This window comes from Paenibacillus dendrobii, from assembly GCF_009807035.1.
Classification (GTDB): domain Bacteria; phylum Bacillota; class Bacilli; order Paenibacillales; family Paenibacillaceae; genus Paenibacillus_AQ; species Paenibacillus_AQ dendrobii.
In genome coordinates this window covers 1,038,086-1,153,428 of record NZ_WUBI01000001.1, presented here as the reverse complement: position 1 = coordinate 1,153,428, position 115,343 = coordinate 1,038,086, and the positions used below count along the sequence as shown (strand labels likewise).

General features: G+C 46.9%; 95 protein-coding genes, 1 riboswitch and 1 other annotated feature (2 of these 97 running past the window's edge). Of the genes, 81 read left to right on the top strand and 14 right to left on the bottom strand.

What is annotated here, in order from left to right; translation table 11 throughout:
* From GRF59_RS04850 to GRF59_RS04805, 10 genes are all read left to right on the top strand, one after another.
* Positions 1–289: the end of an arylamine N-acetyltransferase family protein gene (locus tag GRF59_RS04850; protein ID WP_160496506.1), read on the top strand. The gene continues 497 nt to the left of window position 1, outside the view; only the last 289 of its 786 coding nucleotides appear in the window; the start codon falls outside the window, past its left edge; it ends in the stop codon at positions 287–289.
* A gap of 37 nt (positions 290–326) precedes the next feature.
* Positions 327–1,154 (top strand): sugar phosphate isomerase/epimerase family protein, encoded by an 828-nt coding sequence (locus GRF59_RS04845; RefSeq protein ID WP_160496505.1) that lies wholly within the window; start codon positions 327–329, stop codon positions 1,152–1,154.
* A 297-nt stretch (positions 1,155–1,451) separates the two neighbouring features.
* Positions 1,452–3,854, top strand: a complete 2,403-nt coding sequence (locus GRF59_RS04840; protein ID WP_237391629.1) for an Ig-like domain-containing protein — start codon at positions 1,452–1,454, stop codon at positions 3,852–3,854.
* A 123-nt stretch (positions 3,855–3,977) separates the two neighbouring features.
* Positions 3,978–5,087: a stalk domain-containing protein gene (locus GRF59_RS04835; protein WP_160496504.1), complete on the top strand. Its 1,110-nt coding sequence runs from the start codon at positions 3,978–3,980 to the stop codon at positions 5,085–5,087.
* A gap of 198 nt (positions 5,088–5,285) precedes the next feature.
* Positions 5,286–7,082 (top strand): acyltransferase family protein, encoded by a 1,797-nt coding sequence (locus GRF59_RS04830; protein ID WP_237391628.1) that lies wholly within the window; start codon positions 5,286–5,288, stop codon positions 7,080–7,082.
* A 204-nt stretch (positions 7,083–7,286) separates the two neighbouring features.
* Complete coding sequence (locus GRF59_RS04825; protein ID WP_160496503.1) at positions 7,287–7,793, top strand: RNA polymerase sigma factor; 507 nt, start codon at positions 7,287–7,289, stop codon at positions 7,791–7,793.
* Between the two features lies 1 nt (position 7,794).
* Positions 7,795–8,682 carry an anti-sigma-V factor RsiV gene (gene rsiV / locus GRF59_RS04820; RefSeq protein ID WP_160496502.1) on the top strand — a complete coding sequence of 296 codons (888 nt, stop codon included), beginning with the start codon at positions 7,795–7,797 and terminating at the stop codon, positions 8,680–8,682.
* A gap of 143 nt (positions 8,683–8,825) precedes the next feature.
* Positions 8,826–9,308 carry an RrF2 family transcriptional regulator gene (locus tag GRF59_RS04815; protein WP_160496501.1) on the top strand — a complete coding sequence of 161 codons (483 nt, stop codon included), beginning with the start codon at positions 8,826–8,828 and terminating at the stop codon, positions 9,306–9,308.
* A gap of 38 nt (positions 9,309–9,346) precedes the next feature.
* Entirely contained in the window at positions 9,347–9,583 is a 237-nt protein-coding gene (locus tag GRF59_RS04810; RefSeq protein ID WP_160496500.1) for a DUF896 domain-containing protein, read from the top strand.
* Positions 9,584–9,599: 16 nt separating this feature from the next.
* The gene (locus GRF59_RS04805; protein ID WP_160496499.1) at positions 9,600–10,625 is read left to right on the top strand and encodes an LLM class flavin-dependent oxidoreductase; all 1,026 of its coding nucleotides are present in this window, start codon (positions 9,600–9,602) and stop codon (positions 10,623–10,625) included.
* A gap of 83 nt (positions 10,626–10,708) precedes the next feature.
* On the opposite strand, the gene GRF59_RS04800 is transcribed toward GRF59_RS04805, so the two are convergent.
* Positions 10,709–11,800 (bottom strand): TFIIB-type zinc ribbon-containing protein, encoded by a 1,092-nt coding sequence (locus GRF59_RS04800; protein WP_160496498.1) that lies wholly within the window; start codon positions 11,798–11,800, stop codon positions 10,709–10,711.
* A 12-nt stretch (positions 11,801–11,812) separates the two neighbouring features.
* Complete coding sequence (locus tag GRF59_RS04795) at positions 11,813–12,883, bottom strand: SPFH domain-containing protein (protein WP_160496497.1); 1,071 nt, start codon at positions 12,881–12,883, stop codon at positions 11,813–11,815.
* A 167-nt stretch (positions 12,884–13,050) separates the two neighbouring features.
* Here GRF59_RS04795 and GRF59_RS04790 point away from each other — a divergent pair, with 167 nt between their 5' ends.
* Positions 13,051–15,636: a glycoside hydrolase family 84 protein gene (locus GRF59_RS04790; protein ID WP_160496496.1), complete on the top strand. Its 2,586-nt coding sequence runs from the start codon at positions 13,051–13,053 to the stop codon at positions 15,634–15,636.
* 103 nt (positions 15,637–15,739) lie between these two features.
* Here GRF59_RS04790 and GRF59_RS04785 read toward each other — a convergent pair whose 3' ends face one another.
* The gene (locus tag GRF59_RS04785; RefSeq protein ID WP_160496495.1) at positions 15,740–16,090 is read right to left on the bottom strand and encodes a VOC family protein; all 351 of its coding nucleotides are present in this window, start codon (positions 16,088–16,090) and stop codon (positions 15,740–15,742) included.
* 230 nt (positions 16,091–16,320) lie between these two features.
* Between GRF59_RS04785 and GRF59_RS04780 the strand changes: the two genes are divergently transcribed.
* The 5 genes from GRF59_RS04780 to GRF59_RS04760 all read left to right on the top strand — a co-directional run bounded on the left by GRF59_RS04780 (position 16,321) and on the right by GRF59_RS04760 (position 20,747).
* On the top strand, positions 16,321–17,031 hold the full coding sequence (locus tag GRF59_RS04780; protein WP_160496494.1) for a DUF981 family protein: 711 nt from the start codon (positions 16,321–16,323) through the stop codon (positions 17,029–17,031).
* 260 nt (positions 17,032–17,291) lie between these two features.
* The gene (locus GRF59_RS04775) at positions 17,292–18,683 is read left to right on the top strand and encodes an MATE family efflux transporter (RefSeq protein ID WP_160496493.1); all 1,392 of its coding nucleotides are present in this window, start codon (positions 17,292–17,294) and stop codon (positions 18,681–18,683) included.
* Between the two features lie 250 nt (positions 18,684–18,933).
* Positions 18,934–19,383, top strand: coding sequence for a MarR family winged helix-turn-helix transcriptional regulator (locus GRF59_RS04770; protein WP_160496492.1), 450 nt, complete (start codon positions 18,934–18,936; stop codon positions 19,381–19,383).
* A 39-nt stretch (positions 19,384–19,422) separates the two neighbouring features.
* Positions 19,423–20,175, top strand: coding sequence for an SDR family NAD(P)-dependent oxidoreductase (locus GRF59_RS04765; protein ID WP_160496491.1), 753 nt, complete (start codon positions 19,423–19,425; stop codon positions 20,173–20,175).
* Between the two features lie 107 nt (positions 20,176–20,282).
* A complete protein-coding gene (locus GRF59_RS04760; protein WP_160496490.1) occupies positions 20,283–20,747 on the top strand; it encodes a GNAT family N-acetyltransferase in 465 nt (154 codons plus the stop codon).
* Between the two features lie 21 nt (positions 20,748–20,768).
* Here the strand turns inward: GRF59_RS04760 and GRF59_RS04755 are convergent, their stop codons facing one another.
* Together GRF59_RS04755 and GRF59_RS04750 are read right to left on the bottom strand one after the other, a co-directional pair.
* Positions 20,769–21,722: a metallophosphoesterase family protein gene (locus GRF59_RS04755; RefSeq protein ID WP_202128493.1), complete on the bottom strand. Its 954-nt coding sequence runs from the start codon at positions 21,720–21,722 to the stop codon at positions 20,769–20,771.
* Positions 21,723–21,729: 7 nt separating this feature from the next.
* Positions 21,730–22,560 carry an alkaline phosphatase family protein gene (locus GRF59_RS04750; RefSeq protein WP_160496488.1) on the bottom strand — a complete coding sequence of 277 codons (831 nt, stop codon included), beginning with the start codon at positions 22,558–22,560 and terminating at the stop codon, positions 21,730–21,732.
* Positions 22,561–22,897: 337 nt separating this feature from the next.
* Here GRF59_RS04750 and GRF59_RS04745 point away from each other — a divergent pair, with 337 nt between their 5' ends.
* The 5 genes from GRF59_RS04745 to GRF59_RS04725 all read left to right on the top strand — a co-directional run bounded on the left by GRF59_RS04745 (position 22,898) and on the right by GRF59_RS04725 (position 29,954).
* Positions 22,898–23,794, top strand: coding sequence for an ABC transporter permease (locus tag GRF59_RS04745; RefSeq protein WP_341480005.1), 897 nt, complete (start codon positions 22,898–22,900; stop codon positions 23,792–23,794).
* A gap of 21 nt (positions 23,795–23,815) precedes the next feature.
* Complete coding sequence (locus GRF59_RS04740) at positions 23,816–24,712, top strand: carbohydrate ABC transporter permease (protein ID WP_160496486.1); 897 nt, start codon at positions 23,816–23,818, stop codon at positions 24,710–24,712.
* A 91-nt stretch (positions 24,713–24,803) separates the two neighbouring features.
* On the top strand, positions 24,804–26,315 hold the full coding sequence (locus GRF59_RS04735; protein ID WP_160496485.1) for an ABC transporter substrate-binding protein: 1,512 nt from the start codon (positions 24,804–24,806) through the stop codon (positions 26,313–26,315).
* A 166-nt stretch (positions 26,316–26,481) separates the two neighbouring features.
* A complete protein-coding gene (locus GRF59_RS04730) occupies positions 26,482–28,227 on the top strand; it encodes a sensor histidine kinase (protein ID WP_202128492.1) in 1,746 nt (581 codons plus the stop codon).
* A 137-nt stretch (positions 28,228–28,364) separates the two neighbouring features.
* Entirely contained in the window at positions 28,365–29,954 is a 1,590-nt protein-coding gene (locus tag GRF59_RS04725) for a response regulator transcription factor (RefSeq protein WP_160496484.1), read from the top strand.
* A gap of 158 nt (positions 29,955–30,112) precedes the next feature.
* On the opposite strand, the gene GRF59_RS04720 is transcribed toward GRF59_RS04725, so the two are convergent.
* Together GRF59_RS04720 and GRF59_RS04715 are read right to left on the bottom strand one after the other, a co-directional pair.
* Positions 30,113–30,823, bottom strand: coding sequence for a G1 family glutamic endopeptidase (locus GRF59_RS04720; protein WP_160496483.1), 711 nt, complete (start codon positions 30,821–30,823; stop codon positions 30,113–30,115).
* Between the two features lie 254 nt (positions 30,824–31,077).
* On the bottom strand, positions 31,078–32,304 hold the full coding sequence (locus GRF59_RS04715) for an MFS transporter (protein WP_160496482.1): 1,227 nt from the start codon (positions 32,302–32,304) through the stop codon (positions 31,078–31,080).
* A gap of 118 nt (positions 32,305–32,422) precedes the next feature.
* Between GRF59_RS04715 and GRF59_RS04710 the strand changes: the two genes are divergently transcribed.
* The 32 genes from GRF59_RS04710 to GRF59_RS04555 all read left to right on the top strand — a co-directional run bounded on the left by GRF59_RS04710 (position 32,423) and on the right by GRF59_RS04555 (position 73,631).
* On the top strand, positions 32,423–34,204 hold the full coding sequence (locus GRF59_RS04710; protein WP_160496481.1) for an SgrR family transcriptional regulator: 1,782 nt from the start codon (positions 32,423–32,425) through the stop codon (positions 34,202–34,204).
* 114 nt (positions 34,205–34,318) lie between these two features.
* Positions 34,319–34,813 carry a PepSY domain-containing protein gene (locus GRF59_RS04705; protein ID WP_160496480.1) on the top strand — a complete coding sequence of 165 codons (495 nt, stop codon included), beginning with the start codon at positions 34,319–34,321 and terminating at the stop codon, positions 34,811–34,813.
* Between the two features lie 279 nt (positions 34,814–35,092).
* A complete protein-coding gene (locus GRF59_RS04700; RefSeq protein WP_160496479.1) occupies positions 35,093–36,187 on the top strand; it encodes a peptidylprolyl isomerase in 1,095 nt (364 codons plus the stop codon).
* 117 nt (positions 36,188–36,304) lie between these two features.
* Positions 36,305–38,395, top strand: coding sequence for a discoidin domain-containing protein (locus tag GRF59_RS04695; RefSeq protein WP_237391627.1), 2,091 nt, complete (start codon positions 36,305–36,307; stop codon positions 38,393–38,395).
* Positions 38,396–38,570: 175 nt separating this feature from the next.
* On the top strand, positions 38,571–40,313 hold the full coding sequence (locus GRF59_RS04690; protein WP_160496478.1) for a sensor histidine kinase: 1,743 nt from the start codon (positions 38,571–38,573) through the stop codon (positions 40,311–40,313).
* 2 nt (positions 40,314–40,315) lie between these two features.
* Entirely contained in the window at positions 40,316–41,668 is a 1,353-nt protein-coding gene (locus GRF59_RS04685) for a response regulator transcription factor (RefSeq protein ID WP_160496477.1), read from the top strand.
* A gap of 145 nt (positions 41,669–41,813) precedes the next feature.
* The gene (locus GRF59_RS04680) at positions 41,814–43,535 is read left to right on the top strand and encodes an extracellular solute-binding protein (protein ID WP_160496476.1); all 1,722 of its coding nucleotides are present in this window, start codon (positions 41,814–41,816) and stop codon (positions 43,533–43,535) included.
* 109 nt (positions 43,536–43,644) lie between these two features.
* The gene (locus tag GRF59_RS04675) at positions 43,645–44,535 is read left to right on the top strand and encodes an ABC transporter permease subunit (protein WP_160496475.1); all 891 of its coding nucleotides are present in this window, start codon (positions 43,645–43,647) and stop codon (positions 44,533–44,535) included.
* A gap of 15 nt (positions 44,536–44,550) precedes the next feature.
* Positions 44,551–45,438, top strand: coding sequence for a carbohydrate ABC transporter permease (locus GRF59_RS04670; RefSeq protein ID WP_160496474.1), 888 nt, complete (start codon positions 44,551–44,553; stop codon positions 45,436–45,438).
* 40 nt (positions 45,439–45,478) lie between these two features.
* Positions 45,479–46,756, top strand: coding sequence for a Gfo/Idh/MocA family protein (locus GRF59_RS04665; protein ID WP_160496473.1), 1,278 nt, complete (start codon positions 45,479–45,481; stop codon positions 46,754–46,756).
* Between the two features lie 36 nt (positions 46,757–46,792).
* A complete protein-coding gene (locus tag GRF59_RS04660; RefSeq protein ID WP_160496472.1) occupies positions 46,793–48,541 on the top strand; it encodes a glycoside hydrolase family 35 protein in 1,749 nt (582 codons plus the stop codon).
* A 213-nt stretch (positions 48,542–48,754) separates the two neighbouring features.
* The gene (locus tag GRF59_RS04655) at positions 48,755–49,663 is read left to right on the top strand and encodes a carbohydrate ABC transporter permease (RefSeq protein WP_160496471.1); all 909 of its coding nucleotides are present in this window, start codon (positions 48,755–48,757) and stop codon (positions 49,661–49,663) included.
* A gap of 23 nt (positions 49,664–49,686) precedes the next feature.
* Positions 49,687–50,508, top strand: a complete 822-nt coding sequence (locus GRF59_RS04650; protein WP_160496470.1) for a carbohydrate ABC transporter permease — start codon at positions 49,687–49,689, stop codon at positions 50,506–50,508.
* Between the two features lie 139 nt (positions 50,509–50,647).
* Positions 50,648–52,009 carry an ABC transporter substrate-binding protein gene (locus GRF59_RS04645; RefSeq protein ID WP_160496469.1) on the top strand — a complete coding sequence of 454 codons (1,362 nt, stop codon included), beginning with the start codon at positions 50,648–50,650 and terminating at the stop codon, positions 52,007–52,009.
* 117 nt (positions 52,010–52,126) lie between these two features.
* The gene (locus GRF59_RS04640; protein WP_160496468.1) at positions 52,127–53,947 is read left to right on the top strand and encodes a histidine kinase; all 1,821 of its coding nucleotides are present in this window, start codon (positions 52,127–52,129) and stop codon (positions 53,945–53,947) included.
* A complete protein-coding gene (locus tag GRF59_RS04635) occupies positions 53,919–55,520 on the top strand; it encodes a response regulator transcription factor (RefSeq protein WP_202128491.1) in 1,602 nt (533 codons plus the stop codon). Before GRF59_RS04640 ends, GRF59_RS04635 begins: the two co-directional genes overlap by 29 nt.
* 37 nt (positions 55,521–55,557) lie before the next feature.
* Positions 55,558–57,414 carry a DUF2264 domain-containing protein gene (locus GRF59_RS04630; RefSeq protein WP_160496467.1) on the top strand — a complete coding sequence of 619 codons (1,857 nt, stop codon included), beginning with the start codon at positions 55,558–55,560 and terminating at the stop codon, positions 57,412–57,414.
* 87 nt (positions 57,415–57,501) lie between these two features.
* Positions 57,502–58,626, top strand: a complete 1,125-nt coding sequence (locus tag GRF59_RS04625) for a glycoside hydrolase family 88 protein (RefSeq protein ID WP_202128490.1) — start codon at positions 57,502–57,504, stop codon at positions 58,624–58,626.
* A 373-nt stretch (positions 58,627–58,999) separates the two neighbouring features.
* On the top strand, positions 59,000–60,256 hold the full coding sequence (locus GRF59_RS04620) for an RNA polymerase sigma factor (protein WP_160496466.1): 1,257 nt from the start codon (positions 59,000–59,002) through the stop codon (positions 60,254–60,256).
* A gap of 182 nt (positions 60,257–60,438) precedes the next feature.
* Positions 60,439–60,834, top strand: a complete 396-nt coding sequence (locus tag GRF59_RS04615) for a VOC family protein (protein WP_160496465.1) — start codon at positions 60,439–60,441, stop codon at positions 60,832–60,834.
* Positions 60,835–60,870: 36 nt separating this feature from the next.
* Positions 60,871–61,212 carry a DUF1801 domain-containing protein gene (locus GRF59_RS04610; RefSeq protein WP_160496464.1) on the top strand — a complete coding sequence of 114 codons (342 nt, stop codon included), beginning with the start codon at positions 60,871–60,873 and terminating at the stop codon, positions 61,210–61,212.
* A 488-nt stretch (positions 61,213–61,700) separates the two neighbouring features.
* Positions 61,701–63,614 (top strand): threonine--tRNA ligase, encoded by a 1,914-nt coding sequence (thrS, locus tag GRF59_RS04605; protein WP_160496463.1) that lies wholly within the window; start codon positions 61,701–61,703, stop codon positions 63,612–63,614.
* A gap of 236 nt (positions 63,615–63,850) precedes the next feature.
* Complete coding sequence (locus GRF59_RS04600; RefSeq protein WP_160496462.1) at positions 63,851–64,315, top strand: DUF1259 domain-containing protein; 465 nt, start codon at positions 63,851–63,853, stop codon at positions 64,313–64,315.
* Between the two features lie 199 nt (positions 64,316–64,514).
* Positions 64,515–64,940 carry a DMT family transporter gene (locus GRF59_RS04595; protein ID WP_160496461.1) on the top strand — a complete coding sequence of 142 codons (426 nt, stop codon included), beginning with the start codon at positions 64,515–64,517 and terminating at the stop codon, positions 64,938–64,940.
* Positions 64,941–65,003: 63 nt separating this feature from the next.
* On the top strand, positions 65,004–65,702 hold the full coding sequence (locus tag GRF59_RS04590) for a Crp/Fnr family transcriptional regulator (protein WP_160496460.1): 699 nt from the start codon (positions 65,004–65,006) through the stop codon (positions 65,700–65,702).
* A gap of 25 nt (positions 65,703–65,727) precedes the next feature.
* The gene (locus GRF59_RS04585; RefSeq protein ID WP_160496459.1) at positions 65,728–66,216 is read left to right on the top strand and encodes a DMT family transporter; all 489 of its coding nucleotides are present in this window, start codon (positions 65,728–65,730) and stop codon (positions 66,214–66,216) included.
* 57 nt (positions 66,217–66,273) lie between these two features.
* Complete coding sequence (locus GRF59_RS04580) at positions 66,274–67,974, top strand: alpha-keto acid decarboxylase family protein (protein WP_160496458.1); 1,701 nt, start codon at positions 66,274–66,276, stop codon at positions 67,972–67,974.
* A 172-nt stretch (positions 67,975–68,146) separates the two neighbouring features.
* The gene (locus GRF59_RS04575; protein WP_160496457.1) at positions 68,147–69,259 is read left to right on the top strand and encodes a DNA alkylation repair protein; all 1,113 of its coding nucleotides are present in this window, start codon (positions 68,147–68,149) and stop codon (positions 69,257–69,259) included.
* 199 nt (positions 69,260–69,458) lie between these two features.
* Entirely contained in the window at positions 69,459–70,547 is a 1,089-nt protein-coding gene (locus GRF59_RS04570; RefSeq protein WP_160498117.1) for a substrate-binding domain-containing protein, read from the top strand.
* Between the two features lie 34 nt (positions 70,548–70,581).
* Positions 70,582–71,742, top strand: a complete 1,161-nt coding sequence (locus GRF59_RS04565; RefSeq protein WP_160496456.1) for a Gfo/Idh/MocA family protein — start codon at positions 70,582–70,584, stop codon at positions 71,740–71,742.
* 36 nt (positions 71,743–71,778) lie between these two features.
* Positions 71,779–72,498 carry a ThuA domain-containing protein gene (locus tag GRF59_RS04560; RefSeq protein ID WP_160496455.1) on the top strand — a complete coding sequence of 240 codons (720 nt, stop codon included), beginning with the start codon at positions 71,779–71,781 and terminating at the stop codon, positions 72,496–72,498.
* A 29-nt stretch (positions 72,499–72,527) separates the two neighbouring features.
* Positions 72,528–73,631: a Gfo/Idh/MocA family protein gene (locus tag GRF59_RS04555; protein ID WP_160496454.1), complete on the top strand. Its 1,104-nt coding sequence runs from the start codon at positions 72,528–72,530 to the stop codon at positions 73,629–73,631.
* A 146-nt stretch (positions 73,632–73,777) separates the two neighbouring features.
* Here the strand turns inward: GRF59_RS04555 and GRF59_RS04550 are convergent, their stop codons facing one another.
* Positions 73,778–74,620: a DegV family protein gene (locus GRF59_RS04550; RefSeq protein ID WP_160496453.1), complete on the bottom strand. Its 843-nt coding sequence runs from the start codon at positions 74,618–74,620 to the stop codon at positions 73,778–73,780.
* A gap of 222 nt (positions 74,621–74,842) precedes the next feature.
* On the opposite strand from GRF59_RS04550, the gene GRF59_RS04545 reads away from it, so the two are divergent.
* The 8 genes from GRF59_RS04545 to GRF59_RS04510 all read left to right on the top strand — a co-directional run bounded on the left by GRF59_RS04545 (position 74,843) and on the right by GRF59_RS04510 (position 84,484).
* Positions 74,843–75,256 (top strand): hypothetical protein, encoded by a 414-nt coding sequence (locus tag GRF59_RS04545; protein ID WP_160496452.1) that lies wholly within the window; start codon positions 74,843–74,845, stop codon positions 75,254–75,256.
* A 241-nt stretch (positions 75,257–75,497) separates the two neighbouring features.
* A complete protein-coding gene (locus GRF59_RS04540) occupies positions 75,498–75,956 on the top strand; it encodes a hypothetical protein (protein WP_160496451.1) in 459 nt (152 codons plus the stop codon).
* Between the two features lie 234 nt (positions 75,957–76,190).
* Entirely contained in the window at positions 76,191–76,454 is a 264-nt protein-coding gene (locus GRF59_RS04535; RefSeq protein ID WP_160496450.1) for a hypothetical protein, read from the top strand.
* A 198-nt stretch (positions 76,455–76,652) separates the two neighbouring features.
* A complete protein-coding gene (locus GRF59_RS04530) occupies positions 76,653–77,399 on the top strand; it encodes a metallophosphoesterase family protein (protein WP_202128488.1) in 747 nt (248 codons plus the stop codon).
* 190 nt (positions 77,400–77,589) lie between these two features.
* On the top strand, positions 77,590–79,593 hold the full coding sequence (locus GRF59_RS04525; protein ID WP_160498115.1) for a Na+/H+ antiporter: 2,004 nt from the start codon (positions 77,590–77,592) through the stop codon (positions 79,591–79,593).
* 30 nt (positions 79,594–79,623) lie between these two features.
* A complete protein-coding gene (locus tag GRF59_RS04520) occupies positions 79,624–80,376 on the top strand; it encodes a DUF7002 family protein (protein ID WP_160496449.1) in 753 nt (250 codons plus the stop codon).
* A 30-nt stretch (positions 80,377–80,406) separates the two neighbouring features.
* Positions 80,407–80,666 (top strand) — a binding site (T-box leader).
* 69 nt (positions 80,667–80,735) lie between these two features.
* Positions 80,736–82,415, top strand: a complete 1,680-nt coding sequence (locus GRF59_RS04515; RefSeq protein ID WP_160496448.1) for a glutamine--tRNA ligase/YqeY domain fusion protein — start codon at positions 80,736–80,738, stop codon at positions 82,413–82,415.
* 107 nt (positions 82,416–82,522) lie between these two features.
* Entirely contained in the window at positions 82,523–84,484 is a 1,962-nt protein-coding gene (locus GRF59_RS04510; RefSeq protein WP_160496447.1) for an elongation factor G, read from the top strand.
* Between the two features lie 98 nt (positions 84,485–84,582).
* Here GRF59_RS04510 and GRF59_RS04505 read toward each other — a convergent pair whose 3' ends face one another.
* From GRF59_RS04505 to GRF59_RS04495, 3 genes are all read right to left on the bottom strand, one after another.
* A complete protein-coding gene (locus tag GRF59_RS04505; protein ID WP_160496446.1) occupies positions 84,583–85,446 on the bottom strand; it encodes a pentapeptide repeat-containing protein in 864 nt (287 codons plus the stop codon).
* A 222-nt stretch (positions 85,447–85,668) separates the two neighbouring features.
* On the bottom strand, positions 85,669–86,607 hold the full coding sequence (locus GRF59_RS04500) for an aldo/keto reductase (RefSeq protein WP_160496445.1): 939 nt from the start codon (positions 86,605–86,607) through the stop codon (positions 85,669–85,671).
* Between the two features lie 25 nt (positions 86,608–86,632).
* On the bottom strand, positions 86,633–87,628 hold the full coding sequence (locus GRF59_RS04495) for a Gfo/Idh/MocA family protein (RefSeq protein ID WP_160496444.1): 996 nt from the start codon (positions 87,626–87,628) through the stop codon (positions 86,633–86,635).
* Positions 87,629–87,750: 122 nt separating this feature from the next.
* Here GRF59_RS04495 and GRF59_RS04490 point away from each other — a divergent pair, with 122 nt between their 5' ends.
* From GRF59_RS04490 to GRF59_RS04430, 13 genes are all read left to right on the top strand, one after another.
* Entirely contained in the window at positions 87,751–88,599 is an 849-nt protein-coding gene (locus tag GRF59_RS04490; protein WP_160496443.1) for an AraC family transcriptional regulator, read from the top strand.
* A gap of 202 nt (positions 88,600–88,801) precedes the next feature.
* Entirely contained in the window at positions 88,802–89,890 is a 1,089-nt protein-coding gene (locus tag GRF59_RS04485) for a glycosyltransferase family 2 protein (protein WP_237391766.1), read from the top strand.
* Between the two features lie 438 nt (positions 89,891–90,328).
* Positions 90,329–90,413, top strand: a riboswitch (cyclic di-GMP riboswitch).
* A 158-nt stretch (positions 90,414–90,571) separates the two neighbouring features.
* Entirely contained in the window at positions 90,572–92,347 is a 1,776-nt protein-coding gene (locus GRF59_RS04480) for a methyl-accepting chemotaxis protein (RefSeq protein ID WP_160496441.1), read from the top strand.
* A gap of 21 nt (positions 92,348–92,368) precedes the next feature.
* Positions 92,369–96,064, top strand: a complete 3,696-nt coding sequence (locus GRF59_RS04475; RefSeq protein WP_160496440.1) for a non-ribosomal peptide synthetase family protein — start codon at positions 92,369–92,371, stop codon at positions 96,062–96,064.
* Positions 96,065–96,456: 392 nt separating this feature from the next.
* Positions 96,457–96,897: a MarR family winged helix-turn-helix transcriptional regulator gene (locus GRF59_RS04470; protein ID WP_160496439.1), complete on the top strand. Its 441-nt coding sequence runs from the start codon at positions 96,457–96,459 to the stop codon at positions 96,895–96,897.
* Between the two features lie 16 nt (positions 96,898–96,913).
* Positions 96,914–98,542, top strand: a complete 1,629-nt coding sequence (locus GRF59_RS04465; protein WP_160496438.1) for a DHA2 family efflux MFS transporter permease subunit — start codon at positions 96,914–96,916, stop codon at positions 98,540–98,542.
* A 206-nt stretch (positions 98,543–98,748) separates the two neighbouring features.
* Positions 98,749–99,525 (top strand): NUDIX hydrolase, encoded by a 777-nt coding sequence (locus GRF59_RS04460; protein WP_160496437.1) that lies wholly within the window; start codon positions 98,749–98,751, stop codon positions 99,523–99,525.
* 38 nt (positions 99,526–99,563) lie between these two features.
* Positions 99,564–100,124 (top strand): cysteine hydrolase family protein, encoded by a 561-nt coding sequence (locus GRF59_RS04455; RefSeq protein WP_160498114.1) that lies wholly within the window; start codon positions 99,564–99,566, stop codon positions 100,122–100,124.
* Positions 100,125–100,128: 4 nt separating this feature from the next.
* The gene (locus GRF59_RS04450) at positions 100,129–101,619 is read left to right on the top strand and encodes a nicotinate phosphoribosyltransferase (protein WP_160496436.1); all 1,491 of its coding nucleotides are present in this window, start codon (positions 100,129–100,131) and stop codon (positions 101,617–101,619) included.
* A 10-nt stretch (positions 101,620–101,629) separates the two neighbouring features.
* Complete coding sequence (gene nadD / locus GRF59_RS04445) at positions 101,630–102,244, top strand: nicotinate (nicotinamide) nucleotide adenylyltransferase (protein WP_160496435.1); 615 nt, start codon at positions 101,630–101,632, stop codon at positions 102,242–102,244.
* Between the two features lie 16 nt (positions 102,245–102,260).
* Positions 102,261–103,079 carry an ammonia-dependent NAD(+) synthetase gene (gene nadE, locus GRF59_RS04440; RefSeq protein WP_160496434.1) on the top strand — a complete coding sequence of 273 codons (819 nt, stop codon included), beginning with the start codon at positions 102,261–102,263 and terminating at the stop codon, positions 103,077–103,079.
* Between the two features lie 159 nt (positions 103,080–103,238).
* A complete protein-coding gene (locus tag GRF59_RS04435; RefSeq protein ID WP_160496433.1) occupies positions 103,239–103,577 on the top strand; it encodes a PadR family transcriptional regulator in 339 nt (112 codons plus the stop codon).
* A gap of 31 nt (positions 103,578–103,608) precedes the next feature.
* Positions 103,609–104,178 (top strand): DUF1700 domain-containing protein, encoded by a 570-nt coding sequence (locus GRF59_RS04430; protein WP_160496432.1) that lies wholly within the window; start codon positions 103,609–103,611, stop codon positions 104,176–104,178.
* A gap of 78 nt (positions 104,179–104,256) precedes the next feature.
* Here GRF59_RS04430 and pdxK read toward each other — a convergent pair whose 3' ends face one another.
* Positions 104,257–105,069, bottom strand: a complete 813-nt coding sequence (gene pdxK / locus GRF59_RS04425; RefSeq protein WP_160496431.1) for a pyridoxine/pyridoxal/pyridoxamine kinase — start codon at positions 105,067–105,069, stop codon at positions 104,257–104,259.
* A 396-nt stretch (positions 105,070–105,465) separates the two neighbouring features.
* Entirely contained in the window at positions 105,466–105,960 is a 495-nt protein-coding gene (locus tag GRF59_RS04420) for an NTF2-like N-terminal transpeptidase domain-containing protein (protein ID WP_160496430.1), read from the bottom strand.
* Between the two features lie 212 nt (positions 105,961–106,172).
* Between GRF59_RS04420 and GRF59_RS04415 the strand changes: the two genes are divergently transcribed.
* The 4 genes from GRF59_RS04415 to GRF59_RS04400 all read left to right on the top strand — a co-directional run bounded on the left by GRF59_RS04415 (position 106,173) and on the right by GRF59_RS04400 (position 110,881).
* Positions 106,173–106,835, top strand: a complete 663-nt coding sequence (locus tag GRF59_RS04415; protein WP_237391626.1) for an FHA domain-containing protein — start codon at positions 106,173–106,175, stop codon at positions 106,833–106,835.
* 270 nt (positions 106,836–107,105) lie between these two features.
* On the top strand, positions 107,106–109,406 hold the full coding sequence (locus tag GRF59_RS04410) for a glycoside hydrolase family 95 protein (protein ID WP_160496428.1): 2,301 nt from the start codon (positions 107,106–107,108) through the stop codon (positions 109,404–109,406).
* A gap of 201 nt (positions 109,407–109,607) precedes the next feature.
* Positions 109,608–110,228 (top strand): deoxynucleoside kinase, encoded by a 621-nt coding sequence (locus GRF59_RS04405; protein ID WP_160496427.1) that lies wholly within the window; start codon positions 109,608–109,610, stop codon positions 110,226–110,228.
* On the top strand, positions 110,228–110,881 hold the full coding sequence (locus tag GRF59_RS04400) for a deoxynucleoside kinase (protein ID WP_160496426.1): 654 nt from the start codon (positions 110,228–110,230) through the stop codon (positions 110,879–110,881). The genes GRF59_RS04405 and GRF59_RS04400 overlap by 1 nt, the downstream gene beginning before the upstream one ends.
* Before the next feature lie 37 nt (positions 110,882–110,918).
* Here the strand turns inward: GRF59_RS04400 and GRF59_RS04395 are convergent, their stop codons facing one another.
* On the bottom strand, positions 110,919–112,463 hold the full coding sequence (locus GRF59_RS04395; RefSeq protein WP_160496425.1) for a sensor histidine kinase: 1,545 nt from the start codon (positions 112,461–112,463) through the stop codon (positions 110,919–110,921).
* Between the two features lie 386 nt (positions 112,464–112,849).
* Between GRF59_RS04395 and GRF59_RS04390 the strand changes: the two genes are divergently transcribed.
* The 3 genes in view from GRF59_RS04390 to GRF59_RS04380 are tightly spaced (at most 30 nt apart) and all read left to right on the top strand, a layout consistent with a single transcriptional unit that may run on beyond the window.
* Positions 112,850–113,389: a MarR family winged helix-turn-helix transcriptional regulator gene (locus tag GRF59_RS04390; RefSeq protein WP_160496424.1), complete on the top strand. Its 540-nt coding sequence runs from the start codon at positions 112,850–112,852 to the stop codon at positions 113,387–113,389.
* Positions 113,390–113,419: 30 nt separating this feature from the next.
* Positions 113,420–114,871 carry an aryl-sulfate sulfotransferase gene (locus GRF59_RS04385; RefSeq protein WP_160496423.1) on the top strand — a complete coding sequence of 484 codons (1,452 nt, stop codon included), beginning with the start codon at positions 113,420–113,422 and terminating at the stop codon, positions 114,869–114,871.
* Positions 114,868–115,343: the 5' portion of an ABC transporter substrate-binding protein gene (locus tag GRF59_RS04380; protein WP_160496422.1), read on the top strand. The gene runs 535 nt beyond the window's last position; 476 of the gene's 1,011 nt are visible here — the first part of the coding sequence; its start codon is at positions 114,868–114,870; its stop codon lies off the right edge, out of view. Before GRF59_RS04385 ends, GRF59_RS04380 begins: the two co-directional genes overlap by 4 nt.

The following is a 115,343-nucleotide window of genomic DNA, read 5'->3' as shown; positions in this document are numbered from 1 at the left end:
GATGCTATGCGAACGCAAGAACGGGGAGTGGAGCCGCATCTATTCGTTTACCGAAGAAGCGCAGCTTCTTCAGGATTATCAAATGGCTTCTTACTGGTGCGAACATGCTTCCGAATCCATTTTCACCCATTCCGCGATGGTATTTATCCGTACCGTCGAAGGCAGAAACACCGTGGCGGGGGAAGAGTTCAGGATATTCACATCCCGAGGCGTCGAGTCTTGGGTGCCACAGACCACCGAGGAATATCGACAGGCATTGGAAAAGCATTTTGGGATAGTACTGGGTTGAGAACACAGGAATCATCTATCGAGGGAGGAATACGCATATGCCGTTTTTATCGTTAACAACATGGAGCTTGCACAGGAATTTAGGTCCGCTCCGCTGGACGTATTGGGATGAAGGGAATCAAAGGCAAGGAACGGTGATCGATGAACAGCCGGAAACGATCTCCTTGCTTGATCTGCCTCAGATGCTGCATGACCAAGGTTTTCAGGCCATGGAGATCTGCCATTTTCATTTTCCGGACACCAGTGATGCCTACTTAAAAGAGTTACGGGAATCGATAGAGCGGTCTGACATCCGTTTTTACACCTTACTCGCCGATTACGGAGATATTACGAACCCTGACGAACAGCGTAGGGAAGCGGATATGAACTGGCTTAAAAACTGGATTGATATTGCATCGGCCGTGGGTGCCGAACGCATCCGGATCATTGCCGGCGATGCCGACCCGGATGACGAGGCCGCTGTCCGATTGGCGGGTGAACAGCTGGGGAGGCTTATCGATTATGCATCGGATAAACATGTCCGAATCATTACCGAAAACTTTCACGATCTGACCTCAACGGCGGCGAATTGCATAACATTGCTGGATGGCTGCGACGGAGCGCTCGGCTTAACAACGGATTTCGGCAACTTCGCCGGTGCGGGGAAACTTGAAGAACTAGGTGCCACCATCCCGCGCAGCGAGTCGATTCACGCCAAAGCTATCACGGATGAAAAGGGTAATCTGGACGAGGAAGAATTCAGGGGCTGCATGGCTCTTGTCAGAAGCAGCGGCTATGAGGGCCCGATTACATTGGTTTATGATGGGCCGGGTGATATGTGGGAAGGTGTTCACCGTGTAAAAGCATTAGTTGAGCCTTACTTATAAGAAAAACGATTCATTTTACGGGTTTACGATGGAGAGCATTTCAATTTCTTCTCATGCGAAGGAATATGGAGTGCTTTTTTTTACTTTTAATAGTTGGTGTGTTTGCGAAAAGGTATGGGACTCAGTGGTCCCGTACCTTATTTTTTTGTCGGATTTGGTTCTAACATGATGTTCTTCAAAATAAGAAAAAGTAAGCGCTTAACAATTAGGCAATAGTTTGTTACGTATCCGCCTTTTCTTGTTCCAATTACCGTGTCAAGGTCATTCACACTATACGTAAAGGAAGTGAAGGGACTTATGGCAGCCAAGCAAGGACATGTTATGATCGGAATTCGTATTCGGAAAAAGCATGCTATCCGCAAACTCGCCATTTGTTTGGTTTTGATCGTTGTTCTGGCGTTATCCTGCATCACACCTTCATCAGGATTGGCGGCTGCGCAAATAACGATTGATCCGCCTAGTACTGCTGGCCCGTTAGGACCAGGAATGACTCGTTTGACCGGAACTTACAGTGGCGTTTATGACATTGAAATTGTAGTGAACGGAGATTCGCTGACAAGTGTCCATATGCCAGAAGGCAATGCAGGTAATTGGTATGCCGACGTCGATTTGTCGATGTATGACGGTCCGGTCGAGGTGATCGCAAGAGGTAAGGATGTTGCGACCCGCTATGCCGCCTGGTCTCCTTTTATGCAGATCGAGGTGGATAATCCGCAGGCGAATATTCCACAGGTGCGGGTCATAAGCCCAACGGAGCAGGATTCCCCTGAGGGGCAAATACCGGTTGAAGTCGATGCTTCAGGTAAAAATGGTATTGCACGCGTTCAGGTGAGAATCAACGGTGGAGCATGGGAGGATGCCAGTCCGTCCGCCTCAGGGTACTTGTATAAATGGAATACGGAGCCGGTTTCGGGACGAATCAACAGTTTGGAAGCGAGAGCGGATGATGTAAACGGAAATATCGGGTACAGTCAAACCGTGTATGTCAAAGCCGGAGTTCCCGTGGAGATGGAAAGCCATGAAGCCGTTGTTACGGAGACGGACTCCCCTGATCGGAAAGAGAGAGCTGCAGGTGGAGGTGACGAAAAGGGAACCATTGCAGAGGAAGGAACGGCTCCCACGGTATCGAGGGATGTTTACGGTCAAGACCGAGCGTTGTGGATTTGGGAAAACGAGTCCTACCCGCTCATTATGAACTCCGGAGCCAGGACGGTATTGGATGCGATGTCATCGGATACGGCCACGTTCGGTCAAGATCAGATCCGGACCTTTTACTTGGCCGTAGGAAATTACAATGGGGTTCGAATGCTGGAAGACAAACGTGCGGAGGTTCGCGATTTTATCGGGTGGGCCCATGACCGTGGCTATCAGGTTCAGGCTTTAATTGCCGGCGGAACGACGCCACCGTACTTCGGGGCGTATACAAGATATCAGAAGCAAGCCGTAGCTGAATTGGAAAGGATCTTAAATTATAATATATCTTCCAGCGAGCATGAAAGATTCGATGGGGTCAATATTGATACGGAGCCGTACAGTCTGCCTGACTTTAAAAGCGAAAAGCCTTCCGTTCAAATTCAATATTTGAATATGCTAAATGCTCTGATGGATCGTAAAGCGGCCTCCGGGCTATCGCTTCAAGTCGGTGCGGCAATTCCCCGCTGGTTCGATACTTCTGTGGATGCAACGGATATTGTATGGAACGGTTCCGTCAAACCGCTATCCGAGCATGTGCAGGATACGCTAGATTATATCTCAATCATGGATTATCGCGACCAAGCGGAAGGTTCAGTCGGTATCATCGATCAAGCGCGGGGAGAGATGGAATATGCGAATACAATCGGGAAGCCGTATTCTGTCGTGATCGGCGTAGAAACGAAAGATATTGCGGACGGTGGTGATCCCGAAACGATTACCTTTAATGAAGAAGGACGGCTGCATATGGAGGCTGAGCTGGATAAAGTGTATGCCGCATTTGAGGGGGACTCGGCATTCGGAGGCATTGCCATCCATCACTATGATTCGCTTCGAAACCTCCCTTCCATCTGGGGGCCGGATGCTGTTTTTTGGCAGGCGCCCGCAGACATCGAACCTCCAACAGCTGTTTCGGGAGCGCTGAAGGCGTCTGTATTCGACTATCAGCAGATCGATATCACCTACGGCCCGGCTGTGGATAATGCGGCCATTCAGCAATATCGCATTTACCGTGGAACCAGCATGAGCTTTCCTCTTGATGAAGAGCATCTCGCAGGGGTTTCCAACAAATTGAGCTTCCGTGACAAAGGACTGCTTCCGGATACGAAATATGTATATAAGGTCACGGCTGTCGACACGTCCGGGAATGAGGGGCCGCCAAGCAATCCCGTTAAGGCCAAGACCGGGCATACAACACTTAAGCCGATGGTGGTATCGAATATCCAAATGTCGTATGACGGCACGAAGGGCATAGTTACCATTCGGGTTACGGATTTGAAAACCGGAGAGGCAGTCACTGCAGAGGTCGGAGGAAGATTCACGTATATGGCAGGGAAATACGTTAACGGTACGACTACCGCCGCCGGTTTCTTTACCGCCAATTCGGAATCTGTCTCTGCGCCATCGGGCGAGATCGGTTTTGGACCAAGGCGGATCACGGCCCCCGGATACTATTGGGCGCAGGCCTATGATAAGAAAGTGGGATCATCCATCCGTTGGGGAGGTTGAAGAACGTCGATAAGACGTTTTTCTTTTTTTTTTGCATTTTCAAAACTTTTTGACCCATCTCTTGCGTCTAGCCGATGAGTGTGACCGGAAGACACTTATAAAGAGAGATGGAGGATGTAAGATATGAAAAAGAAAACGATAATGATGATGAAATTAGGTGCCGTAGGTTGTGCAGCCATGATCGGAGTCAGCGCAGCGAGTATGCCTGTAAACGCTATGGCATCGGCACCGACAGCGACAAACGCAGCCGTAAGTACCAACGTACATGCAGCCGTCCCTATAGTGGCTGGAGTGAAAGTAGAGGAGAAGGTCCTGACTACGGACAGCAAAAACCTTACCGTGAATATTAAGGTGCCGCAGCTGACCGGAATGCAGGACGCAAGATATCAGGATGAGCTGAACGACATCATTTTATCCCACGCGCAAAAGGATCTTGCCCAGTGGGAGAAGGATGCCGCTGAAACAGCCAAAAAAGCCCAAGCCAATCACCTGGAGTTCCATCCATACGATCTCTACATTACCTATAAGCTGAAATCGGACGGAACAGGAAGCCCGGCAGGCGTGTTGTCGCTTGAGGTGATCACCGAGGGATCGGAAGGCGGAACGAGCATGCCCCGGATCGATACTTACAATGTGAAAAATACCTCTGAGGCTGAACGCGTGACACTGGAGGATCTTCTCGGAGCTAACTATAAAGAGAAGCTTGATGCAGATATTCTTGCTCAAATGAAGCAGGATCCGGACAAATACTTCTTTGAAGATTACAAAGGCACGTTCACGGAGCAGTCTTTCTATATTGAAAATGGAGAACTGGTTATTGTGTTCCCCAAATACAGCATTGCTGCGGGATATGTGGGTTCACCTGAGTTCCGTTTCAGTCTGAAAAACGATCCATCCCCTGAGACAAAGCCAAATGACGTGAAGCCTGAGGCTGCTGTAAAGCTGGATTTGAAAAAGGTGACAGCATATACGGGAGTGCATGGTGTTAGGATGGTTTCTTTGCGTGATGTGGCGCAGCAGCTCTCGTATGAATTGAAATGGGACGCAGCCACCAAATCTGCCGAATTGAAAAAGGATGCCCAGTGGACACGCGTTTCCCTTGGCAAGGATTCGTATTTCTTCGCGAAAATGGCTCCCAAAACTTTAGGCGCAGCACCTATGCTTCAGAACAATAAGCTCTACGTGCCTATCCAATTCGTGACCGACATTCTGAACGTTCAAGTGCAGGATTAATATTTATTTTGAACAACATGGCGATTATTCCGATTATGGCATCCCGCAGGACTCTATTCTTGCGGGGTGTTTTTTTAATTGTACTTCCCGCCACCATAAATTCCATGTATTAGAAAGAACTTTTTACATAATCTCTCGCGTCCTGCCTATGAACAACTAATCAAGAGTAAGGACTGAATGGCAATGAAAGATCACAACATGAAGCAGTATAGCAATCAAGCAATGGGAAATGGCTTACCCATACATCGGGTAGGCGGTAAGCGCTACATGCCGGGATTGGACGGGTTAAGAGCTTTGTCCGTCATCGCAGTCATTGCGTACCATTTGAATATGAAATGGGCGCAGGGCGGACTGATCGGCGTAGGCATCTTTTTCGTCATCTCCGGGTATCTCATCACCGATCAAATCATTCAGGAATGGAAACGACATCAAAGCCTGAATCTCGTGGATTTTTGGATTCGAAGAGCACGTAGGCTGCTGCCCGGGATGCTGGCGATGATGTTGTTCGTGGCCTTATGGCTGTTATGCACGGATTCGGGCAGACTACTTTCACTCAAGGGAGCATTTCTATCATCACTGTTTTATGTGAATAACTGGTGGCTGATTTTTCATCAGGTATCCTACTTCGAGAGCTTTGGGCCGCCTTCGCCGATCGGACACCTCTGGTCGCTGTCCATTGAAGAACAATTTTATGTCGTCTGGCCCATCGCTCTTGTAATTGGACTCCAAACGACTCAACAACGCGGTAAATTGTCACTGTTGATTCTTACCCTTGCTTGCGTTTCCGCAATAGCCATGGCTATGGGTTATGTCCCGGGAACCGACCCGAGCAGAGTGTACTACGGTACGGATACCCGGATGTTTGCCCTCTTGATTGGTGCAGCTCTGGCGGTGTTGTGTCCAAGCCGGAAAATGAATGACAATGTAGCAGCAGGTTCTCGCGTTCTGCTCGATCTTGTCGGCTCGCTGGGCTTGACTATACTTATATTCCTGATTTACCGAACCAATGAATACGATGACTTCCTCTACCGCTACGGATTTTTGTTCATCGCCCTGATCACCGCTGCCGTGATTGCCGTGCTTGCGCATCCCGCGAGTCTGATCGGCAAAATCATGGGATGCAAGCCTCTCCGCTGGATCGGGGTTCGATCCTACAGTTTGTACATATGGCATTACCCGGTGATCGTGTTGTCTAGTCCAGCAGTGAACACGAGTGGAACGAGCATTGGCCGAACCTTACTGCAGCTTGCAGCCAGCTTGATGCTTGCGGCTTTATCGTATCGATACATCGAGGAGCCTTTGCGAAGAGGAGGATTTCGAAGGAACCGGAAAACTGAGTTTCAATCTCGGCGGAGACTTCGTCCGTTACTAATGGCGGCGATCCTTCCGGTCATCGTGATTCCGGTTGCCTGCAATATGGTTTTTTCTAGTCCGGAGCCTGCACAAGAAGAAGAAAAACCTTCCGTTCCTGTGCAATCCCCTGCCGAGACGATTCCAGATGAGAAAAAACCTGTTCCTGACAAAATTCATTCCGGTAAAGGCGTCACTGCAATCGGCGATTCCGTCATTTTGGATGCAGCGCCTTTTCTGGAAAAAATGCTTCCAGGCATTGTCGTCAGCGGCAAAGTCGGTCGGCAAATGCGGCAGGCACAGGATGTTATAGATCAGCTGAAATCCCAAGATCGATTGGCTGAGCGCGTAATTATTGAGCTCGGGACGAACGGCCCCTTTAATACGAAGCAATTAAGGTCCTTGTTGGATTCGCTGAAGAACGCGAAGCAGGTGATTCTCGTGAATACACGCGTTCCGCGGACATGGCAGGATACTGTGAATAAGGATATTGCAGAAGTTTCCAATGATTTCGGCAATACGGCGGTAGTAGACTGGTATTCGGCCAGTGAAGGAAAGGACGATTATTTCTATAGGGACGGCGTGCATTTGAAACGCGAAGGCGCCGAGTATTATGCTTCCATATTGGTGAAGGCATTAGAATAAGAAAAACGTTTATCGATGTACTTACATGGAAGATGGACCACTTTTAAAAGGAAGTTTTTCTTGCGATATCAGGATGCGACTCCCTCAAGTTCATACTTTCTGATATCGTTAAAAAAAATGCCAGTTTTTCAAAACTTTTAGGGTGTCCCATACGTCTTGCTCCTGTTACAACACCAGTGATCATATAGAGAAGGGTAATCGACCATGTTGAATAGGAAAACCGAAAAATTACTGACGCGCTGCATTCGCGAACATAAAGAAAATGTCTATCGACTCGCCTACAGTTATGTCAAGAACAAAGAAGATGCGCTGGATATCGTGCAGGATTCCATTTATAAAGCAATGACGAATATAGAGCTGCTCAAGAATCCGGAAGCCGTCAAGAGCTGGTTTTACCGGATCGTGGTGAATACCGCTCTGGATTTTCTGCGCAGGAACAAAAAGGTGCATCCGATGGACCATGAAATGATTGAAGCCCACAGCGCGGGAGCTGAGGATGTGTATACGGATATTGATTTGAAAAGAACGCTTGATGCACTTCCGGAAAAGTATCGCATCGTCATCGTGCTGAGATATTTCGAGGACATGAAAATCGATGAGGTTGCGGCCGTGCTGGACGAGAATGTGAACACAATAAAAACGAGGCTGTATCAGGCGCTTCAACTGCTTAGGGTGAAGATGGATGATGGACCCTCAAAGGAGATCAAGTAAGATGGATAACAAAATGGAACAGCTGCGCAAGGATTATACCGATGTGCCGATTCCGGAAGAGCTGGATATGATCGTGGACGGTGCGATTAGCCAATCACTTAAAGCCAACCGCAAACGCAGCCCAAAGTATAGATGGATCGCTGGAGTCGGCGCGGCGGCCCTTATCTTCCTTGTCACGATTAATGCGAGCACAACGGTAGCCAATGCCTTGTCGACCATCCCCGGAGTCGGCAAGATCATTAAAGTGCTTACGTTAAAGGAATATGTGGTGGAAGAAAACAACTATAATGCGAACATTAAGGTGCCTGCCATTACTCAACTGGATAACAAGGAATTGGAGCTGGGTCTGAATGAGAAATACATGAAGGAGAATAAAGCGCTGTATGACAAATTCCAGGCCGAGATCAACGACTTGAAAAAAATGGGCGACGGCCATCTGGGAGTGGACGCGGGTTATGAGATCAAAACGGATAATGACGATATTTTGTCTATTGAGCGTTATGTTGTGGAGAGCGCGGGTTCGTCTTCAGAAGAGCTGAAGTTCGATACCATCGATAAAAGGAATCAGCTTCTCATCACCTTGCCGATGCTGTTTAAAGATGATCATTACATCGATTTGATCAGTGCCAACATCCAGGAGCAGATGAAAGCGCAGATGAAAGCAGATCCGAATAAATTTTACTGGGTATCCGGCGCTGCGGACGTCCTGCCGACGGATGAATTCAAAGCCATCAAGAAAGACCAGAGCTTCTATATTAACAACGACGGCAAGCTCGTGATCGTGTTCAATAAATACGATGTCGCTCCCGGATATATGGGCGCTGCGGAATTCGTTATTCCTAGCGATGTCCTGAAGGGCGATCTGGTTAGTCACAAGTATATCAAGTAGAGCAAAGACCGGGTGAACGGATGGTATCCGTGCCCGGTCTTTTTTATTGGGATGATGCTTGCAATTATGATGTAATCCTTTATAATGTATAAAGCGGACAATGAATATCCAGGTTATATCCTATGAGGCAAGGTGAACGATGTATGCACATGAAAACGGGCGTTGAACAATCCGTATATGCGATTCTATTACTGAACATGCTACCCGAAAAGGCTGTGCTTCCTGGTGAAGCGATCAGCCAGCAGTTGGGCGTATCTTCCACGTATTTTCAAAAGCTGTTAAGAAAATTGGTCAGCGCGGATCTGATTACATCCGTACCCGGAACGAAAGGCGGCTTCAAGCTGAAGAAGCGGATCGAGGACATCCGAATTTACGATGTTTACCTCGCCATTGAAGGACAGCAGACGCTGTACTCTTCGAGCGGGATTCTGAACGATATGCTTGAATTATGCGAAGAAGATCGCTGCTGCTTATTGTCCGATCTGATGCAGGAAGCGGAAGACGCATGGAAATCCGTGTTGAAACGGGAAACGGTCGCATATTTGGCTGAAGAAATGCAGGCGGACCGTTTTACGCATAAATTGGAGACATTGCAGGCATGGGTAAAAGATAAAATGGTCGTTTAACCATATGAACATAACATGAAGAGAAATGAGGTCATCCGATGATTCCCATCTTGGCACGGATTAATGAGTTAGCCAAAAAAGAACGCGAAGAAGGATTAACCAATGCGGAGCGCGTGGAACAGCAGGTGCTGCGTGAAGATTACCTGCGAGAAATCCGTGGTCAGGTGCTCCATTCCTTTTCGGGACTCAAGATTGTCGATCCCTTGGGAAATGACGTAACGCCGGAGAAGATCCGCATCAAACAAAACGAAGAAGCCCGTAAGCTCCTTCACTAAGAGAGAGGTGCAGCATATGGAAACCAGCAAAAATGATAAACAGTTGAAGGATATTACCTATTCCGTCCTTGATTTGGCGCCGATAACGGTTGGCAGCACGCCAGGTGAGGCGTTTAAGCATACGTTGGATTTGGCACAGCATGTGGAGAAATGGGGGTATCACCGTTTCTGGCTGGCCGAGCATCACAATATGCCGGGGATCGGGAGCTCTGCCACTTCCGTCGTGATTGGATACGTTGCTGGCGGAACAAGAAAGATCCGGGTTGGTTCCGGTGGAATCATGCTGCCAAACCATGCCCCGCTGGTCATTGCGGAACAATTCGGCACACTTGAGGCTATGTATCCCGGCCGGATCGATCTGGGCCTGGGCCGCGCACCCGGCAGTGATCAGCTGACAGCTATGGCCCTTCGTAGAGACGTACGGGCGAACGGACAGGAATTCCCGGAGCAGTTAGAACAGCTAAGAGCTTATCTGGATCCGGATTCAAGATTTAACCGCGTGCGGGCGATTCCGGGCGAAGGACAGGAGATTCCCATCTGGCTTCTCGGATCAAGCGGATTCAGTTCTGCGCTTGCAGCGAAGCTGGGCCTTCCGTTTTCTTTTGCGAGCCATTTCTCGCCGGAGTATACGGTACCGGCACTGACGCAATACCGCGATAATTTTCAACCATCGAGCGTGCTGGATAAGCCGCATACCATGGTTGGCGTCAACGTGTTCGCGGCGGATACGACAGAAGAGGCGGAATATCTTGCAACCTCCTATCAACAGCAGTTCTTGAGCTTGATCCGCAACACACCGGGGCAGATGCCTGCGCCGGTAAAAACGATGGAAGGTCTTTGGTCGGAGCAGGAGAAAATCATCATCATGAATCAGCTGAAAACTTCGATTATCGGCAATCCCGATGAAGTGAAGCAGAAGCTGCAGGCCTTTTTGGACGAAACCCAGGCCGATGAGATGATTATTAACTCCGCGATCTATGATCATCATGCACGACTGCGTTCTTACGAAATCGTAGCTGAGATTACGGGAATGAATCGATAACTCATTATAGTATTGAACGAAATAGACTAAAAAGACCGGTAAACGGGATATCCCGTGACCGGTCTTTTTATTGTTCCACATTTTCACGAAAAATACAAAATGATGCCGACGGTGATGATCAGGCAGAGCAGGACAAAAGAAGTGATCTTCCAGCCGCTGCGAGGCACTTTGCCGCTAATGCTTCCCGTCTCGCCATTGACCATATAATGATAAGTTTTATTCTTGAAGGCATAGGTTGCATTCCATAGTGGTAAAAGTATATGTTTGTAGGTCTGGTCGTAATAATCAGTGTTGATGCTCAGATTTCTGATTTCGTCCCCGCCGATATTGCTACGGATGTCACTTTCGAGGCCATCATCAATCCGCGCTTTTGCAATGTCCCAGCCGTCCCGGAGATGAACGTTATATCTCTCGGCGGTGAAGCCGCTCAAAAATTCCGGTTTATACGGATAAAGGTCTTTTAGATTGAAATCATGGAATCTTTCGATCAGCTTCTTGTCATGCTGGCTGGAAGCGGGTATCAAGATATCGTTGAAAAAACGCTCATAATTGCCGCTTGTCGAATGCCAGACGGTATAACGAACCTGCTCGGTATAAGTTTCCGTCTTACCGTCAACCGTGCGCGTCCGCGTTTCTGTACGATAATGATACACTCCGACTTCGGCTGAATAATCCGATTCGGTCTGCGCATCGAAGGTCCAGAAGGGGATATAGATCCCTGTGACATTGGAGTTGGTCTGCTGTTTTTTGAAGGCATTCGGTACAAACCATTTTTTCTTCTTCCACTTTAGAAAGAGCTCATTTGCCCGATCTTTGGAAATATGGAAGGGAATCAGAGATTCAGGGCGGATGCTGTCGTCGCTGCCTTGAGGAAGCACCTTCGGCGAACCGCAGAATGCGCACATGGCAGCGGTTTGCTGGGCTGGAATCAGCGTTTCGGCTCCGCAGTTTTCGCATTTGATGACCTGCTGCTCCGTCCCCCAATCTTTTAGCGATTCATCCGATTCATCCGTGAAATCAAGTTCATATTCCATCGGTTCTTCATAGCCTTCAGGGATTTCAATCGGGGCCAAATTGCCGCAGTAGGTGCATTTGAGTTGCTGGCTCTCGGCATCGAATACCATTTGGGCTCCGCAGCCGGAGCAAGGAAACCGGATCGGGGCTTCTAGCGTCATATTGGTTCTCCTTTACGCTTTATTCCCGCAGCTCGGGCAGAATTTCATGCCTGGCTCCAGTGTGCCGCCGCATTCGGTACAGAATTTCTTTTCCGGTCTTGGGGCACCGCACTCTGGACAAAACTTCTCATTGGGCTTGATCCCGTGTCCACACGCAGTACAAGGAATGGTTGCTTCCGACGCAGGAGCAGGTGCAGGAGGTGCCGAAGGAGCAGCCGCCGGCTCGGCAGGGTGGTTCATGGCCTGAGTGAAGATTTGGCCCATGGCCATACCGGCACCCAGACCCGCGCCTGTACCGGCGACTCCTCCTGGATTGTTGGCTGCATCCCGAATCGATTCCGCCGCCTGGAATTTCATGTATTGATCGAGATTGCCCGCAATGTTCATGGAAGATTTGCGGTCAATCATTTTCTCAACCTCTTCTGGTAGGGAGATGTTTTCGATGAAGAAGCCGGGCAAAGAGAGACCCATGCCGTTAAAGGTTGGCTCCAGTTTAGCCCGTACGGAAGAACTGAGTTCATCATAGTGAAGCGCGAGATCCATAATCGGAATTCTGGCCTCGCCAATCAGATCGCTAAGTCCCGAGACGATGACGGATTTAAGGTAGCCACCGATTTGATCCGCAGAGAATGAAGACTGCGTACCAAAAATCTCTTTCAGGAACAGCGCCGGATCCTGCACCCGGAAAGCATAGCTTCCGAAGCCGCGCATCCGAATCGCCCCGAATTCGGCATCCCGCATAATAATCGGATTGGTCGTGCCCCATTTTTGATCGGTAAAATTACGTGTGTTCACGAAGTAAACGTCTGCCTTAAATGGTGAATTAAATGCGTATTTCCAGGATTTCAGAGCCGTTAGAACCGGCATGTTCTCCGTGCTTAATATATATCTCCCGGGTCCGAAGACATCGGCGATTTGCCCTTCATTCAGAAAAATGGCAGCCTGCGATTCACGAACCGTGAGCTGGGCGCCCATTTTAATCGCTTTGTCATAAACCGGAAACTGATGAACGATTTCATTGGTGTTGTCGGTCCATTCAATTACTTCAATAAATTGGCCTTTAATAAAAGAAAACAATCCCATGTTACAACCTCCATATAGATCATCCAAGATATTCCTATTATACGTGAAAATCAAGGCATCGTCTCAAGAAAAATGTGGAATAATCCCGATTAACGGGGGAGTAGCCATATAAAAGACTTAATTGATATAATGGATATTGTGAATAAGATAGAGAAGAGGAGTGCAACATGACCATGCAAAATTTGACCCCAGACAAAAACAGCCTATATGAACTTTTTCCCGTTCCTCAATCGGTGATTCCATTGGAAGGAGAAGTTCAACTGACCGAAAGCGTTCATATCGTGGTCAAAACAGAACTTAAAGAAGCTACGCTGCCCAAGCTGCAATCGGCTTTGAGCGAAGCTGGATTTACATATACGATTTCTGAAGAATTTACGGAAGGGCAATCTCATATCGTTCTGGCTGGGAATGAAGAGACAGGAAATTTAACAGAAATAGGTGCCAGTGATACGAATTTGTCGAAGCACAGAGAGGGCTATTCTTTGACCGTTGAGAACCGCTCTAACGGTTTGATTGTAATTGCGGGCAGCGACAGTGACGGCCTTCATTACGGAGTGGTAACCCTGTACAACATGCTCAAGCAATCGCCAAACCGGATCTTGAAAACATGCCGTATTACGGATTACCCGGAAATCCTATATCGTGGTTACGTAGAAGGCTTCTATGGTTACCCTTGGAGCCATGAGGACCGCATGGATTTGATGGCATTTGGAGCTGAACAAAAGCTGAATACGTATATTTATGCTCCCAAGGATGATCCATATCATCGCAAGCACTGGAGAGAACTGTATCCCGAGGATAAGGCGCAAGAAATTGCGGAGCTGGCAGCAGCCGGACATGCCAATAATTTGAATTTCGTCTGGACTATCCATCCGGGCGATTCTATTGATCTTTCGTCCGAAGAGGATATGTTGTCGGCGATCTCAAAACTGGAACAGCTGTATCATCTAGGCGTGCGGCAGTTTGGCGTATTGTTCGACGATCTGGTTGGCGTTCCGGACGGCAGACAGCAAGCGGACTTTATTAACCGCATCGATACCGATTTCGTGAAGGCGAAGGGAGATGTCCGCCCGCTGATCACAGTAGGAACAAGATACTGCGAAGCATGGGGCCCGTCGATGCAGGATTATTTTAAACCTTTTGTTGAAACGCTCCATGCAGATGTCGAAATCATGTGGACAGGTGCTGCCACCATGTCCAATATTTCCAAGGAGCAATACGCTGCGCCAATGCGCGAAATCGAGTCCGAACGCAACCTCTCTGTTTGGTGGAACTATCCCGTGAATGATTATTGCGATTCCAAGATTCTGATGGGAAAAATTGAAAACCTGAACTCTGATCTAGACAATGTGAACGGATTTTTTGCCAATCCCATGAATCAGGCTCAGGCTTCCAAACAGGCCATGTTTTGCATCGCGGACCATAACTGGAATACGGATGCTTTCGATACGGAGCGCAGCTTTGCGGCTTCTTTCAAAGCCCTTGCGCCGGAGGTGGCAGAAGATTTGGAGATCTTTGCATCCAATAGCTGTTACTTGAAAGATGACGGAGGGATCAGCGGAGACTTCCTTTTTGACGAGTCATGGTATTTGCAAGATGACGTGCAAGAAGTCAGGGAGGGATTCGAAGCTGGAAGGGACGTTTCCGCACCCTCCGCGCGATTGCTTGCAAGTTTCGAGCGTATGGAACAAGCAGCGGACCGCATTCAAGAGCACTGCCTCAATCGTAAACTGGTTGACGAGTTAGAGCCGTTTCTACAAGCCTTTAGGCTCATGGCAAAGGCAGGGCAGCATATTCTACATTCGATAAGTGCTCTTCAAAGCGACAATCTGCTTCGTATGGAGCAGCACAACGAAGAAGCGCATCGCATGCTTTTGGCTATGGAAGATTGCAAAGTGAACCGCCTGAAAGAAGAAATTCCGTTTGATTTTACGGTGGACGTAGGTACACATATCATCAAACCATTGATTGCCGACATGCTTGTGCTGACCGCCGTTCGGGCAGGAACGGAACAGAAGGAGCCGGTGCTTGGTTATAATCGGAAGAATATTGCCTTGGCGTCCCTCGGAGTGACAGCCGAAGCTTCAAGCAGCGTAAACGACAATGAAACTGGCTTGAAGACCATCGATGGAACAATTAACAGCGGCAAATGGTGTTCCAGCGAGCATCGGCCGCATTTGACTATCGATCTCAAGGAGCCTACAACCATCAAGCAATACCGGATCGTGAACTGCGGTCATCCGGAGGCAAAAGAAACGAAATATTGGAATACAAGACAAGCACAAATTCTGATGAGCGAAGATGGAGAGCATTTCACAGTCATTGATGAGGTCGTGGGCAATAAAGCGGACGTTATTAACCGAATCCTTCCTCAGGAGCACACGGCGCGTTATGTCCGTCTGCAAATCATTGAACCGGCGCAAACCAGCCTTGAAGGAAGCGGTCATACCCGCATTTATGCATTCGAGTTGTTTGATGAACGCTATCCGGAGCTGTCGGAAAAGGTGAACACAGCGGATATTGCTTTTGAGAAAACCGGAAAAGTAACGATTCATCACGCGAACAAAGGCGATATCATCAAACTTTACGGTTCATTGGAATCGGACTCGCCGTTCGCTGTTTCAGAAGCCGCATTAGCAGACGGCCAGGATATCACCTTCGAAAAAGCAGACGTACGGGGAAATCGTATTTTTGTGGAACGCGCATCCTTATTTTCACTTCCAAGCGTAAGAACGTCGAAGGGGATCGAGTAAGAAATGAATCATTGAATTGTATTAAGAAGTAAATAAAGAAAGACACTTGCCTCAAGGGAGAATGAGAGGCAAGTGTCTTTTTTCATGAAGCCGCTAATAGGATTTATTGATGACTCAGAATATTCACAAGCTTCCCGAATGGATCGCGGACATAGAATCTTCTCACGCCCCAAGGCTCGTCCGCAGGACCGTATTCAATGTTAAATCCGGCATCGTTCATGCGCTCGTAAGCTTCATTGACATCATCGACTTCGATGGAAAGATCAGGCGTCACCGTGCCGGAACCACCTTCAGAAGCAAAACTGATCTGTACACTCATTTGTTCATCCGATCCGTAGGTTGCGATCCAGCCATGATCCATTAATGAATCCAGCCCGAGAATATCCTGATAAAAACGTCTAGCTTCTGCAATTTCTGTCGTATGTATGTTGCTGACAATGCGCTTAATCTTCATGATATTAGAATCCCTCCTTCTGCACTCATTGGAGATACAGACATGAATTATCTTTGCCAATAATAGTAAATTATAGATACCATATTATATATTACTTCAATGGTCCTTTTCAAAGCATGATCTTGGCAGAGAATGCTTCTCTAGAAGTTTTACAATTACCGCATATTGGTTAAAAAATAGATATAAACGTTTATAACGTTTTTCATGCAAACTTGCAAAGGATGATGAACATGCATATTGATTGGGCTTCAACGCAAATGTACAACACGCTGATGTCCGTAGCCACAGGTGTGGCACTGCTCATGCTGCTGCGGTTCGGATCGCTTCTCAGTCATGGAAAGCATGTCAGCTACGAAGGCTGGTCCATGGGATTTGCTGTACCGGGTTTCATACTTACGCTGCTTGGAGGAGCTATGACATTGACATGGCCCCTGTCCAAGGTCGGCTTTCCTTTTGATGACATTATATTCGGCGAACCATCGCTCGGATTCGGAGTGCTGCTGTTGGCTGGGGCGATCTTGTTATGGCGGCGTTCGAAATCCGGTAAGGGAGGGGAGTTGGAGCCAGCTGCGGGAACGAAGCAAGAGCTGGAACACATGAAAAAAATGATTCAACCGATTACTTACTTTGCCGGGGCGATGGGATTGGCCCTGATATCGATTGCCATTGCCGGGATGTATTTTGAATTGTTTGCTGCACCCCCGGAAGAGCCCATTTCAGGGCGGTTTGCGGATTATCCGCTTCTGGAAGCGACGTTTATTTCCGGTTTGTACGCCCTTACGGGCATTGGAGCTATATTGCTGCCGTTTTCACTCGCCAAAGGCAACGTAATCGTGGCAGGCATTATGAGAATTTGCTGGTTGATCGCCGGAATCGCCTTCTTGCTGTTTGGTGCATTGAACTACTTTACGCACATTGGTTTGATCATTCACACCATGTAATCGCCGGCGAACTTAGATGGCATAATCCGAAAGCCATGAAGCGAACTAACCTTCGCTTCATGGCTTTTTTTGAGATCGTCTGCAGACACGAAATCTGTATTTTTTTTCGAATTTTTTTGTGCATTTCGCTTGGATATCGGGGTCACTCGCGTGATCTGAATATGGTATGCTGTTAAAAGCTTACTGCGAATATACATAAGGACACAGAACTTGATTGCAGCATCAGGCGAAATCATACTAAAGAGAGAAGAAGGAATGCTATGAGCTTATGGGTGAGGGAGACCTCGTTTTACAAGAACTTTTTCAGGCTAACCTTGCTGATCGCCCTGCAAAATATCATTACGCTCGGCGTGAATTTATCCGACAATTTGATGTTGGGTGGTTACAGTCAATCGGCTTTGTCGGGGGTTGCACTTGCAAACCAGATCCAGTTTATTCTGCAAATGCTCGTGATGGGTGCGGCGGAAGGGCTCGTCATCTTGTCCTCAAGAAGCTGGGGGGCCAAGAATTTGGAATCCGTGAAAAAGGCTGCAAGTATCGGGATGCGGATCGCGCTGCTCGTCAGCGTAGTCATGTGGATAATCGTGTTTGTTTTTCCGGAAGGCTGCATGTCGCTGTTTACGAATGAGCATGGAGTGATACAGGAGGGTGCAAAGTATTTAAGAATCATTTGCTTCTCGTATGTGTTTTTCGCCATTACGAATGTGCTGCTGGCATCCCTTCGCAGCGTTGAAATTGTTCGCATTGGATTCATCGTATCTTTATCGACCTTGATCATCAATGTTTGCTTGAATTATGTACTCATATACGGCCACTTCGGTTTACCGAGAATGGGGGTTAGCGGCTCGGCGACAGCGACACTCGCGGCGAGAATAATCGAAACCGTTATAGTCATCATCTTCATTAAACGTTTCGACCGCAGGCTTATGCTCAAATTGAAGGATTTCTTCCAGGTGGATAAGGAGTTATTCAGACAGTACTTACGCATCGGATCTCCGATTTTGATGGCGAATGCGTTATGGGCTTGCGCGATGGGTGCCCAATCCGCTATTTTGGGTCATATGGGCGAATCGGCCATTGCTGCGAATAGCGTAGCTACAACCGTTTTCCAGCTCGTTACCGTGATTACGTATGCTTCTGCCAGCGCTACAGCCGTTGTCATCGGCAAAACGATCGGGGAAGGGCATGTCTCCAAAATCATCACTTACAGTAAAACGATGCAGATGTTATATCTGTGCATTGGTTTGGCCACGGGCCTGGTACTCTTTATTACGAAGGATTACGTGACGGGGCTGTATACCATCTCCGAGGAAGCCAAGGCATTGGCAGTCCAGTTCATGACCGTCTTATCGATCACCGTGGTAGGGACGGCATACCAGATGCCCGCGTTAACCGGCATTGTGCGCAGCGGGGGAGACACGAAATTCGTGCTCTATAATGATTTTATATTCATGTGGCTCGTGGTGCTGCCTGCTTCGGCGATATGCGCTTTCGTGTTTGATTTGTCACCGCTGTTGACATTCATATGTTTGAAATGCGACCAGATCCTCAAATGCTTCGTCGCACTCGTCAAAGTTAACCGTTTCAAATGGATTCGGACGTTTAACACGGATTCGAAAACATTGGATTCAACGGAGAACATTGCCACATAGAAGGTTTAGGAAAAGGCCCGAAGATTCGGGCTTTTTTTATTGCGATCTCGTTGACGTATCATCACAGCTATCAGCTTTCAATCTGCTGGTTTCATTCTGTCCTAGGGATGGTGTAAAATCAAAACTGCTTGTATGTGGATCGTTACGATCATCAAAATTCATCCTGCTTGTACATAGAAATGTAGTAAATACAAGGTTTGACTCGCTAAAGTTTAGGGGGTAAACTAATATTCGGATTAGAGGTGCTTAGATGGATAAATTCAGCGAATCAGCGGATCTCTTCGAGGAAGTGATGATGCGCGGCGCGGAGCAAATGATCAAATACATGGACCATTCGATCTGGAAGGAATATTCTCCGCAGCAGTTGCGGCTCATGAAGCTGGTGGATCAGCTCGGAGCTTTGACGGCAGGCCAGTTGGCGGACATGCTTCAGGTGCATAAGAGCGCCATATCCAACCGATTGAAAAAGCTGACCGACAAAGGGTTGGTAAGAGTCGTGCGTTTGGAGCATGATAACCGCATCTCCGTCATTACCATTACTCCAGAGGGGAAGAGTATTGTCGATGAGGCGTACAACGTTTTGTATGGCTATATTAACAGTATGGTCAAGGAAACGCTCAACGAGGATGAGCTCGATCAATTCATTCACGTCTTGCGCAAGCTGAAGCAGATGCTGGATTCAGCCGCGCAACGTCCCTAATCCAAACATCATCATATTCTTGAAAAGAGGGCATACGGGATGGAAAACAAAGTCACGCTCATTACGGGTACGGCAACGGGACTTGGAAGAGAGACAGCCATTAAGCTTGCAGCGCTTGGACACAAACTGGTCCTAGTGGATTTTAACGAGGAAGCGGGAGCAGAAACCTTATCGCTCGTTAAAGAAAAAGGAGCTGAGGCTATTTTCGTCAAGGCGGATGTATCGAACGAAGCAGATGTGCAAAACTACGTGAAGCAGGCCGTTGATACTTTCGGCACGATTCACTATTTCGTGAATAATGCGGGCATGATGGTTTCCCTGCGTCTTCTGCATGAGTACAGCATCGAAGAGTATGATCGTGTGATGAACGTAAACCTGAAGGGTGCATTCCTGGGCCTTAAGCACGTGATTCCGGTAATGCTTGAAAATGGCGGCGGGAGCATCGTCAACACCGTCTCTTCCAACAGCTTTAAACCGACCGCGTTTAACGGCTTGTATTCTGCGACGAAGCACGGACTTGCTGCATTGACCAAATCCATCGGCCAGGATTACCAGAATCAGAACATCTACTGCGTAGGTGTGGCACCGAACTCCATGAAGACAGGCATTGCCAATAAAGCGGTGCAAACGCTGACCCAGGAACGTGGAGCGCAGCTTGCGGCTTCCACCGGTCCTAACATTGCAGCTACTCCGCAAGATATTGCCGAGACTGTTATTTTCTCGCTGACAACTGGTGCCGCTATGCTAACAGGAACCATTGTGAACTGCGCTGGAGGAGAAATTTTCAACTGATTTCAGCAAGATAAATAAATGTTCAATAGCCATGGACGATGCCAAACGGCAGAGTTCCATGGCTATTTCTTCCATTGCAATAATCCAAAACAGAAAAGAGTGAAATGATGAGCCTGCACATCCGTGAAATTACTTCAGAGAATTGGCGCGCCGCCGCTGCTTTATCCGTTTCCGAAGAGCAGCAGCATTTTATAGAGAGTAATGCCTTTTCAATGGCCGAATGTTTTTACGAGAAGAATGCCGTATCCGTCGGCATGTACGACAATGAGACGCTTATCGGTTTTGCCATGTACGGTTGGCCCGACAGCCAGGATCAAAGCACGTGGCTGGATCGCTTTATGATTGACCGGCGATTCCAAGGGAAAGGATATGCCAAGCGCTTTCTGCTGCTGGTGATCCGCTATATCGAGCAGCAGTATGATTGTGTGAAAATCTACCTGAGCATTCACCCTGAAAATGCGCACGCGCAAAAATTGTATGAGTCTATGGGATTTCATCTGAATGGACGAATCGATGACGAAGGCGAAGTGCATGGACAGGTCATGGAGCTCCATTTAGACGCATTCATATGACCCGAGCATTGCAAGAGACCTTTAGGTTTGCAAGCGTCTACCCTCTGGCTGATGCGCAGGCTGTTCATGAATGACGGATCCGTCTTCCAGATGCAGCCATGTATCGAAGCTTCGCAGTCCTTCGGTCAATTGAATGACTCTTGCACCGGTAGGGAACGGTTGATCCAAGTAAGCATTGCGGGTGGTACGTCCGTAACAGAGACGGATTCCGTGCAGCGTACCCCAGAAGTCATTGCCGTGATCGTGCCCTACGAAGGTACCCATGATATCTCCCATCTCCATCATCGCCGCGAAGAAGCCGGTGTTGATCCATGGCGCACAGCAATACTTGTCGAGTTTCTGTCCATAACAAACAGAGAAATCCCAGATATCGTTGTATTCCGGCAGCGGGATATGGAAGAAGCCCAGCGAAGGGAGAGGAGCACCTCCATTCCTTGCTGTCAACCGATAGGAAGTATCCGTATACCATGCGATTTGACTGCGGCGAATCCAGTCATAGAAGCCCACGCGCAGATGCTCTAGCGGCGAATAACTTCCCGAATCCAGAAAATAAAGAGCGGCCGCAGGCTGCTGCTGCTCATCCAGAATCTCAAGCGCATAGTTTCCAGCACCCTGCACGTTTGGCGGGTCGGGTTGCGCATAACAGAATCGATGTGCTAACTGAAGATTATGCAGCTGTTCGCGCGTCATGTCTGCGGCTTCCGAATCATGATTCCCGAATACGGCAGCCCATGGGATTTGCATGTCTTCCGGCACGGATACAGCGTCCTTAAAGGCCTGAATCGGATTCGGGCTTTTGTTGCTTGAGATGACATCTCCCGTGTATACCACGAGGTCCGGCTGCTCCGCCTCCAATATCCTCCTCATCATAGCCTTCATTTGTAACTCTTCATCATCGGGAGTACAAAATTCAGTATCCGTAAACTGGACGATCTTGAACTTGCCATTTCTATTAAAATGCAATGTCTTCCTCAATTGCGACTCACGCTCCAAACAATCCGACTGGCACTTTGGCATCCCAATCTTCCGGCTGTTTCAGCCCCAGTGCTTGCATGGCAACCGCTGCAGTATCCACAATGAAGAGCTCCGGCAAAGCCGTACCAGCTTCAACGCCAGGACCTACGCAGCCCCAGAACACATTCTTATCCATCGGATGATCGCTTCCGTGGCTATATTTGTTATCCCCGCCGCCGCCATGATCCGTTAACAGAACCACAAGGCTGTTCTCCAGCAAGCCGAGCTTCTCGATCGAACCGAGTACGAGTCCGAATAATTCGTCATTTGTGGAAATGGCGTTCAGATATTCTGGCGAATCCGGCCCGTAGCCGTATTTATGTCCTGAGCCATCCGGTTCATCCAGCTGCATGAACAACAGCTTCACATCGCGGTTATGCTCCAGATAGGACTGAATCGCGCCCACGAGTTCAGCGTCCGGCAGCGATTCTTTATGTATATCCAAGCCTTCTTCAATAATTCCGCTGTTAATCGGCGTCCAGCTAGAGAAGGCTGCGAGCTTTGCCCCCGGTAATGCTTCGCGGACCAAACGGAAAATGGAAGGATAGGGTGAATCTGAAGGAAATATCTCAGAGGCTGCAACCTCATTATTTAATTGATGTTTCCCGGGAACTACCCCGTGAAGTACAGATCCCCAGCATTCGGCGCTTATCGTAGGAGATTGTGCTTGCGCTGTATACGTTACAGCACCTTGTGCCAAAAATGCATCGATATTCGGAGTCGCGGTGTTTTGGATGAAATTTCCCGCGCCATCCATCCCCAGTATAAACACGCGCTCAATTTGATTCACATTGCTCATAATTTGAAAGCCTCCCATTGGCAGTTTGGTCTATATAAAATGAACGGAAGCCTGCTCGATTAAACCCTTGGGCTTAGCAGCTGAATGAAGCGTTTAGCTTGTTTGTCTGCTCATTTTATATTAAAGCGTTATTACGCCCCCTAGCATAAAGACTCTGGCCATTGCTGTCAATATCTATGAGTAAAGAGCTTCCAAAAAGTCACGATCGTGGTACTAGAAAGTCATGATGATAGTGGTTTGCCGGATTGACGGCATTATAGAATTGGAATGTAAAGGTTTACATGACTTGATGCGAAGGGGCTGGAACATGAAGGAGAAGTCGCAATTGTGGAAGAGTATGAAAAAGTATAGATGGTTGCTGCTGATGACATTACCGGGAATCGTCTATTTATTCATCAACAACTACATCCCGATGTACGGCGTGATATTGGCATTCAAAAATTATAATTACGTCGATGGCATATGGGGAAGCGCTTGGGCCGGTCTGGACAACTTTAAGTTTTTGTTCAACTCTCAGGATGCATTCATAATTACCCGAAATACGTTCCTGTACAATTTCGTTTTTATTGTGCTGAACCTGGTTTTATCCGTGTTTGTCGCGTTGCTGATCAACGAGATCAAGGATAAAGTCATCAGCCGTTTTTATCAAAGCACGTTCCTGCTTCCACACATCATCTCAATGGTTGTTGTTGCTTATCTGGTTTACAGCTTCCTTAATGTGGACAGCGGTTTGGTGAACAGGCTGTTAATCAAATGGTTCGGTTCCGAGGCGATCTCCTGGTACAGCGACCCGAAATATTGGCCATACATCCTGGTCATCGTGAATGCATGGAAAAACGTCGGCTATCTGTCCATCATTTATTTTGCTTCGATTATAGGTATCGACAAAGAATACTATGAAGCCGCCACGATCGACGGCGCGAGCAAGTGGAAGCAGATGACCCGGATCACCATTCCGTTAATCCTGCCGATTATCACCACGATGACATTGCTTGCGGTCAGCGGGATTCTCCGGTCGGACTTCGGGTTGTTCTATCAGGTACCCATGAACACCGGTGCACTGATTCCGACGACGAATACGATCGATACGTTTGTATACCGTGCCATGGTTCAGTCAGGCGATATCGGCATGTCGACAGCGGCCGGATTCTATCAATCCGTTGTCTGCTTCGTGCTCATTTTGGTTGCGAATGCGGCTGTCAGACGAATTAATAAACGAGATGCTTTATTTTAACAGAGAGGAGGTACAATGTTCATGACATTCAACTTTAAAAAGTGGATTGGTCCATCTTTGATTCACATTTTCTTCTGGGCATTTACGATTGCATCCTTGATTCCGTTCATTCTGGTGTTCATGGTGTCCATATCCAGTGAGGATTCGATCCTTCAAAACGGGTACTCCTTGTTTCCAAGCCATATCAGCTTTGCAGCCTATCAATTCTTATTCAACGATTTTTCAGAGATTGCCAAAGCGTACGGGGTAACCATACTGACAACCCTGGTAGGTACGGTTATAAGCCTTTTGATCACGGCACTTTTTGCTTACCCGCTATCCCGGCCGGATCTGCCATTCCGCCGCACGATTTCCTTTTATATCTTTTTCACCATGCTGTTTGGCGGAGGAATGGTTCCCTGGTATATCACTTATGTGAATATGTTTGATCTGAAAAACACGATTTTAGCAATGATCATTCCCAATCTGTTGTTAAGCGCGTTTAACGTACTGCTGATGCGCAGCTTTTTCGCCTCATCAATTCCGGAATCGGTGGTTGAGTCCGCAACGATCGACGGGGCAAGCGAGCTCAAGATTTTCTTCAGTATCGTTGTACCCTTGTCTCTACCGATTATGGCTACGATTGGACTGTTCAACACGCTCTCTTACTGGAATGATTGGTATAACTGCATGCTGTTTATCGACAAGCCCGAACTGTACAACATTCAGTATCTGATGACCAAGACGCTGACGAATATTCAATATCTGTTAATGAAATCCAACAGCTCGGCCCAAGTCGGAGATCTGCTCGCCAAAATGCCGCGTGAAACCGTACGTATGGCGCTGGCAATCGTCGGCATTGCCCCTTTATTGTTCGCCTACCCGTTCTTCCAAAAGTATTACATCAGCGGGATTACTAGCGGCGCAGTGAAAGGATAGAGTTCACAACGCTCTTAAGGGAGGTGGGGCATACAGGGGAAAGCATGCTCCGAATTACGAAGTTGATAATCGAGAGGAGAACGACAATCATATGAAAAAATCCTATCATCTGGTACTCATGATCATGTTATGCGGAATGCTGGCATTAACGGGATGCGGCAAGGGAGATCCGGGAACCGCGTCAGACAAACCAACCGAAAGCGGAGGGAATTCCGATTCCTCTCTGAAGCCTTATAAGATCACGATGGTATATCCGGCGACAGCCCCTAAGGATTTGCAGCTGGTGCAGGATGAAATGAGCAAATACCTGACCGAAAAAATCAACGCCACTATCGAACTTAAGCCGATCGAATGGGCATCTTGGGACGATAAAACCAATCTAATGAAAATTTCGAATGAGCCGTTCGATCTGATGTTTACAGCCAGCTGGTTCTCCTATCCGAAAGATTCAGCGAAGGGACAATATCTGGAGCTTGATGACTTAATGGCGCAATACGGTAAAGATATTCCGGGTATCCTCGGGGAGGATTTCATCAAGGGTTCCAGAATTGGAGGCAAGTTATTCGCACTTCCTACCAAGAAAGAGTTCGGACAAGGATTCGGCTTCCTGCTGGATAAGAAACTGGTGGACAAATACAAGTTCGATACGAATGGCGTGAAGACCCTTGATGACCTCGAAGCGATGTTCAAGACGATCAAGGACAATGAGCCTGGAGTTACGCCGATCGTTTCGAGTAAATTCACGAACATTTGGGAAGCTTCCAATTACGATGGCATTGTTGCGAATCTGTCCATTCCGCGCGGAACCACAGAGGTTAAAGCCATTGATACGCTGGAGGATCCGAAATTCATCGAATTCTACAAACGCATGCATCAGTGGAATCAGAACGGTTGGTTTGACAAGGATGTCCTGACTTCGGACGCCGACCAAGGCATGAATATGATCAAGGCAGGCAAAGCCTTCGCAGTTGCCCAGTCTCTGAAACCGGGAAAAGACAAGGAAATGAGTCTGAGCTCAGGCGTTGAAGTCGTACAGGTTGAAACGGCAGAACCTTTCACGACAACAGGTGATGCACAAGGCGCCATGCTCGGCATTTCGCGTACATCCAAAGATCCTGCAAGAGCCATGATGTTCCTGAACTTGTTATACAGCGATCCGAAGCTCTTGAATATGCTCGACTGGGGCATTGAGGGCAAGCATTATGTGAAGAAATCCGATAACGTCATTGATTTTCCGGAAGGGATGAACGCGGACACGCAAACGTATCCGAATCCGGGCGGATGGATGTTCGGCAATCAATTCAATTCCTATCTGTGGGCGAATGAAGATCCGAATAAATGGGAAGAGTTCAAGAAATTCAATGAAAGAGCCGAGCATTCCATCGCTCTTGGATTTGCCTTCAATCAAGAGCCTGTGAAGTCGGAAATGGCCTCCATTGCGAATGTGGAGAAGGAATTTGGCGCGTCCCTGAGATCCGGCGCGGTAGATCCGGAGAAGATCATTGCCAAGTGGAAGGAAAAACGGAAGGCTGCAGGCTTCGATAAAGTCAAAGCTGAAGTCGATAAGCAGTTGGCCGAGTGGACGCAGTCTCAGGGTAAATAACATGCGATAGGAACAGGGGGAATATCCGAACAGGGACTTTTGATATGCGTCCCATGTAAGGGATTCCCTTTTTTTCTGTATGTCACTATACTCTTAGTGAGGATGAATCTATGAATCATGATGAGTTCATACCAACTTTTATAAAAAGCCGGGGTCGTTTCTGATTATGTTGAATATTAAACATTCGCTTCGCTTCAAGCTGATTATCGGTTTCTTCACGATTGCGGTTCCACTGGTCGGTCTGCTGCTGTACAACAATTACTACGCTTCCAATACGATTCGTGAACAGGTGGCGGATTCGAACAAAAATTCGATGATCCTATACTCGCATCAGATCGAAGCGGCCCTGAACAAGGAAACGAATTTTCTGTACAACATCGCCGTGGAAGATCCGAATATCGCTGCCCTTTCGCAGCTTCTGAACGATCCGGATGAGTACTATTTGGCCAAGTCAAGAATTCTGAACACGCTCACGCGATATCACAGGTTCGACAACAGCGTCGATCTTCAATTCATCTACTCGGTACAGAAGCAGGATCTATTCAATACACCGATCAAAACCCAATCTTATGAAGAACTGCAATCGATTAAAACGACGATCGAAAAGTTGGTGAAAGAGGTTCGGCCGGACAGCGTTTATTTTCGGGAATGGAAGGCGATCGAGTACAGTCCGCACAAATATGCGTTAATCCGACTGGTGGACACCGGCGATGATTTCTATCTTGGAGCCTTCGTGGAATTGGAAAACCTGATGATTCCGCTCGATTTGATCCATCTGGAAGACGGTTTTGCAAGTTTCGTGGGCAAACAGGGTGAGTTAATTACCAACACGGCAGCAATCGGCCCCCAACGCCTGAATACCTCTCTTGCTTCCGAATCCAATGAAGTATATCAGGTTGTGAAGAAAAATGAACGGAAATATATCGTGGTGATGAATCAGATTCAGGGGACGGACGTGATCCTAAGCGCGTTTGTTCCGGAATCCCAGATGCTGAAGAATTTATATCATTTTCGGCGGGGGATAATCCTGATATCGATTGCTGCGCTGATCATTCTGATGATTTACCTGGTATATCTGAATGATATTTTTCTAAAGCCCATGAACAACCTGGTTCGCGGAATGCGAAGAATAAAGCACGGGGATTGGAATACTCGGCTTCAGCCTTCCAAATCCAAGGAATTCGCGATCATCGATGAAACCTTTAACAGCATGGCTTCCGAAATTCATGAGCTGAAGATAAGCGTCTACGAGGAACAAATCAAGGCACATAAGGCCGAGCTAAAGCATTTGCAGCTCCAGATCAATCCCCATTTTCTGCTGAACTCGATTAATATCGTATATAACCTGGCTGAAATCAAGAATTATAGCGTCATTCAGCTGATGTGCATGAATCTCGTGAAATACTTCCGTTTCACAACCAAAACGAACCAAATAGCTGTGACGATTGCGGAAGAAATGGAGCATATGGAGAGTTACATTAAAATCCAGCAGGTGCGTTTTCCGGAGCGAGTCACCTATGATATTCATATTACCGACGGCGCGGAAAAGGCAGCGATTCCGCCGCTATTAATACAGCCCTTTATCGAAAATGCGATCAAATATGGTTTCGATTTCATGGACCATCCTTTTCACATCTCCATCCATATCGAACTCCTGGTAGACGGTCAGATGGAAATCGTTATTTGGGATAACGGAAACGGCTTCCCGAGCAACGTGCTTGAACAGCTGCAAGCCGGTTGTTTTATGGAGAATCAGAAGGGAGAGCATTTAGGCATCGCCAATGTCCAATACCGGCTGAAGCATATTTTCGGGCAAAAGACCTCTTTGGCGTTCGATAACGCACCGGATGCTGGAGCCAGAATTCGTATCGTACTTCCTTTCCGAACGGTAGAGCAGTTTACTTCCTTTTGAGACGATCAGAACGTATAGCTTCGAAGATTCACATTCTGATAACGGAGAAAAACATCCGGGAAAACATGGTCTGCTTCTGTGAAAATACGTCGATAGACGTTCTTCTTTTGATACTGAATAGGGGGAGTCTTAGTCTCATGTATAGGGTACTGATAGTCGATGATGAAATTTATGCAGTAATGGGGATCAAAAGCGGCGTGAAATGGCAGGATTTGCAGGTATCCGAAGTGTACGAGGCTTTTAATATGCGGGATGCGCTGCAGGTGTTCGAGCGGACGCCAATCGATATCATGATCTGTGATATTGAAATGCCCAAAGGAACGGGGATTGAGCTGCTCGAGCGGGTGAATGAGATTTCCCCCGACACGGAGACGATTTTCCTGACGGCCCACTCGGCTTTCGATTTCATGAAAAGAGCCATCCAGCTGGACGGGTTCGATTATCTGCTCAAACCCATTGAATTCGATGTGCTTCAAGAGACGATTGCGAAAGCTTTAAAGTCCATTAAACAGGAAAGGGAAATGCATCTTCTTCGGGAAGAGTATAAGCCCTACTACGACATATGGCGTAAAAAGAAGTCACTCATTACGGATAAATTCTGGAATGATCTGTTCTCCGGCAGAATCGTGTGCTCTCCGGATAACATCGCAGGCATACTTGAGGAACATGAGCTGCCGGGTCTTCAAGAAGCGGTATTCATGCCCGTTCTGGTCAGTGTGGAATCCTGGACGCGCGAATTTAGTACGAAGGATGAAGAGATGATGGAATATGCCATCCGCAAAGCCGCGTCCGAAATGCTGCTGCCATCGGGAAAAGGAGAAGTCATTCAAACCAAGCAGGGCGTGAATGTCGTTATAACGCTCCATGCCGGGGAAGAGGACGAAGATGAGGAGGACCTGCGAGCGCGCTGCGAAAAGTACATTCAAGGCTGCCACAAATATTTCGGGTGCAACATCTCTTGCTACATCGGCAAAAATTCTACGTTGTATGATATTGCCCATACCTATCAACAACTGCTTGAAATTGAATACAACAACTTAAATAAATCTAATCAGGTGTATACTCTGGCATCACTTGGAACGCCTTCCATCAAGGCCATGATTCCGCGGATTTCCACCTGGACGATTCTTATGGAACAAGGGAAGCAGAAAGAACTTCAGCAGGAGGTTTGCTCCCGGATAGCGGAACTTGGGCGAAGTCCAAGGCTGTCGGTCAGCGAACTTGAAGGGTTCCGTCACGAGTTTATGCAGATGGTGCATTATATTTTGCATAAAAACGGACTCTCTGCTTTCGAGTTATTTCAGGATCAAGAGGGGATTCTTCTGCACGCCCAGCCCCGGAATTTGGAACAGCTGGAATCCTCCATTCTACAAGTCATTCGGGTGATACATGATCAACTTCATCAGAATCACTCGGTAATCCAGCGGATTCAGTATTATATTACGGAGCACTTAAGCGAGCCGATCACCCGAGAACAACTTGCGAGTTATGTACATCTTAACCCTGCATATCTGTCTCGCTTGTTCAAACGCGAAGTAGGGGAATCGATTACAGATTACATATTGCATGTCCGGATGTCGCTCGCCAAGGATCTGATTACCAGCTCGACCATACCGATCTCGGATGTAGCCAAAACCTTTGGTTATCATAACTTTTCGTATTTCTCGAAAATGTTCAGAAAGGTGTATCATGCTTCACCGCAGCAGTTCCGGCAGCAATCGGGTTGAATATGAAGAGCCTGCATATAGCGTGTATGCAGGCTCTTTTTGTTCTCCAAAAGACGGGTTCGTCGTTTCGAATACCCAGAAGATCATTTCACACCTCGTATCATGTACTTACCATGCAGAGATCCATTACTTTTATATCGCAAATACGGACATCGAAGTTATAGCCTTTTGTGCACCCGATGGCTTTCTCTGGCCTGCCATCGGGTATGTTTGACCACAAAGGCATCGCCTGACCGATTAGGATCTCCTGGAATGGTGGTAACGACGCCATTCTGAAGCATGATGCCGCGCTGATCGGTAGTGAGCTTGGGGCTCTGACCGTTGATGCGGCAGCGAGTAAACGACACCGAAGATATGCGGGCCATTTTAGAGATAAAAGCGCCCACTTGAGGTGCTTCGACAATCCATTCTGCGGAGGCTTGTGGACCGTTATATCGTTTGGTGGTTCGAAACGTCCAGTTTTGGCTCACATTGCGCAAATAGATAAGCCAAGTCTTTCCCGTACACTTGGAAATGACCGCTTGCATACGGTCGCCAGGATGAACGGGCAGGGGAATCAGCGTCATAACGCTCGGAAGAATTTCCCACCAGGCGTAATAATGTGCTTTGCCATTCACGAAATCATGACCTGTACCGGTTTGGATCAGATTGCTGTTCCCGAAGCCGTCAATCCCGATCCAAGCCGACGAATAGGATGGTGTCGAACTTGGCCGTACGAACGGGACGGTCCAGTTCGCAGATATACGCCGAAAGGATTTGGGGCTGCCGGAAATCGTATAGCCGCTCCAGTTGGCCGAGATCCAGCCCAAGCTGCTTAACCGCGGTTTGCCTGACCTATCTATTAAGCACACTCTATGAGATTTGTACATATATTCCACCACCTATAAAGTTGTTAAACTATCATATGGTGATGGTAGATGGAGTGAGTGGGGAGATGAAGGTTATTAAAAGCTTGTTTTTATAAGATTCAAATCCGTCACTAAGCCGTATGCCTCCCTTGTGATTTAATGATGATGAATCCTTTGCCAAGATAGAATCGAAAGTCAAGTTAGTCTGATTTCTGGAGTAAGAATGATCAAGACATCAAGGCGGAATGGCCGAGCTGCTTATATGTTTTTTCAGTTTAGATACGTTTCCTATTTAAAGAGCTCATCATGCATCCACCAAAAATCAACATATTTATTCCAAACGCAATCAGGAAAACAAGCTGCGGGCTTGCTAGCTTGACGATCCAGCCGGAAGCCATGATGGCAAATGGCAAACCCAGTTTGAAAAGCGAGCCAGTGATACCGCTGACTCTGCCAATGAGATCATGAGGCGTGGATTCCTGCCGGAATGTCCAGATACTAACCGTATTAATCGTTTCGAACACGCCGTACAACAACAGGCCTCCAAACAACATCCATATGGTATGGGAAAAGTAGAAGATAACACTGGTTAAACCGAGACCTAATACTGTCCAGGATATGATTTGCCCGACTTTGTAATAACGCCGCAATAAGCCGATGAGCATACTGCCGGCAAGTCCACCTATTCCTGCCGCAGATAATACCAAACCTAGCTGTGCATTCGTAAGCTTCAGGCTGTCCTTAGCGTAGAATATGAGCGTCGCATCAATCATCCCGGCAGAGCTGTTCAGGAAAATAACGACAACCGTAATGGTAGATAGCAGCCGGTTTGACCTGAGTTCACGCCAGCCCTCGTGAAGTTCCCTCCAGAAGTCCTTACCCGAATCTTTGACATGCGTTTCCTCCGTCTTCACACCTGTAAGCGTAATCCAGGCCAGCATAAAAGCGATGGCTGTCAGCAGCAGCGCTACATGCATATTCGGCAAAATAAGAAGCAGACCGCTAAGTGCAGGACCTAAAATTCCGATCAAGGTAACAGCGAAGTTATAGGAGACATTGGCAGATGTTAGCATTTCGCCCGGGAGCGATTGTTTTACCATGGCTACCCTGGCATTGGAATAAGCATAGCCAAACGTCATTAGCAGAAAACCGGCAATGTAAAAAAGCGGAGCTGACGAATACCCCATTTCCAGCGAGACATATAAAACAAGCAGGACCACCACCTGCATCAGGATGGAAACCAGAGACCACGTCTTCTTATGAGAACGGTCGACCAGAACACCAATGAACATCGCGAGAAACAGATTGGGCAGAAATTCAATGCCACGCATGGTGGACATGATGACAGACGATTTCGTCAGATCATACAGGATCAGCGGAAGAGCAAGCTCGTATATTTTGTTCCCTAAGGCCATCACTCCGCCTGTGACCAGCAGAATAAGAAAGCTTTTGTTTCGCAGAACGGACTTTTTTTGTAGTGAACCATCTTTGAAGTCAAGCATGGATTTTTTTCCTCCTCTTTACGCTGTAAGCAATAGAAATTATACTTTTAGAAAAGATGAAGGAAAAAGCGAAACATCAATAATAGATTTACACCTTTTATTCACAAGGAGTCTATCCATGGATATCGTTCACTACTATTTGAAGCTCAGCGGACATTTTGCAGATGCAAACAAGAACAATGCAATACATGTTACGATGGATGAATTAACGCAGATTCTGGATTGCACAAGGCGAAATGCGCAGTTATTGATCCGGAAGATGCAAAAACAAGGTTATATTGAATGGAATAGCGGTTTAGGACGGGGCAACACTTCCAATCTGGTGCTTAAGCAAAACAGGGATCAGATTCTGATGAACAGAGCCAAGGAACAGGCATTACGCGGACAAATAGGAGAAGCTTATGAACTCCTTCACTTAAGCCCGCTTGAGCCGCTATTTTCCGGCTGGCTTACCGAGCAATTTGGTGCAATGAAGACTTTGGATGAAAAAGATATTCTTAGATTCCCTTTTTACAGGCCCGTGCTGGATTTGGACCCGCTGCATGTAATTCGCCGAACGGAAGCACACCTGATTCGTCAGATATTTGATACGCTTGTTGTGTATGATCCTGTTAACCAAGTCATCCGTTCAGGAATAGCCCATCATTGGGAGCATGATGAGGATTGTATCGTCTGGACTTTATATCTGCGCAAAGGAGTACGGTTTCATCATGGAAGAGAATTGAATGCGGCCGATGTCGCATTTACATTCCGGCGCATCGGGGCGCTTGAGCACCCGGATTGGGTCATGCGGAATATTGGAGACATTGAGGTGATCGATGGCTATACACTTCGTTTTCGTCTGACAAAGCCCAATTCGCTATTTTTGCATATTATTGCTTCTGAACGCTTCTCCATCGTGCCGGAAGACTTGGAGCAGATTTCTCTGGAACAGGATTTCCGGCAGCATCCGATCGGGTCGGGACCTTTTCTAATGAAGGAAAACAATGAAACGATTTTGGCTCTGGAGGCGCATGAGCGATATTATGGAGGACGTCCCATGATGGATCGCATTGAAATATGGGTGTGGCCTGATTACAAAGAGCATCTGATTTCCAATACATCGGTTGTGAAGGAAGCCAGGCTGCAATATTTTGATGCGTCGGAGAAGGACATTCCGGCCAGAGTGCTAACACAGCTTGAGGATGGAAGTTCCGTTCTGACGTTCAATACCAGAAAAAAAGGACCGCTGCAGGATATCCGTTTGCGGCAAGCCATACATCTGGCGCTGAATCGTGAGCAGATGATTGAAGATCTAGGCGGACGGAGGGAACAACCCGCCTCCGGATTTAACCCGCGTAACCATGATGCCTCTTACGGGAGAAGCAGTGATGTACAATTGGCCAGGGAATGGATTGACGCATCGGACTACAACGGTGAATGTCTGTCGTTATACACATATGAACTTAAGAGCAACGAAGAAGATGCGGCATGGATGAAGAGCAAGTGCGCTGAGATTGGCGTGAATATTCAAATTCATATCTTGCCCATTCGGGAACTGACCACAAAGGAAGTCATCCGGGCATCCGATATGCTGTTTGCCGGTGAGGTACTCGGCGAAGAGCCTACGGTTGATTTGATCAGTATGTATCTGTCCGATGATGGTTATATCCGTAATCACTTGGATGAACTAAGCAGAAACAGGGTAGACAGTATTATCGAAGAAGCTTTGGCGGAACCTGATCCATGCGCCAGAAGAAGTGTTCTGGAACGGATCGAGGAAGAGTTGAAACAGCGAAGCGCGGTTTTGTTTATGTATCACAGCCGTCAAACCGTAGGGCATGACCCATCACTAAGCGGTATTACGCTGAATGCCTGGGGGAAAATCAATTACAAGGATGTATGGATCAAACGATACTAAAATATCTTTGTGAATTAAATCTAAAATTAACCTTTCTTTAATAGAACATTAAGGGATACTCTCCATAATAAGCACAAGCAGGTTATTCTATCCGGGCTAAGGAGAGGGCTAATCATGAAAAGAATCCGAAAGATTCATATGTGGATCGGAATTATCGCAACCGTGTTTTTGTTGATCGAATCAACAACCGGCATCATCATGTATTTGGACCAGGGAGATCGTAGAACAGGAATGGAGAGGAATTTCAGGATGATCGGAAATTCACAGGCTTTTGCCAACCAGAAATCTACCTTACAGAATGGTCAGCAGAATGATGCAAGCGGACAATCCACTGACAGGGGATTCGGTAACGGAAATAGCGGCGGATCGGGAATGAACCGCTTTAATGGAGCAGGAGCGTTTCCGGATCGTGCAGGCGGCAGTTCTTTTAGCTCGAAAGTCCGGAGTCTGCATGAAGGGATAGTCGGCCTCATCAGCGGCATAGGCATGTTCCTGTTAACCGGAACCGGCATTATCATGTCCTTTATCATCTGGGGGGCTAACCGTAAGAAAAGAAAACGCGATAACAGACCGAATCAGCAGATGACGATCATACATCCCGGGGAGTGATTGGACATTCTTATATAGTTCGATGAAATATACACAGGATGCTGTCATATTTTATAACATAAACGTCATGACGGATTACACAATGAATATTCGTCATACCGATGCAAACGGGCCTCCCTTATTAAGGGACGGTCCTTTTTTCGTATAAACATGTAAAGAAATTGAAAGTCAAAGTAAATGATTTGAAATTGTTTGGCTCCGCCGTCGAGGCTACAATTTGATCAACAACCCAAATGAATACTCCCATCCATACATCTGTTCAGGAGGTGATGCACGTTCATGAAACAAGCTGGACGAAAGCATGTAAAATCCAAATGGGCTGTTGCCGGCCTTTTCGTACTCTCGGTTTGCGCTTCGGTCGCGTTTGCGAAGGACAAACTTTTGGCAGATGAACACGATTATAAAGTAATGGCCACTGTCGGCGGCATACCCGTCACGATGCCGGAGTTCGAGAAATCGGTACAAAGGAACAAATCCGGTGTTTTGAGCTACTTCCATGACAAATATAGCGCTGAGCAGATACCTGGTTTCTGGACAAGCTCTTTTGAAGGGGAAGTACCACAGGATCTGCTGAAGAAAAGAGCGCTTGATGACAGCCTACGGATCAAAGTTACGGAGTGGATTGCCATGGAGCAAGGGGTTATCAACGATATCAGCTATCAGGGATTTTTGAAGCAGCTCGAGCAGGAAAATGCCAGAAGAATGAAAGCGGCGGCGAATCATCAGGTCATCTACGGGCCGCTTCAATATAACGAGGATACTTATTTGCAATATATCCTGACCAACGCCGCAACGGCCGTTAAGCAAAAGATACAGCTGGATGAGCACTTAAAACCTGACGAACTTGCGCTGAAAGCATTCTATGAAAAGCATAAACATGATCTTTACCAGACGCCGGGTGACATAAAGCTATTCACGATGGCGGTTTCATTTTTGGATGCCAATCATCAGGTTGACCCCGTGAAAAAGGAACGTGCTGGAAAACAGTTAAAAGAGGCAGCTGCAATGCTGGAATCAGGGGCTTCTTTTGCGGATACTGCCAAGACCTATTCGGATCGAAAAACCGAAGATGAGCTTGTGATTAATCTCGGCAATGATCGGAATAATTCCAGAAGTCCTGTTGCACGTGCTGCGGCCAAGATGAACATCGGGGAAACAAGCGATATCGTAGAAGAAAATGGAAGTCTGTACTTGCTGAGATGCACGGATAAAACCGATCCCGGATCGGCCTTCGTCCCTTTTGAAGAGATCGCGGATCAGGTTCTCAAAGATTATATCGATCGCGAATATGAGAATATGATTCAAATCAAGCTAGATGAAGCCCAGGTCAATGTCGATGAATCGCTATATCAGTCCTGGAAAGTCGAAGAGTAGAGAGTTGCCCGATATTTTTTGTAAACGCTTCACAACATGTTTGTGAGGCTATTACATAGGACAGATCGGGGTAAAACCTGCATCCGTCCAACATTCGATAGAGGGAGGACAAGGCTCATGTTTAAAAGGACAGCGAGAAAAGCAATCAGCATGTTGACGGCCATCGTTTTGATCACGGGAATAGGGGTCAATGCTTCGCTCGTGAAAGCCGATACGGCTAGCGGGACAACGTATTACGTGGATAATGTCAGCGGTAACGACAGTAATGCAGGAACGAATCAGAATGAGGCATGGAAGTCACTGACGAAGGTGAATGCGACGACCTTTGAGCCCGGTGACCACATTTTGTTCAAGGCAGGAGGTTCATGGCAGGGACAGTTGTGGCCGAAGGGTTCCGGATCCGATGGAAGCCCTATCATCATTGACAAGTATGGAAGCGGAAACAAGCCTTTGATCGCCGGAGTCACGTCAGAGCTGCAAACGGTATTTCTGAAAAACCAGCAGTACTGGGAAATCAACAATCTGGAAGTGACGAACCCGTCATCGGAGCCTTTTTCAAGAGACTGGAAGGGCGCTCGGGGAGAACGCCGAGGTGTCTACATCCTGAATGAAGAAAGCGGTATTTTGAATCATATTTATATCAAGAACCTGAACATTCATGACGTTGATGGAGTGTATACGACAAGGTCGGGAGGAATTATTTTCGACTCGGTGGGTTCCTGGGTGCCAAGTGCATTTCATGATGTGCTTATTGATGGCAATACATTAACCGATGTAGATGCCTACGGGATTTATATCAGCTCGAACTGCATTCTTCGTTATGGCATGGGGGATTTGTGGGAATGGGTGCCGAAGCCTTACGGGGCCTGGACACCGTCTACCCAGGTGAAGATCTCGAACAATACCGTTGTCAGAGCGGCTACGGGCGGCATTGCTTGGAATGTAACGGATGGCGCGGTGGTTGAACACAATACGGTTCAAGAGGCTACATATTTGGCGACAAATGCGTCCATCTGGTGGGCTTATGCCGACAATAACGTCGTGCAGTACAATGAATCGTTTGCCAGCAAAAACGGTTCCGAGGACGGCACGGGCTTTGACGTGGATGCAGGCAACCTGGGCTCCCTTGTACAGTATAACTACAGCCATGATAATGCCGGGGGATTCATGTTGTATGTCAATGATACGTATAGCACGATCAATACGATCGTCAGATACAACATCAGCCAAAATGACAAGGCACGTATCTTCCGCTACAGCGGATCGATTGATACGGTACTCAATTACAACAATACCATTTATGTCGGTGCAGCCTCCGGTAACCCGGTGATGAGCGATTACTTCACGAAATCCTCGGGTAGTCCGAAAAATATCAAAAACTATAATAATGTCTATTACAGCGTAGGGGATAAGGGCTGGACCCTAACGGGACAAACCTTTGATAATAACGCCTATTTCGGCGGCAAAACGCTCGTCAGCTCTGATGCGCACAAGATCACGGCCAATCCGAAGCTGGTAAACCCGGGCAGCGGTGGAACGGGTATGAATACGGTGAACGGATACCAGCTTCAAAGTGATTCTGTGTTGATCGGAGCAGGTGTTCCGATTGCCGATAATGGAGGACGGGATTATTTCGGTAATCCGCTGTATAACGGAGATCCGGATATTGGCGCGTTTGAGTATCAGGGAACGGTACCTCCGGCGTCGGGTAAAACTCCGATCGTATATACGCCGGCCACGGTCACGCCAATGCCTAAGCCTCCCGGTCCAGATCCGGGGAATCTGGCTCCATTAGCTACCCTAACGGCTTCTGTCGCAACATTGTCGGGCAGTTCCGTCAAGGGTCTCACCGATGGTTCTTACGATAAGGCATGGTCCAGCGTGGATAAGGGAGTTACCTTCCCGAACTATATTACAATTGATTTTGGCTCGAAGACCGCAACCGTCAATCAGTTGAAAATAATCACTCGATTTGGCACCGGACAAGGCGTAACGAAACTTGATTTGGAGTATTTTAATGGTACCGACTGGACTCCTTTAAAGACCGGCATACAGTGGACATGGAAGTATGGGGACCAGACGAATGAGGCGCAAACGATAGATTTTGACCGGACGACCGCCGCGAAGTTCAGGCTCAAAATCAATGGAGCGAACCTGAAATGGGGCAACTTTGCGATCAACGAGCTGGAAATGTACGACAAACACTAATTTGTCAGTGTTCATAGGAAGATAGTGGTAAGAATTCCTGCTTCCTTGCGCCCTGAACAAAAAAGGAATCTCCCATAGGGATGGTTCTTTTTTTGTTAATCACTATACTTAAAATAAATGTAGTTCAATTCATATAGAGGATACTGGAACATGACAGCAATACAGGGGGGAAAGCATGAAGCTACAGGCAGCAGGAAAATCATCCAAATGGTTTGTGTACCAAAAAATCGTTATCGTATTTATCTTATTTTTACTTCCTCTTATATCCATGAATATTTGGCTGAATTACAAAGGAATGTCCATCACTAAACATGCCATTCTAAATTCCTCATTGGCAGGTGCATCCTTCTATTCCAAACAGCTCGATAAAGAAATGTTTTTTATACGGAATTTGCAGCTTCAGCTGCTCAATGACAAAGATCTTCAGAAGCTCAGCTTCAGGGGAAGCATGTTGGAAAATTACGAAGAGGTGGAACTCATCGATCAGGTGCGGGACCGTCTTTCGACGCTCATGGTTTCTAGCGAATATGTGGTAAGCACAGGTGTCTATGTCGAGGCTGTCGGCAAAACCATATCCACGGCATCCGGTGTTACAAATACGCCGAATGGGGAGATGAAGCTCATATCTTCGCTGATGAAAGAGAAGCCCAAACCTTCTTTTTACCGCAGCGGGAACCGCATCTTCCTGATCGAAACCGAGAATAACGGCGGCATTTGGTCGTACATTGAAATCTCCCGTCCCAAGCTGCTGGAGGCGTTAAAGGAAATTGCGAAATTGTATCCGGAGTCCGAAGTTTTGCTCGGCAATAAAGAACTTGGCACGGTGCTGACGACGGCCAATAAAATGAAAGAATCAAATGAGGTTTTGTACCTGACCGAGGATAAAAGCATGCATGATCCGAACGCGCCCGAAATGAAGAAAATAAACGGCGTGAGTTATTTTATCGTCCAAAATGACGTCAGCTCATTACATTTATCCTTGCTGATGTATGTGAATGAGAACGAAATCACGCGTCCGCTGAGCCAGTTCATTACATGGTTCTATACGCTGTTTATCATAGCCATTATCGTAATGGTGTTGTATTCTTTTTCAGTCAATCTGATGATTCATAGACCGCTTTCGAAGCTGGTAAAAGCTTTTCATATGATCGAAACTGATAATTTGAATATTATGATCGATTCCAAGACGAAAGACGAATTCCATTATGTCTTCAACAGCTTCAACAATATGACCCGCAAACTGAAAAATTCGATCGAGGAAAACTATGAGCAGAAAATCGCCTTGCAGCACTCCCAGCTGAAGCAGCTGCAGTCGCAGATCAACCCGCATTTTCTGTATAACAGCTTTTTCAACATCTATATGATGTGCAAGGTTGGAGACTCGGACAGTGCCGCGGAGTTGTCTCAGAAGCTGGGCAGTTATTATCAATATATTACCCGGAGCGGCGCGGACGAGGTTCCGTTTTATAAGGAATACCGGCATGCCCTGGATTACTGTGATATTCAGTGCATCCGGTTCTCGAACCGAATCGCTTACGAGTACGAAGGGATTTCGGGTGTTCCTCCGTCCATCTCCGTCCCGCGTCTGATCATTCAGCCTATAGTCGAAAATGTGTTCGAGCACGCATTTGAAGACGGCATGATGGAAGGTATGATATATATCAGCACGGACTACCGGGAAGGGAGACTTCGCGTCACCGTTGAGGATAACGGGAATCTCGCGACCGACGAGGTGGTGGAACATCTGCGCGAGAAGCTGGTGATGGACTCGAAGTATATCGAAAAAACGGGCTTGATTAACGTAAATAACCGTCTTCAGCTGAAATACGGGCTGGGCAGCGGGGTGTTTATCTCTCGCAGCGAATACGGCGGCCTTAAGGTAGAGCTAATCATAATGGATCAAAAAGAGGGGGCGTAACCATGTATCGACTGTTGATTGTAGACGACGAGCCTGTTATCGTAAACGGCCTGGTTCAGCTTTTTCAAGAAAATACGCAGTTTGAATTGGATGTATGCAAAGCGTATTCCGCGAGAGAGGCGCTTGAGATCGCGAAGAAAATGAAGCTGGATATCTTGGTTAGTGATATCCGCATGCCTTACAAGAGTGGGCTTGAACTCGTCGATGAAATTACATATTATTGGCCGCTATGCCGTGTTATTTTTTTGACGGGATACAGCGAATTTGAATATGTGCATGAGGCGCTGCGCAAAAACGTGGACAATTATATCCTCAAGACGGAAGGCATCGATCCGATCTTTCAGGCGGTCCAGGAGGCTTCGCATAAGCTGGATGAGGAGAACGGCCGGAGGCTCAAAGAAGAGAGGGCGAAAATGCATTTTCAAATCGCCGAGTCGGTTCTTAGAAATGAGCTCGTAGAGCGGCTGATGGGCGGCGAATCTGTAAGTGGACTTCTGGCTGAGCCGCGGTATGAGGAATTGTCACTGCATATCGAACCGAAGCAGCCGGCTTTTTTCCTCATAGGAAGGGTTGACCGTTTGGAAGAAGCAACTTCAAGGGGAATACAGGAGTCCATCCGTAGATCATTTTCCAATTTCCTTCCTCCTGCCTTTGCAAGTGAACATGCCGTGATCGAAGGCGGTATACATGTGTGGCTGCTTCAACCTGGAGAGGAACTGCTTGGCCGCTTTATGGGAACGGAACCTGAACCGCAGCTTCACTGGAACGGGATATCGGTATATATGAAGGGCATACTCGAACTTGTGCAAAATGAGTGCGAAAATTTGCTAGGCACATCGGTTTCATTTGGTATTTCAGGGAATCTTGCCGGCCGCTGGGACAACATTCGTCACCAATATGAGACGCTGCGGGGTATGCTGCAGAGCAGGGCGGCCATGGGCCAAAGTATGGTCATTGTTGACATCGAAAAGGCTAATCTGCATGAAGAAGCCTTATACGAGCACGGCCGCATGAAGCAGGAAGATGTCAAATGGCTTGTCATAGACCAGATTCACAGGTACATTGACGAGCATTTGTCCGGGGATGTCTCCTTAACGGCGATTGCAGAGGAAGTACATTTCAATCCGTCCTATTTGTCTCGCTACTATAAACAAGTAACGGGGCAGAACCTCCTTGACTATATCCAATCGAAGAAGCTGGAAGGAGCACTGCATCTGATGCAGCAAACCAATCTGAAATTAAATGAAATCGCCATGCGGGTCGGCTTTGACTCTCATTCTTATTTCACGACTTTTTTTAAGAAAAAAATGGGGATGTCCCCGCAGGATTACCGGAATTCCAACTGCGTTAACTGAATCGGGAGGTTTGATGATAGATTTGGTAAAGAAATTGATAGCAAAGTAAAAAACTCAAAATTGATAGCGTTTTCCTTCGAAATTTATAATGAAGTATATAAACAAGGTTCAACATTACAGCATACAAAGGGGGAAAGCATTCATCATGAAATTAATCAAACCATGGAAAATGATTTTGATTGCCACGATGACAGTATCCGTATTATCTGCATGCTCAAGTCCTGGAAAAGAGTCAGCTGGATCGTCCCAGACGACTGCAACCGAAGAAAACAAGAGCAGCACGCCACCCGAGCCACTCGGCAAGTATCCGGAAACGGTAACGGTATCGGAAGTACTCGGCTACAATCCGCCCGAGGATCCGCGGACACCAAAAGGGATTACGCCGGAACAGAATGCGTATCTTAAAGATTTGAAAGAAATGATGAACATTGAAGTCAAATACAAGTGGACGGTTCCATCCAGCCAGTTCGAGCAAAAGTTCGCTCTAGCCATGGCCTCGGCTGACTTGCCGGATATTATGGAGCTCAACCAGAAGGACTTTGAAAAGCTGAGAAAACAGGGGATGCTAGCCGACTTGACGCAAGCCTATAATGATTACGCTTCCCCGGAACTGAAAAAGTACATGGAATCGGATGGCGGATTCGCAATGAAGACATTCTCCGAGGATGGGAAACTGCTGGCGATGCCTGCATTCGAAGACCCGTTTCTGTCCACCCAGCTGCTCTGGCTCCGGAAGGATTGGCTTGATAATTTGAAGCTTCAGCCGCCACAATCGATGGATGATCTGGACAAGGTCGCAGAAGCGTTTGCTAAAAACGACCCGGATCAAAACGGTAAAAACGACACCTACGGCGTCGCTCTCCAAAAAAATCTGTTCTTCTGGGGTTACGACTTGAGAGGTTTCTTTAATGGCTTTGGCGCGTATCCTTCGATTGGCGACAATCAGTCTGCCTGGATCAAGGACAGTGGCGGCAAGCTGATTCCTGGTCTTGTCCAACCTGAAGTGAAGACCGCGCTTGGCAAGCTGCAATCGTGGTACAAAGATGGCATTCTCGACAAGGAATTTGCCCTGAAGGACGAAAACAAAGCAGTTGAAGATATTACTTCAGGAAAAGTCGGCATTGTGTATGGGGAATGGTGGTATCCGAACTATCCGTTGAACCTGAATGTCGATAAAGATCCGAAGGCAGAATGGATTCCAATCCAAATTCCGGGCCTCGATGGTTCGGGCAAATCGCTTGTGCCTAAGATCCGCAGCGGAAAAGTCTTTGCGGTTAACAAGAATATGAAGAATCCGGAAGCTGCCATCAAGATGCTGAACTACTATATTGAAGTGGGCAAAAAGAAATACATGGATCAGAATAAAGCGGAAAATGGATATGTCTACAACTGGTTTAATCCGCGGATTTATAATCCGGCCCAGATCGATACGATTTTCACTGAGGTTAACAAGGCGCTTGATGCAAAACAAGAAGAAATTACGCTTGACGATGAAAACTACAAAAACGTTGCAGACGTGTTCAAGGCAGCAAAGGATTATCTGTCCGGAAATACATCGAACGCAAGCAAAGGCGTGAACTGGGGTCAATATTTCAGTCGTGCGGCGAAAGACGGCGGCTGGGGCGTGACGCGTAAGATCAAGGAGAGCGGAGCTTTTGTAAACAATGAATTCTATGGTCTTCCGACAGAAACGCAAGTCGAAAAGGGAGCTCAGCTGGATAAGCTGATGCAGGAGTCCTTCACCAAAATTATTATGGGTGCGTCCTTGGATGAATTCGATAAGTTCGTTCAAAGCTGGAAATCTCTTGGCGGCGATCAAATCACCCAAGAGGTTAACGACTGGTATAGCAAAGAGGCTGCGAAATAAATCATTTGAGGATGTTGTAATCATACTGAATTAAATGATGAAACGGGAGGATGAGCCTGATTGACGCCGGCGCTTCCTCCCGTTTTAGAATGAACGGGGAGGTCCATCTGTGAGAACGCTGAAAAAGGAATATCTGCTGCATATCATGCTTTTTCCCGGAGTTATTTTTACGTTGATTTATGCCTACGGACCCATGGCCGGTCTTGTGATGGCATTTCAGCAGTTTGAGCCGTTGTCAGGCTTTTTTCACTCTAAGTTTGTAGGTTTTGATAATTTCAAGTACGTGTTTAATATGCCTGATTTTAAGCAGGTGTTGTGGAATACCATCGTGATCGCGGTCATTAAAATGGTGCTGTTTTTGGTTGTTCCATTGATTCTTGCATTATTGCTTAACGAGGTTACCAAACGATGGTTCTCGCGGTTTATCCAATCCGCCGTATTCCTGCCGTTCTTTCTGTCCTGGACCGTGCTCGGCGGCGTCATTATCGAATTGTTCTCGCTAAGCGGTCCCGTGAACGGATTGATTACATCCATGGGACTCAAACCTATTATGTTCATGCTGGATAACGAATGGTTCCGCGGTATTGTCATTGGTTCCGATGTCTGGAAAGGGATGGGCTACAATATGATCGTCATGCTTGCAGCCATTACCGGAATCAATGCGACGCTTTATGAGGCTGCTGAAGTAGACGGGGCCGGAAAATGGAAGCAGATGCTTAACATCACTTTGCCGGGGATGGCTCCGATCCTCATTCTCCTTGCGGTATTAAGTCTCGGAGGCATATTGAATGCAGGCTTTGAACAAATTCTGATCATGTATAACCCGACGGTATATGAAGGTGCGGATATTATCGATACGTTCGTTTACAGGCTCGGTATGTTTAGCCAACAATTTGGACCTGCCGCCGCTGTAGGACTGTTTAAATCCGCGATATCATTGGTTTTGGTGTCTGTGACCTATTATGCGGCTTACAAATACAACAATTATCGGATTTTTTAGGCTGGAGGTAGAGAAATGCATAAACCAACGATCAGCAGAAAGATATTTGTCGTATGTAATACGCTGCTGCTAACTGCAATTACCTTGCTTGGCATTATCCCTTTCATTCATTTGCTTTCGGTATCTTTAAGCTCGAACACGGCGGCAATGGCGGGGGAAGTAAAGCTGTGGCCGGTCGGTTTCAACTTTGACGCTTATCGGTATCTTGGCGAGAAAGTAGAGTTTTTCAGGTCGCTTGGCGTATCCGTTGAAAGAGTGGTGCTCGGGACGGCTGTCAATATGTTCCTATGCTTTATTACTGCATTTCCACTATCGAAATCGGTGGAGCAGTTTAAGTTTCGCACGTTATATGTTTGGTTTTTTGCCGTTACGATGTTTTTTGGAGGCGGATTGATTCCGACCTATATTATCGTAAAAAATACGGGATTGATTGACTCGATCTGGGCGCTGATCCTGCCCGGAGCTCTAAACGTATGGAATATGGTATTGATGTTGAACTTTTTTAGATCCATTCCGAAAGAGCTGGATGAAGCAGCGACCATTGACGGAGCCGGGCATTGGAGAGTTTTATGGCGCATTTATCTTCCAATATCGCTGCCGTCCATCGCGACCATCGGTCTATTCACCATCGTAGGACACTGGAATGCTTGGTTTGACGGAATATTGTACTTGAATTCACCGGATAAATATCCGCTTCAGACGTATCTTTCCACGCTCATCATGTCGATTAATTCCCAGATGACGTCCATCTCGATAGAACAGATCAAGGCCATGGAGAACCTCAGTGAGAAAACACTTCAGACAGCCCAGATCTTCATGGGAGCACTGCCGATCATGATCGTATATCCGTTTTTGCAGAAGTATTTTGTCAAAGGGATGACTGTCGGAAGTGTAAAAGAATAACAGCAGGGAGACTTATACGCAAGGGAGTGCAGAATTTCATATGAAAAAAATAAAGGTTGCATTGATCGGAGCGGGACTGCGCGGAATCAATTATTTGGAGTACGCGCTGCAGCATCCGGGTGAGCTTGAAGTCGTTGCGGTCGCGGAACCGGTACAGCAGCGGAGAGAAAACTTTAAGGCAAGGCACGGACTTGCCGATGAAATGTGTTTTGAACATTGGGACGAATTCTTCGCGAAGCCGAAGCTTGCGGATGCGGTACTCATTTGCACCCAGGATCAGCAGCATTTCGAGCCGACGATGAAGGCGCTGCAAGCGGGGTATCATGTGCTGCTTGAAAAACCGATGTCACCTGACCCAGAAGAATGCATACGGATGGGGGAAATGGCGTCCAAGGCCGGACTTGTATTTTCGATTTGTCACGTACTCAGATACACGCCGTTTTTCACAACGCTGAAAGAACTGCTGACAAAAGGCGCGATCGGTAAATTGATGGCGATTCAGCATAACGAGAACGTCGGCTATTGGCATCAAGCGCACAGCTTCGTAAGGGGTAACTGGCGCCGGAAGGATGAGTCCAGTCCGATGATTCTGGCAAAGTCCTGCCATGATCTCGACATTTTGCTCTGGCTGGCCGGTTCGGAATGCGTTAACGTTTCCTCCTTCGGTTCACTTAGCCACTTTAAGTCTTCGGAAGCACCGGAAGGGGCACCGCTTCGTTGCTTGGACGGTTGTCCGGTTGCGGACGAATGCCTTTACTATGCACCCGATATCTATTTGACGGAGGATACGAACTGGCCGACTTCAGCGATCAGCGACGATATGAGCTATGATGCCCGCTATAAGGCGCTGCAAGAAGGGCCGTACGGAAAATGCGTATACCATTGCGATAACGATGTTGTAGATCATCAAGTCGTGAATCTTGAATTTGCGAATGACGTTACGGCTGCATTCACGATGAGCGCGTTTACGAGGGATGTCAGCCGGACGCTCAAGCTGATGGGGACGACAGGCGAGATCCGCGGAGCCATGGAGAAGAATGAAATCGAGATTATCCACTTCGGCAGCGGCAAGGTCGAACGGATTTCCTTTGAGGACATGGGCGGACATGTTGGACATGGCGGCGGAGACATGAGACTGATCAAGGATTTCCTCAAATTGGTGCGCGAGGACGGCAACGCTCAAGGACTTACATCGGCGGACCATTCCGTTCAGAGTCATCTGATGGCGTTCGCAGCTGAGGAGTCGAGAACGTCGGGCGAGATCATCAGCTTGAAAGAATTTGAACAGCGTTACAGCATCCGCGAGGAAGTGAAATAAACCAGGATTTACAACATGAACCATTCGGAGGGACATATGTCTACATTTCGTTATTCGGGAAATTCTTTTTATGTTAATGACGAGCGGATTCAAATATTATCGGGAGCGATCCACTACTTCCGCGTCGTGCCGGAGTACTGGGAGGATCGGCTTCTGAAGCTCAAGGCTTGCGGTTTGAACACCGTGGAAACGTACGTGCCATGGAATCTGCATGAACCGACAAAAGGCCAGTTCCATTTTGATGGTATCGCAAACCTGGTCCGGTTTGTCGAGCTGGCAGGCCAGCTGGGACTACACGTCATTGTGCGCCCGTCTCCATATATTTGTGCAGAATGGGAGTTTGGAGGACTTCCGTCCTGGCTTTTAGCTGACTCCGATATGCGTCTTCGCTGTTACCACAAACCGTTTCTGGATCATGTGGATGACTATTATGATGTGCTTCTCCCTATGCTGAAACCGCTGCTCTGTACTCAAGGCGGTCCGATTATTGCCATGCAAATCGAGAATGAATATGGAAGCTACGGCAACGACAAGAAGTACCTGAACTACTTGAAGGACGCAATGATCCGCCGGGGAATGGATGTGCTTCTGTTCACTTCCGACGGTGCTGAAGATGCCATGCTGCAGGGCGGAATGGTCGATGGCGTTCTTGCAACGGTGAATTTCGGGTCACGCGCAGCCGAATCCTTCGACAAGCTGCGGGAGTATCAGCCGGATGCTCCATTCATGTGCATGGAATATTGGAACGGCTGGTTTGACCACTGGCGCGAGGAGCATCACACACGTTCGGCGGCGGACGCTGCGAATGTGCTGGATGACATGCTCCGACTGGGAGCATCCGTGAACTTCTATATGTTCCATGGAGGAACGAACTTCGGCTTCTGGAATGGAGCCAACGGACATACCGAAGACAGCTACGAGCCAACCGTGACCAGTTACGATTACGATTCGCCCTTGAGCGAAAATGGTGAGCCCACGGATAAATTTTTTGCGATTCGCGATGTCATTGCGAAATACGTTCCTCTGCAACCCCTGGAACTTCCGGCTCCAGTACCGAAAAAAGCGTACGGAAAAGTGGCTTTGACGGAAACAGCCTTATTATCTGCGAACCTGGACCGAATTTCCACGGCAATTCATACAGCTTACCCGGAACCGATGGAGAAGCTGGGGCAGGATTACGGCTTTATCCAATACGATACGTTCATTTCCGGTCCGAGACCGAAGGATGAACTTTTCATTCAAGACCTGCGCGACCGCGCGCTTGTATTCTTGGACGGCAAGCTCGCCGGAACGCTGGACCGCTGTGAGCCGGATACGAAGATCGAATTCGAGGTTCCCGCCGAAGGCCTTCGGATCAGCGTACTCGTGGAGAACATGGGACGGGTCAACTATGGACCTTACATGAAAGACCGCAAAGGCATCACGGAGGGAGTCCGCTTCGGAAGACAGTTTCTGTCGGAATGGACGACCTATCCGCTGCCTTTGAATGATCTGTCCGCTTTGGCGTATACCCCTGACATTCAGCAGGGAGTGCCTGCGTTTTTCCGGGGCAGCTTCACCGTCGATCAGCTGGCAGATACCTTCATTAGTCTTGAAGGCTGGACGAAGGGAGTCGTGTTCATCAACGGATTCAATCTGGGGCGTCACTGGAATATCGGACCGCAGAAAACGCTGTACGTGCCGGGGCCTATATTAAAAACAGGTGACAACGAGATCGTTATATTGGAGCTGTACGGAACAAACGAGCCGGCGGTTACCTTTGTCGATCAACCGGAGTTGGGTTAAGCAAGCAGAACAAGCCTGCGGAGTATATTCTACTCGGCAGGTTTTTTTCTGTGGTTGCAAACTGGTCAAATTCGTTCCAAAATGCTCATTTCTATTTCTTATTTGCTGCGGATGACTTTTTTACAATGAAGATACAACGAACATCGCAGCAGATTCGGATAAGCTTCCGAAGCTGGTTTTGCTACGCAAAACGTTGAGGAGGAGAAGAGAAGCATGAAAGAAACGAACAAGTCAGCCCATCTCAGCATGGGAGCGAAGGAGCAATTGGCCGGCTATTTATTTGTCGCGCCGTTAATGCTCGGACTGATTATTTTGACGCTCATTCCAGTCATCGGGTCCTTGCTGCTCAGCTTCACAAATTGGAATTTTGTCGCGGGCATGGGTGCCATTAAATTCGCGGGATTAAGCAATTTCGTCAAATTATTCCATGACAGCGCATTTATGCAAAGTTTGGTCAACAATCTGGTGTTCATCATCACGGTTCCGGTCACGATGGTGATTGCCTTGATCCTTGCCGTTTTGATCGACAGGCATGTCTATCTGAAGGATACCTTCAAGGTGGTGTACTTCCTGCCCTATATTTCTAGCATTGTCGCGGTTGCAATGGTCTGGCAGGTTCTGTTCCATCCGTCTCTTGGACCGGTGAACAAAACGCTGATGTCACTGGGAATGGCCAATCCGCCGAAATGGCTTGCAGATATTGACTTTGCGCTTCCGTCCCTGATGATGATTCAGGTGTGGATTCTGCTGGGATACAACATCATTATTTATATTGCCGGACTGCAATCCATTCCGAAAGATCTGTACGAAGCGGCTGAGATCGACGGCGCGAATACTTGGGTGAAATTCCGCAGCATCACGCTGCCGTGCATATCGCCAACCACCTTCTTTTTATTAGTGACGGGTATCATTGGTACGTTCAAGATTTTCGATCTGATCCAGGTGCTGACACAAGGCGGACCGGCGAATTCGACAACGGTGATTGTATATGAATTGTATGATACGGCCTTTAACCAACTAAAGACGGGCTACGCGTCCAGTATGGCGCTAATCTTGTTCCTGATCTGTCTCATCATTACAGGAGCACAGATGTTGGCTCAGAAAAAGTGGGTTAACTACTAAGTTAACCGGGAGGAGGATCATACATGAAATTGCATATTTCCAAAACCGTTTGGACCATCGTCATGGCCCTGATCGGAATTCTGTTCATTCTTCCATTCGTATGGATGCTGTCCACGTCATTCAAGCCCGAGGCGGATGTATTCAAATTTCCAATCGAATGGATTCCTAAACACTGGAATGCAGTAGAGAACTATCGTACCGTGTGGAGCGGACAATTCGTAAGGTATTACTGGAATTCCATTTATATCACCGTCGCAACGACCGTCATTAATGTCTTTGTATGTGCCCTTGCGGCCTATGGTTTCTCTAAATTGCGGTTCTGGGGCAGAGATGCGATGTTTGTGCTGGTTCTTGCCTTGTACATGGTGCCGCCGCAAGCTTCCCTTGTACCGCAGTTCTTATTGTTTAACTACCTGCATTTGATAGACACCCACGCGGGATTAATACTGCTGAACAGCTTCAGCATCATCGGAGCATTTATGTTAAAGCAGTTTTTCATGGGAGTGAACAATGAATATATCGAGTCGGGGAAAATGGATGGAGCGGGTTACTTCCGGACCTTTTGGCAGATTGCGCTTCCGCTGATCCGTCCCGGTGTGGCAACCTACGCTATTTTGAGATTCATATGGACATGGAATGACTATCAGTATCCATTAATCTTTTTGAAATCCAAAGAACTGTTCACGATTCAGCTTGGAATCCGCCTCTTTGGGGATCAGTATGGTGACGTATATTCACTGATGATGGCCGGGGCGGTTTCCGCCATACTGCCGCTGCTGATTATTTTTGCCATTGGTCAAAAGCAAGTCATTGAAGGAATATCGCTTGGCGGCGTGAAGGGTTGATATAAGTCAAAATAGTTTGGCTTCCGTAAAAAATGGGAACTTCGCGAAAAATTCGAGCATGATAGGATGTTTCTTGTAATCACTTGCTTTCAATTGCTTCTATGATTGACGGATGCAGATATTTTAGAGGAGGGTCTATATGAAAATCAAAAGATTATCGGCGATGCTGCTGAGCTTGTCCCTTGCGTTAGTCGTTGCGGCTTGCGGTAATGGTGACAGCAAAACCTCGGAATCCACAGCTGAGGGAACCAAAGATGCAGGCAAAGAAGCAACACCGGAACAGGTCGTTCTGAAACTGAGCACATGGCAGACCGATGCCAAAGCACAATGGAGCAAGATCATCCCGGAATTCGAGAAAAAGTATCCCAATATTAAGGTGGAGCTGGATCTTCTGAACGAAAAGGGCGATTCCGTTGCATCCATGCAAAAGCTTGATCTCATGGCGGCTTCCAATGATCAGCTCGACATTGTGGAACTTCCGTATACGAACTATTCGCAGCGGGCGGACATCGGACTGTTCGAGCCTCTTGACGGTTACATTGAAAAAGACGGCTACAAGTATGAAGATGAATACCTGGTAGATACCCAAGTAAACGGTAAAATTTATGCACTCCCGTCCTCCATGCAGCGCTGGTTCGTGATTATGAATAAAGCAATGCTGGACGAAGCCGGTTTACCGGTTCCGACCGATTGGACGTGGAAAGACTTTGAGGATTATGCCAAGAAATTAACTCAAGGAGAAGGCGCGCAAAAACGTTACGGTGCTTATCTTCATAATTGGCCGGATTACTTCCAATTGCAATTGATGAGTAAATCATCCGATAATACATTCCTTAAAGGCGACGGTACGTCCAATGCGAAGGATCCGCTGCTCAAAGCGAATTTGGAAATGATGAAGAGAATGATGTATGAAGATAAAAGCGTAAACCCTTACGAAGACATTATTTCGCAAAAGCTGGCGTACCGTAACCAGTACTTCAACGGACTTGCGGCGATGCTTCCAATGGGTGACTGGATGGTAGCAGAATCCGGCGGAACAGATGCGATTCCGGCTACATTCAAAACGGCGTTCGCTCCGCTCCCTAAATTAGAGGGCGAGAGCAAGCATTATTCTCCGGTTCAACCGACATACATGGCAGTGGCAGCAAAATCCAAAAATAAAGAAGCTGCTTATCAATTCGTAAGATGGTATACTTCCGAAGGCCTGGAAATTGGCGGAAGAGTATTCTCCGGTTGGGCGAAATCCGATACGGATAAGCTCGTCGATACGATTGTGAATTCCTCGAAGGATCCATCCAAAATCGATGTGGAATCCTTGAAATACACGATCAAAAATACAGTTCCAGGTTCTGCTCCGGTACCGGCCAAATATGCGGATGAAGCGAAAAACGTCGTCATTCCGGAAGCGGAGCTGTACATTTTGAATAAACAAGATATCGATAAAACGATAGACAGCATCGACCAAAAAATTACCGAGGTCGTAAACAATAATAAAAACTAACCTATTTCATTTCATAAAAGGATTGATGGTTCATGGAGTAGGGATATACAATGATGGGGAAGGGAAAACTTCGGTTTTCCCTGTTCCAATTCATACAAGATCTGGGGCCTGCATTCAGTGAAGATAGCCAAATTCTCATTGCGAAAAAAATTGATCTGGTCTGCATTGGTATGCTTTCTTCTTCCGCTTGGCGGAATTTATCTATTGACCAATTTTCTGACGAAGGATCTTCTGTTGGACCGGGCGGTCGTCAGTTCGGAAGATGCATTAAAGGCCGTACAATCGGATGTGAACAGTGTTTTGGATCAGACTTTGGAGCTGTCGAATACCGTGCTGACGAATACGGAGATCAGGCAGCATATTATTTCCGGACAGAAGAAGAAGGGGACGCAGGAACAAAAGGACGATTATCTCGTGAGTTACAGCCGGTTGATCCGGCTGCTGGATGAGCTGTTCGGCCAGCATGATGAGTTCTATGTGACCATCTTGGGGAAGAACGATTTTACATACACCAATTATTCTTACAGTGATTTTAATCCTATGAGGCTGTATGATCAGCCGTGGTTTACGCAGTTAAATCAAATGCCTTCATTCTCAACCTATTGGGTCGGTTTGCAGCAGAATTATTTTGACACGCTTCATAAAAAGAATTCTTTTCTCGTCACGATTGGAAGACCGATTCGAACATCTTCCAACAGCGCAATCGGTTATGTGGTTATTAGCGTGAATGAGAATAAGATCCGAAATTATCTCATCAAAGGCTCGAGTTCCAATCAGGAGATCATGCTGCTCAGCGAGGACGGGAAAGTGATCTCACATTCCGATCCTTCGCTCATTGGCAGCAACATGTCATGGTGGAATCCGCAGGAGCATGCAAGGACCATTGAAATGGATGGCAAAAAATACGTATACGCGGAGCAGGCCATTCATGCGAATAACTGGCGTCTGGTGAGTTTGGTTCCCTTGTCGTCGGCTGTTTCGAAAAACAAACAAATTCTTTTGGTCAGCTTTGGATTACAGGTTTTATTCTTTACACTGTTTTGCATGTTATTGACTGCCTTGATCTCGAAATTTACGAAGCCAATCAGGGATTTAAGCCGCTTTATCACCCATATCGGCCATGGACAGTTGGATATACGTTCCGGGATACGCGGCGATAACGAGGTGACACAGCTGGCAAAGACCATTGATCATATGCTTGACCGGATTGAGTCGATGATTGAGCAAATTACCGTCGAACAATCCAAGAAACGGAAGGCCGAACTGGAGATGCTTCAGGCTCAAATCAACCCGCATTTTATGTTCAACTTGCTGAATTCGATCCGGCTGAATATCTTGATTCAAGGTGATAAGGAAAACGCGGAATTAATATCCTCCTTGTCTTCCTTATTGCGGATGACGATCAACCGACACAATGAGTTCATCCCCCTATTCGAAGAGGTCGATACCGTTCAGCATTATATCCGGTTGATGAATTTCCGTCATGCCAATCAAGTCAGACTTGAAGTCGGTTATGAGACAGGATGCGAGAATGCCCTGGTTCCAAGATTCATGATTCAACCCCTCATTGAAAACGCTATCATCCATGGGTTTGAACAGTTTGACGGGGATATATTCATTGATGCTCAGCATCTCACGAAAGATGGAACGAATGATCTGAGGATATCGGTCAGGGACAATGGGGTTGGGATGAGTGAGGTTCAGATACAGGAGCTCCGTGCAGGCGTAGACAGTGTACAAATGCACACCGAACCTGCAAAAAAAGGTTTTTCCGGTATTGGCGTACAGAATGTATTCCAGCGCCTGCGTCTTATTTACGGTCCCGATGTTCAACTCGAAATTCACAGTGAGAGGGACGTAGGAACGAACATCATATTAACATTTCCATTCCAGCTGGAGAGAGGTGAGCATGGTGTTGACAGCAATTCTGGTGGATGATGATTATCCTGTTATACGTTATTTATCTCAAAGCGTCTCGTGGAAGGAACTAGGCATCGAACTGATTGGTTGTTACTCGAACGGACTGGAGGCTTGGGAGAGCACGCAGCGGAATTTTCCGGACATCGTCATTACAGATATCGGGATGCCCAAGATGAACGGCTTGGAGATGCTGGAGAAATTCAGCAAAGTGAATCCGCAGCTGAGGGCGGTCATCCTGTCTTGTCATAATGAATTCGTTTATGCCCAGCAAGCGATGAAATTAAAGGTGAGCGATTACGTTCTGAAAGAAAGTCTGAATGTAGAGCAGCTGCAGCATTTACTGCGTAACATATCGGTCGATTTGAGCGAGGAGAAAAGCAGGGCCCAAGAAGTCATGATGTATATGCAGAAGGAATCGCTAAACCGTTCGGCGCTAAAGGAGAAATTGCTGAAGGACACGCTGTACCAGCTAACTTGGACCAAGGAAGCATGGTTGAAGCATGCTCAAATCAATGGAGTTGTACTGGATGCCAGATATTATGTGCCGTTGGTTGTTTCCGTGGACCGGATGTCTGAAGTAGCCCGCTCCCGTAAAATGAACGATTATACGATAGCGTTTGCGGTAGAGAACGTCCTCCAGGAAGTGCTCGATTCCATGCACCGGAGCGTTATTTTTCACCATAACAATGAGCTGGTCATCCTCGTCTGTTGCGATGAACCCGCCAAAGAGAGGCAGCTGCTCTATTATTCGGTCTCCAAGGCGATGAAGGCCATTAAAGAGTATTTGAAAATATCGGTCACCTGCTTCATCGGCAGGGAAGCATCCGGACCCGAAGAGCTTCGAAAAGTTTTATTACCGATGCTGAAAGAGTTTAGCCAGCGCTTTTATTTAGAGGAATCCAAGCTTCATGCTTTTGAGAAATCTACCTTTTCCAGCGAAGACATGTACGAAGAGTATGCCTCCTTTTTTTCGAAGCTGAATGACAACCTAGCTATGAATCTACCTGATCAACTAGAAGTTGTCGTACAGGAATGGGCTGCATGGGTAGGAGCCAACCGTTTTAATCCTGGGGACGTGAAGGAATGGGTACTGCAGCTGCTCATGGATTTGCAAATGAAGACGAAAGTTACTTTGCAGGTTCAGCAGAGCCATTCGGAAGAAAAGCTGTACGATGTGGTGAACGGCATTCACACGATGGAACATTTGCAGAGCTGGATTATACAGTATTTGATCGAGCTATCCGGCAAGTTAAGTATATTGTCAGTCCGTTCGAAGCGAACTGAGGTGATCCGGGCACAGCAATATGTGATTCAACATGTAACCGAGAAGTTGACCCTTGAAGATATGGCAGGATACTTAAACCTGAATTCAAGCTACTTCAGCCGATTATTCAAGCGGGAAACCAACCAGAATTTCATCGAATACGTCAATAGGGTTAAGCTTCAAAAGGCGAAACAATTATTACAGCAATCCAATAAGACGGTAGAGGAAATATCGGATTACCTGGGCTATGCCAACAAGAGCTATTTTATCAAATTGTTCAAACGGGAAATCGGGATGACACCAAGCGAATATACGTCGTGGAATTAATTCTGGTTACAGGAAAGGAAACGAAAAAATGCATCCAATGGATAAGCGTTCCCATCACTTTCAGTTTGGAACGAAGACTGAAATACAGCAGGCAGTACTTGATACTTTGGAACCTTTAAAACGTCATTTTACCACCGGATATTCAGGACTGCAGCTTGGATCGACGGCAGCAATGCATAATGAAGCCGTAGCTCTTATGGAAGCGTTCTCCAGACCGCTATGGGGACTTGTTCCGCATGCCGGTGGAGGCGGCGAATCAGATTTGTGGCCGCTATATCTTCAGGGAATCATCAATGGCACCAATCCGGAGTATGAAGAATATTGGGGAGCTTTTGTTACCCAGGATCAACGGATGGTAGAACAGGCGATCTTCGGGCTCGGGTTAGCCCTCGCTCCGCATAAGTTATGGGACCCGCTCAGCAAGCAGGAGAAGCAGAATCTGTTTCAGTGGCTGAATCAAATCAACCTGGTGGATCATTCCAATCCCAACAATTGGCTGTTGTTTACCGTGCTCGTGAATGTTGGATTCAAAAAGGTGGGATTGCCTCACAATCAGGCCATCATGGATGAATATCTCGAAGCAATCGACACGTATTATTTGGGCGATGGATGGTATTCGGACGGGAAGACGGATCAACGGGATTATTACGTTCCTTTCGGGATGCATTACTACTCCTTGATCTATGCCAAACTGATGGAGGATGACGACCCGGAACGTGCCAAGGTCTACCGTGAGCGGGCCACGACATTTGCCGAACAGTTCATATATTGGTTCGCCGAAGATGGAAGCAGTTTGCCCTTCGGACGCAGTCAAACGTACCGCTTCGCCCAAGTTTCCTTCTGGAGTGCGCTCGTATTTGCCGGAGTTGAGCCATTCTCGCTTGGTGTCATGAAAGGGATCATTATGAGGCATCTTCGGTGGTGGTTTTCCCAACCAATCTTTAGTCCGGATGGCTTGTTAAGCATTGGATATGCCTATCCTAACCTGACCATGGGTGAGAGCTACAATGCTCCAGGGTCGCCATATTGGGGATACAAGGCTTTTCTTATTCTGGATTTGCCGGATGATCATCCGTTCTGGTCGGTAGAAGAGGAACCTCTGCCTGCCTTACAATCCGTATTAGCGCAGCCTCATGCAAGAATGATTCTCTGCAGACCGGATGATGACGGGCATGTTGTCGCTCTGGCATCCGGACAAATGGCGAACTTCGAACTGGCTCATAACGCCGCGAAATATTCGAAGTTTGCCTACTCTACCCGTTTCGGCTTCAGCGTTCCTAAAGGGTATTATGGACTGGCTCAAGGAGCATATGATTCAACGCTCGCCCTTTGCGAACGTGATGAGCATTACCGTGTAAGGCGTTTTTGCGAAGAGTATCATATCGAGGAACGCTATGTATATTCGAGATGGCTCCCGTGGCATGACGTTGAAGTACGAACATGGCTTATTCCTGCCGGGAAGTGGCATGTACGGATTCACCGTATACGCTCCAATCGTTTTCTTGCTGCAGCTGAAGGTGGGTTTGCAGTTGGAAGAATGTCGGATTATTCGTTGCGAGAAGCAGATGCGATTGAGGCAGCCCCTGACCGAATCGCGGCGATGATGCCAGCAGGTATTAGCGGCGTGGTGAACGTGAAAGGATATGACAAAGCGGTCATGATATATCCGGAAGCGAATACGAATCTATTGAAGCCAAGGACCATGATTCCCACACTGACCGTTGAGCTCGAGCCGGGTGAACATCTTCTCATATCTTCCGTATTCGGAGCATCGAATAATGAAGAGAATCATAGAAACTACGGTCTTCCGCCCTTGGTGGAACAGACGTCTGAGGGAAATTACATCGTGACGGATGCTGGGACGAAGGCGAGCTACTTCAACATGAAGATCTAGTGGGGATGACGAGGCAACTCCTTCAGATGCAACCTGCATTCAATGAATCTGGGGACAATTCAATTTTATGATGAGGTGATGTTGAACATGTGGACTCATGCGATAGACGATGCGCTACTGAAAATAAAACAAAATATTCTGAAACATCCTGGCAAGTTGCCTCATATTACGGACGGGGAACGGTATGAGTGGGGAGACAATAATGACTGGATCGAAGGCTTTTATGTCGGGATGATGTGGCTCGCTTATGAGTACGGACAAGAAGCATTTTATAAAGAATCTGCTGAATCCTATCTTGCCAATTTTCAAGATCGGCTGGATCGCCACGTGGCATTGGATCACCATGATATCGGATTTCTGTACTCGCTGTCAGCCGTTGCGGAGTGGCATGTGACGGGCAATCAGGCTGCGCGCGAAGCCGCACTTCAGGCTGCGGATAAGTTATTAGCCCGGTGGCGGCCGCGTATTGGCATTATTCAAGCCTGGGGACGAGAGGACGATCCGGATAACGGGGGAAGAATGATTATTGATTGTCTTCTTAATCTCCCGCTTCTGTTCTGGGCATATGAACAAACTGGTGATGCGAAATATTATGACATAGCGTTCCGCCACGCTCTGCAGAGCCAGAAGTTCCTTGTACGCGGAGATGGTTCATCCTATCATACCTTCTATTTTCATACAGAAAATGGAAGTGCTCTTCGGGGAGGCACCCATCAGGGCTATCAGGATGGATCGACCTGGACGCGCGGCCAAGCCTGGGGTATATACGGGTTTGCTCTAGCCTATAGGTATACGAAACACGAAGCTTTTTTGGATACTTCGAAACTTCTGGCCAGATACTTTATCGAACATTTGCCTGAGGATGACGTCGTCTATTGGGATTTTGATGTTCCGGTTGAAGAACTCACTCCGCGTGATAGCTCGGCATCTGCCATTGCAGCCTGCGGTCTGCTGGAGCTGCTAGAGTACATGGAAGAGAGCGATCCTGAACGCACTATATTCGAGGAAGTTCTTCATCGCAGCATGAGGTCATTGGTGGAGCACTATGCCACGACGGATTTGCCGGATGCGGAAGGGCTGCTGAAGCATGGTTCCTACCATGTTAGGGGAGAGCGTGCACCGGATGATTATATGATCTGGGGAGACTATTTTTACCTCGAAGCGCTGGTTCGTCTTGAGAAAGGAAATAAAGCATTTTGGTATGAAACGTAAACATGGAGCACCAAGATTAACCTCTGAGAATCTTAATCTCGGAGGTTTTTTGCTATGTTTACTGTTCTGATATTCATCCGATTCAGAAAAACATGCGAATTTGGATTATTTAGTAAAAACAAGTGCCTGTTCAAGGCTTGCGTGTTAAATTATAAATGGATTTATTTCGGAAAGGGAGGGGATGAATGATGCGGTTCAAGATGACATCTCAATATGCGATGAATTCAGAATCTGGTCTCATATTAAGTCGGGAAATCCGGAAATCCATGCCACGGATCATTGAACGATCTGAAAGGGATGGAGCATTATTCGCTGCAGAAGATGATCATCAACAAGACGTCAAGCCAACTGTTTTTTTGGAGCCGATTAGGTTATGGCTATGAGCGGAACGAAACGGACCATTGATGCCATTTGGCGAATCGAATCTGCCCAATTGATTGCAGGCTTAACCCGGATGGTCCGTGATGTTGGACTAGCCGAAGATCTCGCCCAGGATGCCCTTGTCATCGCGCTGGAGCGTTGGCCGGATACGGGGATTCCCGACAATCCAGGGGCATGGCTCATGACAACGGCCAAACGTCGTGCGATCGATATGATGCGCAGGAACAAGCTGCGTGATCAGAAATACGAAGAGCTTGCGCGCAGCTCGGATTTATATACGGAGCATGTTCTGGATGAAAATCTTGATGGTGAGTTCGGTGATGATCTCCTGCGCCTGATCTTCATGACATGTCATCCGGTTTTATCGCGGGATGCGAGAGTGGCTTTGACGCTGCGTTTGCTATGCGGACTTTCAACCGATGAGATTGCCCGTGCGTTTCTTGCTGCCGAATCAACCATCGCTCAGCGCATCGTGCGAGCCAAACGGACGCTTAACGCAGAGAAAGTGCCTTTCGAGGTCCCGACGGGTCCTGCGCTCAAGGATAGGCTGTCATCGGTGCTTGAGATCATTTATTTGATGTTCAATGAAGGCTATTCGGCCACCTCAGGAGAGCAATTGATTCGTCCGATCTTGTGTCAGGAAGCGCTGAGACTAGCACGGGTTCTCGCGGCGATGGTTCCGCAAGAACCCGAGGTACATGGCTTGGTAGCGCTCTTGGAGATTCAATCTTCAAGGTTAAAGACGAGAGTCGGACCAGATGGAGAGACCATTCTGCTGATGGACCAAAACAGGGCGCTTTGGGATCAGTTGTTAATCCGGCGAGGCTTAGCCGCACTCGAGCGCAGCCAGAAATTTGGGCATCCGTATGGCCCATATACACTGCAGGCAGCCATATCAGCCTGCCATGCACAGGCGCGCACCCCTTCGGAAACCGACTGGACGCGTATTGCCGCACTATATGAAGCTCTGTTAGGTTCGATGCCTTCACCCATTGTGGAGTTAAACAGGGCAGTAGCCATCGCTATGGCTTTTGGACCTGCATTTGGTCTTCAGTTGGTAGATGAACTGAGGAAGCAATCTATGCTTAAAGATTACCATCTGCTTCCCAGTGTTCGCGGAGATCTGTTATACAAATTGGAGCGCTTCGAGGAAGCGCGGGAAGAATTCGAACGAGCCGCGTCGTTGACGCGCAATGAACGCGAACGGGAATTGCTTTTGAAGCGAGCCGATAATTGCATTCCAAAATAAGATTCAGCAGACGGTTAGATGATCCAGATCACTGAATGAATTCAAAAATACTAAAAAAAGCAAAAAAAGTTTTCCGGAAATGTCGATTCTGCTTCCTTTCATTCGTCGTTTAAGTAGAAACCGGGTTAATAAGGTTATAGATATAGCCTTAAAGCCAATAAACGATGGAAGGATGTTGAAATATGGGAGCACAATTGAATCCTTATATCATGTCGGAGGATGCAAGAACACAGGCAGCATTCTATAAACAGGCGCTTGGAGGCCAAATTCATTCGATCAAGACGTTCGGGGAGGTGCCGGGAACACCGGAAGCCGCCAAAGACAAGGTCATGCATATGGTTTTAACGGTAGCTGGCAATAACACGCTTCTATTTTCGGATTCTTTTGAACCCGTCACCAGAACACGGAGCATCAATCTAGCTTTATCCTACGAAAGCGAATTCGAAGCGAGAACAGCTTACGAAAAGCTCGCTGAAGGCGGCGTGAATAAATATCCTTTTGAGCTTCAGCCTTGGGGCGCCTATTACGGGGAAATCGTAGACCAATTCGGCGTTACGTGGCAAATCGTCAAGCAATAGTGGGTAGACCCATCACATATCAAAGGAGACGATATCATGAACCAAGAAGTTACCGAGTTTATCGAAGCGATCCAAGTACCATGGCAGGTTGAGGTGGCAAGAAACCTGCGCGAGGTTGTCCATGCGGCGATACCAGAAGTGCAGGAACGCATACAGTATAAGAAGCCGCATTTTTTGAAAAACGGGAAATATGCAGCCGTGATATCGCCTTCGAAGGATGCTATGAGCTTCACGATCTTCAATGCGGCTCAGCTTGAACTCCCCGAAGGATTATTCGACGGCCCGCCGGAAAGGAAAACCATTAAGCTGCGACAAGGACAAACTGTTGATACGAATCAGCTTACTGCCTTGGTCAGCCAAGCATCCTCAGCATTCTAATCCTTTGCTATCAGCGGGGATATACATAACATATATATATCAATTAACTGACATCGCGCGATTTCGTGCGATGTTTTCTTTTTCAATTCTCTGATTTTTTTGCTTGACTTTATCATGAGGTTATGGTTTATAATAACGTTAATTCTACATTCGGCTTTGATCAAAGACATGATTTCTTATACGGACGGCCCAGAGAGAGGAGCGCTAGCTGAAAGCTTCTCCGGAAACCGGTTTGAAATTACCCCTTTGTAGCCGTGGCGTTGAACCTGCATTCGGAATGGAATGCGGCAGTAAGCGACACCGGTTTGTCCCCGTTAACGGATACCAATAAGAACCTGCAATTGCAACTTGGGCCTTGGGTCCAAAGGAATTGCTGCAGGTTGAATTAGGGTGGAACCACGAGCTGAACGCACTCGTCCCTTGGTGGAGAGATGCGTTTTTTTGCGTTCATAAATTAAACAAAACCGAAGAAATGGAGGTAATCAATCATGGAGATCAACGTTAAGCTGCCAGATGGAACAATAAGGAGGTATCAGCAAGGTACCACAGTCTACCAAATTGCGGAATCCATCAGTATGGGAATGAAGAAAAATGCCGTTGCTGGCAAAATAGACGGCAAGCTCGTTGATCTGAATCAATCCGTTGAGGAAGATTGCCAGCTAGAGATTATTACGCTGGACAGCCCGGACGGTTTGGAAATCTATAGACACAGTACTGCCCATCTCATGGCGCAGGCCATTAAACGGATCTATGGCTCCGAAGCCGTCAAACTCGGAATCGGACCCGTGATCGAAGACGGCTTCTATTACGACATCGATATCGCGCAGCCATTGTCTACAGAGGACTTGGAGGCTATCGAAAAAGAAATGTCCCGAATTGCGCAGGAAAACCTGCCGATTGTCCGCAGGGTCGTGCGCCGAGAAGAAGCCATTCGTATTTTTGAGCAACTGGATGATCCGCTAAAATTGGAGCTGATCCGCGATTTGCCTGAAGATGCGGTCATAAGCATCTACGAGCAGGGAGAGTTTTTCGACTTGTGCCGGGGTCCGCATTTACCATCGACAGGGTTAATCAAGGCATTTAAGCTTTTGAACGTATCGGGAGCTTATTGGCGAGGGGATTCGAACAACAAAATGCTCCAGCGCATTTACGGAACGGCGTTCCCGAAGAAAGCCCAGCTTGACGAGCATCTTCATTTTTTGGAGGAAGCCAAAAAGCGCGACCACCGCAAGCTTGGCAAGCAGCTCGAGTTGTTCATGTTTTCGGAAGAAGCGCCCGGGATGCCTTTTTATCTGCCAAAAGGAATGACGATCCGTACAGAGCTTGAGAACTTTGCGCGTGAACAGCAGATGCAGAGAGATTACGATGAAGTTCGTACGCCGCTCATGATGAATAGCCAGGTCTGGGAGCAATCCGGTCATTGGGATCATTATAAAGACAATATGTACTTCACGAACGTCGATGATACGAAATATGCCCTTAAACCGATGAACTGTCCAGGACATATGCTGATTTTTAAAAATAAGCTGCGTTCCTACCGGGAACTTCCGATTCGTATATCGGAGTTTGGCCAAGTCCACCGGCATGAATTTTCCGGGGCGTTAAACGGCATGATGCGGGTGCGGACGTTTTGTCAGGATGACGCCCATCTTTTCGTTCTGCCGGAACAGATCGAAGAGGAGATCGGACGAATTATCGAGCTAATTGACCATATGTATCAAGTGTTCGGATTCGAATACCAAATTGAGTTGTCCACGCGCCCGGAGGATTCGATGGGGTCTGACGAGCTTTGGAATCAAGCGGAGCAATCGCTCCAAAGCGTGCTGGATAACCGAGGTATCGAATACCGGATCAATGAAGGCGATGGTGCATTTTATGGACCGAAAATTGATTTTCACATTTTGGATGCTCTTAAACGAAGCTGGCAGTGCGGTACGATCCAGCTTGATTTCCAAATGCCCGAGAAATTCGAGCTCACTTACGTCGGGGAAGACAGCCTAAAACATCGGCCGGTTGTCATCCACCGTGCAGTGTACGGGTCGATTGACCGTTTCATGGGCATGCTGACGGAACATTATGCCGGAGCTTTTCCGCTGTGGTTGTCGCCCGTCCATGCCAAGCTGCTGCCCGTATCTGAAAATTACGTCGACTACGCATTTCAGGTCAAGCAATTGCTTGCTGAGGCGGGAATCCGGGTGGATATCGATATCCGGAACGAAAAACTCGGCTACAAAATCCGTGAAGCTCAGCTTGAAAAGGTTCCATACATGCTGGTCCTTGGAGAGAACGAGAAAAACTCAATGAGCGTATCTGTACGGAAGCGGGGAGAAGGAGATTTGGGTTCCAGTACGGTTCAGGCAATCACGGAGCGAATTCAGCGGGAAATCGCAGCCAAAGCGTAATGGAACAAAAATTTATCATTTGCAATATAGTCAAATGATGATCAGTTAGTCGAGAAAATGCCCCGTTCAAGTATTGTTATACAAACTTCCATCAAGCCACATGGCCAAGCGAGAAGAAATTCTCGCAAGCTATGTGGTTTTTTTGCTTCCTTCTCGTACCAACCATGAATACCGCCTGTACGTCGTGGAACAATATAACAATTCCGTTGCCAGTCCTTACATCAGGAGGAATTGACATGAACAGAACGATTTCGTTACTAATTGCGTTTAGCTTGCTGTGTATACCCGCAGGAACCTCTCTGGGAGCGAAAAGCAATGATTGCAAGGAGATTGAACATATATTCAAAACGAATGTTAAACAGGTGAATGGCGTCTGCAAGCTGGGAATAATGCGGCATGATATTGCGATATCGATTCTTGGGGTATCTCTATCTCCGGATACGGTCGAACTGGGGTTTGGCGCCAATTTCGAGAATGTAGGGGATCAAACGGCCGTGATTGGGGAGTTTGCTCTTCTCGGCAGCGAAGTGAATCGGGTTATCGATACCCTACGTAAAGGGAACATTGAAATTTCAGCTCTGCACAATCATCAGATTGGAGAACAGCCTCAGATTCTCTATTTGCATTTTCAGGCATTGGGTAAGGAGGAAGCTCTCGCCGGCACGGTCAAAGCCGCAATCGAAGCGACCAACCGCAAGTAACCGCGAGTTGAACCAATCATTTGAAGGATTTGATGGACCTTTCCGTTTTGGAGAAAAAGAAACCAACCCATTCATGGAAGCGGGTTGGTTTTTGCTTTTCGGAATCGATTTTTCTTTTCGGGACATATGTCCTTTCATTCAAACGAGGATTTATTATTTAATGATTATCAAACAACACATTACTTGAGGGGATAAGTAGATGAAGGGAATTATTTTTGCATTTTTAGGAGGGGCGTTTATTACGCTTCAAGGCGTAGCCAACTCCCGGATCAGCCAAGGTATTGGCACTTGGCAGGCTGCCGCTCTTACGCAGTTTACAGGGTTTGTTGCAGCATTAATCGTACTGCTCGCGATGCGTGACGTGAATTGGCAGGGCTTTAAGCAGGTCAAACCGTTATACCTGAGTGCCGGGGCATATGCGGCCGTTATTATTTTCAGCAACGTTACGGCGATTCAACATGTTGGCGTAACGCTGACCGTCGCTCTTGTGATCATCGCCCAGTTGGCGCTGACTTTTCTGATGGATCATTATGGATGGTTTGGCTTGCAAAAGAAAAGAATGAGGCTTCCGCAGTTTATCGGCCTTGTCATGATGATTGCGGGTGTGGTGATCCTTAAATTTTAAACGTATAATGAACCCGGGTTGTATGTTGATATGCAGCACATTTGAATGCTGGGGGATGCCAGAATGAAAGAGTTGAAAGACCCAAAACAATTGGCCGAATATATGAAGGATCATCAGCTCGAAGCCATCTTTAACGAACCGCTGATTTCACATATGTGCCTGTTCAGTTATGAAAAAGGGGAATTGATCTGTTCCCAGGGGCAGCCGGCCCAATATTTATATGTTCTCGTGAAAGGGAAAATCAAGGTTTATAATACATCGACGGAAGGCAAAACATTGATCATTTCCTTTAAAAATGCGCTCGAAATGATCGGGGATATCGAATATATTCAGGGAGCGGATTTTATCAATACAGTCGAGGCGGTAACTCCGGTATCGATGATTGGTATACATCATCAATGGCTGGACGCGTATGGTAAAGATCATATGCCACTCTTGAAATTTTTACTGAAGATCATTACAGGAAAGTTCTATATGAAATCCAATGCACTCAGTTTTAACCTCATGTATCCGGTGGAGGTTAGGCTGGCCAGTTACATCCTGTCGGTTTCTTTTGATCCGTCGGACGTGCTATTCAGAGGGCAGCTTAGCACCTCAGAGCTTCGGGATGCAGCGAACCTGATCGGAACGAGTTACAGGCACTTGAACAGGGTGATTTTGCAGCTATGCAACGAGGGTATTCTGGAGCGGGGCAAAGGCTACATTCATGTAAGAGATAGAGACCGTCTCACGGATATCGCAGGACACAGCATATACGAATAATGATGGGAATAGGAGAGATTCGAATATGATATTGGGAATAGTACTCGCTCTGCTGGCTGGCTCGCTCGTTAGTTTGCAGAATATATTTAACAATAAAGTCAACGTGCATGTGGGTTCCTGGACGACCACCACCATCGTGCTTGGCTTGGGTTTCGCTGCTTCGTTTACGCTGGGTTTGATTTTTGAAGGAACGGAAATGTTCAATCTTCACCACATGAAGACGTGGAACATGTTCAGCGGATTGATCGGTGTAGGTGTCGTAACCTGTATGGTACAAGGGATTAACCGTCTTGGGCCAACATTTGCGGTTTCGATCAGCATGTGCGCACAGCTCGGATTTGCATTACTATTTGATTCGATGGGTTGGCTCGGGCTGGAAAAGGTTGATTTTACGTTGAAGCAGTTGATTGGCGTACTGGTGGTCGTTGGTGGGATTGTCGTGTTCAAGCTGGGTGGACGCGAGAAGAAGAGAATGACCAATGAGCATGGTTTGGCCGCATCGTCAATCGAATAACCTTTCCAGGATCGGGTAATGTTATACAGAACATTATTCTGGTCAGGAGGTTATCGGATGAACACAAACAAAGCGAATCCAACCGGAGCAGCACTGTCAAAAACGCTGGGAGAGTACCTTTATGATCGTTTAAAGGAAGAGGGAATCACTGATATTTTCGGCGTTCCCGGCGATTATAACTTTACGTTGCTCGATACGCTTGAGAGATGCGCCGGAATACGGTTCGTTAACGGACGGAATGAGCTCAATTCGGGATACGCTGCCGATGCGTATGCGAGACTCAATGGCATATCGGCACTTATTACGACTTTCGGCGTTGGTGAAATGAGTGCATGTAACGCGATTGCGGGCGCTAATAGCGAGCATGTACCTATTATTCACATCGTGGGTTCTCCGCCGGACAAGGATCAAAAAGAGCGTAAACTCATGCATCATACATTAATGAATGGCGATTATGATGTATTTCGCAAAGTATATGAACCCATCACGGCCTATACTGCAGTACTTACTCCAGAGAATGCAGCCATAGAAATTCCCAACGCTATCCAAATCGCCAAGCAGCAAAAGAAGCCGGTTTATCTTGTGGTGGCTGATGATTTGGTAACCAAACCAATCATGGCTCACCATGTAACGGCTATACCCCAAGAAATGACGAATCCTACAACCATGAAGGCTGCTGTGGAGCATATCAAGCATATGTTGAATCAGTCGAAGAATACGGTGATCTTGGCGGATGTCAAAACAATGCGGTTTCATCTGCAGGAATACGTGCGCAAGTTGGCAGAATCCATGAACGTACCGGTGGCATCGACGCTCTTCGGAAAAGGCGCATTCGACGAAAGCCATCCGTTGTTCCTTGGCATGTACGGGGGGGCGTTTGGAAGTCCGGAAGTACGGACTGCCGTCGAAAATGCGGATTGCGTGATTACGGTAGGGCTGGTATGGGCGGATACGAATACCGCCAATTTCACGGCACAATTGAATCCACTTCGGACAGTTGACATCCAGCCAGATCGTGTGAAGGTTGGCGCAGCGGAGTACCCTAGCGTGATGGCAGCGGATATCCTGCTTGCTCTGCAAAAAGTCGGATACAAGGAGGATAGCGCTGCGAATCCTTCTCCCGCACCTTATGATCCCATGGTAGGCAATCCGGATGATCCGCTCTCGGCAGCTTCCTATTATCCCCGCTTTCAGCGTATGTTGAAAGAAGGAGATGTGGTGGTTGTCGAGACGGGCACCTTCTTTTACGGAATGTCGCAGGTCAAACTGCCGCGTGGCGTGACCTATATCGCAGAAGGGGGATGGCAGTCCATCGGGTATGCCACACCTTCAGCTTACGGTGCCTGCATCGCAGCCCCCACACGCCGGGTTCTGCTGTTTACAGGTGACGGTTCACTTCAGCTTACAGCGCAGGAAATCAGCTCCATGCTGTATTATGGCTGCAAACCGATTATTTTCGTACTGAATAACGATGGCTATACGATCGAGAAGTACTTAAATGTTAAAACCGAAAATCAGACCTATAATAAAATTCCAAAATGGTCTTACACGAAGCTCGCAGAAGCATTCGGAGGGGATGCTTATACTGTGACCGTCAGAACTAATAGGGAGCTGGATGACGCCATAAGCCGTGCTGAACAAGAGTGCAGCAGGGAGTTATGCATCATTGAGATGATCGTGAGCGATCCGATGGATGGACCGGACTATATGCATAAAATGCGTGACTACATGGAAAAGCAGGAGAAACAGCGAAGTTAGATGAATCCATGATTACAACAAAGCGAGGGAAGCAGCGGCTGCTGAACCCTCGCTTTTGTCATATGGTTGCATGAACTTGAGATGATTAGCATCGCACTGCTGTACAAGCGGTCCAAGATAGGATACATTCACTTTACAAGTACAACGAAACACTAAGGTAAGGGGGATCATCGTGGCCGAAGCATTAAAATCGATTTATCATGAAAAATTTCTTCGTGGATTTGGAGAACAGGTGAAGTCTGTTTACAATCCATTTGATATTGAGGGATTTACCAACAAAATTATGGACGATTCTTGGGAAGAACTCGCACTCAAAGCGAGAACCCGCCGGATCAGTGAAACGTTGGGCGAGTTTCTGCCGGCATCTTATGAGGAGGCACTCGCGGTTTTATTTCAGATCGATGAAAAATGTGTGGGGTTTCCATACCTGTTTTTCCCTGACTTTGTTGAGGTATACGGTCAAGCTGAAGAAGATTGGAACCTCTCGATGACTGCCCTGGAACGCTTCACGCAGAGATCGTCTGCCGAATTTGCGGTCAGATCATTCATTATCCGCGATACCGACAGAATGATGCAGCAAATGCTGGATTGGTCCAAGCATTCGAATGAGCATGTCAGGCGTCTGGCAAGCGAGGGCTGCAGGCCGAGATTACCTTGGGGACAAGCGCTGACGATGTTCAAGCGGGATCCTGGACTCGTGCTTCCGATACTGGAGCAGTTAAAGGAGGATCCATCGCTCTATGTCCGTAAGAGCGTTGCCAACAACTTGAACGATATTACCAAAGATCATCCTGCAATTGTGATCGGCATTGCCAAACGGTGGATAGGTAGCAATCCCGATACGAACTGGATCGTCAGACATGCTTGCCGGAACTTGATCCGCAAGGCTGATCCTGAAATCATGGGGATTTTCGGTTATTCCAGTTCGGATGAAAGCGAACCACTCGTCGTGTCTGCAAGTCTGTCCATTGGACCGGAGGTTCTTTCCATAGGAGAAAGCAGTGAGATTCACTATCAACTCCATATAAGGGAAGGGGAGCCTGCACGAATTCGGATTGAGTATGGAATTTATTTTATCAAGGCGAACGGGCAAGCCGCACGCAAATTGTTTCTGCTGTCCGACAAAAGCGTTCCCGGCGGTACGAGTCTGTCAGGAAAACGCAAGCACGGCTGGGCCGACCTCACAACCCGGCGCCATTACCCGGGGGAGCATCGGATTGCCCTGCTTGTGAACGGGCAGGAAGTTGCTGAAACGACACTCATTCTTGAAGCGTGTTCTCTTTGATATAAATAAAGATTTGTTGAAGTGTGGAATAGAATATTCACGTCAGAAAAAGCATCGCGGACGAATCCCGGTGCTTTTTCTGACGTTTAGACTATTGACAACACGCTAAGATATAAGTGATAATGTACGCGCGTACATAAAATTCATCATAGAGTATTTCATGAAACTTTCATCGATAGAATAAAGGGTGTGATTCCATATCGTTAGCAGAAAAGAGGTTGCCCAAATGGCCGGAGTATCCGAGGCGACGGTCTCCCGGGTACTCAACAATGTTGGCCCGATCAAAGAAGAGACGAAGCAAAGGGTCCGTGAAGCGGCAGAACGGCTTGGCTACTACCCAAGCGCGATTGCCCAAAATTTCGCCCGCCGCAGGAGCGGGAATTTGGGAGTTGTCCTTCCGTATGTACCAAAAGTGCACATCTTTTCGACGTACTATTTTTCCGAGATCTTAAATGGCATTGGTGAACAGGTTCGTGAGCTCGGGTATGACATGCTTTTGATTTTTCGTAAACCCGGTCTTGATAACGGTTACATCGATTTGTTTCGATCACAGAAGGTAGACGCATGCATTTTGCTTGGGACAACGGACACGCCTGAGGAACGTAAAGCACTAAAAGAGCTTAAAGACGAAGGATATCCCTTTTGTCTAGTCAATCAGCATTTTGACGATGAGCAATTCCCGGAAGTGGATGCAGATCATGAGCAGGGGGCTTATCACGCTGTTAAGCATTTACTGGAGGAAGGGCATCGAAGAATCGCCTTTCTGAATGGACCTCCACAGTATTCCAACAGTACGGATCGGTTGAAGGGATACATCCGGGCGATGACAGAAGCTGGAATATTCAAACGTAAGAATGATTTCACCGAGACGATTCCTCCAGCGTGGCTGGGCACGGGAAACTACAGCAGAACAAGTGGTTACGAGGCTGCCTCGCGATTCTTTCAAAACAGGGATTGCATTGACGCCGTATTTGCTGCAAACGACCGTATGGCGATCGGGTTGATGCAGGGATTTCGGGATCTCGGGCTTGTTCCGGGGGTGGATATAGCCATTGCCGGCTATGACGATTCAGACGGTGCAAGAATAACGGATCCGCCGCTCACAAGCGTCTCCGTACCTTTTTATCAGATGGGCAAGGCGGCTGCCAAGTGGGTGCTCTTACGGGCTTCGGGATCAACAACAGATGCTGAAGAGACGGGAGCAGCAGATCCTCTATACCAGATTCAAATGGAAACAAATTTGGTGATTCGTTCATCGAGCATGAGCAACCAGACATCGCTTGAATGAAAAAGTTCCATATGAAAAAGGAGGATGGAAATCAATGAAGCAGCTTCGCGTGGGAATGATAGGCTATAAATTTATGGGTAAGGCTCACAGTCATGCATACCGGGACATTCCGATGTTTTTTCCGGATACGATTCATCCCGTGATGCAGACGGTTTGTGGACGGGATGAAGAAGGCGTTGCCCAGGCGGCGAAGCAGTTCGGTTGGAACGAGTACGTGACGGACTGGAATGAGCTGGTGCAACGAAATGATATTGATCTCATTGACATTAACGCGCCCAGTGATATGCACAAAGAGATCGTACTCGCGGCCGCGCAAGCAGGAAAGCATTTGTTCTGCGAGAAGCCCCTGGCTCTGTCCTTGAAGGATTCACGTGAAATGCTCGCGGCTGCAGAAGCAGCAGGCGTGAAACATATGGTCGGGTTTAACTATCGTTTTGCCCCCGCAGTACAGCTCGCCCGCAAACTGATCCAGGAAGGCCGTCTAGGACAAATCTATCATTTTCGTGGGTGGTTCCTGCAGGACTGGATCATCGATCCGGATTTTCCACTCGTTTGGCGGTTGCAAAAGGATATTGCCGGCTCCGGCTCCCATGGTGATTTAGGTGCTCATACGATTGATTTGGCCCATTTTCTTCTAGGAGATATTCGTGAAGTGATTGGCATGAGCGAGACTTTTGTTAAAGAACGTCCGATTCCGGGTTCCATGAGCGGGCTGAGCGCCAAAGGAGGTCTTCATAACGAAAGGGGCACCGTCACTGTCGACGATGCCACCTTGTTCATGGTTCGCTTCGAGAATGGAGCGTTAGGCAGCTTCGAAGCAACGCGATTTGCTGCTGGCCACCGTTGCACGAATTCCTTCGAGATCAATGGCAGCAAAGGCAGCGTGAAATTCGATTTCGAACGGATGAACGAACTGCAGGTATATTTTACGGATGATACCGAGGATGTACAGGGATTCCGGCGTATTCTTGCGACTGATCCCGCGCATGCCTATGCTGAAGCCTGGTGGCCGCCTGGCCATACGATTGGTTTCGAGCATACCTTCATCCATGAAACGGTTGAGCTGCTGCAGGCGATTGAGGAAGACCGTCAACCTGTTCCGAATTTCGCGGATGGCGTGAAATGCCAGCAGGTATTAGAAGCCGTTGAAGTCTCTATAGCCGAAAGGCGCTGGGTTCGTACGGAAGAGCTGTAAGGAACAACATTCGAAATAGAAGGAGATGTATGTCACATGAAAAAAGCACTCATCGTCTGGGGTGGATGGCTTGGGCACCAGCCTGAAGAAGTGTCGGCTATCTTTCGCGGGATTCTGGAAAACGAAGGCTATGATGTGGAAGTTTCTGATACGCTCGCGGCATTTGATGATGCGGAGAAGCTTAAATCGCTTGATCTGATTATTCCGGTGTGGACCATGTCAGAGATCAGTCAGGAGAGAGTAGACAACGTGTCGGCGGCCGTGCAAAGCGGAGTCGGGCTGGCCGGCTGTCATGGCGGGATGTGTGATGCCTTTCGCAGCAATGTGGATTGGCAGTTCATGACGGGCGGTAATTGGGTAGCGCATCCGGGCAATGACGGCACGAATCATCGGATTAACATCGTCAATTCATCCAGCCCGCTCGTGGAAGGCATAGAGGATTTCGACGTGTCCACGGAGCAATATTATCTCCATGTCGATCCGGCAATCGAAGTGCTGGCTACAACCCGTTTTCCAGTTGCGGATGGTCCCCACATTCATAATAAAGCGGTCGATATGCCTGTGGTATGGACGAAGCGATGGGGCGTTGGCAGAGTATTTTATTGCTCGCTTGGACATCAGGCTGACGTGATCGAACTTGCTCCCGTGAAGGAAATGATGCGAAGAGGTTTCCTGTGGGTAGCTGAAGGCAAAGCGCAGGTTGAAGGAAAGAGCTCAGATGGTGCTTATACGGGCATGCAAGATAGTCAAGTTTAACATACCACATAGATGGGAGAGGCCATTCGATGAAAAGAGTGAATGTTGGCATTATCGGCTGCGGAAATATCAGCGGGGTTTACTTTGAAAATTTGAAGAAATTCAGTGCTGTACAGGTGTCCGCATGTGCGGATCTGGATCTCGAGCGGGCAAAGGCCAGGGCTGAAGAGTTCGGGGTTCCCAAAGGCTGCTCCGTTAGCGAACTCCTCGCAGATCCGGAGATCGAGCTCGTTGTGAATCTCACCATTCCCGCGGCTCACAGCCAAGTATGTCTTGAGATATTAGAGGCCGGGAAACATGTCTATGTTGAAAAGCCGCTAGCCGTGAGCAAAGAAGAAGGTCAGGCAATCATTGCCAAAGCGAAGGAGAAGGGGCTTCTCGTTGGCAGTGCTCCGGACACATTCCTTGGCGGGGGAATTCAGACCTGCATCAAGCTGATCGAGGACGGTTGGATAGGCACGCCTGTGGGAGCCACGGCTTTCATGATGGCGAGAGGACATGAGCATTGGCATCCGGATCCGGAGTTTTATTATGCCAAGGGCGGGGGCCCGATGTTCGATATGGGACCCTATTATCTAACAGCCTTGGTTTCCATGTTGGGACCTATCAAGCGGATCGCCGGGATGACGAAAATATCGTATCCGGAGCGGACAATCACGAGCAGCAAGAAGTATGGACAGATCATTACAGTAGAGACGCCTACCCACGTGGCAGGGGTGCTCGAATTTCATGGCGGTGCCGTGGGAACCATGATTACGTCCTTCGATGTGTTCGGTGACAGCCAGCTTCCGCGAATTGAAATCTATGGAAGCCAGGGCACGCTGAGCGTTCCGGACCCTAACTCCTTTGGCGGACCCGTTCTGTTGAGGCGTCATGACTCTACCGACTGGAAGGAGATGCCGTTATCTCACGGTTACACCGGAAATTCTCGGGGAATCGGGGTGCTTGATATGGTGTACGCCTTGAACGGTTCACGGATCAACCGGGCGAATGGGGAACTTGGTTATCACGTTCTGGAGGCTATGCATGCTTTCCTGGAATCTTCCGAGCAGGACCGGTACGTTACGATGACAAGCACTTGCGAACGCCCGCAACCCATGCCGCAAAATCTGCCATTTGGCATTCTGGACTAATTCATCCAAGCTGAAAAACTTATTACATCGATCATGAGATCCTTCCTATTCGAATAATTGCAGGTTGAAGGGATGGATGAGATGATCAAACTAAGAAAGGCTGACCCCGGTAACCTACCGTTGTCAGCCTTTCTTTTTCCGTCGTATTAGGAAAAGGCTACTCCAATGCCGCCTTCACCGGCATATACGCCCATGATCGGGCCCATGTTGGAGAAGAGAATTTCCTTGAAAGGATGTTTTTCCAAAATTCGCTCCTTAAATTCAAGCGCCCGTTTCTCGCAGTTGCTGTGAACGATCGAGAGGATGCCTTTATCATAATCATGCTGCTTTTCTTCTAGCCGTGCCATAATGCTGCACAATGCCTTTTGGAAGCCTCGGTTTTTCTCAACGACTTCGACGGTTCCTTCTTCGCTGACTTTCAATAGCAGTTTAATATTGAGCACGGAAGCTACTGCTCCGGACAACCGGCTTAGCCGGCCGCCTTTAATAACATTCTCTAATGTATCTAAAGTGAAGAATGCGCTTACACCCTTCACCTGCTGATGAACTTTATCTTTGAGTTCCATAATGCATGTGCTGGTTTGTGACCATTTTGCAGCCAGGGCGACGAGGAGGGACAACCCGCCAGAAAACGTCTTGGAGTCAATGACCTCAACCCGGTTCGAAAGTCCTTCTTCTTCGTACATCTCTTTGGCTATCAACGCTGCCTGATAGGTGCTGCTGATATTGGAAGACATGCAGATGACGAGAATATCCGTGCCATCATCCACGTCTTTGAATTTCTCCAGGAATTGATGCGGACTGGGACTTGCCGTTGTTGGAAGGTCTTGGGATTCTTTCATCTTGGCATAAAATGCGCAGGAATCCATATCATCATGCATCTTTTCATTGTGAAAATGTACCGCGAGTTTAACAATTGAAATATTGAATTTCTCAATGTACTCAAGGGGCAAGTCGGAACCACTGTCGGTGATAATCTTGATCGGCATAAGGCAGATGCTCCTTCGTTGTCCATGTGGACGAATCCTCACATATCAAGATGTTGTTATACCATGCAGCTCCACCTTGCATATATTGAGGTAATCTAACTCTACCTTATATTTGAGAGGAAGTCTATTTCACCTTGGGAAGCCGGATTTTCGTTACTGAATGTTAATGACAAATGGCACAAACGTCGTGCCGGAAAAACGAATACATTGATATTTATAATAATGAATTCCGAGGTGAACGAGATGCCTGCAAAGAAGAAAATAAAACGAAATAAAGCATCAGCCAGATGGATCGGACAACCGGTGCTGGTTATCATGAAAGACGGCAGTTATTATGTAGGGACGATGAGCGGCATAGATCGGCATGGCGTGAAATTATCCGAATTGCGAACGGATCGGGGAATTCCGAATTCCATCGTAAGGGGGGGGAATAAAGCGCAAGTATCCGGCCTGCTAAGCTTATTACTTGGCGGATCTGCCCGTGGTGCATCCCGTCAAAGAGCGGTTGGGGGAAGTATCAGAAATGGAAGTAACGGGAGAGGCATGTTTGGTCTATTTGGGCAAATGATCCCGCATATTCGGCTTGGAATGAATATGGTGAGAACGATTATGCCTTTAATGGGAATTTTCAAGTAATCAGACATCCGCATCCATAGAATGGTTATGCTTAAGATCACCGACAGGAAACGGTTGAGCCAATCCTTGTCGGTGTTTTTATTTAAATCCATTGGGCATCAGCATGAACATGTTTTCTAGAAAATGGTATAATACAGATAACGTTTCTAGGTCTATGTCGGCACATAACAACTCGCATATTGCTAATGTTGGCTTCATTCGAAAGAAACGGGGTCATATCATTCATAGGGAGTAAGAGTACATGAAAAAATATGATAAATACATTCCTTTATTTGTTCTTTTATATGTATTAGCGGTAGCGGGTTCCATTTTCAATTTGGTTCAAATGTATACTTCCTTTAATCATGTTGTGTCAGGGATTATCGATGGCAAAGAGGTTACTTCCATGGAGATCAGAAGTTTTAAATTAGATCAGAATCGAGAGGTGAACATCACAGATAAGCAGGCCATCGCCAATGTAATGAAGGCATTCTCAGAAGTGAAACTAAGGGAAACCCGCGCCTCAAGCTTTGATTTTAGGGTTTCATATTGGATGACGATACATCTTAATGATGACAAGAACTTTTATATGACGCTTTATGATGATAAATACATGATGATATATGATCCGGCGAAGACGAAAGACAAGAGTCGCTCTTATGTCATTAGAAATGAGTTTGATGTAGAAACCGTCGAACGTTTTTTTCAACCCCATGAATAATTCCTATATACCTAAGTGAAAAGAGGATTTGGAAGCCGCTTTCTAAGCGGCTTTTTTATTTTAAGATCCGCCGGGATGAGGTTTTCGGCCATTTTTATGATGATATTGAATGAAAGCCTTTTCACTTCTGTTTAAATGTGGTATCTTTGAGATAACTTAAATGTGTCTAAATTGTGAATCGATGCAAAATCAGAGCGTATGATAAAGCATCATTGTTATTAGGAGGAGTTATCCATGACCACGTTGATTCTTGTATTGTTCACCGCCGCCATGATCGGAGTATTGATTTTCGGCAAAAAACATGAAATCTTGATTGCGAATATAATGAACGCATTGCTGTTTATAGGACTTGCGGTTGGATTTGGATTGAACAATAACCCGAACGGACTTTTTTATCTGACGGTTGCCTTTTACTTTGTCATTCCGATGTATGGTGTCATTGGATTGTTTGCCGTCATGAAGAAGAGCCGCGCGAAGAAACAGGATTCCCTGGTCTGATTATTCAATCGGGTATAGCATTAATTCAACAAACCGACTCCTTTTCGGGAGTTGGTTTTATTCATTTTCGGGGATTCCGCGTCATGATGGACAAGCGTTATAATAATGATATGAGACGCATGAGGGAATTTCGGAAGTGATCAGAGAGGACCTGACTTTCCGAAAACACAACATAAAGGGGAGATTACGATCAGAACTTTGGCGATAAGTGATATCCATGGATGTTATGAACAATTTAATCAGCTTTTAAAAAAGGTACAATTCGATTCAGCAAATGACAAGCTTATACTTCTTGGCGACTATGTCGATCGCGGTTTGAGAAGCAAGGATGTTCTTGAACAGGTCAAGGCGCTGAAAGAGGAATTCGGCGTGATCGCTCTCCGGGGCAATCATGATCAGATGATGTACGATGCATTGATGCAAGAAAGGGAGGACCTGGACTCCAGATGGATCCGAAACGGAGCGCGTCAAACCATTGAAAGTTATTGCGGTGCGGATTATTTTGGAGAAGAGCTGGACAGGGGGAGATTTAACGAAGCCAAGCAATTGATCAAAAATAACTATATGCATCATGTTGAATTTCTGAACTCATTGGATCTGTATTATGAATCGGACTCCCATATTTTTGTCCACGCGGGTATAAATCCTGCCGTTGACGAATGGAAGAAGCAGACTTCTGCGGATTTCATCTGGATCAGGGAGAACTTCTATAACCACCCGACCGGACTGGACAAAACGGTAGTATTCGGTCATACGCCAGTCGTTAACCTGCATGATTCGGAGAATGTATGGTTTAGTTCTTTGGGAGATAAAATCGGGATCGATGGTGGATGCGTTTTTGGTAAGCAGCTTAATTGTTTGGAGATCGATGAAAGTGATGAATACAAAACATATTATATTCTTAAGGATTATCCATCCCTATTTGATGCAATTGAAGTGACGTAACGAGACCCGCTGCTAAGCGGGTTTTTTTATATGCTTTGAACCTTTAATCATTGGTAAATTATTGGTGTGTAATGATCTTTCATGAAATGGATCAAAATAAATGTAAATTCAACCATAAGCTGCACATGAAAGATATAGGTACTGATGAATGTTCTGAAATATGGAAATTAAAAAGGGAGATGGATGGCGCATGGAAATATTCCTCATGGTTCTTGTATTACTCATCCTGATTGGCATATCCAATGTCGTCAATCATTTCTTGCCGTTGATCCCGGTTCCGTTGATTCAGATTGCTCTCGGGGTAATTGTGACTTTTGTGCCGGGAATGCACCACATTCCGCTTAATCCGGAGCTGTTCTTATTGCTGTTCATCGCGCCTCTGCTCTTTAATGATGGTAAAATCACACCTCGTGATGAGTTATGGAAGCTCCGTTCCAGTATTTTACTTCTGGCGCTGGGTCTTGTTTTTGCGACGGTTCTCATCGCCGGGCCGTTCATTCATTGGATTATTCCTGCCATTCCTCTGTCGGCGGCTTTTGCGTTAGCGGCCATTCTTTCGCCTACGGACGCAGTAGCGGTCGGTTCGCTTTCCGGAAGAGTGAAGCTTCCAGGCAAAATTATGAGGCTTCTTGAGGGCGAGGCTTTAATGAATGATGCTTCCGGCCTGGTTGCGTTTAACTTCGCCATCGCTGCAACCGTGACGGGTTACTTTTCGCTGCCCAAAGCCATCGGGAGCTTTCTGGTAATCGCAATTGGAGGCATTATCGTGGGGGCGCTGCTGGGCTTCCTGGTTATCGGAATGCGTATGCAGCTGCGGCGGTTGGGCATGGAGGACGTCACGCTGCACATGCTCATCATCATTCTGACGCCTTTCATGATCTACTGGATTGCCGAAGAGTTTCATGTTTCCGGTATATTGGCGGTTGTGGCAGCAGGCGTCACGCACGCCATAGAACGAGATCGGATGCGCAGGGGCTCGGCTCGTCTTCGCATTGTATCGGACAGCACCTGGTCGGTCATTCTTTTTTCGCTTAATGGTCTGGTCTTCATTCTGCTGGGACTCGAAATTCCGGGTGTCATCTCGGAAGTGTGGAAAGATCCGGCTTACAATAACGGGCAAGTGATTGGATATATCTTGCTCATTACCGCAGTACTCATTCTTCTCCGTTTTCTATGGGTATGGGCTGCTAACCGTCATTTTCGTTCGGCGTTGCTGACGGCGCTCTCCGGCGTCCGGGGGGCATTAACCTTGTCGGCTGCATTCTCCATTCCACTGACTCTTGCGGATCAAAGTCCGTTTCCCGAGAGAAGTTTAATCCTGTTTATATGCTCAGGCGTTATTCTGATCACGCTCATCGTCGCCAGCGCATTACTGCCGATTCTGACAAGGGAAGCCAAGACGGATCCGGGTGAACTGGAGGAGAATGAACGGATTGCCCGGATACGGGTGTTAGAGGCCGGATTGAACGCGATCCGCGAGGAGATGACGGAAGAGAACAAGCAAGAGGGAATGGGCCTTATTTCTTCCTACACCTACAGATTGCAATTAGCCAAGTTGAAGAACAAGACGGAACTCGGAAATGCATGGAGAGAAGCACTGGATATCCGCTTGGAAGCCTTGAAGGCGGAGCGGAAAGTTGCCGAAAAATGGTTGGAAGAGGAGCAGATTTCACCCAAAATGGCGGATAAGTTCCAAACCTCGATCAGTAAGGTGGAGATGCTGCTGACCACCCGACTGAAATTGATGAAGCTTCTGATTCTGGTTTGGGCAGCGGTGAAGCGACTCCTGCAGAGACTGTTCATGAAGAACAAGAAGATCAACCGTTCCCATCCCAAATGGGGTGTGTACAAAGCGCTGAAGCTTGAAGCGATCCGCGGGGCGATATCACAAGTGAAATCGATGGAAACCTCAACGAACCATGATACCATAGAGACGATTATTGCGGATTACCGGGGGTTGGAGATGCAGCTTCTGAACGGGACACATGACGAATCCGGTAATAAACCGAGTGAAGGGGGCAGAGAGCTTGAACTGAAGGCAATTCAGGCCGAGCGTAATGAAATCCAGAGCATGTATGAAAAAGGCGAGATCAGCCGCACACTCGCCAGTAATCTCCGTATGGATGTGAATTATCACGAAGGTCATGTTTATGAAACACTGACGGTACATGAAGAAGCCGAAGAGCATGAATAACATGCAACTACATGATCAGGGGGAGCGCACATGCGGAGTAAAGAGGATGTTATCCAATCCATAACGCCAACCCATAACAGAAAATTTCTTTATCATTTCACCAGAGTCAGGAATTTGCAGGCTATTGCTCATCTTGATTCATTATTGTCCAGTTACAGCATCCACCCTTATTGTACCGGGGAGCGGCGTACGAAACCCAAAGAAGTTAACTATGGCAAATATCCCGTTACCATAAATGCCCATTTACGGATACCGGAGCACATGATGGAAGCGGGATGCACTTTGGAGGAATTTCGGTCTTTCCTGGATAAACATGTATTTTTTTGGCCAACCATGAAAGATTGCCAGAAGATGATGGAGACCTACTCCAGACGGGAACCGGATGAAAATTTTGCCGTGCTGGTATTGGATGCTTTTTCTTTGCTAATGGAGAATTTCTCGCATGTGTCGCTTTCCAAATACGATTCAGGAAGCTCACCGCGATTTCCGAAGCATTGTACATACAGAAAAAGTCCGGAAATGTTCGTAGCCCTGGATGATTTCAAAATCAAACTAAACAAGACCGTACCCGTCAAAGCGTCTGAAGTGCGTGAGGTGCTTATCGAAGCGAAGGTGACAGATATTTCACGTGTTTTGCGAATGATTTATGTCGAAGATCCTGAAATGCTGCCCGTTCATTGGAAGCAGATGGCGAGGCCGATGACTGACTTCAACAATGGCTCCGTTATCGACAGGTTACCCGCAGATATGTTACCTATTGGTGAAAGTGATGGTTTACTTTAGTTTTTTTTGATGATAATATGTACCAAACTAATGAACGCTATGATGAGAAGAGTAGATGATCAGGATTCCTCGCAGAGAGCTCCGGCAGCTGAAAAGGAGCAGGAAGATGTTCATTGAAACAAGCCTCTGAGCGGCGTATCGGATCTTTGCAAGAAGGGATGATACGACAGGAGCTCCTGTTACAGAGCTAGGGTATAAGCAGTCCGCGTGAATGCCGTACCTGAAGAGATGGATATAGCGATATATTCATGCACAGGGGTGGCACCACGATACCGAATCTCGTCCCCAAGACCATGGTCTTGGAGACGGGATTTTTTTGTTTTGTCATTTGAAATTCGATCCAATGGGAGGTACTTAGAATGGATTTGAAAGTGAAGAAGGAAGAAGAGTCAGATTATTTAACGAGACAGGTTAAGGAGGATTGGGATAACAGCGTTTACGGCAGGTCCATTGCCACAAGATTCCCTTCCGAACCTAACGGACACCTCCATATCGGGAGTGCGTATGCCATTCATATCAACCAATCCATTGCTTCGTCGTTCAACGGAACATTTCACCTGCGCTTTGATGACACCAATCCATTAAAAGAAGATATCAAATATGTGGATTCCATCAGGGAAGATATCGAGTGGCTTGGGCTTCATCCTCCAGTGTATTTCGGTTCAGATTATTCAGAGCGTTATTATGAAGCTGCCACAACATTGATTCTGAATGGAAAAGCATTCGTATGTGATCTTACGCCGGAAGAAATGACGGTATATCGAGGAACGTTGACGGAGCCTGGAACGGATAGCCCTTACCGGAACAGGTCCATCGAAGAAAACCTGAAGATTTTTGAACAAATGAAAAATGGATTCTACCCGTCTTCATCCAAAGTTTTACGCGCGAAAATCGATATGTCCTCACCGAACATGAATCTACGGGATCCCATCATTTACCGTATCATTCACGCGGAACATTATCGGACAAAAAATGATTGGTGCATCTACCCTATGTACGACTTTGCACATCCGATCCAGGATTGGATTGAAGGCATTACGCATTCTCTCTGTTCTGCGGAATTTAAAGACCACCGTCCATTGTATGAGTGGATTCTAAGTGAGCTTCAGGCTCCTGAGCCTCCAAAACAAAGGGAGTTCGGACGATTGAATCTATCGGGAGCAGTCACAAGCAAAAGATATCTGCGGGAGCTGGTTGAAGATGGATATGTCGACGGTTGGGATGATCCCAGGCTCTCCACGTTAAAAGGTCTAAGACGCAGAGGCGTTACGCCCGAAGGCATCCAACGGTTTCTGAATGAGATCGGCATATTCCGGCAAAATACCACGGTTGACGCGGCACTGCTGGATCAATGTATCCGACAAGACTTGGAGGATCGCGCGCTAACGAGAATGGCTGTGCTTGAGCCGCTTAAAATCATCATTACGAATTACCCGGATCAAACAACCGAAATGCTCGAGCTTAAAAATAACGAAAGCAATGAGGCCATGGGCAGCAGGGAAGTGGCTTTTTCCAGAGTGCTTTATATTGAGCGGGAAGATTTTATGGAAGTTCCTGTTGCGGGATTTCACCGGTTGTCACCGGGTAAGGAAGTTCGGCTGAAGGGAGCTTACTTTATTACATGCGAACAGGTCGTCAAGGACCCCTCCACAGGGGAAGTCACCGAGCTTCATTGCAGTTATGATCCATTGACGAGAAGCGGATCGGGGTTTCAAGCTCGGAAAGTGAAGTCCACGATCCACTGGGTCTCCGCTGAACATGGATTCGCGGCAGAAATTCATTTGTATAATCCCCTGTTGAAGGACGGCGTGATCCTATCGGAATCGGATAATTGCTGGGAAGAAATCATCAATCCCGAATCAATGGTTGTGAAAGAAGCTATTCTGGAACCTTGTTTGAAAAATATACGGGCGGATGATAAGGTGCAATTTATTAGACATGGATATTTTTGCCTTGATTCCAAGTATGCTGCAGAGGATAAACCGGTGTTCAACCGCATCGTCTCATTGAAAGACACATGGAAAAAGGGTAAGGCATAAAGCCGTTGTGATCCATGAAGCCTCGTCGATTGTCCGGTCCAATTTCTGATATACTTAATTTGAAATGTTAGAATAATGAAAACAGAGCATACGGACGTGATCATATCATGAGTAAAATGTATAAAACCATTGGATTGCTGGCTCATGTCGATGCAGGAAAGACGACATTCGCGGAACAGCTTCTTTTTCATACGAACAGCATTCGCAACCGTGGGAGAGTCGATCATAAGGATGCTTTTTTGGATAGCCACGAACTGGAACGAGCCCGCGGTATTACCATTTTTGCGGACCAGGCTGTCATGTCTTACGGCAGTTCGGAGTATTGCTTAATAGACACCCCGGGCCACGTCGATTTCTCAGCCGAAATGGAGCGGGCAATCCAGGTGATGGACTATGCGGTAATCATCGTCAGCGCCGTAGAAGGAGTCGAGGGTCATACGGAGACAGTATGGCAGCTCTTGCAGAAGTATGGAATTCCGGTTGTGTTCTTTATAAATAAGACAGACAGGGAAGGGGCGGATGTTGCCTCGGTGCTGGAACAGATCCGGCAGCAGTTGACAGCGGATGCGTTCCTCTTAACCGGGTCATTATCGGACGAAGTAGCGGAAGAGGTCATCGAATTCAATGCCGAACGGGATGAGCCGCTGCTAAACGCATACCTGGATGGTCACGCTAGTACGTCCATGATCTTGTCGTCAATAGGTTCTTTGCTACAGCGTCGCATGGTTTTTCCGGTCATGCATGGATCGGCATTGCAGGATCGGGGAATCGTTGACTTTCTAGACAACCTGGATCTACTTACCGAAACGTCATATGATACCGGAGCAAGTTTCGCTGCGCGGGTCTATAAAATCCGACATGATCCACAGGGAGTAAGGTTAACATTTTTGAAAATACTGCAGGGAAAACTTAGTGTAAGAGAAGAAATAAAGTATACGAATATGTCGGGGGAAGAACAACTAGAGAAAATTACCTCAATCCGTGTATACAACGGTGAAAAAAATGCTTTCATCGACGAGGCTGCTGCGGGACAGTTAATTGCGGTAACGGGCCTCACAATGGTTTCGGCAGGGGATAGCCTGGGGGATTTTCAAGAACGCATGCCTTATGAACTTGTTCCGGCTTTGAAATCGAAAGTAATCTATGACCGTACCGTATCGATCCGTGAAGTGCTTCGATGTTTTCGGATACTGGAGGCTGAAGACCCGGCTCTTGGCGTTGTGTGGGATGAATTGTTGCAAGAGCTGCACATCCATGTCATGGGTACCATTCAGCTGGAAGTGCTGACTCAGGTTACACAGGAACGGTTCGGACTTTCAGTTCAGTTTGGCAAACCGGAGATATTATATAAAGAAACGATTCAGGGGAAGACGCTTGGATATGGACATTTCGAGCCGCTCGGACATTATGCCGAGGTCCATTTACAGATGGAAGCCGGGCCTGCAGGCAGTGGTGTGAGCTTCGTTAATGGTTGCCACCCGAGTGATCTGAGCGTTGGATTTCAAAATTTGGTTGGACAACATGTGACTGAGAAGGATCATCGCGGTATATTAACCGGATCGCCCATAACGGATATCGTCATAACGCTGCTGACAGGACGTGCTCATAATAAGCACACAACCGGGGGAGACTTCCGCGAAGCAACGCTGCGGGCAATTCGTCAAGGTCTCGAGAAAGCGGATAATCGATTATTGGAACCGTATTATGCCTTTAAGATTAAAGTCGGCACTGAACATATCGGAAGAGTAATGTCGGATATACAACAGGCACAAGGCACCTTCGAGGCTCCGGAAATGATAGGAGATACAGCCATTTTCACTGGAGAAGCACCCGTTGCTGCGTTTATGGATTATGCTTCTGAGCTGGCTTCGTTTACGAAAGGGAAGGGAGCTCTCACGTTGCGTTTGAACGGATATAACCCCTGCCGGACTTATCAAGATATCATCGCGAACAAAAACTACAATAAAAATGCCGATCCCGAGTATACCTCCAGTTCAATCTTTTGCTCCAAAGGAAAGGCATTTGGCGTTGAATGGCATGAAGCCGAGAAGTATATGATACGGAGCTAAAGATTCATCAATCAAAGAAGCTTGCCGAGCGTTATCCAGCAAGCTTCTTTGATTCCATTTCACGCCGAGTATGGATTCAAATCGAGATATTATTTTCCTTAGGAATCCCAATGGAATGGACGCGTGAGCATCGGGGGCAGTTTAGTGCAAGCATCACCTTTTGCGGCATTCAGCTGAGCCTGCGTCAGAAAGAGGCTTTCGGTCAGGTCGGCACCTCGGATATCGGCGTCGCGGAAATCCGCTCCGATCAGATCGGATACCCGCAAATCCGCACCTCTAAGATCGGCAGCAATGAGGTAGGCGCCTCTCAGGCTTTGGTATCTGAGGTCGGCTCCTTTCAGCTTGGCTCCGATGAGATCTGCACCCCGGTCAGGAATGTTGCGTGTTTTCCGTGGACCTTTGTGCATTCGACTTGTCTCTTCTCTTACAAGCTTGCTTGTCCGGAGGAGCAGAACATTGATCTCAGCGCGATGCGATGCGACATTAACCTGCAGCAGATCTTCTGGACTTAAGAACGTCAAGCGGTTTGTTTCCTGAACGGCTAAACGAAGGTCATCATGGATCTCAAGGGTCGCATTCCAAGACAAGGCTTCTGTCAGATACCATAATAGCTCATGAAGCTGCCACATCATCGGAAATACATCGTACATTCGTTTTGCGGTTTCCGGAGCCTGTCTCCAGTCTGATCCTTGGAAGGTTACTTGGGATACCTTCTGCCCGGCTCCAAAGCAATCGTAAACGGTACATCCCCGCATACCACGCTGTCTAAGCTCCGTGTGATTGCAGCACCGAAAATCCGACTGCAGATTCGGACAGGGATCTCCGGCTTCTTTGTCAAATGCAAAGTCGGACGAAGCGGAATAGGGAAGCGCGACGCAGCAAAGACCAAAGCAATGCTGGCAGTCGGCCTGCAAATGGGTTCTCTCGGGTACATATGGTGAATGGTCATGATTCGTAGACATATTATGGTGAAATCTCCTTTAAGTCATCATCATCTATTCTGATTAAATTTTACATCATTAGACGAATCAGGGGAGGATTTTTTTGAAGCGAGAATCAAGATTTTAATCATGAAGAAAAGATTATAAACTTCCCAAAGCCGCATATCGGAGAAATAACGCCAAAGAGCATGCCCCATTCAAACCGAAAGGAACATGCTCTTACGCGCTAGCTTGCATATCATATTAAAGCTTATCGACCGTGAGATCGAGCCAATCCAGCTCTTCCTTCGTCAGATGTATCAGCGAACCTTCGTCGCAAGAGTGCAGTTCTGCGGCTGATTGCGCTCCAATCAGCGCGCAGGTTGGAAACGGCTGGTTCAGGACGTACGCGAGCGCAATTTGTATGGCTGTCACATTCTTCAATGAAGCAAGCTGCTTGGCTCGTTCCAATCGCTCCCAATTGGCATCGCTATAGAACACGCGGACCAGATCCGCATTGTCACGCACTTCAGGAGAGAACCGTCCCGTAAAAAATCCTCTGGCCTGCGAAGACCAAGAGAACAGCGGGAATTGTTCTTTTTCATGCCAAGCGCATGTCTCCGTATCTGCGGATACACAGCCTGCCCAAAAAGGTTCATTGGCTTTTGCCAAACTCAGGTTCGGGCTGCTGAACGTGAATCCTCTAAGCTGATGCGCTGCGGCATACTCATTCGCTTCCTTAATGCGCTTCCAAGTCCAGTTAGATACTCCGATAGCGCCTACGGTGCCGGATTTTACATATTCATTCAGTATCTCAATGACTTCTCCGGCAGGCACGTTCGGATCATCGCGGTGAAGCGCATATAAATCGATATAGTCCGTTTGTAGCCGTGCAAGGCTTGTTGTCAGGTCATGGCGGATGTCTTTTTCGGTCACACGGGGACCGTTTTGATCATGATGGGCACCCTTCGTCAATATGATCAGCTGATCCCGATTGCCTCTTTCCTGCATGTAACGGCCAATGACTTCCTCGCTTTGTCCTCCGCAATAAATATGGGCACTATCAAGGGAATTGCCCCCAATGGCCAAAAACGCATCCATGTTTGCTGCAGCTTTGTCATAGGAATCGTGAAAAAAATAATCCGTTCCCTTCATTAATCTTGATATCGGTTTCTGCAGGCCTTCAACAGTAATGTATTCCATGCATTTTTCCTCCCTTTTGGACAGGTTATAGGACAACTCTGATATGCTCACGTGCAGACAGCAGGCATGCATCGATTACTTTCATATTGGCAACGAAATCTTTCGAATCAAAGAGCAGAGGGGACTTACCGAGAATCGCAGCAGCGAGATGATCGGCTTGAGCCGTATAGGCATTCACGTCCGGTGTGTGAATTTCCTTTCTTTCCCCCCGGCTGACCACGAAGAAATTACCGCTCCCTGGCGATGGCGTTACGAATGCGGAAGGGACTTCAATTATGCCATCCGTTCCGAGAATCTCCAGAGGATTTCGGGATGCGGCCCACATACCGCAATCAAAAGTTAGAGATATGTCACCGAAATCGATTAAACCTGAAGCCATCATGTCCACGTCGTCATGTTCAGGAGAGAAGATGGCATTCACCGTCACCGCATCCGGCTCCTTGCCGAGAAGCAGTCTGGCCGCATTGATCGGGTAGCATCCGACGTCGTAGATCGAGCCGCCGCCCCAATCCTTCCGGTAGCGAACGTTAGCCGCATCGCCCGCATTGTTAAACGTAAATGCACTACGAATACCCCGGATATCTCCAATTGCGCCCGATTGGATCAAATCCTTCATGGCCTCGTATCGCGGATGATATCGATACATGAATGCTTCCGCTAAATAAACGCCGGCCTGCTGTGCAGCTTCGGCCATTTCATTAGCTTCGTCGGCTGTTAAAGCGATCGGTTTCTCGCACAGAATATGCTTGCCGGCTTGGGCTGCGCGAATCGCCCACTCCTTATGTAGATGATTGGGAAGGGGGATATAGACAACATCGATGGACGGGTCCTCCAGTAGAGCTTCATAACTTCCATATGCAACCGGAATGTTCAGCTCTTCAGCCGTACGCTTGGCTTTATCTTCATCTCTGCTCGCAATGGCAGCGACTTCATTTAATTCGGACAAATGTACACCGGGAATAACCGCTCTTTTGGCAATACCGGCGCATCCGAGAATGCCCCATTTCAATTTACGATCCATTTGAAAAATTCAGCTCCTCTACTTTTTTATGATGATATTGCGATTATAAGAGATCTATTTTAAAATTTGTATAATATTATATTGCCTACTGTTATAACAATATTGTCATTTGAGGAGAGACGATGAAAAGACAAATCCACTTGCTTACGCTGCCGGAAATGCCCTTTTTCTGTTTTCCGGAATCCGTGGGCATTTATCAAAATGAATGGGATCACAGCGTGTACCGAAAAGCAGGAGCTTTGAACAACTTCAATATTCATTATGTTGCGGCTGGCAAGGGATATGTGGAAATAGACGGTGTTACCCATGAACTGCGGGCTGGAGAAGCGGTGCTCTATTTTCCGATGCAGCAGCAAAGATATTACAGCAGCGAGGATGACCCATGGGATGTACGCTGGGTTCATTTTTACGGGAATGGGTTATCGCCCTATATGGTAGAGAGAGGACTTAACAAGAGTTTGCTGTGGTCCATACGCCAAACGGATATGTTCGAAAACGCGCATGAAGAATTGTTGCAAGAAGCCGAAGAATTCCGGATGCTGCATCCGGTGCACTTGTCTACACTCACTTACGCGCTGATCAGTGCCTTTGTTGAACAGGCAGCCGCACTGACGGGCAATAAAACGAATACCTCCAACAGAAGAATTCTTGAACTTCTCCCAATCATGCAGCAGGAAGCGGTAAAACCGTTCAGTTTGGAGGAGTGGGCAGACCGATTAGGCGTAAGCAGTTACTATTTTTGCAAGTTGTTCCGCAATGTCATGGAAATGACTCCAATGGATTTCATCACACGCTGTCGTCTTCAGGTCGCCAAACAGTGGCTTCTGGAACGAAAAGAAACAACGGTGGGACAGATTGCCGAAGATGCGGGTTATCCCAGCGTAAGTTATTTCAATAAGCGTTTTATGGAGCATGAAGGAATGACGCCTACGGCTTACCGCAGGCTCTATGGATTGCACGGTAAAGGATAAAAAGGAATGATATAAATATATTGCCAAATACAGGAATGAATATTAAACTATGTTTAGTACGGACGTTCTATATTTAATTTCCGGGGACCATGAATTAAGGTCTTTTCCTTTTGGTAAGATTAGAACGATCGTTCAATTTATTCGAAAGTGGTGGATGGATTTGAACTGGGTATTTTGGATATTAGGTGGTATCAATCTATTGATGTGGGGAACAATTGCAGCTCTGTTTACCATGAAAGTGAAAGACATTGGCGCTTTATATGAAACGCAAGAAACGAAGAACAATCTGCCGCAGATCTCTGTTATCATTGCAGCCAGAAATGAGGAAAAGGCACTGGAAAGATGCGTTGTTTCGCTGATGAAACAAACTTACTCGAATCTTGAAGTGATTGTGGTTAACGATCGTTCCAGTGATGCTACGGGTGATATTATTCGTAAAATGGTGAATAGCTACCCCAATGTTACCGGGCTCGAGATTAAGGATTTGCCTGCACAGTGGATGGGAAAGAGTCATGCCTTATGGGAAGGAAGCAAACTGGCTCAAGGGGATTGGATTCTTTTTACGGACGCTGATATCCTCTTCAATCCGCAGTGTATCGCCAAAGCGGTTACATACGTCGACCAGCATCAATTGGATCATCTAACCTTGATACCGGATTTTGTGGGGACTCATGTATTTTCTAAATGGTATGCCGCATTTATTTTTATGAGTGCCTCATCGTTTGGACAGCTATGGAAGGTCAAGAATCCGAAAGCTCAGCAATCATTAGGGGTAGGGGCTTTTAACTTGGTTAAGCGAGAAGTTTATGAAGAGATCGGCACCCACGCAGCATTTTCTTATGTGACCACGGATGATGCTCAGTTGGGAAAAAGAATCAAGCAGGAAGGATATCGTCAAGACGTCATGTACGGGACCCGGATGGTAGCCGTTTGGAACTGGTATGAAAGTGTCCGTCAACTCGTCGGCAGCGTCGAGAAATCCGTGTTTCGGTATCCCAACGCGATCATAACCACCGTATCTTGTCTCTTGACGATGATTTACCCTTGGATTGGATTGTTTTTGGGCCCGGCCTCCGCGAGAATCCTTTGCGGCATTAGTGTATTGTCTGTGATATGGCTTTATTTTGTTTATGCCAAGCATTCCGGAAGCGGACTGTGGTATGGAATCACTCATCCATTAGTTGCCTGTTTTCTGATTGTCGGCGGTTTACGCGGTGCATACAGAGCTTCACGGAAGGGCGGTATGACTTGGCGGGGTACAACCTATGACCGTCATGAATTGAAGGCTTAATGTACCCAAAAATTGAAATGCACTTCTCTTTCACTAAGCCTGAGTAATCAGGCTTTTTTTACTATCAGTCATGTAAAATAATGCATTTTATGGTTCTTGATGATAAATATGAGAGCTAAATTGTCAAAAATATGTCGAAAATTGAATCTTTTTGCGGATTTCTGAGTCTAAAGTATTAAAAAACCTTCACGAACGTCCGATGAGTAATATGGTGTGATTCACACGTTACTATGTACAATAACACTGAGGAACGAACACCGCTTTTTTTTCACAAATATCATTTGTTAGCTCTTATCAACGGGCTATTTGTTCAAACATGCCCTGCCTTCACTGAGTGAAGAAATTGTATTTTGATTATTGATCAGAGAAAAGACAACTTTTTATGAGTATTTTTGAAAATAATGGGGTTGTTTCTGAAAATATGGTGTTATTTACAGAATAAAATATGAGCAATACTGCTGAAAAGCAGTGACGCAAAGCTATAGGGACTAACTCCGTAAGGAAATGTCAGCCAGTTGCTAAATATATTGGTGAGCCTGGGCTTTGTTGTTCCCGAGGTTCATTTTTTTATCGGTGATCCGGAAAGCTTTTAGCGAACTGAAAGGAGGTGATGATGAAGAGTTGTTGCAGATTTAGGAATTCGGCATGTACATAACAGATTACAAAGGAGAGTCAACGAGAATGAACAAGCTTGGTTTATCTTCAATTAAACGGCGTATTTTCAAGAATCAGAGCATCGTAACCAAAAATATGCTGTTAACCAGTTTTTATATTATTATCACCGGGGCCGTCGTCATTGGAGCCAGCTATTATATTCAAGGCAATGTGCTGACGAAGCAGCTTCAATCCGATTCGGGCAAGACGATGGAAGCGCTGGTTAAAAATATATCCACCGAGGATGCAGAAGCGGCAAAGAGCAATACTGATTACAATTCTCCGATCCAAAAGAAACTTACCGAAGTGTTCGATGAACTGGCTGTATCCCATCCGAACATTGCACAAGGCTATATCTTCGGTCCTGAGTTGCAGGACGGGCTGAAAACATCAACGATTGCACTGCCCACATCGGTAAGAGAGCTGTTCGAGCAGGATAATTTGAAGCTTGGCGATATGTATGAACAGCCTAAAATTCATGCAGATGCGGTTCGCGAAATGCTGAAAACCAAAAAACTGTCTTACACGAAGGCATATAGCGATGATTACGGTACCTGGATTACGGTATTGTATCCGTTTCAGGACAAAAGCGGCACCATTTTCGCTTACATGGGCATCGACGTGGATGCCAGTTTGGTCGCCACAGGCAAGCATGATCTGCTATCGTACACAGTCCTGGCTTTGCTGATCACGCTCATTGTTGTATTGGTTCTGCAGTATTTCACGAATAGAAACACATTCAAGCCGGTTAAGGACTTGATGGGTGCTTTGGAGAAAATAAGCGACGGCAATTTCACTGTGCAGCTTAAGGCCGGCGAAGACGAACTTGGACAGGTTAACGCCAAATTCAACACCATGGTAGGTCATATTAGAGAACTCGTAACAACCATCAAATCAGTGTCGGAGCAATCGGCAGAGCAATCCAACCTTCTGTTCACGGCAGTTGAATCCAACAAGAAGAATGCGACGGTCATCACGAAAAACATGGAGGAAATGTCTGAAAGAGTCGCTTTGCAAAGCACATCGATTACAGAGAGCGTGGTCTCGCTCGAGGAAATTAACTCCGGCGTTTCGACCATAGCCGGCAATACTTCGGAACTAGCTGATATTTCATTGCAAATGAAAGAGCAGTCCGAGATCGGGAATCAAAATGTAGAGCATGTGATCGACCAGATGAACTCGATTAATCATTCCGTTAAGAACTCTGTTGACAGTATAGAAAAGCTGCAAAAACGTTCGAATGAAATCAGCCAAATCGTGCAAGTGATTACGGAGATCGCTTCCCAAACGAACTTGCTCTCACTCAACGCAAGCATCGAAGCGGCAAGAGCCGGCGAGAACGGGCGCGGCTTTGCGGTGGTAGCGGATGAAGTGAAGAAACTGTCCGAGCAGTCCAAGAGATCGGCAGATCAAATCAGCGAGCTGATCCAGTACATTTTAAGTGAAACCGCATTGGCCGTTGAGGCCATCAGCGAAGGCGAACAAAACGTGGATAAAGGAATTGAAGTCGTCAAGGAAACCGGCATGCTCTTCAAGGGCATGATGGAAGCGACGGATCAGGTCACAAGTCAAATTCAAGAAGTTTCTGCGGCAACACAGGAAATGGTTGCAGAGACCGAACAAATTACGGCTTCGATCAAACAGCTTGCCGAGCTGGCGGAAAAGAACTCCACGGTTTCCGAAGAGATTCTGAACAGTGCTCAAGATCAACAAGCGTCTTTCGGGAAAGTGTTCAAATCGGCTGAAGACATGAATCAAGTAGCGGGAAAATTGGAATCACTCGTGGATAAATTGCAGGTGTAATCCCCAAAGGAGCTGATATCTTTGAATACAACAATGATGATAGCACAGAGTAGAGATTATTGGACAAAAGAGCTGCAGCTGCCTTTACCCGGATTTCATCTGTATACGGATCATCCGGCACATACGGCTGAGCTCGACATCCTGCAAGCGACGTATACATTGGATATTCGTCCTGCGAATGGGCAGGAACCGGACAATGCTTGGTTGTTATCCGCTTATGCAGCTTTGCTATACCAGCTGAGCCAGGATAAAGACCTGCTGATTGGCGTAAAGAACCGAAGAGGCAACTTGCTGCCTATGCGCATCACCATGAGTGGAACCGATGCTTTTGAACAACTCTATGAGCAAATCAAAGACAAGCTGAACAGAGTTGAGGATAGTCTCGAAAGCTTGGCCGACATTGAAAAAATCACAGGACAGCCTCTCAGCTTGAAGACGGTATATGGGAAGGACCATTCCCACAAAGATAGCTGGATAAACTGGTCTGTTTACAAGGAGGGCTCTGACTGGAAGCTGAAGATTTCCTATTCGAAACGGCTTTTTGAAGAGTCAACGATCCATAAGTTCAAGCAGCACTTTCAGCAGCTTATCTATGCAGCGATGGAGAATATGGGGACACCGATTTCCGCTCTGACGATATTGACGGATGATGATCAAGAAGCTTATGCAAAATTGAACGACACTAACAGAAAACTGACCGATGACGAAACGATTGTAGCTATGCTGGACTCCGTTGTGTCGAAATATTCGGAACGTATCGCGCTTTCCTATTACGAGGACCAGCTTAGTTATGGTCAGCTCGACCGTTTATCGAATCAAATCGCTCATATGCTGATATCGAAGGGTCTTCGAAAGGGACAGTTTGTCTCTCTTTTCCTCGACCGCGGACTTGATACGATCGTTTGCTTGCTTGGCATTATGAAAGCTGGCGGCGCTTATGTGCCTCTAGATCCTGCACATCCGGATGACCGGAATGCCTATATTATCTCGGATACGAAGTCACATCTTATTATGACGCAGGAAAAATACATCTCGAAGCTGTCCGCATTGCTGGATAACTTCGAAACCAAGCCCCAATTGTTATTGCTGGATTCCAAGCTTGAGGGCTATTCCGAAGATTCCTGCAATGTAGACATCGAACCGGATGATTTGGCTTACGTTATTTACACGTCCGGTTCTACCGGCAAACCCAAAGGCGCATTGATAGGCCATCAGGGCGTCGTGAATTTGGCGAAAGCTACGCAAGAGAATCTGGGGCTCACGGAACAGGATTATATCCTGCAATACTCGACCTTCAGCTTTGACGCTTCCGTGTATGATTTGTTCAGCTCGCTCGCAAGCGGCGCCAGACTGCATTTACTTACGGATGAGCAGCGTTTCTCGATCGATTCATTTACGGATGCCGTTGAGAATACGGAGGCGACCCACGTAGCGCTATTGCCGACAGTATTCTTCAATCAGCTCGCGGCGTATTTGCCCGAGAATGCCCGAGAGATCTATCGAAACATCCAAAGCATCGTTGTAGGCGGAGAAGCTCTAACAGGGGAGACGGCACGTCTGTTCCAGAAAAAGCTGCAGGTGCCAGTCATCAACCTCTATGGACCTACCGAGATAACGGCGGTTGCTACGGCGCATAAAATCGATTATATCGTTCCGGATGAGCTGTCTACCGTCTATATTGGAAGACCGATGGCCAATTATGAATTGTACGTGGTCAACGAAAATAATCAGCTCTGCCCAACCTGCGTCACTGGTGAACTGCTGATTAGCTCTATTGGAGTTGCGAAAGGGTATTTGAACCAACCCGAGAAAACCAAGGAAGTATTCATTTCGGATCCGATCAACCAAGCTTCCGGCAAAAAGTTCTACCGTACGGGCGATATGGTGCGGCTGTTGCCTAACGGCGAGGTCGAGTACCGGGGAAGAAAAGACTCGCAAGTGAAAATTCGGGGCTTCCGCATTGAGATTGGTGAAATCGAAGATAATCTGGCCAAGCATGAGGGTGTCAAAGATGTTGCGGTAATACCGGTAACGGAAGATGATGGTACGAAGATGCTGGCTGGGTTTTATACATCGAGTGACGGACAGGCTACGTCTTCGAAGGAACTGGTCCAGTTTCTTAGCAAGAAAGTGCCTAGCTATATGGTACCGAAGTATATGTGTTTCCTAAAAGAGATGCCGTTATCTCCAACCGGGAAAATTGATCGCAAAAAGCTCGCGACCTATGAACTCACGCACGAAGAAGTTGATTCAGACTATATAGCACCGGTCACAGATCTTCAGCGTCAAGTCAGCGAAGCCTGGGAAAAAGCGCTCAGCCAGCCGAGAATAAGCATCCATGACGACTTTTTCGAGATTGGCGGGTACTCTCTGAAAATATTAGAGATTCTGGTCGTACTTAAACCAAGCTATCCGCAGCTCAAAATTAATGACTTCTTCGTCTATCCGACAATTGCGAAGCTTTCGGAGAGAATAGAAGAATTAGCTCAAGAAGCCTCCATATCGCAACAGAGTGAGGACGTGGATGGGCCGATTCAGGACTTGTCTGAATATCCGCTATCTTTTTCTAGTCCGCTTGACTCGTCCAAAAGGGTATTCTCGCAAAAGAACATTTTGCTGACCGGCGCAACCGGGTATTTGGGCTCTCACTTGCTTTATGAGCTTTTGCGTCGATCAGAGGCAACGATATATTGTCTGGTCCGTCCGAATGGCGCGTTGGAACCATATGCACGGCTTGAGCAGACCATGTCAGGCTATTTCGGCGAAAAGGTGCCTCAACTCATGGCGAATCGCGTTGTAGCAGTGCAAGGCGATTTGGAACAAGAACATTTGGGCTTCAGCGAGGAGGTCCGGGCCATAGTGGAAAGTCACGTCGACTCCATTATCCACTGCGGTGCGGAAGTGAAGCACTTCGGCGATTCCGAGTATTTTGCCCGAGTGAATATCGAGAGCACCAACCGCTTGCTTGAGCTGGCCAAGAGCAAACCGGATATGAGATTCCATTTCATTTCGACCCTTGGTATTCCGGAGGAACTCGCTCTGAATGGGCAATGGGAGTCCATCGTTAAGGGTACCGGTTATGAGTCTGCCTTTGTCGAAAATGTCTATACCAACAGTAAGCTCGAGGCTGAGAAGCTCGTTGTCAGAGCTGGTGAGGAACATGGAATCGCTGCTTCGGTATACCGGGTGGGGAATCTATCGTGTCACTCCGGCAATGGCGTTTTCCAGCGGAATATCGACAATAATGCTTTTTACAGAATGCTCAAGGCGATGCTGCTTCTGAAGAATGCGCCTAGCGTCCAATGGGAAGTGGATATTACGCCGATCGATTATGCAAGTGAATCCATCACAGCTTTGGCGCTTCAGGATGCCACGGTTGGCCGGGTATTCCATATCTGCAATCCGGTTGCGATTCCTTATGAGCAAATGATCAGACATTTCGTTTCCTATGGCTATGAGATTACGCTGCAGGACTGGAACGACTATGAGGCTTGGCTTTTTGATACTCAGTACAACAAAGACCAGACAGGTCTTGAACTAGCCATGGCCCAATTGGAGGGTGATGGTGCCAAGAACTCCATCTACCGCTTCGCTTGTCCGCAAACCAATCAATTCCTGGAGAATACCGGTGTGAAGTGTGCGGATCTGGATGAGTCCTTTTTCAAACATATGATCGACTATGCCGTTAGTATCGGGTATTTTACCAAGCCTGAGTAGTAAAGGTGAAGCAGAATTGAACGTGTAAAGACCTTGATGGGATGACTTCCTGTCAAGGTTTTTCCCATTTAATGTTGATGCTTGAAGAGATGATTCCAACCGCTGCAGAAGCCAAAATGGCGTGAATTTATGATATCTAATTGATGCCGTATTAAGTTCGGAATCAATGTAAATGCTTACATATTTTTTTGGCGATATTTAGCTTGACTAGCAAATAGTTAGGCAGTATTATAGTTAAAGTCTTTAATGATTAAGTTACTTATTAATTCAAAGATAACATATTAAAAGATAATTATTTAGGTTCCGAACACATTATGTCGTACAGAAGTAATAAATGAAATCAAGAAATGACCCATCTTGATCTCATCTTTATATAGAAGGAGGTTTTCAGTTTGGCTAAAAGCGAACTGCTGTTTGAAGTAACAGCAATGTTCCGCGCTTTGTTGAAAAATCTATCACATGAATGGAATAAAATCAGTGCCAAGGAATACAATCTGAACTTTCCGCAGTTTCAGGTTCTATATACGCTTAAGCAACGCGGTCCTCTAAAAGTATCCGAACTTGCGGATACACTGGCCCTGACGTCTCCAGCTATTACGAATTTGACGGATAAGCTAATCGCTGCCGGTTATGTGCAAAGAGAACGGGCTGAGAGCGATCGTAGAGTGGTATATACCACCATCACCGAGCACGGAGATGCGATGATTGCGAAGATTACCGAAGATCAAAAGGAGCTCATTCAAGTCTTCTTCGGCATGCTGTCGGAAGTAGATATACAGCATTTGAGAAGGATCTTCTCAATGCTTTTGGACATAGATCATAACAATTTATAGAGGTGAAACAGAAAGCATGGAGCATTTAACGCTTAAACGCAAAGTAACCATCATGATCGCCATTATGGCCGCGATGTTTTTTGCCGCAATCAACCAGACGATTACCAGTACGGCAATGCCGCGCATTATCGCGATTCTTGATGGTATGGACTACTATACATGGACCATCAACATCTACCTGCTGACTTCGACGATTGCAACGATTCTGGTCGGCAAGCTGTCCGATATGTTCGGACGGAAACCTTTTATTCTCATTGGTATATTATTCTTTATGGTCGGCGCCTTCTTGACAGGTACATCGACTGATGTCTATCAATTCATTATTTACCGCGGTATCCAAGGTATCGGTGCCGGTATTATCCAATCGACGGCGTTCACAGCAGTCGGTGACTTGTTCCCTCCGCGCGAACGCGGCAAATGGATGGGACTCATGACAGCCGTATTCGGTTTCTCCAGCGTTCTTGGACCGACGCTCGGCGGCTATCTCGTCGATCATATCGATTGGCACTGGTTGTTCTGGATCTTCCTTCCACTGGGTGTAGTTGCATTTGTCATGATCATGATGCTGTTCCCTAAGGTCGATCGGAAGCGAGGCCAAAGCATCGACTATCTGGGTTCTTTATTCCTTACAACGACGATTGTACCGCTGCTGCTCGCATTCTCTTGGGCAGGTACGGAGTACACATGGGGATCTTGGCAAATTCTCAGTCTCTTGGGTGGAGCCGTCGTATCGGCAATCATCTTCATTTTGATCGAGAAATTCGTAAAAGAACCTATTCTGCCGCTGCACTTATTTAAAAATGGCGTTGTTACCATCTCCAATATCATCGGTTTTATTATGAACTTTGGTCTTATGGGCGCCATGATTTATATTTCCTTCTACGTGCAGGGCGTACTCGCGATCTCCCCTACGTATGCAGGCTATGTAACGCTGCCTATGTCAATATGTATGGTTGTCACGAGTGCCATTACCGGTCAACTGATCGCTAAGACAGGCAAATACAAACGATTCGCACTGATGGGTATGCCGATTATGATCATCGGTATGACCATTATGATCTTCATGAATAATCTCTGGTTGACCATTCTAAGCTTGATCGTCTTTGGTGTTGGTCTGGGACTGGGCATGCCTGTATTCTCATTGGCTACCCAAAATGCCGTATCGCATAAAGAACTTGGTGTCGTAACGGCATCTTCGCAGCTGTTCCGTAACCTCGGCGGCACCATCGGTATCGCAGTCATGGGTACGGTTATGTCCAACAGTCTGACCAAGAATTTGAAAGAAGCGCTGCAATCATCCAGTGCTCCGGACTTCAGTAAAGTAGATCCGAAGACAGCCGAAAGCATGTTGGCTTTTGCCAATCCGCAGACGCTGATGAACAAGCCTTTGGTTGATAAGACGGAAGCAAGTTTACCGGCAGATGCCAAAGCGTTGTTCGTTCAAATGATCGACAGTATCCGCGATGCCCTGGGCCATACGCTTTCTACGGTATTTTTGACAGGGACGATCGTGCTCGTCGTGGCGCTTCTGCTGGTATTCTTCCTTAAAGAATTGCCGCTTCGCTCATCGAACCAGGCACCGGAAGCAGGAGCTCCCGATGAAAAAGCTGCAGTCAATCAAGGAAAGGCTTTAACTGCCGAATAAGATATTTAAGTTGTAATCAACGAATGAATAAACAAACCCCGGGCTGGGATGCAGCTCGGGGTTTTGTTGATTGATGCGGGAGGGAAATCACACAGGAACCGAAAATATGGAACATAATGGTTGACATCTGAATATGTTGTATTTATAATACAATTAACAAAACGTTAAATGTTAATTAATTATTAGACCGGAAGTGAGGCGGGCACATGTCCAACGAACAAGCGCTGCAGCAGTACGATGTCAAAAAATACCGAACGCCGGATGGCTATACCTCGGACATTGCTGTATTTACCATCCTCTCCGCGAAAGAAGAAGCCTTCAAACCTCCCGTCATGGATCTTAAAATTATGCTCATTAAGCGGAGCATGGTGGATAGTGAGGGGCGTCCCAACATGGAGGCGGGCAAATGGGCTTTGCCGGGAGGTTTCGTGAATCCGGATGAATCCGCTTTTCAATCCGCGCAAAGAGAATTAAGAGAAGAGACCGGCGTGGATCATATTCATCTCGAGCATTTTGGAGTGTATGATGCACCCGGCCGTGATCCGAGAGGCTGGATTATCTCCAATGCCCATTATGCGATCGTACCTGAACACCAAATCTCGAATCGAGAGGCCAATGATGACGCCAGCGAGGTAGAACTATTTTCGATCGGGCATGTACTGGATTTGGAGCTAGCCTTCGATCATGCCCAAATTATTCGGGATGCGATTGCTGTCATTCGTCAAAAGCTGCTTGAATCTGCGGTAGCCAAGGAATTTTTGCCTGATGAATTTACGTATTCCGAACTGCAGGCCGTACTCATGACCGTTACCCGTGACTCCGCCATTACCTTGGACGCGGCATTCGCCAGAAAGATTAAATCATTGCCTTTTATTGAGGAAGTGGAAGGGAAAAAGACCACCCGTACATCCAAAAAGCCGACGCAACTGTACCGCTTTATAGATATCGAAGTCAATAACTCCATTTATCACACGAAAAAGTAATGTTTTTCTATTTAATTTAGGAGGGATTACGAATGAATATGGATAAGAAGAGAGCCTTGATCAACATCGATTATACGAATGATTTTGTTGCTGCCGACGGAGCCTTAACTTGCGGCGATCCAGGTCAAGCCATTGAACAACGGATCGTTGATTTGACTAAAGAGTTTGTCGCGAATCAAGAATGGGTCGTCTTTGCGATCGATCTGCATCATGAAGGAGACACATTACACCCGGAAACCAAGCTTTTCCCGCCTCATAATATTGAAGGCACTCCGGGACGTCAGCTTTATGGTGCTTTGGAAGATGTGTATCAGGACAACAAACATTCGGATAACGTCTACTGGATGGATAAAACCAGATACAGCGCGTTTGCGGGAACGGATCTAGAGCTGCAGCTGCGGGCGAGGGGCATTACCGAACTTCATCTGGTGGGCGTGTGCACGGATATTTGCGTACTGCATACAGCTGTCGATGCTTATAATAAAGGGTTTGGTGTGGTCATCCATGAGGACGCTGTAGCCAGCTTTGATCCGGAAGGCCATGCATGGGCTCTGCGGCATTTCAAAGGATCGCTCGGTGCGGAAATCCAAGGAGGCTAAAATCATGACAAACGAAACGATTCGGATACCTGAAATTCCTTACGCGGACGACAGTCTTGCTCTCCATACGGATAAATACCAGATCAATATGACGCAAGTTTATTGGAAGGATCAGATTCACGAGCGCCAGGCCGTTTTCGAAGTCTACTTCAGGAAAATACCGTTTCAGAATGGTTATGCCGTCTTCGCAGGATTGGAACGGGTGATCCGTTACCTTCATGAATTTCGTTTTAGCGATCGTGATTTGGCATTTCTAAGAGAAGACGGTTATAGTGAAGATTATCTGGAATATTTGGGATCGCTTCGGTTTACGGGAACGATTCGCTCCATGAAAGAAGGAGAATTGGTATTTGCCAACGAACCGATCATGAGGATCGAGGCACCCCTTGCGGAAGCGCAAATCATAGAAACAGCCATACTTAACATCGTTAATTATCAAACCCTGATTGCTACAAAAGCTTCACGGATTAAACAAGTCGTGGGTCAAGAGACGACGATGGAGTTTGGCACCCGCAGGGCGCAAGAAATGGATGCTGCTATATGGGGAACGAGAGCCGCTTATCTTGCGGGTTTTGACGCCACATCAAATATGCGAGCAGGGAAACTCTTCGGCATCCCTACAGCAGGGACTCATGCACATGCCATGATTCAAGCTTATCGCGATGAATATACGGCATTTAAGAAGTATGCGCAGACACATACCGACTGCGTGTTTCTCGTAGATACCTACGATACGCTCCGTTCGGGAGTTCCGACTGCCATTCAAGTTGCCCAAGAATTTGGCGACCGGATTCATTTTAAGGGGATTCGTTTGGATAGCGGAGATCTGGCTTATTTATCTAAAGAAGCGCGGAAGATGCTCGACCAAGCCGGTTTTGCAGACACGAAGATATATGCATCGAATGACCTCGACGAACAAACGATCTTGAACCTTAAAGCGCAGGGAGCCAAAATCGATGTCTGGGGCGTGGGCACGAAGCTGATCACCGCCTATGATCAACCCGCATTGGGAGCCGTTTATAAACTGATTTCTATAGAAGATGAGAACGGTAAGATGGTGGATACCATCAAGATCAGCTCGAATCCCGAAAAAATATCCACTCCCGGTCGAAAAAGAGTGTTTAGAATCATCAATAAAACCAATGGAAAATCGGAAGGTGACTACATTGCGTTAGAGGATGAGGAACCCCAAACGCAGGATTGCCTCAAAATGTTTCATCCGGTTCACACGTATATTGCGAAGTTCGTTACGGATTTTGAAGCCAAGGAGCTTCATCACACTATTCTTGAACACGGCGAGCTTGTGTATCAGCTGCCTTCGCTCCAGGACATCCAAGCGTTTGTTCGTGAGAATTTGGAAGTCTTGTGGGATGAGTACAAACGGCTGCTGAATCCGGCTGAATATCCGGTGAATTTGAGCCAAAGATGCTGGGATAACAAAATGGAACGGATTGATGAAATACAGCAAAAAGTAAAGCGGCGGAGTCAAGGATAAGGAGGACATCATGGCGAAAATCGGAATATACGGTTCATCTTTTGATCCTATTACCAATGTTCATCTATGGACTGCCAGCACGGTTGCGCACCGGTGCAGACTGGATCGGGTGATCTTCTTGCCTTGCTCCAGCAAAAGACCAGACAAAACCCTGCATATCAGCGATGAGCATCGATGGAACATGATTGAAATGGCTATTCAAGGCAATGATAAATTCGTTGCCGACAATTACGAAATGAAGCAGGTCGGATGGGAAATTGCCACCTATCTTACGCTTAAGCATTTCAAAGAAAAATTCAGCAATGATGATATTTACTTTATTATGGGGGCGGATCTGCTCCTGGATATCGGCGAAGGCAAATGGAAAAAATCCGAAGAGCTGATCCAGGAGAACAAATTCATTGTCATGGCCAGGGATGGAATTAATATGCTGTCTGCGATCAGTAAATCACCTATTCTTCGAAATGCGGATGACGGCCATACGTTCCATCTTATCGACAAGGGATTGGCGATGGAGATTAGCTCGAGTTATATTCGAGATGAATTCAAGAAGGGTGGAGAACCCCGGTATCTGGTTCCTGACCGCTGCTACGACTATATTAATGAACATCAATTATACAAATAAAAGGGAGAGAGCAGAGTTGAATACACAAGAACAAATCACGCATACGTTGAATGTAAAACCGGTCATTAATGCCAAGGAAGAAATCCGCAACCGGATTGATTTTCTTAAAGCTTATTGCAAGAAGGCAGGCGCCAAAGGATTTGTACTGGGAATTAGCGGGGGGCAGGATTCCACGCTTGCCGGGCGGTTGTCGCAGCTGGCTGTCGAAGAACTTCGGAAAGAAGGCTATGAAGCTGCGTTTTATGCTGTCCGCCTGCCTTTTGGCATACAAAAGGACGAGGATGATGCCCAGGAAGCCCTTGAGTTCATTAAACCGGACCAATCTTTTGCATTCAATATCGAGAGTTCCGTTAATGCACTGGCTGGAACCTATATCGAGACAACGGGAGGCACACTTCCGGACTATCATAAGGGAAATGTGAAGGCCAGAATGCGCATGATCGCGCAATATGCTATCGCGGGTGAACGCCAATGCCTGGTCGTGGGAACGGATCATGCGGCTGAAGCTATCACGGGATTTTTCACCAAATTCGGAGATGGCGGGGCTGACATCCTCCCATTAACAGGCTTAACCAAAGGACAGGGACGTGAGCTTCTTCAGGAATTGCAAGCTGCCGAACGATTGTATCTGAAGACGCCGACGGCGGATCTTCTGGACAATAAACCTCAACAGGCCGACGAAACGGAACTTGGCATGAAATATAACGTCATCGATGAATATCTCGTTGGGAATAAGGTGGATCCGGAAGAACAAGAAAAGATCGAGAAGCGCTATAAAAACTCGCAGCATAAACGCGAACTGCCTGTGACGCCGTACGATCAATGGTGGAAATAAGTAAATTTACAATAATGAAAGCTCAGATGCGAAGCGCATTCTGGGCTTTTTTTGTTGAGAACGCAGCCAAAAAAACAATTTTGGAGATGTATATCACCTAGTACCTTGCATTACACAGTACTAGGTGATATTATAATACCGAAAGGAGCGGACACTTGCATGGAAATGTCAGAATGGACATCACAGGTTCGAAGAGGAATCCTGGAATATTGTATTTTGCAGTTGATCAGCAAAGAGCCTAGGTATGGCTACGAGCTTGTAACGCTGCTTGATCAATGGGAGCCTCTGGCTGTAACAGAGGGAACACTATATCCGCTGCTGCGCAGATTGCTTAAAGATCATTATATTGAATCCTTCTGGAAGGAGTCCGAATCCGGACCGCCGCGGAAATACTACAGCCTGACGGATTCAGGAAGGCGTTTAATGGAATTGATGTCAGTTGAATGGAATAAAATTAGCAGTGCTGTTGAATACATTCAATTCAATCCATTGAAATAATATCATTCTTATACATTTGGGGGAGAGAAACATGATTAGTTCACATGGAAGGTCGTATTTGGAAAAGTTAAACCGTTATTTGGAGAAGCTCCCTGATACGGAAAGGCAGGATGCTGTGATGGAAATCGAGAGTCATATTGCTGAGGGGATTGCGAATGGACAGCCGGAAGCGGTCATTCTGTCACGTCTTGGCGATCCGCGTCGATTGGCTAAGGCATATCGCAGCGAACATATGGCAGAACGTATGAGCGTAAAATCGTTTAAAGATCTGCTAACGATGATCGGTTTCTATTGCACCACCGGCCTGCTCAGTATCATGGTTATTCCTGTGTTGGCAACGGTTGCCTATGGATTTGGATTTTGTACCATACTCATTGTACTTGCGGGCATTCTGCGGACGTTCGGAATGACTTGGATCAATATGAACATTGGACCGGGGATGGAAGTACCGGCAAATTACAGTTTGTTATTCTCCGCAGTTGTGGGGGCTATCGTCGGCGGAATCGCCTACTTCAGCTGGATTGGATTAAAAAAATACCTCGCATTCTTATCCGCACGTTATAGACGTTCACTCCCCGGGGGAAGATCTGTTAACTATTAATGCTTGCATATATTGCGAACCCAACAGGAAAGCCTCCTTCACTCATGAAGGAGGCTTTCTTTCTTGTTAAGACTGATATTAACGCTCCAACCGGTATCCGCCATGGAACACAGGGCCGACATATTCATTGAACTGGTAGCCGCTGCGGATCGCCGCCGATACAAAGTCTTTTGCCTTGGATACGGCATCCTTCACGGACAGTCCATTTGCCAAACCTCCGGCAATGGCAGCAGCGAACGTGCAGCCTGCACCATGATTGTATGCCGGTTCAATCTTAGCCGATTCCAGAACGGTAAATTCCGAACCATCAAAGAAAACATCGATTGCCTGCTCGCCGTCCAGAGCTTTGCCGCCTTTTACGACGACATTTTGAGCTCCGAGATCATGGATCTTACGGGCAGCTGCTTTCATGTCTTCAATGGAAGAGAGCTTGCCGAGACCGGAGAGGACGCCAGCTTCAAACAGATTGGGCGTTACCACTGTCGCAAGCGGAAGGAGAGAATCGCGAATCGCTTCTGCGCTCTCCGGGTTCAATACTTCATCTTCGCCTTTGCAGACCATAACCGGATCTATAACAACATTGTTCTGTTGGTGTTCCTTGATTGCTTTTTCGGCAACACGGACGATTTCGACACTTCCGAGCATGCCGGTCTTCATCGCGTCAACAGGACCACCCGCGAAAACAGTCTTAAGCTGTTCAGCTACCAGAGCGGCGTCAATGGGAAATACATTATGATGCCATCCGTTGTCCGGATCCATGGTTACAATGGTAGTCAATGCGCTAAAGCCGTATGTTCCGTACTCCTCAAAGGTTTTCAGGTCGGCTTGAATGCCTGCGCCTCCGCTGGAGTCGCTGCCGGCGATAGTTAAAGTCTTAATGATTTTGGACACGGTTTAATTCCTCTTTTCCTGCAATGAATTATGTAACGTTCAAACCGAGTTGATTATACCAGAAAATCGACATGCTGGTTGGTTTTTTGGCATAAAAATACAACAAAAAATTCATTTGTATACATAGAGCGAATGAAAAGACCTTAACTCACGAAAAGTAAGGCTATTCTTGCGGATAGCAATATGAACATGAATTCAAGTCTCATACACAATATTTTTCCAAATGAGGAAGAATATTATTCGCGGTAGTTAATCCGATTCGACGATTTCAATCGATCCGCCCTTTTGCCCCCGGGGCTGCTTCTCCTAGAGGTTAATATATCGTACTTCTTTGGTATGTAATGGCAACACCGGGCAGTTCATCCGAAATCGACGCGGGCTTCTGCTGCGGGATCTTTATCCAATTACATGGACCTTCACCTTGTCCCCTTGAGTCATATCGGGGAGGATGAGGGTGGGCTGCCATTCTATTTTCCAGATTGCTCCCTGATCATTTTTTTCCTGAATCAATTTCAGTTTGTAATTCTCGTATATTTCACCCGTCATGGTTTTGATCTGAGCCGAGTACTCTACCGTGTAGTCTGATGTTTCCGCTGATTTAATCGGCGTACCAGCCTTTACGATGATCTCGGAGACTTCCATACCGCTGAAAATGGATTTATATTTTTGTACGAATTGCTCACGCGTCCATCCGGTTTGTTCAATAGATTCTTTGGACATCAGATCGTATATTGTATCAAAATCTTGAACCTGCAAACTAAGAATGTACGACTGTATGGTCTCGTTCGGTGTTTGTTCTTCCAAATGCCCAAAAAAATACACATACAGAGCCAGTACACAGGCAGCCAAAAAGGATAGCAAACCATACATGAGGATCTGTTTTGATTTCACGTGGATAACCTCTCTTTTGAAAAAAAATTCATGAACTGATAATATATTGGATGAGATAAGACTTGTGCTCCTTGTTACTATAAAATGTGCCCTGCGGTCAAACAATGGAGCAAATCTGATGAAATTATCATTTTTGGGCAAAAAGATGATCAGAACTTATCATTGTGAAAAAAGGAAAGTGAGAGATTCAAATGCCGGATATCATAAAAATCATGGTAGATACAGCCGGCCAGAAGGGTCATGGTTCGTTTCTTTATTTGGAACAGGGGAAAAGCGTTATCGTCGGAAGGCATACTGGTATGGATCATGCGGTTCTGGCTATCTATAACCAATTGGTGTCCAAGCAGCATTGCCGCATTCACCGTGTACATAATGAGATATATGTCGAGGATCTGGGCAGTAAGAATGGTACCGAGCTGAATGGACAACGGCTGGTTCCGTATCAGAAAAATCTGATGACGCTGGAAGACGAATTAACTTTAGTCAACGGGCTTGTGGGACTGCGGCTGGAGGTAAGCAATGATCTGGAAGAAACGCGGGAATATCTAATATCTGAATTGCTTGACCGTGAAGTGCGGTTAAATGACCATTTGCAAAGTATTATGATAGGTACGGACCATATTACTTTGTCAAAAAAAGAGTATCAACTGTTTAAGCTTCTGCACAGCCGTCTGGATCATTTCGTCACCAAAGAGGAAATTATGCATCATGTGTGGCCGGAGCGCTGTATGGAAAATACCGAGCTTGTTGGAATTGATGAAGTGAATTCGCTTATTTACAGGACGAACAAAAAGCTGGGTGCCAGCTTTGTCATTAAATCCGTTTATAAAAAAGGCGTATATATGAAAAGAGAAGAGACTCACGTCGCGCAATAATCATGCCTCTATAAAATAACATTAAGGAATGAGATCAATGGGAACGCACAAACAATGCACCCATTATGGCGGCAGCACGGATCAACTCCGTCCTTCATAGGATGGAGTTTTTTGTGTTGAATAAAGCCATGCCTAAAGTAACGAAGAAGCGAGAGCTCTAAGAGATGACGGGTATCCGGGGATTAGAGGATTCTAACCGTTCTTGCCGAAAGCATATATGAAATATTGTCGTTATAGATGAAAGTAATGATAGATGAGAGGAGTCCATGCATGAGCGATCATTTAAAGCTATGGTATGCGCAGCCTTCCTCCGACCCTGATACGAAGGGGGATACAGGCTGGAACCGTGCGATGCCTGTCGGGAATGGCCGACTTGGGGGAATGGTTTTTGGCGATATGCCAGTGGAGAGAATTCAATTGAATGAAGAGTCCATCTGGGCGGGTCCGCCTGTACCCGTTCATCAGCCCGGAGCGAAGGAAGCGCTGCAACAAGCCAGAGAAGAAATATTTGCCGGAAACGTTGAGGAAGCGGAAAGCTTGATCCGAAAGAATGTATTGTCTCCTCATACAGGCCCCAGAAGCTATCAGCCTTTTGGCGATCTATGGATCGAGAGCATTGATTGTGATCCTAACGGAAAAGTTGGAGAATACCGGCGCGAACTGAATTTGGACACCGCGATCGCTTCTGTTACTTACGTTCAAGAAGGCGTGCGGCATTGCCGGGAGATCTTCACAAGTGCGGTGGACCAGGTGATGGTCGTTCATTGGTCTGCCGACGAGCCGGGCAGCATTCATACATCGGTACGAATGACACGGGAGCTTGATGCGGATACTTCCGTGAGAAATCATGATACGCTGATTCTTGAGGGTCAGGCAGCTCACGGTTCGACGCATCAAGGCGTGAAATTCACAGGATTATTAAGAGCTGTTGCGGACGGCGGGACGTTGCTTCAAGAGGGAAACGAGCTTACCGTAAGAGGAGCCGACGGTCTTACGTTATATCTCGCAGTGCGAACGGATTATCATTTCATCAACCCTAAGGAACCGCTGCAGCGTGATTTGGCTGCTTGGTGTGAGATGGATCTTGAAGCCGCTCTTAGAAAAGGATATCTACAATTGAAAAGTGATCATATCGAGGAACACCGGCGGCTATTCCGGCGCGTTGATCTACAGCTCGAATCGAACGATCCGGATGCTTCCGCAAATGAAACATTACCGACAGACCAACGATTAGCTGCGCTTCAACAGGGAGGCAAGGACGCGGGTCTGACGTCGTTATATTTTCAATATGGCCGCTACTTGCTTATTTCCTCCAGTCGTCCTGGCAATATGCCGGCAAATTTACAGGGCATTTGGAATCCGCTGATGGAGGCTCCTTGGGATAGCGATTATCATCTGAATATTAATCTGCAAATGAACTACTGGCTATGTCAAGTGACTAATCTGTCGGAATGCCATTTGCCTTATTTCGACCTTTTGGAAGGCTTGGTTGAACCCGGAAAAAAGACGGCTGCAGAAGTGTATGGATGCCAAGGCTTTGTGGCTCATTATACGACAGATGCCTGGCTTTTTACGGCTCCGCTCGGCAACATCAGCTACGGAATGTGGCCGATGGGGGCAGGCTGGTGCGTTCGCGATTTCATGGAATATTACCGCTTCACCGGGGACATGAGATTTTTGGCTGAACGTGCTTATCCCATAATGAAGGAAGCGGCGCTGTTCTTCTTGGATTGGCTCGTCAGGCATCCGGAGACAGGTCTATGGGTATCCGGGCCCTCGACTTCACCAGAGAATATGTATATATCGCCGAAAGGGAATAAAATCGGGCTATGCATGGCTCCGGCAATGGATCAGCAAATCATCCGCGAAGTGTTTGCGAACGTCATTGAAGCGGCTGCGGTATTAAAGATAGAGGATGATTGCATCGCCGAACTGACCGAGGTTATGAATGAACTGGCTATGCCGGGGATCGGACCGGACGGCAGGCTCATGGAATGGTGTGAAGATGTTGAAGAGGCCGAGCCGGGACATCGCCATATTTCCCATTTGTACGGTCTATATCCAGGTTCTCAGTACACATTCGAATCAACTCCAGATGTCATGGAAGCCGCGCAAAAGACATTAAACTACCGTCTATCGCATGGCGGCGGGCATACGGGGTGGAGCAGGGCGTGGATTATCAATTTTTGGAGCCGGCTGAAGAATGGGGAAGAAGCCTACAACAACCTCCAAAACTTATTCAAGCATTCCACGCTGCCCAATTTATTCGACAATCACCCGCCGTTTCAAATCGACGGTAATTTCGGAGCTGCGGCAGGCATTGCCGAAATGCTTCTGCAGAGCCATAACGATATCATCGAATTGCTTCCCGCCCTTCCCTCTGAATGGCAGGCAGGTTTGGTGAGAGGCTTGAAAGCACGCGGCGGTTTCGAAGTCGATATCATTTGGAAAGATGGGGTTTTGCAAGAATGCCGAATTCGATCGCAACTTGGTAACAAGTGTATCGTATCGTACAGTGGTCAGAGGATTGAATTTGATACCTCCGCAGGTGGTTCATATGATCCTTTTTGATAAATGCGTATTAGAAGATGCCCTGGGACAAGGTTCCCGGGGCATTGATGTTTGATCAACCGTTAAGTACTCTCTTCCGCTCTCCACATCCGCTGACCCAAACGAATCGACGATATCGTAAAGTTACTATGAGAAAGCAAACTCTAGTGATACAATAAGTAAGTCTGTTTTTCAAAGTATCGGGGGAGGAAATCAACATCAATGAAACAAGCGCCATTTATTGCAGTCGAGGGGCCGATTGGAGCAGGTAAGACAACGCTGGCTTCGATGCTTGCGGAGGAGTTAAGCCTCCCTGTGATTAAAGAGATCGTCGAAGAGAATCCGTTCATTGATAAGTTTTATCAAAACATGGATGACTGGAGCTTCCAGCTGGAGATGTTCTTTCTATGCAACCGGTATAAACAGCTAAAGGACACTGTAACCGAGTATATCGATAGAGGGAAGCCGGTTATTTCGGACTATCACATTTATAAAAACCTTATTTTTAGCGACAGAACCCTACAAGGAAACGAACGGGGGAAATACCGCCAGATTTACCATGTACTCACCGATGATCTGCCAAAGCCGAATATCATCATTTACATTCGGGCAGAACTGGATACGCTTCTCAAAAGAATTGCCAAACGGGGTAGGTCTTTTGAAGAAGGCATCGATCATAGTTATCTGCAGCAGTTAATAGAAGATTATGATGCCGCGATGGCTTCTCTTGCTGAACAGGAGCCTTCCACCCCAATCATTACGATTGATGGAAACGCGGTCGATTTTGTTGAGAACAAGGAACAATTTGAAGCTATATCCTCTCGAATAAAGGAGCTTATGTAATGAATCCATATCTTATCCCCGATCATGCCATTATTACGGTAGCAGGAACCGTCGGCGTCGGCAAATCGACCTTAACTGCTGCCTTGGCGAAACAACTGGGATTTAAAACCTCTTTGGAGCAGGTTGATCATAATCCATATCTGGAAAAATTCTATCATGATTTTGAGCGGTGGAGCTTCCATCTGCAAATCTATTTTCTGGCTGAGCGTTTTAAGGAACAGAAAAAAATATTCGAGATGGGCGGCGGCTTCGTTCAAGACCGTTCCATTTACGAGGATACTGGGATTTTCGCCAAAATGCATTCGGATCAAGGCACCATGTCCAAAACGGATTATGAAACGTATACCAGCCTGTTCGAAGCTATGGTCATGACACCGTACTTTCCGCATCCGGATGTGCTGGTATATATTGAAGGCAGCCTTCCGTCCATTCTGAACCGCATTAACGAACGCGGACGCGAGATGGAGATCCAAACCGATGTTTCCTACTGGGAACATATGCATGAACGTTATTCGGCATGGATCAATGAATTTACCGCATGTCCTGTGCTCCGTTTGAATATTGAAGACTATGATGTGCATGATCCGGAATCAATGACGGGTATTTTGAACCAGGTGGGACAGATAATAAGCCGTCCGGCAGCAAATATATAAAGAGAAGCGGGTAACACGAAAGTGTTGACCCGCTTTTTTAGGTTTGAATTTTAAAATAGGCTCTAAAGGTAGTGCTCTCTTCATCAGAGACATAGGTTAGATAACCGTTATTCTTATTCAGGATTTCAATGATGATGGATAATCCCAGGCCGGAACCATTCTTTTTGGATGAATATCCCGGCTCCAGAATAAGATGCGCTTCATGATCCGGGATTTTACTCCCGTTGTTCCTTACGGAGAAAATCAGGAAGTCCTCCTCCAAGTAACCAATAACAGAAATCTGCGGAGCAAAATTCACGTTTTCAGACTTCCGGCTCATTACCGCTTCAAAAGAATTATCAATTAAATTGCTTAATACTCTCACGATATCATGGATCTTGTACTTAAACTTCGGAATCGAATCGAAATCCAGAATTTCATCATATAAATCTACTCCATTCTGATTGGCCAGACTATGTTTGGTTTGGAGAAGAGCCATTAGTGGAGGGCAATTGATGTTAAGGAGCTCATTAAACTCCATCGTATCTTCAATAAGTTCCCCAGTGTATTTTTCCAAACCTTCGTATTGCTTCATGGTCACGAGCGCGCGTATGGTCGCGATGGTGTTATTATAATCATGCCTTTGCTGTTTCAAGGATAGATTGATCGTTTCCATGCTATTCTCATAACTGTCATGGACAGAGGCGATTTCCTTAGCTTTATTTTTACGGATCGTCTTGATGATTAGCGCACATAAGACGATGAATACGGCGGTTCCGATCGCGATTGCATACACATAAAATATGACTTGGTCAGTCAGTACCTTTTGCATGATTTGAAAGTCAGATATCAAGCACATGACATAGATCTGATTTTCAATTTCAAAGTGCATAAAATATTTTTCGAGTTTCAGGTGGTCTACGTTCGTATAATAACTCACGTATTGCTTATCCAGCGCTTGATTTAGAAAGGGAACATCATTTTCGTTCAAATATGTATAAGAGCCGTAACCTTGCATGTCTTTTAAGCTAATAAATGGGTTCTCCGGTTTTTGGAACAATGATATCTCGAGAGTAATTCGTTTGCCCTGATAAAGATTGACGTGATTATCCAACAGCTCAGACAAATGCTCGTTGACATACGAATATTTATCGTTGGTATTGTTGTCCATTGTAAAATCCAGAGTGTAATCCAACTGTTGCGTGGAATATTGATAGCGATATTCATGGTTTCCCACCTCTAACATATCCAAATGAATTCGGTCTGGATGGGGGATCACGTTTAATGACTTCAAATCAAAGGCTTGCTTGAGACGGTCTATCTGCTTCTGATTCACCTTTACATAGGTTGATCCGACATCTTTTGCGATGAGCGAGGAAGTGATCTTCATTTGACGTTGAACTATTTTTGTCTCATTCGCATCATTGGCTTTTACTTGGGTAAGATACTGTTTTACATATTCTGCTGTCGTATCCAGCCTTTTATTGGCTTCATTAATCAGGGCTTTTTGCGTAAAGAAGTAATAGGCAACATTGGTAATCACATACATGAATATGATAACAAAGATTACCGAGACGGAAACGGTTTTGCCCTTTTTAATCATTATGCGCTCTCCTTAAGTTGTCATTTTGTTGCTTGTACGTACAACGCTATTATAATATACACCGAGATAATATTGTTCCATATAATCCCAAACGATATAGCCTATCTAAAGAATACGCGCAAACCATAATACATACTTGACAGGTAGGAATAATTGGGATAATCTTACTTCAAGCCAAAATCATTCATTCATCATTGAATGAAAGTTCATTATCTCGGTTTTAAACTAAATAACCTGCTGATTGGTCAAACCAAAGGCTCCTGATATCCAGTACCGGTACCGGTATAGATGGCAGGAGCCTTTCTGTATTCAAAAGCGCGTTATTCTGTTGAATTCAGCGTCACTGAAATGACAATCTGAGCAGTTAGGAAAGCGAAAGGAGAGATATGGAAGAGAAGGATTGGGGGCTTCTGGAAGAAGCCGACTGGCATTTTCGCAAGCTGGTCAGAAGATTCGTGAAAGAACGGGACAAAATCGCCATTGAAGGCATATCGCTGCCAGGCATGCTTATTCTGAACACCATTATGCGTGACGGGGAGCAGCGGCTTGGAGATTTGGCTGAGCAGCTTGATTTTACTTCAGGAGCCATAACCGCCATTTGCGACAAGCTGGAGTCTTTAGGTTATGCCATCCGCAAACGGAGTGATACGGACCGAAGAACGGTTTCGTTGGACATCACGGATTCTGGAAAAGAAATGATCTGCCGTAACCGGTCCGGTACATACATGATCGAAACGATATTTGGAGCTTTCACTGAAGCTGAATTGAAGGTACAAATCGATCATTTCAAGAGGTTGCATGAACATTTGGAAGGCTTCGCCGAAGCTGTTTTGCAGCAGGCACGTTCATCATCGGAAGAAGCAGCGGTGAACCCTGAAAGTCGACTGCATAAGGCAAAACGATCGAATCAATTTCTTTCATATTAATTTTTAAAGACCAGGAAGGGAGATCGAATAATGGGACATCCGACGATTTATCCAACAGGAACGACAGTATATCATCCAGGAAAAGCATGGAGTGGGTATACCATTTATCAGGCAGCGGATACAGGAGCGCTGCTCATTGATATGAACGGCAGAGAGGTCCATTTATGGAAAGGTCTCCGGGGCTTCCCGAACAAAATTTTACCCGGAGGTTACGTTCTTGGCAGCACTTCGGAAAGGGATCCGAAATATGGATTCCAAGACGAATCCAATCTGGTACAGGTGGACTGGGACGGGAACATTGTCTGGAAGTTCGACCGCTATGCTTGGATAGAAGACCCTGGCCATCCTGCCCAATGGATGGCACGCCAACATCATGATTATCAGCGTGCAGGAAATCCGGTTGGATATTATGTGCCGGGACTTACACCACAAGTCGGTTCCGGGAACACGATTATTCTCGCCCACAAAAACGTCAACCGACCCGAAATATCCGATATTGAATTATTGGATGACACGATCATCGAAGTTGATTGGGAAGGGAATATCGTCTGGGAATGGGCGGTCAGCGACCACTTTGAAGAACTGGGATTCGACGCCGATGCGAAGCAGGCGCTATACCGCGATCCCAATACCCGGGCATTCGGTACACATTCCGGAGATTGGATGCATATCAACTCCGTCTCGGTGCTGGGGCCGAACAAACATTATGACGCAGGGGATGTCCGGTTTCATCCGGATAACCTGATATGGGATGCGCGGGAATCCAATATCATTGCCATCACGGATAAAGTGTCCGGCAAGATCGTATGGAGGCTGGGGCCGGATTATTCCACACAAGAGACGGAACATATCGGTTGGATCATCGGTCAGCATCATGCCCATTTGATTCCGCAGGGGCTACCGGGTGAAGGAAATATACTCATTTTCGATAACGGGGGCTGGGGTGGCTATGGAAGCCCGAATCCGGAATCCGCAGACGGTGTAAAAGTGGCACGCCGCGACCATTCACGAATTCTGGAAATCAACCCGGTTACGCTGGAGATTGAATGGCAATATACGCCGACGGAGGCCGGGTTTCAAGCTCCACTCGATTCCTATCGTTTCTATAGTCCGTATATCAGCTCCGCGCAGCGGCTTCCGAATGGTAACACGCTGATTACGGAAGGGGCAGACGGAAGAATATTCGAAGTCACCGCAGAACATGAGCTGGTCTGGGAATACATTTCGCCTTACAAGAACAAAAGGAATTCCAATATGGTCTACCGTGCTTACCGGGTACCTTATGAATGGATTCCGCAATTGGAACTTCCTGTTGAAACTGAGATCGTTCCGCTTGATGTCGCTGATTTTCGTTTGCCCGGCGCAGCGGCTAGAGGAGCGGTCACGGCCGTTGAAGTCGCCGGAACGGTATCTTACGGGGATGGTGCATTTTGTGTGGCAACCACGGATGAAGAAACGACGAGAGAAAGGGAAATACGATGAAGATCCATCTTATCCGGCGGTATGGTCTCGTTGTCATGTCTGCGTTACTCGCCATCACGTTGCTTAGCGCTTGCGGTACGGCAGCAGGTGAGAAAAAGGGAAATGCATTGAAGCTGAAAATTGCCGACATTTCTACGAACACGGTATTTCGGGTAGCGAAGAAGAAGGGCATTTTCGAAAAACACGGTATTGATGCGGAGCTTGTTACTTTCGCTACTCCGGCAGAGGGCGTGAACTCGCTGTTCATTAAGCAGGTTGATGTGGCGTTCGGTGCGGATTTCCCGCTGTTGAATGCGGTCAGCAAAGGGGATTACTCCATATTTGCATCTTCCGGAACAGCGACGGACCTAAGTGCTGGCGAATGGAAAATGTTCGCCCGCAATGATATCGCAAGCGCAGCAGATTTAAAGGGGAAAAAGCTCAGCTTTTCCAGGGGTACATTCATCCCCTATCTGTGGGATGTCTACCTGGC

Bases quoted from the DNA above. Each gene is read 5' to 3' on its own strand.
- GRF59_RS04415 (WP_237391626.1), top strand. From the start codon at position 106,173: ATGGTAGATACAGCCGGCCAGAAGGGTCATGGTTCGTTTCTTTATTTG.
- GRF59_RS04395 (WP_160496425.1), bottom strand. From the start codon at position 112,463: ATGATTAAAAAGGGCAAAACCGTTTCCGTCTCGGTAATCTTTGTTATC.
- GRF59_RS04700 (WP_160496479.1), top strand. From the start codon at position 35,093: ATGAAACAAGCTGGACGAAAGCATGTAAAATCCAAATGGGCTGTTGCC.
- GRF59_RS04740 (WP_160496486.1), top strand. From the start codon at position 23,816: ATGACATTCAACTTTAAAAAGTGGATTGGTCCATCTTTGATTCACATT.
- GRF59_RS04600 (WP_160496462.1), top strand. From the start codon at position 63,851: ATGAACAGAACGATTTCGTTACTAATTGCGTTTAGCTTGCTGTGTATA.
- GRF59_RS04785 (WP_160496495.1), bottom strand. From the start codon at position 16,090: ATGAAGATTAAGCGCATTGTCAGCAACATACATACGACAGAAATTGCA.
- GRF59_RS04730 (WP_202128492.1), top strand. From the start codon at position 26,482: ATGTTGAATATTAAACATTCGCTTCGCTTCAAGCTGATTATCGGTTTC.
- GRF59_RS04810 (WP_160496500.1), top strand. From the start codon at position 9,347: ATGATTCCCATCTTGGCACGGATTAATGAGTTAGCCAAAAAAGAACGC.
- GRF59_RS04715 (WP_160496482.1), bottom strand. From the start codon at position 32,304: ATGCTTGACTTCAAAGATGGTTCACTACAAAAAAAGTCCGTTCTGCGA.
- GRF59_RS04590 (WP_160496460.1), top strand. From the start codon at position 65,004: ATGAAAGAGTTGAAAGACCCAAAACAATTGGCCGAATATATGAAGGAT.
- GRF59_RS04620 (WP_160496466.1), top strand. From the start codon at position 59,000: ATGGCTATGAGCGGAACGAAACGGACCATTGATGCCATTTGGCGAATC.
- GRF59_RS04515 (WP_160496448.1), top strand. From the start codon at position 80,736: ATGGATTTGAAAGTGAAGAAGGAAGAAGAGTCAGATTATTTAACGAGA.
- GRF59_RS04745 (WP_341480005.1), top strand. From the start codon at position 22,898: ATGAAAAAGTATAGATGGTTGCTGCTGATGACATTACCGGGAATCGTC.
- GRF59_RS04480 (WP_160496441.1), top strand. From the start codon at position 90,572: ATGAACAAGCTTGGTTTATCTTCAATTAAACGGCGTATTTTCAAGAAT.
- GRF59_RS04665 (WP_160496473.1), top strand. From the start codon at position 45,479: ATGAAAAAAATAAAGGTTGCATTGATCGGAGCGGGACTGCGCGGAATC.
- nadD (WP_160496435.1), top strand. From the start codon at position 101,630: ATGGCGAAAATCGGAATATACGGTTCATCTTTTGATCCTATTACCAAT.
- GRF59_RS04610 (WP_160496464.1), top strand. From the start codon at position 60,871: ATGAACCAAGAAGTTACCGAGTTTATCGAAGCGATCCAAGTACCATGG.
- GRF59_RS04410 (WP_160496428.1), top strand. From the start codon at position 107,106: ATGAGCGATCATTTAAAGCTATGGTATGCGCAGCCTTCCTCCGACCCT.
- GRF59_RS04780 (WP_160496494.1), top strand. From the start codon at position 16,321: ATGCATATTGATTGGGCTTCAACGCAAATGTACAACACGCTGATGTCC.
- GRF59_RS04645 (WP_160496469.1), top strand. From the start codon at position 50,648: ATGAAAATCAAAAGATTATCGGCGATGCTGCTGAGCTTGTCCCTTGCG.
- GRF59_RS04400 (WP_160496426.1), top strand. From the start codon at position 110,228: ATGAATCCATATCTTATCCCCGATCATGCCATTATTACGGTAGCAGGA.
- GRF59_RS04720 (WP_160496483.1), bottom strand. From the start codon at position 30,823: ATGTACAAATCTCATAGAGTGTGCTTAATAGATAGGTCAGGCAAACCG.
- GRF59_RS04490 (WP_160496443.1), top strand. From the start codon at position 87,751: ATGAAAAGACAAATCCACTTGCTTACGCTGCCGGAAATGCCCTTTTTC.
- GRF59_RS04830 (WP_237391628.1), top strand. From the start codon at position 5,286: ATGAAGCAGTATAGCAATCAAGCAATGGGAAATGGCTTACCCATACAT.
- GRF59_RS04725 (WP_160496484.1), top strand. From the start codon at position 28,365: ATGTATAGGGTACTGATAGTCGATGATGAAATTTATGCAGTAATGGGG.
- GRF59_RS04670 (WP_160496474.1), top strand. From the start codon at position 44,551: ATGCATAAACCAACGATCAGCAGAAAGATATTTGTCGTATGTAATACG.
- GRF59_RS04405 (WP_160496427.1), top strand. From the start codon at position 109,608: ATGAAACAAGCGCCATTTATTGCAGTCGAGGGGCCGATTGGAGCAGGT.
- GRF59_RS04845 (WP_160496505.1), top strand. From the start codon at position 327: ATGCCGTTTTTATCGTTAACAACATGGAGCTTGCACAGGAATTTAGGT.
- GRF59_RS04695 (WP_237391627.1), top strand. From the start codon at position 36,305: ATGTTTAAAAGGACAGCGAGAAAAGCAATCAGCATGTTGACGGCCATC.
- GRF59_RS04465 (WP_160496438.1), top strand. From the start codon at position 96,914: ATGGAGCATTTAACGCTTAAACGCAAAGTAACCATCATGATCGCCATT.
- GRF59_RS04660 (WP_160496472.1), top strand. From the start codon at position 46,793: ATGTCTACATTTCGTTATTCGGGAAATTCTTTTTATGTTAATGACGAG.
- GRF59_RS04625 (WP_202128490.1), top strand. From the start codon at position 57,502: ATGTGGACTCATGCGATAGACGATGCGCTACTGAAAATAAAACAAAAT.
- GRF59_RS04795 (WP_160496497.1), bottom strand. From the start codon at position 12,883: ATGGGATTGTTTTCTTTTATTAAAGGCCAATTTATTGAAGTAATTGAA.
- GRF59_RS04580 (WP_160496458.1), top strand. From the start codon at position 66,274: ATGAACACAAACAAAGCGAATCCAACCGGAGCAGCACTGTCAAAAACG.
- GRF59_RS04585 (WP_160496459.1), top strand. From the start codon at position 65,728: ATGATATTGGGAATAGTACTCGCTCTGCTGGCTGGCTCGCTCGTTAGT.
- GRF59_RS04510 (WP_160496447.1), top strand. From the start codon at position 82,523: ATGAGTAAAATGTATAAAACCATTGGATTGCTGGCTCATGTCGATGCA.
- GRF59_RS04630 (WP_160496467.1), top strand. From the start codon at position 55,558: ATGGATAAGCGTTCCCATCACTTTCAGTTTGGAACGAAGACTGAAATA.
- GRF59_RS04430 (WP_160496432.1), top strand. From the start codon at position 103,609: ATGATTAGTTCACATGGAAGGTCGTATTTGGAAAAGTTAAACCGTTAT.
- GRF59_RS04460 (WP_160496437.1), top strand. From the start codon at position 98,749: ATGTCCAACGAACAAGCGCTGCAGCAGTACGATGTCAAAAAATACCGA.
- GRF59_RS04705 (WP_160496480.1), top strand. From the start codon at position 34,319: ATGAAAAGAATCCGAAAGATTCATATGTGGATCGGAATTATCGCAACC.
- GRF59_RS04525 (WP_160498115.1), top strand. From the start codon at position 77,590: ATGGAAATATTCCTCATGGTTCTTGTATTACTCATCCTGATTGGCATA.
- GRF59_RS04450 (WP_160496436.1), top strand. From the start codon at position 100,129: ATGACAAACGAAACGATTCGGATACCTGAAATTCCTTACGCGGACGAC.
- GRF59_RS04565 (WP_160496456.1), top strand. From the start codon at position 70,582: ATGAAGCAGCTTCGCGTGGGAATGATAGGCTATAAATTTATGGGTAAG.
- GRF59_RS04825 (WP_160496503.1), top strand. From the start codon at position 7,287: ATGTTGAATAGGAAAACCGAAAAATTACTGACGCGCTGCATTCGCGAA.
- GRF59_RS04770 (WP_160496492.1), top strand. From the start codon at position 18,934: ATGGATAAATTCAGCGAATCAGCGGATCTCTTCGAGGAAGTGATGATG.
- GRF59_RS04545 (WP_160496452.1), top strand. From the start codon at position 74,843: ATGAATTCCGAGGTGAACGAGATGCCTGCAAAGAAGAAAATAAAACGA.
- GRF59_RS04680 (WP_160496476.1), top strand. From the start codon at position 41,814: ATGAAATTAATCAAACCATGGAAAATGATTTTGATTGCCACGATGACA.
- GRF59_RS04390 (WP_160496424.1), top strand. From the start codon at position 112,850: ATGGAAGAGAAGGATTGGGGGCTTCTGGAAGAAGCCGACTGGCATTTT.
- GRF59_RS04760 (WP_160496490.1), top strand. From the start codon at position 20,283: ATGAGCCTGCACATCCGTGAAATTACTTCAGAGAATTGGCGCGCCGCC.
- GRF59_RS04455 (WP_160498114.1), top strand. From the start codon at position 99,564: ATGGATAAGAAGAGAGCCTTGATCAACATCGATTATACGAATGATTTT.
- GRF59_RS04815 (WP_160496501.1), top strand. From the start codon at position 8,826: ATGCACATGAAAACGGGCGTTGAACAATCCGTATATGCGATTCTATTA.
- GRF59_RS04495 (WP_160496444.1), bottom strand. From the start codon at position 87,628: ATGGATCGTAAATTGAAATGGGGCATTCTCGGATGCGCCGGTATTGCC.
- GRF59_RS04535 (WP_160496450.1), top strand. From the start codon at position 76,191: ATGACCACGTTGATTCTTGTATTGTTCACCGCCGCCATGATCGGAGTA.
- GRF59_RS04560 (WP_160496455.1), top strand. From the start codon at position 71,779: ATGAAAAAAGCACTCATCGTCTGGGGTGGATGGCTTGGGCACCAGCCT.
- GRF59_RS04775 (WP_160496493.1), top strand. From the start codon at position 17,292: ATGAGCTTATGGGTGAGGGAGACCTCGTTTTACAAGAACTTTTTCAGG.
- GRF59_RS04615 (WP_160496465.1), top strand. From the start codon at position 60,439: ATGGGAGCACAATTGAATCCTTATATCATGTCGGAGGATGCAAGAACA.
- GRF59_RS04685 (WP_160496477.1), top strand. From the start codon at position 40,316: ATGTATCGACTGTTGATTGTAGACGACGAGCCTGTTATCGTAAACGGC.
- GRF59_RS04555 (WP_160496454.1), top strand. From the start codon at position 72,528: ATGAAAAGAGTGAATGTTGGCATTATCGGCTGCGGAAATATCAGCGGG.
- GRF59_RS04385 (WP_160496423.1), top strand. From the start codon at position 113,420: ATGGGACATCCGACGATTTATCCAACAGGAACGACAGTATATCATCCA.
- GRF59_RS04750 (WP_160496488.1), bottom strand. From the start codon at position 22,560: ATGAGCAATGTGAATCAAATTGAGCGCGTGTTTATACTGGGGATGGAT.
- GRF59_RS04800 (WP_160496498.1), bottom strand. From the start codon at position 11,800: ATGACGCTAGAAGCCCCGATCCGGTTTCCTTGCTCCGGCTGCGGAGCC.
- GRF59_RS04550 (WP_160496453.1), bottom strand. From the start codon at position 74,620: ATGCCGATCAAGATTATCACCGACAGTGGTTCCGACTTGCCCCTTGAG.
- GRF59_RS04690 (WP_160496478.1), top strand. From the start codon at position 38,571: ATGAAGCTACAGGCAGCAGGAAAATCATCCAAATGGTTTGTGTACCAA.
- GRF59_RS04805 (WP_160496499.1), top strand. From the start codon at position 9,600: ATGGAAACCAGCAAAAATGATAAACAGTTGAAGGATATTACCTATTCC.
- thrS (WP_160496463.1), top strand. From the start codon at position 61,701: ATGGAGATCAACGTTAAGCTGCCAGATGGAACAATAAGGAGGTATCAG.
- GRF59_RS04520 (WP_160496449.1), top strand. From the start codon at position 79,624: ATGCGGAGTAAAGAGGATGTTATCCAATCCATAACGCCAACCCATAAC.
- GRF59_RS04500 (WP_160496445.1), bottom strand. From the start codon at position 86,607: ATGGAATACATTACTGTTGAAGGCCTGCAGAAACCGATATCAAGATTA.
- GRF59_RS04540 (WP_160496451.1), top strand. From the start codon at position 75,498: ATGAAAAAATATGATAAATACATTCCTTTATTTGTTCTTTTATATGTA.
- GRF59_RS04435 (WP_160496433.1), top strand. From the start codon at position 103,239: ATGGAAATGTCAGAATGGACATCACAGGTTCGAAGAGGAATCCTGGAA.
- GRF59_RS04485 (WP_237391766.1), top strand. From the start codon at position 88,802: ATGTGGGGAACAATTGCAGCTCTGTTTACCATGAAAGTGAAAGACATT.
- GRF59_RS04595 (WP_160496461.1), top strand. From the start codon at position 64,515: ATGAAGGGAATTATTTTTGCATTTTTAGGAGGGGCGTTTATTACGCTT.
- GRF59_RS04650 (WP_160496470.1), top strand. From the start codon at position 49,687: ATGAAATTGCATATTTCCAAAACCGTTTGGACCATCGTCATGGCCCTG.
- GRF59_RS04840 (WP_237391629.1), top strand. From the start codon at position 1,452: ATGGCAGCCAAGCAAGGACATGTTATGATCGGAATTCGTATTCGGAAA.
- GRF59_RS04765 (WP_160496491.1), top strand. From the start codon at position 19,423: ATGGAAAACAAAGTCACGCTCATTACGGGTACGGCAACGGGACTTGGA.
- GRF59_RS04790 (WP_160496496.1), top strand. From the start codon at position 13,051: ATGACCATGCAAAATTTGACCCCAGACAAAAACAGCCTATATGAACTT.
- GRF59_RS04835 (WP_160496504.1), top strand. From the start codon at position 3,978: ATGAAAAAGAAAACGATAATGATGATGAAATTAGGTGCCGTAGGTTGT.
- GRF59_RS04735 (WP_160496485.1), top strand. From the start codon at position 24,804: ATGAAAAAATCCTATCATCTGGTACTCATGATCATGTTATGCGGAATG.
- GRF59_RS04655 (WP_160496471.1), top strand. From the start codon at position 48,755: ATGAAAGAAACGAACAAGTCAGCCCATCTCAGCATGGGAGCGAAGGAG.
- rsiV (WP_160496502.1), top strand. From the start codon at position 7,795: ATGGATAACAAAATGGAACAGCTGCGCAAGGATTATACCGATGTGCCG.
- GRF59_RS04710 (WP_160496481.1), top strand. From the start codon at position 32,423: ATGGATATCGTTCACTACTATTTGAAGCTCAGCGGACATTTTGCAGAT.
- GRF59_RS04505 (WP_160496446.1), bottom strand. From the start codon at position 85,446: ATGTCTACGAATCATGACCATTCACCATATGTACCCGAGAGAACCCAT.
- GRF59_RS04635 (WP_202128491.1), top strand. From the start codon at position 53,919: ATGGTGTTGACAGCAATTCTGGTGGATGATGATTATCCTGTTATACGT.